General features: G+C 38.6%; 107 protein-coding genes and 2 pseudogenes (2 of these 109 running past the window's edge). 73 read left to right on the forward strand and 36 right to left on the reverse strand.

Features of this window, described 5'->3' with window-relative positions:
• Window positions 1-120, reverse strand: the 5' end (the start) of a protein-coding gene (locus QNH43_RS04525; RefSeq protein ID WP_283918284.1) for a bile acid:sodium symporter family protein. It extends 834 nt beyond the left edge of the window; the window shows 120 of its 954 coding nt (coding positions 1-120); the start codon lies at window positions 118-120; the stop codon falls past the left edge of the window.
• A gap of 250 nt (window positions 121-370) precedes the next feature.
• Here QNH43_RS04525 and QNH43_RS04530 point away from each other — a divergent pair, with 250 nt between their 5' ends.
• The 4 genes from QNH43_RS04530 to cobT all read left to right on the forward strand — a co-directional run bounded on the left by QNH43_RS04530 (window position 371) and on the right by cobT (window position 3,588).
• Window positions 371-787, forward strand: coding sequence for an RrF2 family transcriptional regulator (locus QNH43_RS04530; protein WP_076367661.1), 417 nt, complete (start codon window positions 371-373; stop codon window positions 785-787).
• Between the two features lie 114 nt (window positions 788-901).
• On the forward strand, window positions 902-1,609 hold the full coding sequence (locus QNH43_RS04535; RefSeq protein WP_283916951.1) for a nitroreductase family protein: 708 nt from the start codon (window positions 902-904) through the stop codon (window positions 1,607-1,609).
• Between the two features lie 275 nt (window positions 1,610-1,884).
• Complete coding sequence (gene lepB, locus QNH43_RS04540) at window positions 1,885-2,430, forward strand: signal peptidase I (RefSeq protein ID WP_283916952.1); 546 nt, start codon at window positions 1,885-1,887, stop codon at window positions 2,428-2,430.
• Between the two features lie 111 nt (window positions 2,431-2,541).
• Window positions 2,542-3,588, forward strand: a complete 1,047-nt coding sequence (gene cobT / locus QNH43_RS04545) for a nicotinate-nucleotide--dimethylbenzimidazole phosphoribosyltransferase (RefSeq protein ID WP_283916953.1) — start codon at window positions 2,542-2,544, stop codon at window positions 3,586-3,588.
• A gap of 59 nt (window positions 3,589-3,647) precedes the next feature.
• On the opposite strand, the gene QNH43_RS04550 is transcribed toward cobT, so the two are convergent.
• Complete coding sequence (locus tag QNH43_RS04550; RefSeq protein ID WP_283916954.1) at window positions 3,648-5,051, reverse strand: sigma-54 interaction domain-containing protein; 1,404 nt, start codon at window positions 5,049-5,051, stop codon at window positions 3,648-3,650.
• A 264-nt stretch (window positions 5,052-5,315) separates the two neighbouring features.
• Between QNH43_RS04550 and QNH43_RS04555 the strand changes: the two genes are divergently transcribed.
• Window positions 5,316-6,983: an alpha-keto acid decarboxylase family protein gene (locus tag QNH43_RS04555; protein ID WP_283916955.1), complete on the forward strand. Its 1,668-nt coding sequence runs from the start codon at window positions 5,316-5,318 to the stop codon at window positions 6,981-6,983.
• Between the two features lie 609 nt (window positions 6,984-7,592).
• Here QNH43_RS04555 and QNH43_RS04560 read toward each other — a convergent pair.
• The 5 genes from QNH43_RS04560 to QNH43_RS04580 all read right to left on the reverse strand — a co-directional run bounded on the left by QNH43_RS04560 (window position 7,593) and on the right by QNH43_RS04580 (window position 13,449).
• Window positions 7,593-8,768, reverse strand: a complete 1,176-nt coding sequence (locus QNH43_RS04560) for a C40 family peptidase (RefSeq protein WP_283916956.1) — start codon at window positions 8,766-8,768, stop codon at window positions 7,593-7,595.
• A 285-nt stretch (window positions 8,769-9,053) separates the two neighbouring features.
• Complete coding sequence (locus tag QNH43_RS04565; protein ID WP_283916957.1) at window positions 9,054-9,890, reverse strand: TIGR03943 family putative permease subunit; 837 nt, start codon at window positions 9,888-9,890, stop codon at window positions 9,054-9,056.
• Window positions 9,891-9,904: 14 nt separating this feature from the next.
• Complete coding sequence (locus tag QNH43_RS04570; RefSeq protein WP_434060152.1) at window positions 9,905-10,786, reverse strand: permease; 882 nt, start codon at window positions 10,784-10,786, stop codon at window positions 9,905-9,907.
• Window positions 10,787-11,143: 357 nt separating this feature from the next.
• The gene (locus tag QNH43_RS04575; protein ID WP_283916958.1) at window positions 11,144-11,770 is read right to left on the reverse strand and encodes a DNA-3-methyladenine glycosylase; all 627 of its coding nucleotides are present in this window, start codon (window positions 11,768-11,770) and stop codon (window positions 11,144-11,146) included.
• Window positions 11,771-11,883: 113 nt separating this feature from the next.
• Window positions 11,884-13,449 (reverse strand): MDR family MFS transporter, encoded by a 1,566-nt coding sequence (locus QNH43_RS04580; protein WP_283916959.1) that lies wholly within the window; start codon window positions 13,447-13,449, stop codon window positions 11,884-11,886.
• Window positions 13,450-13,724: 275 nt separating this feature from the next.
• On the opposite strand from QNH43_RS04580, the gene proC reads away from it, so the two are divergent.
• Window positions 13,725-14,531, forward strand: coding sequence for a pyrroline-5-carboxylate reductase (gene proC / locus QNH43_RS04585; RefSeq protein ID WP_283916960.1), 807 nt, complete (start codon window positions 13,725-13,727; stop codon window positions 14,529-14,531).
• 84 nt (window positions 14,532-14,615) lie between these two features.
• Entirely contained in the window at window positions 14,616-15,983 is a 1,368-nt protein-coding gene (locus QNH43_RS04590; RefSeq protein WP_283916961.1) for an FAD-binding oxidoreductase, read from the forward strand.
• 126 nt (window positions 15,984-16,109) lie between these two features.
• Here the strand turns inward: QNH43_RS04590 and ald are convergent, their stop codons facing one another.
• The 6 genes from ald to QNH43_RS04620 form a co-directional block, all read right to left on the reverse strand.
• The gene (ald, locus tag QNH43_RS04595; RefSeq protein ID WP_283916962.1) at window positions 16,110-17,243 is read right to left on the reverse strand and encodes an alanine dehydrogenase; all 1,134 of its coding nucleotides are present in this window, start codon (window positions 17,241-17,243) and stop codon (window positions 16,110-16,112) included.
• Between the two features lie 177 nt (window positions 17,244-17,420).
• Window positions 17,421-18,236: an EcsC family protein gene (locus QNH43_RS04600; protein WP_283916963.1), complete on the reverse strand. Its 816-nt coding sequence runs from the start codon at window positions 18,234-18,236 to the stop codon at window positions 17,421-17,423.
• Between the two features lie 49 nt (window positions 18,237-18,285).
• Entirely contained in the window at window positions 18,286-19,542 is a 1,257-nt protein-coding gene (locus tag QNH43_RS04605; protein WP_076368012.1) for a PucR family transcriptional regulator, read from the reverse strand.
• A 130-nt stretch (window positions 19,543-19,672) separates the two neighbouring features.
• Window positions 19,673-20,671, reverse strand: a complete 999-nt coding sequence (locus QNH43_RS04610; RefSeq protein WP_283916964.1) for an inorganic phosphate transporter — start codon at window positions 20,669-20,671, stop codon at window positions 19,673-19,675.
• A 15-nt stretch (window positions 20,672-20,686) separates the two neighbouring features.
• A complete protein-coding gene (locus tag QNH43_RS04615; protein WP_076367635.1) occupies window positions 20,687-21,307 on the reverse strand; it encodes a DUF47 domain-containing protein in 621 nt (206 codons plus the stop codon).
• 238 nt (window positions 21,308-21,545) lie between these two features.
• A complete protein-coding gene (locus tag QNH43_RS04620; protein ID WP_283916965.1) occupies window positions 21,546-22,544 on the reverse strand; it encodes an inorganic phosphate transporter in 999 nt (332 codons plus the stop codon).
• A gap of 392 nt (window positions 22,545-22,936) precedes the next feature.
• Here QNH43_RS04620 and QNH43_RS04625 point away from each other — a divergent pair, with 392 nt between their 5' ends.
• Both QNH43_RS04625 and QNH43_RS04630 read left to right on the forward strand, forming a co-directional pair.
• Window positions 22,937-23,767, forward strand: coding sequence for an aldo/keto reductase (locus QNH43_RS04625; protein WP_283916966.1), 831 nt, complete (start codon window positions 22,937-22,939; stop codon window positions 23,765-23,767).
• A 472-nt stretch (window positions 23,768-24,239) separates the two neighbouring features.
• Complete coding sequence (locus QNH43_RS04630; RefSeq protein ID WP_179086047.1) at window positions 24,240-24,494, forward strand: GlsB/YeaQ/YmgE family stress response membrane protein; 255 nt, start codon at window positions 24,240-24,242, stop codon at window positions 24,492-24,494.
• 183 nt (window positions 24,495-24,677) lie between these two features.
• Here the strand turns inward: QNH43_RS04630 and QNH43_RS04635 are convergent, their stop codons facing one another.
• A complete protein-coding gene (locus tag QNH43_RS04635) occupies window positions 24,678-25,589 on the reverse strand; it encodes an RluA family pseudouridine synthase (protein ID WP_349654802.1) in 912 nt (303 codons plus the stop codon).
• A gap of 232 nt (window positions 25,590-25,821) precedes the next feature.
• Between QNH43_RS04635 and QNH43_RS04640 the strand changes: the two genes are divergently transcribed.
• The gene (locus QNH43_RS04640; protein WP_076367627.1) at window positions 25,822-26,241 is read left to right on the forward strand and encodes a DUF5365 family protein; all 420 of its coding nucleotides are present in this window, start codon (window positions 25,822-25,824) and stop codon (window positions 26,239-26,241) included.
• Window positions 26,242-26,309: 68 nt separating this feature from the next.
• On the opposite strand, the gene QNH43_RS04645 is transcribed toward QNH43_RS04640, so the two are convergent.
• Window positions 26,310-26,780: a thioredoxin family protein gene (locus QNH43_RS04645; protein WP_283916967.1), complete on the reverse strand. Its 471-nt coding sequence runs from the start codon at window positions 26,778-26,780 to the stop codon at window positions 26,310-26,312.
• Between the two features lie 64 nt (window positions 26,781-26,844).
• The gene (locus QNH43_RS04650) at window positions 26,845-27,216 is read right to left on the reverse strand and encodes a disulfide bond formation protein B (RefSeq protein ID WP_349654815.1); all 372 of its coding nucleotides are present in this window, start codon (window positions 27,214-27,216) and stop codon (window positions 26,845-26,847) included.
• A 186-nt stretch (window positions 27,217-27,402) separates the two neighbouring features.
• Here QNH43_RS04650 and QNH43_RS04655 point away from each other — a divergent pair, with 186 nt between their 5' ends.
• From QNH43_RS04655 to QNH43_RS04665, 3 genes are all read left to right on the forward strand, one after another.
• A complete protein-coding gene (locus tag QNH43_RS04655; RefSeq protein ID WP_076367623.1) occupies window positions 27,403-28,950 on the forward strand; it encodes a carbon-nitrogen hydrolase family protein in 1,548 nt (515 codons plus the stop codon).
• Between the two features lie 154 nt (window positions 28,951-29,104).
• Window positions 29,105-30,835 carry a phospho-sugar mutase gene (locus tag QNH43_RS04660; protein ID WP_283916969.1) on the forward strand — a complete coding sequence of 577 codons (1,731 nt, stop codon included), beginning with the start codon at window positions 29,105-29,107 and terminating at the stop codon, window positions 30,833-30,835.
• A gap of 167 nt (window positions 30,836-31,002) precedes the next feature.
• Entirely contained in the window at window positions 31,003-31,530 is a 528-nt protein-coding gene (locus tag QNH43_RS04665) for an NADPH-dependent FMN reductase (RefSeq protein ID WP_076367619.1), read from the forward strand.
• A gap of 128 nt (window positions 31,531-31,658) precedes the next feature.
• Here the strand turns inward: QNH43_RS04665 and QNH43_RS04670 are convergent, their stop codons facing one another.
• The gene (locus QNH43_RS04670) at window positions 31,659-31,901 is read right to left on the reverse strand and encodes a YhdB family protein (protein ID WP_076367617.1); all 243 of its coding nucleotides are present in this window, start codon (window positions 31,899-31,901) and stop codon (window positions 31,659-31,661) included.
• A 132-nt stretch (window positions 31,902-32,033) separates the two neighbouring features.
• Here QNH43_RS04670 and QNH43_RS04675 point away from each other — a divergent pair, with 132 nt between their 5' ends.
• The 3 genes from QNH43_RS04675 (at window position 32,034) to QNH43_RS04685 (ending at window position 34,494) form a co-directional block, all read left to right on the forward strand.
• Entirely contained in the window at window positions 32,034-33,002 is a 969-nt protein-coding gene (locus tag QNH43_RS04675) for a M14 family zinc carboxypeptidase (RefSeq protein ID WP_283916970.1), read from the forward strand.
• A 49-nt stretch (window positions 33,003-33,051) separates the two neighbouring features.
• Complete coding sequence (locus QNH43_RS04680) at window positions 33,052-33,372, forward strand: DUF3889 domain-containing protein (RefSeq protein WP_283916971.1); 321 nt, start codon at window positions 33,052-33,054, stop codon at window positions 33,370-33,372.
• Window positions 33,373-33,612: 240 nt separating this feature from the next.
• Window positions 33,613-34,494 (forward strand): radical SAM/SPASM domain-containing protein, encoded by an 882-nt coding sequence (locus QNH43_RS04685; RefSeq protein ID WP_076367611.1) that lies wholly within the window; start codon window positions 33,613-33,615, stop codon window positions 34,492-34,494.
• A gap of 96 nt (window positions 34,495-34,590) precedes the next feature.
• On the opposite strand, the gene QNH43_RS04690 is transcribed toward QNH43_RS04685, so the two are convergent.
• Window positions 34,591-34,737: a hypothetical protein gene (locus tag QNH43_RS04690; RefSeq protein ID WP_283916972.1), complete on the reverse strand. Its 147-nt coding sequence runs from the start codon at window positions 34,735-34,737 to the stop codon at window positions 34,591-34,593.
• A gap of 281 nt (window positions 34,738-35,018) precedes the next feature.
• On the opposite strand from QNH43_RS04690, the gene QNH43_RS04695 reads away from it, so the two are divergent.
• The 10 genes from QNH43_RS04695 (at window position 35,019) to QNH43_RS04740 (ending at window position 44,635) form a co-directional block, all read left to right on the forward strand.
• Window positions 35,019-35,861 carry a MurR/RpiR family transcriptional regulator gene (locus QNH43_RS04695; protein WP_283916973.1) on the forward strand — a complete coding sequence of 281 codons (843 nt, stop codon included), beginning with the start codon at window positions 35,019-35,021 and terminating at the stop codon, window positions 35,859-35,861.
• A gap of 62 nt (window positions 35,862-35,923) precedes the next feature.
• The gene (locus tag QNH43_RS04700) at window positions 35,924-37,078 is read left to right on the forward strand and encodes a M20 peptidase aminoacylase family protein (protein ID WP_283916974.1); all 1,155 of its coding nucleotides are present in this window, start codon (window positions 35,924-35,926) and stop codon (window positions 37,076-37,078) included.
• Window positions 37,071-37,865 (forward strand): GNAT family N-acetyltransferase, encoded by a 795-nt coding sequence (locus QNH43_RS04705; RefSeq protein ID WP_283916975.1) that lies wholly within the window; start codon window positions 37,071-37,073, stop codon window positions 37,863-37,865. Before QNH43_RS04700 ends, QNH43_RS04705 begins: the two co-directional genes overlap by 8 nt.
• A gap of 13 nt (window positions 37,866-37,878) precedes the next feature.
• Window positions 37,879-38,988 (forward strand): o-succinylbenzoate synthase, encoded by a 1,110-nt coding sequence (gene menC / locus QNH43_RS04710; protein WP_283916976.1) that lies wholly within the window; start codon window positions 37,879-37,881, stop codon window positions 38,986-38,988.
• 163 nt (window positions 38,989-39,151) lie between these two features.
• Window positions 39,152-40,231: a YkvI family membrane protein gene (locus QNH43_RS04715; RefSeq protein ID WP_283916977.1), complete on the forward strand. Its 1,080-nt coding sequence runs from the start codon at window positions 39,152-39,154 to the stop codon at window positions 40,229-40,231.
• A 160-nt stretch (window positions 40,232-40,391) separates the two neighbouring features.
• A complete protein-coding gene (locus QNH43_RS04720) occupies window positions 40,392-41,807 on the forward strand; it encodes a SpoVR family protein (RefSeq protein WP_283916978.1) in 1,416 nt (471 codons plus the stop codon).
• Window positions 41,808-41,966: 159 nt separating this feature from the next.
• The gene (locus QNH43_RS04725; RefSeq protein WP_283916979.1) at window positions 41,967-42,452 is read left to right on the forward strand and encodes an arsinothricin resistance N-acetyltransferase ArsN1 family A; all 486 of its coding nucleotides are present in this window, start codon (window positions 41,967-41,969) and stop codon (window positions 42,450-42,452) included.
• 21 nt (window positions 42,453-42,473) lie between these two features.
• The gene (locus QNH43_RS04730) at window positions 42,474-42,644 is read left to right on the forward strand and encodes a hypothetical protein (RefSeq protein ID WP_283916980.1); all 171 of its coding nucleotides are present in this window, start codon (window positions 42,474-42,476) and stop codon (window positions 42,642-42,644) included.
• 94 nt (window positions 42,645-42,738) lie between these two features.
• Complete coding sequence (locus QNH43_RS04735) at window positions 42,739-43,194, forward strand: MarR family winged helix-turn-helix transcriptional regulator (protein ID WP_283916981.1); 456 nt, start codon at window positions 42,739-42,741, stop codon at window positions 43,192-43,194.
• Window positions 43,195-43,261: 67 nt separating this feature from the next.
• A complete protein-coding gene (locus QNH43_RS04740; protein ID WP_283916982.1) occupies window positions 43,262-44,635 on the forward strand; it encodes an FAD-dependent oxidoreductase in 1,374 nt (457 codons plus the stop codon).
• Window positions 44,636-44,875: 240 nt separating this feature from the next.
• On the opposite strand, the gene QNH43_RS04745 is transcribed toward QNH43_RS04740, so the two are convergent.
• From QNH43_RS04745 to QNH43_RS04755, 3 genes and pseudogenes are all read right to left on the reverse strand, one after another.
• Window positions 44,876-45,586, reverse strand: coding sequence for a DUF421 domain-containing protein (locus QNH43_RS04745; protein WP_283916983.1), 711 nt, complete (start codon window positions 45,584-45,586; stop codon window positions 44,876-44,878).
• 500 nt (window positions 45,587-46,086) lie between these two features.
• Window positions 46,087-46,676: pseudogene (locus QNH43_RS04750) on the reverse strand (cupin domain-containing protein); the annotation flags it as partial.
• Window positions 46,677-46,919: 243 nt separating this feature from the next.
• The gene (locus QNH43_RS04755; protein ID WP_283916984.1) at window positions 46,920-47,186 is read right to left on the reverse strand and encodes a hypothetical protein; all 267 of its coding nucleotides are present in this window, start codon (window positions 47,184-47,186) and stop codon (window positions 46,920-46,922) included.
• A 692-nt stretch (window positions 47,187-47,878) separates the two neighbouring features.
• Here QNH43_RS04755 and QNH43_RS04760 point away from each other — a divergent pair.
• The 3 genes from QNH43_RS04760 to arsC are packed head-to-tail and all read left to right on the forward strand — an operon-like array spanning window position 47,879 to window position 49,996.
• Entirely contained in the window at window positions 47,879-48,226 is a 348-nt protein-coding gene (locus QNH43_RS04760; protein WP_283916985.1) for an ArsR/SmtB family transcription factor, read from the forward strand.
• Window positions 48,227-48,244: 18 nt separating this feature from the next.
• The gene (locus QNH43_RS04765; protein ID WP_283916986.1) at window positions 48,245-49,543 is read left to right on the forward strand and encodes an arsenic transporter; all 1,299 of its coding nucleotides are present in this window, start codon (window positions 48,245-48,247) and stop codon (window positions 49,541-49,543) included.
• A gap of 33 nt (window positions 49,544-49,576) precedes the next feature.
• The gene (gene arsC, locus QNH43_RS04770) at window positions 49,577-49,996 is read left to right on the forward strand and encodes an arsenate reductase (thioredoxin) (RefSeq protein ID WP_283916987.1); all 420 of its coding nucleotides are present in this window, start codon (window positions 49,577-49,579) and stop codon (window positions 49,994-49,996) included.
• 84 nt (window positions 49,997-50,080) lie between these two features.
• Here arsC and QNH43_RS04775 read toward each other — a convergent pair whose 3' ends face one another.
• Complete coding sequence (locus QNH43_RS04775; protein WP_283916988.1) at window positions 50,081-50,857, reverse strand: SurA N-terminal domain-containing protein; 777 nt, start codon at window positions 50,855-50,857, stop codon at window positions 50,081-50,083.
• 424 nt (window positions 50,858-51,281) lie between these two features.
• Here QNH43_RS04775 and QNH43_RS04780 point away from each other — a divergent pair, with 424 nt between their 5' ends.
• The gene (locus tag QNH43_RS04780) at window positions 51,282-52,328 is read left to right on the forward strand and encodes an HD domain-containing phosphohydrolase (RefSeq protein WP_283916989.1); all 1,047 of its coding nucleotides are present in this window, start codon (window positions 51,282-51,284) and stop codon (window positions 52,326-52,328) included.
• Window positions 52,329-52,515: 187 nt separating this feature from the next.
• On the opposite strand, the gene QNH43_RS04785 is transcribed toward QNH43_RS04780, so the two are convergent.
• From QNH43_RS04785 to QNH43_RS04795, 3 genes are read right to left on the reverse strand one after another with little or no spacing between them, the layout of a single operon-like run.
• Window positions 52,516-53,067, reverse strand: a complete 552-nt coding sequence (locus QNH43_RS04785; protein ID WP_283916990.1) for a TVP38/TMEM64 family protein — start codon at window positions 53,065-53,067, stop codon at window positions 52,516-52,518.
• Between the two features lies 1 nt (window position 53,068).
• Entirely contained in the window at window positions 53,069-53,746 is a 678-nt protein-coding gene (locus QNH43_RS04790; RefSeq protein WP_283916991.1) for a response regulator transcription factor, read from the reverse strand.
• Entirely contained in the window at window positions 53,724-55,049 is a 1,326-nt protein-coding gene (locus QNH43_RS04795) for a HAMP domain-containing sensor histidine kinase (protein ID WP_283916992.1), read from the reverse strand. Before QNH43_RS04795 ends, QNH43_RS04790 begins: the two co-directional genes overlap by 23 nt.
• Before the next feature lie 760 nt (window positions 55,050-55,809).
• On the opposite strand from QNH43_RS04795, the gene QNH43_RS04800 reads away from it, so the two are divergent.
• Window positions 55,810-55,971: a hypothetical protein gene (locus QNH43_RS04800; RefSeq protein ID WP_283916993.1), complete on the forward strand. Its 162-nt coding sequence runs from the start codon at window positions 55,810-55,812 to the stop codon at window positions 55,969-55,971.
• A 106-nt stretch (window positions 55,972-56,077) separates the two neighbouring features.
• Window positions 56,078-56,554, forward strand: coding sequence for a chromate efflux transcriptional regulator ChrS (locus tag QNH43_RS04805; protein WP_034315019.1), 477 nt, complete (start codon window positions 56,078-56,080; stop codon window positions 56,552-56,554).
• A 37-nt stretch (window positions 56,555-56,591) separates the two neighbouring features.
• On the opposite strand, the gene QNH43_RS04810 is transcribed toward QNH43_RS04805, so the two are convergent.
• The 4 genes and pseudogenes from QNH43_RS04810 to QNH43_RS04825 form a co-directional block, all read right to left on the reverse strand.
• Complete coding sequence (locus QNH43_RS04810) at window positions 56,592-57,143, reverse strand: chromate efflux transporter ChrA (protein ID WP_283916994.1); 552 nt, start codon at window positions 57,141-57,143, stop codon at window positions 56,592-56,594.
• Window positions 57,143-57,730 carry a chromate efflux transporter ChrB gene (locus QNH43_RS04815; protein ID WP_283916995.1) on the reverse strand — a complete coding sequence of 196 codons (588 nt, stop codon included), beginning with the start codon at window positions 57,728-57,730 and terminating at the stop codon, window positions 57,143-57,145. Before QNH43_RS04815 ends, QNH43_RS04810 begins: the two co-directional genes overlap by 1 nt.
• Window positions 57,731-58,273: 543 nt before the next feature.
• A pseudogene (locus tag QNH43_RS04820) lies at window positions 58,274-58,637 on the reverse strand (DMT family transporter); the annotation flags it as partial.
• Between the two features lie 450 nt (window positions 58,638-59,087).
• Window positions 59,088-59,300 carry a hypothetical protein gene (locus QNH43_RS04825; RefSeq protein WP_061461893.1) on the reverse strand — a complete coding sequence of 71 codons (213 nt, stop codon included), beginning with the start codon at window positions 59,298-59,300 and terminating at the stop codon, window positions 59,088-59,090.
• A 389-nt stretch (window positions 59,301-59,689) separates the two neighbouring features.
• Here QNH43_RS04825 and QNH43_RS04830 point away from each other — a divergent pair, with 389 nt between their 5' ends.
• Together QNH43_RS04830 and QNH43_RS04835 are read left to right on the forward strand one after the other, a co-directional pair.
• Entirely contained in the window at window positions 59,690-60,364 is a 675-nt protein-coding gene (locus tag QNH43_RS04830) for a response regulator transcription factor (RefSeq protein WP_283916996.1), read from the forward strand.
• Entirely contained in the window at window positions 60,361-61,359 is a 999-nt protein-coding gene (locus tag QNH43_RS04835) for a sensor histidine kinase (protein WP_283916997.1), read from the forward strand. Before QNH43_RS04830 ends, QNH43_RS04835 begins: the two co-directional genes overlap by 4 nt.
• A gap of 22 nt (window positions 61,360-61,381) precedes the next feature.
• Here the strand turns inward: QNH43_RS04835 and QNH43_RS04840 are convergent, their stop codons facing one another.
• Together QNH43_RS04840 and QNH43_RS04845 are read right to left on the reverse strand one after the other, a co-directional pair.
• Window positions 61,382-63,346, reverse strand: a complete 1,965-nt coding sequence (locus QNH43_RS04840; RefSeq protein WP_283916998.1) for an ABC transporter permease — start codon at window positions 63,344-63,346, stop codon at window positions 61,382-61,384.
• Window positions 63,343-64,089: an ABC transporter ATP-binding protein gene (locus QNH43_RS04845; protein WP_283916999.1), complete on the reverse strand. Its 747-nt coding sequence runs from the start codon at window positions 64,087-64,089 to the stop codon at window positions 63,343-63,345. The genes QNH43_RS04840 and QNH43_RS04845 overlap by 4 nt, the downstream gene beginning before the upstream one ends.
• Window positions 64,090-64,444: 355 nt before the next feature.
• Between QNH43_RS04845 and QNH43_RS04850 the strand changes: the two genes are divergently transcribed.
• The 3 genes from QNH43_RS04850 to QNH43_RS04860 all read left to right on the forward strand — a co-directional run bounded on the left by QNH43_RS04850 (window position 64,445) and on the right by QNH43_RS04860 (window position 68,068).
• A complete protein-coding gene (locus QNH43_RS04850) occupies window positions 64,445-64,807 on the forward strand; it encodes a group I truncated hemoglobin (protein WP_283917000.1) in 363 nt (120 codons plus the stop codon).
• Between the two features lie 935 nt (window positions 64,808-65,742).
• Window positions 65,743-66,966, forward strand: a complete 1,224-nt coding sequence (locus QNH43_RS04855) for an MFS transporter (RefSeq protein ID WP_283917001.1) — start codon at window positions 65,743-65,745, stop codon at window positions 66,964-66,966.
• Window positions 66,967-67,390: 424 nt separating this feature from the next.
• Entirely contained in the window at window positions 67,391-68,068 is a 678-nt protein-coding gene (locus QNH43_RS04860) for a hypothetical protein (protein ID WP_283917002.1), read from the forward strand.
• Window positions 68,069-68,313: 245 nt separating this feature from the next.
• Here QNH43_RS04860 and QNH43_RS04865 read toward each other — a convergent pair whose 3' ends face one another.
• A complete protein-coding gene (locus QNH43_RS04865; protein ID WP_283917003.1) occupies window positions 68,314-68,580 on the reverse strand; it encodes a hypothetical protein in 267 nt (88 codons plus the stop codon).
• 28 nt (window positions 68,581-68,608) lie between these two features.
• Entirely contained in the window at window positions 68,609-68,713 is a 105-nt protein-coding gene (locus QNH43_RS04870) for a transposase (protein WP_283917004.1), read from the reverse strand.
• 580 nt (window positions 68,714-69,293) lie between these two features.
• Here QNH43_RS04870 and QNH43_RS04875 point away from each other — a divergent pair.
• The 3 genes from QNH43_RS04875 to QNH43_RS04885 all read left to right on the forward strand — a co-directional run bounded on the left by QNH43_RS04875 (window position 69,294) and on the right by QNH43_RS04885 (window position 71,196).
• A complete protein-coding gene (locus tag QNH43_RS04875; protein WP_283917005.1) occupies window positions 69,294-69,512 on the forward strand; it encodes a cyclase in 219 nt (72 codons plus the stop codon).
• A 234-nt stretch (window positions 69,513-69,746) separates the two neighbouring features.
• Complete coding sequence (locus QNH43_RS04880) at window positions 69,747-70,481, forward strand: polysaccharide deacetylase family protein (protein WP_283917006.1); 735 nt, start codon at window positions 69,747-69,749, stop codon at window positions 70,479-70,481.
• A 580-nt stretch (window positions 70,482-71,061) separates the two neighbouring features.
• Window positions 71,062-71,196: a hypothetical protein gene (locus QNH43_RS04885; protein WP_283917007.1), complete on the forward strand. Its 135-nt coding sequence runs from the start codon at window positions 71,062-71,064 to the stop codon at window positions 71,194-71,196.
• 78 nt (window positions 71,197-71,274) lie between these two features.
• Here the strand turns inward: QNH43_RS04885 and QNH43_RS04890 are convergent, their stop codons facing one another.
• Window positions 71,275-71,784: a DoxX family protein gene (locus QNH43_RS04890; RefSeq protein ID WP_283917008.1), complete on the reverse strand. Its 510-nt coding sequence runs from the start codon at window positions 71,782-71,784 to the stop codon at window positions 71,275-71,277.
• A 732-nt stretch (window positions 71,785-72,516) separates the two neighbouring features.
• On the opposite strand from QNH43_RS04890, the gene ltrA reads away from it, so the two are divergent.
• Together ltrA and QNH43_RS27615 are read left to right on the forward strand one after the other, a co-directional pair.
• Window positions 72,517-73,776, forward strand: coding sequence for a group II intron reverse transcriptase/maturase (gene ltrA / locus QNH43_RS04895; RefSeq protein ID WP_283917009.1), 1,260 nt, complete (start codon window positions 72,517-72,519; stop codon window positions 73,774-73,776).
• A 436-nt stretch (window positions 73,777-74,212) separates the two neighbouring features.
• A complete protein-coding gene (locus tag QNH43_RS27615) occupies window positions 74,213-74,425 on the forward strand; it encodes a DinB family protein (RefSeq protein WP_349654803.1) in 213 nt (70 codons plus the stop codon).
• Window positions 74,426-74,803: 378 nt separating this feature from the next.
• Here QNH43_RS27615 and QNH43_RS04905 read toward each other — a convergent pair whose 3' ends face one another.
• A complete protein-coding gene (locus tag QNH43_RS04905; protein ID WP_283917010.1) occupies window positions 74,804-76,261 on the reverse strand; it encodes a S8 family serine peptidase in 1,458 nt (485 codons plus the stop codon).
• 956 nt (window positions 76,262-77,217) lie between these two features.
• Between QNH43_RS04905 and QNH43_RS04910 the strand changes: the two genes are divergently transcribed.
• The 28 genes from QNH43_RS04910 to QNH43_RS05045 all read left to right on the forward strand — a co-directional run bounded on the left by QNH43_RS04910 (window position 77,218) and on the right by QNH43_RS05045 (window position 109,891).
• Window positions 77,218-77,889, forward strand: a complete 672-nt coding sequence (locus QNH43_RS04910) for a GntR family transcriptional regulator (RefSeq protein WP_283917011.1) — start codon at window positions 77,218-77,220, stop codon at window positions 77,887-77,889.
• Window positions 77,890-78,459: 570 nt separating this feature from the next.
• Complete coding sequence (locus tag QNH43_RS04915; RefSeq protein ID WP_283917012.1) at window positions 78,460-79,926, forward strand: 4-hydroxyphenylacetate 3-hydroxylase family protein; 1,467 nt, start codon at window positions 78,460-78,462, stop codon at window positions 79,924-79,926.
• Between the two features lie 29 nt (window positions 79,927-79,955).
• On the forward strand, window positions 79,956-80,747 hold the full coding sequence (locus QNH43_RS04920; protein ID WP_283917013.1) for a carbon-nitrogen family hydrolase: 792 nt from the start codon (window positions 79,956-79,958) through the stop codon (window positions 80,745-80,747).
• The gene (locus tag QNH43_RS04925) at window positions 80,744-81,421 is read left to right on the forward strand and encodes a DUF2848 family protein (protein WP_283917014.1); all 678 of its coding nucleotides are present in this window, start codon (window positions 80,744-80,746) and stop codon (window positions 81,419-81,421) included. The genes QNH43_RS04920 and QNH43_RS04925 overlap by 4 nt, the downstream gene beginning before the upstream one ends.
• 1 nt (window position 81,422) lies before the next feature.
• Window positions 81,423-82,139 (forward strand): cupin domain-containing protein, encoded by a 717-nt coding sequence (locus QNH43_RS04930; protein WP_214743410.1) that lies wholly within the window; start codon window positions 81,423-81,425, stop codon window positions 82,137-82,139.
• 483 nt (window positions 82,140-82,622) lie between these two features.
• A complete protein-coding gene (locus tag QNH43_RS04935; RefSeq protein WP_283918287.1) occupies window positions 82,623-83,444 on the forward strand; it encodes an FAD synthetase family protein in 822 nt (273 codons plus the stop codon).
• The gene (locus tag QNH43_RS04940; RefSeq protein WP_283918288.1) at window positions 83,444-83,905 is read left to right on the forward strand and encodes a flavin reductase family protein; all 462 of its coding nucleotides are present in this window, start codon (window positions 83,444-83,446) and stop codon (window positions 83,903-83,905) included. Before QNH43_RS04935 ends, QNH43_RS04940 begins: the two co-directional genes overlap by 1 nt.
• Before the next feature lie 91 nt (window positions 83,906-83,996).
• Window positions 83,997-84,764 (forward strand): IclR family transcriptional regulator, encoded by a 768-nt coding sequence (locus tag QNH43_RS04945; RefSeq protein WP_283917015.1) that lies wholly within the window; start codon window positions 83,997-83,999, stop codon window positions 84,762-84,764.
• Window positions 84,765-85,130: 366 nt separating this feature from the next.
• A complete protein-coding gene (locus tag QNH43_RS04950; protein ID WP_283917016.1) occupies window positions 85,131-86,474 on the forward strand; it encodes an MFS transporter in 1,344 nt (447 codons plus the stop codon).
• A gap of 32 nt (window positions 86,475-86,506) precedes the next feature.
• A complete protein-coding gene (locus QNH43_RS04955) occupies window positions 86,507-86,647 on the forward strand; it encodes a hypothetical protein (protein ID WP_179086041.1) in 141 nt (46 codons plus the stop codon).
• 152 nt (window positions 86,648-86,799) lie between these two features.
• Window positions 86,800-87,615: a carbon-nitrogen hydrolase family protein gene (locus QNH43_RS04960; RefSeq protein ID WP_076367534.1), complete on the forward strand. Its 816-nt coding sequence runs from the start codon at window positions 86,800-86,802 to the stop codon at window positions 87,613-87,615.
• A gap of 284 nt (window positions 87,616-87,899) precedes the next feature.
• A complete protein-coding gene (locus tag QNH43_RS04965; protein WP_283917017.1) occupies window positions 87,900-89,255 on the forward strand; it encodes an APC family permease in 1,356 nt (451 codons plus the stop codon).
• A 27-nt stretch (window positions 89,256-89,282) separates the two neighbouring features.
• Window positions 89,283-90,911 carry an amidohydrolase gene (locus QNH43_RS04970; RefSeq protein ID WP_283917018.1) on the forward strand — a complete coding sequence of 543 codons (1,629 nt, stop codon included), beginning with the start codon at window positions 89,283-89,285 and terminating at the stop codon, window positions 90,909-90,911.
• A gap of 28 nt (window positions 90,912-90,939) precedes the next feature.
• Window positions 90,940-91,839, forward strand: a complete 900-nt coding sequence (locus tag QNH43_RS04975; RefSeq protein ID WP_283917019.1) for a carbon-nitrogen hydrolase — start codon at window positions 90,940-90,942, stop codon at window positions 91,837-91,839.
• A 470-nt stretch (window positions 91,840-92,309) separates the two neighbouring features.
• Window positions 92,310-92,450 (forward strand): hypothetical protein, encoded by a 141-nt coding sequence (locus QNH43_RS04980; RefSeq protein ID WP_179086022.1) that lies wholly within the window; start codon window positions 92,310-92,312, stop codon window positions 92,448-92,450.
• Window positions 92,451-93,443: 993 nt separating this feature from the next.
• Window positions 93,444-94,748, forward strand: coding sequence for an MFS transporter (locus QNH43_RS04985; protein ID WP_283917020.1), 1,305 nt, complete (start codon window positions 93,444-93,446; stop codon window positions 94,746-94,748).
• Window positions 94,749-95,103: 355 nt separating this feature from the next.
• Window positions 95,104-96,021 (forward strand): class II fructose-bisphosphate aldolase, encoded by a 918-nt coding sequence (locus QNH43_RS04990; RefSeq protein ID WP_283917021.1) that lies wholly within the window; start codon window positions 95,104-95,106, stop codon window positions 96,019-96,021.
• 147 nt (window positions 96,022-96,168) lie between these two features.
• The gene (tpx, locus tag QNH43_RS04995) at window positions 96,169-96,699 is read left to right on the forward strand and encodes a thiol peroxidase (RefSeq protein ID WP_283917022.1); all 531 of its coding nucleotides are present in this window, start codon (window positions 96,169-96,171) and stop codon (window positions 96,697-96,699) included.
• Between the two features lie 614 nt (window positions 96,700-97,313).
• Entirely contained in the window at window positions 97,314-97,982 is a 669-nt protein-coding gene (locus QNH43_RS05000; protein ID WP_283917023.1) for a GntR family transcriptional regulator, read from the forward strand.
• A 372-nt stretch (window positions 97,983-98,354) separates the two neighbouring features.
• The gene (locus tag QNH43_RS05005) at window positions 98,355-99,752 is read left to right on the forward strand and encodes an NCS1 family transporter (protein WP_283917024.1); all 1,398 of its coding nucleotides are present in this window, start codon (window positions 98,355-98,357) and stop codon (window positions 99,750-99,752) included.
• Window positions 99,753-99,885: 133 nt separating this feature from the next.
• The gene (gene allB / locus QNH43_RS05010; RefSeq protein WP_283917025.1) at window positions 99,886-101,268 is read left to right on the forward strand and encodes an allantoinase AllB; all 1,383 of its coding nucleotides are present in this window, start codon (window positions 99,886-99,888) and stop codon (window positions 101,266-101,268) included.
• A 166-nt stretch (window positions 101,269-101,434) separates the two neighbouring features.
• Window positions 101,435-102,190: an IclR family transcriptional regulator gene (locus tag QNH43_RS05015; RefSeq protein WP_192203516.1), complete on the forward strand. Its 756-nt coding sequence runs from the start codon at window positions 101,435-101,437 to the stop codon at window positions 102,188-102,190.
• A 240-nt stretch (window positions 102,191-102,430) separates the two neighbouring features.
• On the forward strand, window positions 102,431-103,255 hold the full coding sequence (locus QNH43_RS05020) for a transketolase (protein WP_283917026.1): 825 nt from the start codon (window positions 102,431-102,433) through the stop codon (window positions 103,253-103,255).
• Between the two features lies 1 nt (window position 103,256).
• Complete coding sequence (locus tag QNH43_RS05025; protein ID WP_283917027.1) at window positions 103,257-104,204, forward strand: transketolase family protein; 948 nt, start codon at window positions 103,257-103,259, stop codon at window positions 104,202-104,204.
• A gap of 33 nt (window positions 104,205-104,237) precedes the next feature.
• Window positions 104,238-105,698, forward strand: coding sequence for a four-carbon acid sugar kinase family protein (locus QNH43_RS05030; RefSeq protein ID WP_283917028.1), 1,461 nt, complete (start codon window positions 104,238-104,240; stop codon window positions 105,696-105,698).
• Window positions 105,699-107,456: a thiamine pyrophosphate-binding protein gene (locus tag QNH43_RS05035; protein ID WP_283917029.1), complete on the forward strand. Its 1,758-nt coding sequence runs from the start codon at window positions 105,699-105,701 to the stop codon at window positions 107,454-107,456.
• Complete coding sequence (locus QNH43_RS05040; RefSeq protein ID WP_260284447.1) at window positions 107,456-108,436, forward strand: sugar phosphate isomerase/epimerase family protein; 981 nt, start codon at window positions 107,456-107,458, stop codon at window positions 108,434-108,436. The genes QNH43_RS05035 and QNH43_RS05040 overlap by 1 nt, the downstream gene beginning before the upstream one ends.
• 204 nt (window positions 108,437-108,640) lie before the next feature.
• Window positions 108,641-109,891, forward strand: a complete 1,251-nt coding sequence (locus QNH43_RS05045) for an allantoate amidohydrolase (protein WP_283917030.1) — start codon at window positions 108,641-108,643, stop codon at window positions 109,889-109,891.
• 458 nt (window positions 109,892-110,349) lie between these two features.
• On the opposite strand, the gene QNH43_RS05050 is transcribed toward QNH43_RS05045, so the two are convergent.
• Window positions 110,350-112,002, reverse strand: coding sequence for a PucR family transcriptional regulator (locus tag QNH43_RS05050; RefSeq protein WP_283917031.1), 1,653 nt, complete (start codon window positions 112,000-112,002; stop codon window positions 110,350-110,352).
• 520 nt (window positions 112,003-112,522) lie between these two features.
• On the opposite strand from QNH43_RS05050, the gene QNH43_RS05055 reads away from it, so the two are divergent.
• The 3 genes from QNH43_RS05055 to QNH43_RS05065 all read left to right on the forward strand — a co-directional run.
• Window positions 112,523-113,875 carry an allantoinase gene (locus QNH43_RS05055; RefSeq protein ID WP_283917032.1) on the forward strand — a complete coding sequence of 451 codons (1,353 nt, stop codon included), beginning with the start codon at window positions 112,523-112,525 and terminating at the stop codon, window positions 113,873-113,875.
• 428 nt (window positions 113,876-114,303) lie between these two features.
• Entirely contained in the window at window positions 114,304-115,068 is a 765-nt protein-coding gene (gene allE, locus QNH43_RS05060; RefSeq protein WP_192203524.1) for a (S)-ureidoglycine aminohydrolase, read from the forward strand.
• Between the two features lie 129 nt (window positions 115,069-115,197).
• Window positions 115,198-115,343 carry the 5' end (the start) of a cupin domain-containing protein gene (locus QNH43_RS05065; RefSeq protein WP_283917033.1) on the forward strand. It continues 238 nt past the right edge of the window, so 146 of the gene's 384 nt are visible here — the first part of the coding sequence; it begins with the start codon at window positions 115,198-115,200; its stop codon lies beyond the right edge, outside the window.

Below are 115,343 nucleotides of genomic sequence, written 5' to 3' on the forward strand. Positions count from 1 at the left end.
CCATGGAACAAGAAAGGTGTAATCCATTAGATGTTCGGCCAATAATACCCCAATAACCACGCTTAACGGAGTGATGAGAGGCATGATTTTATCCATTTGTTCATTTATTGTTTTCAGCATCATTCATCCACTTCCTGAACTATTCTATTAAATAAGTTTAACATATTCCCAAAGAAATAATTTGTAAGACAAGTAATTTGTCAATTTATTTTTTGTGTTTTTAAAAATTTTAAATATTGGAAGGGTTTCATCGTTTCAAAAAGGGTTTTCCCGATTATGTTCATTAAAAAGAGATTTTGGCAGGTTTGTTCGATGCAGCATTGTATATTCATCGAAAAATAGTTTAAAGTAGAGGGGAGAGGTGAAAGGAATGTCAGAGAAGGTTTCCAGTATAATGTGGTTTAGTCTTGCAGTACAAGCCCTGCTTGTTCTTGCTGATCATGATGGATTATGCAATAGTAATAAATTGGCTGATAAGCTTGATTCGGAGTCAGGTTTTCTTAGAAAAATATTAAGTAATTTAGTGAAGGCAGGGCTGATTCAAGCAAAGGAAGGCAGGGATGGGGGATATTCACTTGCCAAAAATCCCGAACAAATCATTCTTGCAGATATATACGCTGCAATTAAATCCGAACCTTTTTCAAAGGGCTTTCTTGATGTGAATGATAAGAAATGCTTTCAACCATCTTCACGCGAAGCTTTATGCGGTTTAAAAAATGAGATGGAGAGCTGGATTATACAAGGCTTGGAGCAGAAGACGATTGCTGATTTACTTTCAAAATCTTAAAGTGAAAAACGAAACTGACATGGTTTCGTTTTTCTTAAACTGTATTTGACAAAAGAACAGTATGCGTTATATACTGTTCCTGTATTAATTACAGTTAAATGGAGGTCATTATAAATGACAAAAAATATAATGAGTAAAGAAGAGTACCTAAATAAATCGAAAGAATTGAATATACCGCTAGAAAAACCCAAAGTCCTTAATGATACGGACTTCATTACGGTAGCAAAAGAGCGGAGATCTGTTCGCCAGTACGATGCTGAATACGTGATGACTGAAGAAGAAATTCGCGAAATCCTGGATATTGCGATTCAAGCACCGTCTTCTTCCAACTTACAGCCGTGGAGATTCCTTGTGATCCAAGATAAGCAAACCCAACAAGAATTGCTCCCCATCGCCAATAACCAACAACAAATCGTCGATGCATCTGCTGTCATTGCCGTTTTAGCTGATATAGAAGGTTACAAAAATGCAGAGCGGATTTATGGTGAATTAGTCAATAAAGGAATCATGAAGAATGAAATCAAAGAGCCATATGTAGCCTCTATTCTGCATAATTACGGAAACTTTTCCGCTGATAAGGCTTTAAGTGTAGCCATGATTGACGGTGGTTTGGTTTCCATGCAGATCATGTTGGCAGCAAAAGCAAAAGGATACGATACAGTGCCAATGGGTGGGTTCGATGAAGCAAAATTTGTGGATGCATTCAATGTACCGGAAAACTTCAAACCCGTCATGTTAATTTCCATTGGAAAAGGAACTAAAGCAGGCTTTGAAAAAGTCCGTTTGCCACTTGATGATGTATTGACTTGGAATAAATACTAAGATTTTGGACCAATATTTGTACTTTGTTAAAAGGATAGCTAAAACTCGCTATCCTTTTTTTCATGATTTGAGTTTTGCTCTTTACTCCTCTTATTAAAAATGATTATTCTCGCAAGCGATATAAGGATATGTTACAATTTTTCCAGATATTTCTTTTGGAGTATCTCTTCTAAAAACAAAGACGGTAAAAACAAGCATAAGGGATAAACAGAACTAAAGAATTATTTTTGGAGCTGCAAGCCAAAGCCGTTCACAATGGATGGGAGGGAGTCCTTATGAAGAATATGAAAAGCGAAGTGCTCTCATGGTTGAAATCTATCTTATTCGCTTTAATGATCGTGTTCATTTGCCAACAGTTTTTATTTACACCAGTTACAGTAAAAGGTGAATCAATGGAGCCGACTTATGAAAATGATGACCGGATAGTGGTAGCTAAAATCGGAAAGCCGGAGCGCTTCGATATGGTCGTATTTTATGCTCCGGATGCGAAAGAGAATTATATAAAAAGGGTGATCGGTTTACCAGGTGACAGCGTCGAAATGAAAGATGATGTCTTATATATCAATGGGAAAAAGTATACGGAACCATATTTGAAAACAAAAAAAGGGGAAATTCCACCTGAAGAAAATCTGACGGAGAATTTCACCCTGAGTGAGTTACTTGGGAAATCCAGGGTACCTGCCGGTCATTTATTTGTCATGGGGGATAATCGACGGAATAGTTGGGATGGAAGAAGATTTGGTTTTATTTCTGAAAAATCACTATTGGGTAAAGTTAAATTTCGTATCTACCCATTAAATGAAATGGGAGTGCCGAAGTAAATGGAAAGCCAAGAGGATAATTAATGGACTAAGTTGTATTTATAGCAGATGATGGATAAGAACCTTTTCCTGTGGTTAAGGTTTTTCATTTTGGATTGTGGGGGTATACATATGACGAATGGGTTAGCTGCCATCTCCATCCCGATGCTGGATGAAGAAATGGGAAGGCAGGTTAAAGGACATGTCGATTCGCTGACGGTTCCTCAGGGAAGCTTAGGAAGGCTTGAAGAATGGATAATCGAACTGGCCAAGATGACAGGAGAGGCATTTCCGGACATTTCGAAACCGGGGGTGATCGTGTTTGCGGCCGACCATGGAATAACGGAAGAAGGGATTTCGGCTTATCCAAAAGAAGTGACGGAACAAATGGCACTTAATTTCCTGAATGACGGTGCTGCCATCAATGTATTAAGCCGCGCGATAGGTGCTTACTTGGACATTGTCGATATAGGGATCGATGCAGATATCGAAGCACCGGGGTTAACTTCGAGAAAAGTCCGCAATGGAACTAGAAACTTTTATAAGGAAGAGGCGATGACCAAGGAAGAGGTAATTCAAGCGCTTGAAATTGGATATGACCGTGCACAGAAAATGATTGCCCGTGGTGCGAACTGCCTGATTCTTGGTGAAATGGGAATCGGAAATACGACTTCCAGTACCGCCATCATCTCCGTCGTAAGCGGGAAAAGCGTAGAATCACTAGTGGGGCAGGGAACAGGATTGAAGTCAGAGGGCATTATACATAAGCGAAGAATAATTGAAGAAGCGATTTCATTAAGAAATCCAAATCCTGATGATCCAATCAATATTTTGATGAAAATCGGCGGGTTCGAAATTGCAGGTATGGCAGGGGCCATGCTAGCTGCAGCGAATAACCGTATCCCCATTCTTGTTGATGGTTTCATTACAACCACGGCTGCTGTATTGGCAAACCTGATTTCCGGACGTGCAGCCGATTATATGTTTGTTGGACATCAATCTGCAGAACCTGGTCATGGAACGGCAATAGAACTGATTGGCAAGGAGCCGATCCTCGATGTGGGAATGAGAATCGGGGAAGGAACAGGGGCTGCCCTGTCATACCCCATCCTTAAGGCAGCGACATTGGTCATTAAAGAAATGGCAACATTTGAATCTGCAGGCGTGTCAAATAAGTAAGAAATAGGAGACCTTCATTGCGATGGTCTCCTATTTATATGGTTTCTTTCAGTTCACTTTTACTTAATGGGCAGATGACCTTTATATTTCTTCATTTTCCTGACGACGGAAGGTTGGCTGATCCCTAAGAATTTTGCCATTTCATATGTGGACTTACATTGTTTACTCGCTTTCATCATCATCCATTTTTCCACTTGTTCGAGGGCGGTATTGAGATCACTATCATCAACCATCATATCGTCAATCATTAGGGTATCATCTATTTTCTCAAAAGATTCTTGTCCATGGAAATGGGAGGGGAGAAAGCCAGGGAAAATGATGGAGTCCTCCGAGGTCAAAATGAGCCGTTCAATCAGGTTTTCCAATTCACGCACGTTTCCTGACCATTTATGCTGAATCAGTATTTCGTAAGTGGAAGGGTGCAATTTCTTATCTGACTTGTATTTCTTGTTGATGATTTCGAGATTATGATTGATTAAGATGGCAATATCTTCTTTTCTTTCTCGTAATGGCGGTATTTGGATGGGAATCACATTTAAGCGATAATACAAATCGAGCCTGAATGTTCCCTTTTCCACCATTTCCTCAAGGTTTTGATTGGTTGCCGTTACAAGCCGAAAATCTATCTTATGCTCTTTTTTTCCGCCCACCCTTTTAAAAGTCTTCTCTTGCAGGACATTTAATAATTTCACTTGCATATCCAGCGGAAGCTCACCGATTTCATCCAGAAATAGGGTACCATTATCTGCTTGTTCTACTAGCCCTTGCTTCCCCTGCTTCTGCGCTCCGGTGAAGGATCCCGCTTCATATCCAAACATTTCAGATTCAAAGAGACTCTCTGGGATGGTACTGCAGTTGACTTCGATGAATGGCTCTTTGCTGCGGTAACTCTGATTATGCAGACGGCGGGCGAATACGCTCTTTCCCACACCGGATTCACCAAGAAGCATGACTGTCGCATCCGTTTTGGAAACACGGTGTATCATTTTGGCGATTTGCCGCATTTCCTTGCTGCGATAAATCAGCTCCTCCTGTTCCCTTAGTTCCTCGACCTCCGATTGGTATTCTTGTATCTTTTTCTCCAATTGACCGTACTGATCCTGGAGGTTCCTGATTTCAGTTTGATCCTGGGCGTAGCTGACGACACGAATCAATTCACCATCATCATCAAAGATGGGGTAGGCAGTCGACATGACGATTTTTCCCGTCTTCGTATGCTGCATGATCTGGACAGGAGTTTTCTTTTTCAATACCATCGCGGAAATCGACGGTGAAAGGATTCCTTCCGTTTCGAGCTGGTAGACGGATTTTCCCAGATAATGTTCCGGTTCGATTCCATATATCCACCAATGGTTAGGATTCGTGAATAAAATGAATCCTTTTTCATCGGTCACGGTAATATTATTATTGGATGTGTTGATGATGCATTCCAAAACTCTTTTGATATTGTTATCACTCATCATTTTCCCCCTTATCCACTGTTCCGATGATTCAAATATAAATCAAAAATAGAGGTGAAATCAAGAATTTTCAGATATTTTGATTTGGAATTGAATCGTTTTTTATACGAGCCATGCCTGAAATAGTCTCAATCACTTCATTCATCAAAGCTAAAACTAGAGTAATAGAGTAGCAAACCTACCTTAAGGATATGGATATTTCCGGTTAACCTACTTATGTTTGGGTATAAATAAAGTAGAGAGTAATCGATTGAAGGAGTGATTGACTTGGCTGAAAAAAGAACCTTGGGACAATATTTATACAACTGCTTAAAAGCAGAAGGCATTACGGAGATTTTTGGTGTGCCTGGAGACTATAATTTCTCATTGCTAGATACTTTGGAAGATTACGATGGGATCGAGTTTATTAATGGACGAAATGAACTCAATGCTGGATACGCTGCGGACGCTTATGCCCGTGTGAAGGGAATTTCGGCACTAATCACCACCTTTGGTGTCGGTGAAATGAGCGCATGTAATGCAATCGCTGGCGCGTACAGTGAAAATGTGCCGCTCATACATATTGTCGGCTCGCCAAAGTCCATGATGCAACAGGAGAAGGAGCTTGCCCATCATACGTTAATGAATGGAGATTTTGATGTTTTCCGTAAGGTTTATGAGCATATCACCAGTTATACGGCAATTCTTACACCAGAAAATGCAGCTAGGGAGATACCCGCTGCAATCAGAATCGCGAAAGAAAAGAAAAAGCCCGTTTATTTGGTAGTGGCTATCGATCTTGTTGAAAAACCGTTGGTTTCTCACGGTGAGACTTCTGAAAATGTGGCCAAGTCGAATGTCAATGCGCTGCAGTCAGCAGTGAAGCATATAAAAGGGATGCTAGAACATGTAAACAAAGCGGTTCTCCTTGTCGACATGAAAACACTTCGTTATAACCTTCAGAAACCCGTACTGCAGCTCGCTGAGAGGTTAAATGTTCCAGTTGCTTCGTTAATGCAGGGGAAAAGCGGGTTTGATGAGAGCCATCCCCAGTATATTGGTGTTTACGGCGGAGCTTTCGGAAGTAAGGATGTAACTCAGACTGTTGAAGAAGCGGATTTCATCATAGCTGTTGGTACTGTTTGGTCAGACGTCAATACTTCCAAAGGTACAGCAAAGCTTAACCCGTTGAAAATGGTGGAAATTCAACCTGACACTTTAAAAGTGGGGGAAGCCAGTTATATGAATGTCGGTGCGGAAGAAATTTTAACTGCGCTTCAGGACATTGGTTACCGGCAGAACGAATCTGCTGGAAACATCTCGTTTCCGTATGACACAATGGTGGAAGACCCATCAGCACCACTGAAAGCGGCTTCCTATTATCCTCGAATTCAGCAAATGTTGAAAGAAAATGATATTGTGGTCACGGAAACAGGAACATTCTCTTATGGGATGTCACAGGTCAGGTTGCCGAAAGGGGCGACCTACATAGCCCAGGGAGGCTGGCAAAGCATCGGATATGCGACGCCCGCAGCTTTCGGTGCTTGTATAGCGGATAGAAATCGGCGTGTTCTTTTGTTTACCGGGGACGGTTCGATACAGCTGACAGCACAGGAAATAAGCTCGATGCTGGAGAACGGCTGCAAGCCCATCGTGTTTATTCTCAACAATAACGGGTACACGATCGAAAAATTCTTGAACGTAAAAGTCGATATAGAAAAACAGAAATACAACGAGATACCAGAGTGGGATTATACAAAACTGGCTGAAGCGTTTGGTCGGGAGGCATTTACAGCAAGAGTCGAGACGAATGGTGAACTGGATGATGCCATTACAAATGCTCAGAACGCCGATAAACTTTGCCTTATAGAGCTGGTCGTGAAAGATCAAATGGATGCCCCGGAATATTTGCAAAAAATGAGGCAGTATCTTGAAAAACAAGAGAAACTAAAGTAATGCCATGTTCGAAATGCTCTCACGCCGAACCATGCGACACTCCTGCCGAATAACTGGCTAGCCGGGACCCCACAGGCGCTTGCGCTGAGGAGGCTTGGCAGACAGTCGGCGGAAAGGGAGCGGATTTTTGAAATCAAGGTGGAACGATTTTTAAAGAAAGAAAGGTCTTCTGTTATGAAGGCCTTTTTTTGTTGGGAATGCAGATACTGTATAGCGTATAAGAATTCGGGAGGTATTGGAGATTACTATATCCATACGGCCCGAACAAGGACAAGAATACAAGTTCGAAAAGTAATCAGGATATATCAATATTGGTCACTGTCATTTCAAAATTGAAACCGAGAATTTTTAAAATAAGAGTAATACGGAAAATATCCATTTTTTTCTAAGTGGAGAAAACCATTCTTTTACAGTCGCTTTTCTGTAGATAAGTGGGCATAAAAAATGCGTGAAAATTTATCATTAGCGCGATTAATAGAATCAAATAAAGAAAATCTCAACAATAATCAGAGCCCATTTGACATTATTATACGCAAAAAAGCGTGTATGATAGTTTATCAAAACACGCTTTTTGCTCTTTTATCAAGGCATTTAATGCCATATCATCATTTAGTTAAGAACTCGGACTGCCTTTACAAAGCTAGGTCCCCAGTAAGAACTGTTGATGTTAGCGTAGGAAACACCTTTAGATGTGGAAGCATTCAGCATTTGACCATTACCGGCATAAATTCCCACATGATTGATTACACCATCATTGTTGGTATCGAAAAATACTAAATCCCCTTTTTGGAGGGATTTTGAAGATACAGTTGTACCAACTTGTGATTGTGCCACTGAAGTTCGAGGCAATGAAACACCTGCACTTTGGAAGGCCCTTAATGTGAATGAAGAGCAATCAAATACATCAGTGCGTGAAGTGCTCGCACCGTAAACATACCTGGCTCCCATATACTTAGCGCCAGCAGCCAAAACTTGATCCGCCTTGGTCGATTTGGACGGTTTTTTAATTGAAGATGCTGAGGCTTGTCCTGAAACCCGGATGGATTGGCCGATACGAATACGATTTGAATTGGAAATATTAGGGTTAATTTTAAGTAAGGCACTAAGGGAAAGGTTATATCTTTTAGCGATTGTTGATAAAGAATCCCCTAATTTAACCACATAAACTTCTGTTGTATTTTTACTATTATTCGTATTGTTGTTAAGTGTATTAACCTTCAAGACCTGGCCGGGAAAAATAAGGTTACTAGTCAAATTGTTTTTAGACTTTAATTGTTTGACAGTCATATTATTGACTCTAGCAATTTTGTCCAGGGTGTCCCCGGATTTGACCCTATATGTAGCATTAGAAGGACTGTTTTTAGCCGTAGAGCTGGATGCAGGGGTTTTTCCGGAAACTCGGATGGATTGGCCAATATAAATGCGATCCGAATTAGAAATATCAGTGTTTAATTTAAGCAGGGCACTAAGGGAAAGGTTATACTTTTTAGCAATTTTTGATAAAGAATCCCCCAGTTTAACCACATGTTTTTCGGTTTTATCTATATTTTTATCTGTATGGTTGTTAAGGTTATTAACCTTCAAGACTTGGCCGGGAAAAATGAGGTTACTAGTCAAATGGTTTTGTGACTTTAATGCTTGGACAGTTGTATGATTAGCTTTAGAGATTCCATCAAGGGTGTCCCCTGATTTAACTTGATAAGAACCAGCATAAGCAGAAGTGCCTGCCACTAGGGTACCTATAATGGTTCCTGCAAGAATGAAAGAGTTTTTAGAATTGTTCATTTAGGAAAGTTCCTCCTGATGTGGTAAAAAAATATGTAGCATTTATATTATAAGGGTATGGAATATAAAAAACATGACCCATATAAATAAAATTCAGCTTTTTCGTCATTTTTCATGTAATCTTTCTCAGGGAATTGGGGGTTTGTGGGATTAAGATGGAGTTTAAGAGGGCCATACTGGAATTTCGCATAAATAGATTAAAAGAGCATTTCATAAAATAGAAGTTTAAGGAAATTAAAAAGAAAGGTAAGGATAGCATATCCTTACCTTTCCATGATTCATTTTTTAATATTGTCTATAAACATAGGGATCATCCGGTTCAGCGATTTTATTATGTGATGATACTTTGAGCAGGGGAATGGTTTTCTTGAATGGCTGATAATAAATGGATTCCAATTCACCTGTCACGGAATACCACTCATCATTTTTAGGATGCATTCCTTCAGGAAATTCGATTAGCATACCGAATACCCCAGAGTCCGCGACACAGTGAATGACCCCAAACCGGAAAAGGAATACCTGGTTTTTGGCTAGCTCATTTGAATTGTACGAAAATCCGGTTAACGTTATTTGCTTGCCAGTGAACTTTCCAGGAGAGTAATAGATGGCTTCTAAATCGTTTAGGTAGTTTTCATCTGTCAATTGAAGACTCTCACGATCAACCAAGCCTTTGAGAGAGTTATCCATTAAAGTTAAATAGTCATCCTTGCCATAATAAAGACTCGTATCCGGCTGCAGGAATTGATGCTGGCTATATTCATCTGAGTCTTCATATACTGGAAAATGAAATCCTTTTTTTTCTACAATATTGGAGTCCATAGTGGCAACAGGCAAAAAGAGACCAGTTAAAATAGGAATGAGGTATAGGAAGTAAGTAAGGTTCCTTTTCCATTTCTTATTTTCCTGGGAGTGATCATGTCCGCACTGACAATCAATACATTCTTCTTGATTATCTTCCTTAAAATATAAGTAAGATCCCATTAACGTGAATATTGCCAGTATATAGATGGCAATCTGTGAAACATATGAATATTCCATATTAATGTATTTCGATATATTCCCCGAGGCGTGTAAGTGCATGAATAAAAAAGTAAGTCCAAGTAATATGAATAATCTTCCCATATAAAACACCCTCTTTAAGAAATAAACAATAAAGTTAGGCCTAAGACGGAAATGAATATATAGGCCATCAAACATAAAACGAATTTTGTTTTGAAGGTACCTAAAAGCATGATCGTATTTTTAATATCAAACATGGCCCCAAATACAAGAAAAGCAACAAGTGAAGAGGGCGAGAAGGTACTTCTAAAAGAACTTGCAACAAAGGCGTCCGCTTGGGAACACAAGGACATGACATAGGACAAAGCCATCATGACCGCATTCCCGGATAGTTTTCCTTGCCCAATTTCAAGCAATAGGGATGTTTTCAAAAACGTTTGAATGGCAGCTGCCAGCAGTGCACCAATGATTAAGTATTTTCCAACAGAAAAGAACTCTTCAATCGAGTGTTTAAACATCCCCGTTATTTTGTCTTTAAATGTAAGTTTATGGTGATGAATATGTTCGCTATGTTCCTGTTTAAGCTGATTTGTCTTGAATTGAAAAGACAGGATGCATGCAATGATCAGGACGACCACGAATGCAATTCCGGCACGATAGAAAACCATGCTCCAGCTATTACCAAACGCTATATAGGTGGAAAACAGGACGATCGGATTCAGAATGGGTGCAGAAAGCATAAAGGCAATGGCCGCTGAAAGAGGAACCCCTTTGGCGATCAAACGGCGGGTAATCGGGACGATCCCGCACTCGCAGGCAAGAAAAAAGACGCCTGCACCTATTGCGGATAGAACAGCTAAGATCGGATTTTTCGGAATGATTTTTGCAATCATCTCTTCTGACACAAACATTTGGATGATTCCAGATATAAGGACTCCCAGTAAAATGAAGGGAAGGGATTCAATTAGGATACTAATAAAAATTGTATTCATTTGCAAAAGGGCCTGAACGTTCATCATAAACCACCTTCCATATTGCTGACTTAACTATATTAGGTTCGTAATAGAAGGAAGTCAATTTATTATTACTGGGTTAATAGGATTGAAGTTGAATGGGTAAGGAAATTATGGAAATGGCATTATGGGATCTTGAGGGTACTTGAATAATTTAATGTATAAGTTTGGCAGAATTTAGTATTACTTCAATTTAAGCCTTGTCCCTTTTAAGGCCATGGCTGTCATTAACTATATTCATAATCTTTCATTCACGACTTGTTGATAATGGATTTCGGGATGATTACGGACAAAGTAAAATCCCCTCTAAGTGAACTGTGTAACATCCACAGAATTTACACATTTCACTTAGAGGGGATAAAATCATGGTTTATTTTTCGGCACAGCTTTATTAATTAGGTTTTTACGGGATATAAACGGATTATCGGTAACCCAGAAACGCCAAGGATAATCTTTTGCTGCCCCGGAGTTGTCGATTCCGACGCGGGGGCCGCTGGATATGTGTTCAGGCTGTTTTCCGGCAGCAAGATATAGAGGGGGATCCGTAAATGATCGTCCATAATCATCCATGGTGATGCCCAGTGCCTTTGTTAGCTTCCCAGGTCCATCGGTCCATTTACGAATATCGGCAATTCCGCGTCTTTCATGCATTAGCTCGAGCCCGGAATAGGGTTCAACCGCCCGGATTAAAATGGCTTCCGGATTTTCAGGACCGCCGCTTACGACATTGACCAGTGTATGTGTGTGCATGACGTATGTATATATCAAACCGGAATTTCCGAACATCACTTCCGTCCGTTTTGTCCTTCTATTTCCAAAACTATGTGCGGCCATGTCCCCAGGTCCAATATATGCCTCTGTTTCAACAATGAAACCAGAAGCGGTTCCATCCGCTGTTTCTTTTACAATGAGGCAGCCAAGAAGGGATTTTGCCAGTTCAAGCGTGGGCCTCTGATAAAAATCCCCAGGTAAAATTGAATGGTTTATCATAGTATCACTCCATTTAGTCTCATACAGGTAAATTTCCCTTATCAATGAAAAAGAAACATGAAGGGATTAAAAAAAGGGCCGGCTGAATATTTCAGCCGGTCCCGAGCATATTTTTAGCCTAATTCTTTTTCCGTTTCTTGATCTCTTTTGATTCGGCCTGAACCCACTGAAAGTGCCACTAATATCCCCGCGGAAACAAAAAAGATACCGGTGATGAAAACACTGGAGAATGCATCGATCCAAGCATTTTCAATCGTTTTTACAAGGACATTGCTGACTTCTGCCGGCATTTTAAGGTTTTCCGGATAAAGCATGATGTTGAATAACGCATCCGTTTTATCGGCTAATGCTTTCAGTGCCTCATGCAATATAGGGTCCTTTTGGCTTACGACCGCATCATCCATATTTTGCTGGAGATTGTGATTCATGACAGCGTTCAAAATCGTGATGCCCATCGTTCCTCCTATAGATCGGAAGAATGTGGAAGCCGCTGTAACAGACCCTAGCTGGGATTTTGGAAACTCGTTTTGAACGGCAATCATCAATGTCGGCATGACAAGCCCCATACCTATTCCAAGGATGGCCATGAATGAATACGCAGTGAATATAGTCGTACTGCCGTCCATCATGCTCATTAGGAAGAAGCCAAGCGTTGCAATGGCCATTCCAAAGGTAAGCACGGTACGAAAACGGAATTTCAAAAGTAGCCGCCCGCCAATGATGCTTGAAAGAATCATACCGATCATCATTGGAGTCATGGTCGACCCCGCTTTTGTTGGTGAAACTCCCAGTACGCCTTGCATGAACAGCGGGACGAACATGATTGCCCCGAACATGCCAAGGCCAAGCAAGAATCCCAAAATATTCGTGGTGGAAAAAACTCTATTTTTAAAAAGGGATAAATCAAGGATCGGTTCGACTGCTCTTCTTTCAAAAATGATGAATAGGGCAATGAAGCCAAGGGTGCTGCCGAAAATCAAGAGAGATTCCAGTGATAACCATTCGAATTTATCACCACCGAAGGTCAAGCCCAGCAGTAACAGCACAATACCAGGAATCAAGGTGAAAATCCCCAGGTAATCGATATTCACTTTCTCTGCTTTCCTTATGGCTTCATGTTTCAATCCTACATAAATCAAAATGGCAGATAGTAAGCCCGTCGGTACATTGATCAAAAAGATCCAATGCCAGCTGATATGGTCAACGATCAGGCCGCCAAGAAAAGGACCAATCACGGAACTTAAACCAAAAAGGGCTCCAAACACACCCTGCCATTTGGCTCTTTGTTCGGCAGAGAATATATCGCCGATTATCGTTTGGGATAAAGGCATGATCATTCCGCCGCCGATTCCCTGCAGCCCTCTATAAATGATCAATTGCTCCATCGAAGTGGCTGTGGCACATAAAAACGAACCAATCGTAAAAATGATCGTACCGAGCAGATAAAGGGAACGTCTGCCATATAAATCAGATAGCTTTCCAACAATGGGTACAACAGTCGTTGAGGCTATTAAATAGGCAGTCGTCACCCATGCAAAGATGGTAAAACCATTCAATTCCCCGATAATTGTCGGCATGGCCGTACCGACGATCGTCTGTTCCAATGAACTGAAAAACATTCCAATGATCAATCCTGTTAATACTAGCTTGGTATTGACCGCTTTTTTTTCCATTTGCATACGATTTCTCCATTCCTGGAACTGTATTCCTTATTCGTTTGTGACTAATAGGTCAAAATTATAAATCTGAAATGACCATTTAGTCAACGTTTTTTTCGCTTAAAATTTCAATTGCATAACGGTGGATATAAAGGTTCATCCATAACACTTATGTAATTCGACCAGAAACCACCAAATCCTTCCTGATTAATATCTCCAACGTGTTTCCATTTATCAAATCCGATATAATAAAATCAGAAGGAATATAGATGAACTTATGATTGGAAGTGTAAGATATGAATAAAAAAATCGGGTTTATTGGATGCGGCAAAATGGGTGAGGCAATGCTTGAGGGCATGTTGCTTGCAGAGGTCATTTCGCCTGAAAGTATCATGGTCAGTACAGCAAGTATTGAGACCAAAACTAAAATCACCACGAAATATAACGTTAAAGGCACTTTGGATAATGTAGAGGTTGCCGGTTTTGCCGACTTTCTCTTTCTAGGGATCCAACCTGCCATGCATAAGCACGTGCTTGAGGAAGTGAAGAATCATGTGAAAGAAGACGCTGTGCTTATCACTATGGCAGCGGGGATCACTATATCTTTAGTTGAGAGCAGCTTCGGAAAAAAGGTGAAGGTTGTCCGGACGATGCCAAACACTCCTTCGCTTGTCGGTGAAGGCATGACGGCCATGAGCATCAATGATCAAATTACCGATGCTGATTTAGAGGATGTGACTGCACTGCTGGATAGTTTCGGTAAAACGGAAATCCTGCATGAAGATTTGATGGACGCAGTACCGGCCATCAGCGGCTCGTCGCCTGCTTATGTATACATGTTCATCGAGGCTTTGGCCGATGGAGGGGTCCGTGATGGCATTCCAAGAAAACAAGCATACCGAATGGCAGCACAAGCTGTAATGGGTGCTGCTAAAATGGTGCTCGAAACGGAAAGACATCCTGCTGCTTTAAAGGATGATGTCTGCACGCCTGGCGGTTCAACGATAGCTGCGGTAGCGTCTTTAGAAGAGAATCAGCTAAGATCCAGCATTCTGCAAGCAATGAAGGCCTGCACGGGTAAAACGAAAGGTTTCAGTAAGTGAAGCAAGATGGATTGCCTATTAGCGGGCAATCTCATTATGTGTGATATTTTCAGAATGTTTGGTAAAAAACGAGGGGGCAGCATAATGAATGGTTATATAGAAGAATTAAGGAAGATTCTGACGGAAGAACAAGTAACGGTGAATGGAACATTATTGGAACAGCACAGCCATGATGAATCATATCATACTCCGCATTTACCGGATATGGTCATTTATCCAAGGGATACTGCGGAAGTCAGCGCAGTCATGCGGTATGCGAATGAGCATGAAATACCAATCATTCCTTTTGGATTAGGATCAAGTTTGGAGGGGCATGTCGTTCCAGTCAAAGGGGGCATTTCGCTGGATTTGTCCTTGATGAATCAAATATTGGACATCAGGGAAAATGATTTCCTTGTGAAGGTCCAACCAGGTGTGACAAGGACGCAACTCAATAAGGAATTAAAAAAATACGGTTTGTTCTTTTCCGTCGATCCTGGCGCCGATGCTACATTGGGAGGGATGGCAGCTACGAATGCAAGTGGGACGACCTCGGTCAAATATGGGATAATGCGCGATCAAGTCAGGGATTTGGAAGTGGTTTTAGCAAACGGTGAAGTGATTCATTCCGGAAGTTTAGCGACAAAATCATCTTCAGGCATTCACTTGAATGGCTTGTTTGTTGGCTCTGAAGGTACGCTAGGTGTATTTACTGAACTGACTTTAAAGGTATATGGCATTCCTGAAGTCACCATGGCTGGGAGAGCTTCATTTCCGACTGTCGAACAGGCAGTATCTGCGGTTAATGGGATCATGCTTGCTGGAATCCCGATTGCACGAATCGAATTGGTCGATGCCGAGTCCATAAAAAAAGTTAATCATTTCATGGACAAATCCTATGATGTCCAGCCAACTTTATTCCTCGAATTTCATGGGAATTTTGCCGGACTGGAACAGGACGTCAAATTTGCCAAGGAAATCGTAAGTGATTTTGGCTGTTGCGATATTCAGTTTGAAACCGATTCAAAAGCACGGAATGCCTTATGGGAAGCACGCCATAACCTCGCATACGCATTCATTCACAGCGCACCTGGAAAGAAGCTGATGGTGACCGACGTAAGTGTGCCCCTTCATGAATTATCGAATGCCATACTGGATACAAGGAAGAAAGTCGAACAATCCAAAGTGGAGGGTGCGATTGTAGGACATGTAGGTGATGGGAATTATCACGTATTGTTCATGATTGATCTGAAAAATCCTGAAGAAGTTAAAGAAGCAAAGAGGTTAAATGAAGAAATCGTCGAATATGCATTAACAAAAGGCGGTACATGTACGGGTGAACATGGGGTAGGACTTGGAAAATCGAAGTATCAGCGGAGGGAGCATGGAGGAGCTTACGAAGTGATGAAAACGATCAAACAGGCATTGGATCCGAAAGGGATAATGAATCCTGGGAAGATCTTCATAGATTAATAGGAATATTCTATTTTGTAGAGTAGTAATAACATCAAACAGACTTGACCCCATATACAGCTTCAATGAGATTCTCGTCCAAAAAATAAGACTCCAGACAAGATTATGTCTGGAGTCTTATTTTTATTAAGCGTTAATGTTATTTGAGTTTAAGGCATTTTCAACACTTACATAGTTGTAGCCAAGGTCTGTGGCAACTGCTTCGAACGTGATTTCACCGTTCGCTACGTTGACGCCTTTTGCTAGTGCATCATTTTCAAGGATCGCTTTGATGGCACCTTTGTTTGCAATTTGAAGTGCAAAAGGTACTGTTACGTTAGTTAATGCAACTGTAGAAGTTTGAGGCACTGCTCCTGGCATATTCGCCACTGCATAATGCACTACTCCATGTTTAACATAAGTAGGGTTATCATGTGTCGTTATGTGGTCGACCGTTTCAAAGATACCGCCTTGGTCGATTGCGACATCGACAATGACTGAACCAGGAGACATCGATTTAACCATTTCTTCAGTAACGAGCTTAGGAGCTTTAGCACCTGGAATCAATACAGCACCGATCACTAAATCGGCATCTTTGACTGCTTCCGCAATATTATAAGGGTTGGAGATAAGTGTAGTCAGTTCATTTCCGAAAATATCATCAAGTTGACGAAGGCGGTCAGGGCTTAAGTCAAGAATGGTAACATCTGCGCCTAATCCAATAGCGATTTTAGCAGCATTCGTTCCAACCATACCTCCGCCGATAACAGCCACTTTACCACGTTTAACTCCAGGAACTCCGCTTAAGAGTATTCCTTTGCCGCCGTTATTTTTTTCAAGGAACTGAGCACCGATTTGTGCAGCCATGCGTCCTGCAACTTCACTCATTGGTGTCAATAAAGGAAGTGTGCGGTTTACTGCAACCGTTTCATAAGCAATGGCCAAGACACCGCTTTCTTTTAGGGCCTGAGCTAGTGCCGGTTCAGCCGCAAGATGTAAATATGTGAAAAGGATTAAATCCTTTCGGAAATATTTATATTCAGATGAGATAGGTTCTTTTACCTTCATGATCATTTCTGTGCTTGACCAAACGCTAGCAGCGTCCTCGACTATAACAGCACCAGCTTCTTGATATGATTCATTTGTAAAACTGCTTCCTAGACCTGCGTTCATTTCGATTAATACTTCGTGACCTGCATTGACTAATGCTACAACCCCAGCTGGAGTGATAGCTACACGGTTTTCATTGTTTTTAATCTCTTTTGGAATTCCTATTCTCATCTTAATCCCTCCAATAATATGTTTTACTATTTGTATCACAAGTATAATTGGAAAAAGAAATAGTTAGTATGTGGAAATCAGAAAATTGAAAAAGGTGTATTTGTGGAATTCCACAAACGCAGTGTCAAAAAATTTGGGCTCGAAAGGAACAAGACCTTTTTAAATCTGAATTCAATTCTATGCAATAGGTTCTTGAATGCGCTCTAAAATCCTTCTTTTCTTATATAGCATGATTCCCGTATCGGCTATATCGGCAATCATTGAACGATTTGTAAGGGCGCCAAAGATTATTCCGGCAACAGGAACCATTTGCAAAAGCTTTTTCCAGCCAAACTGATCACGGTATGTATAAACGACTTCCCGCCAACCTTGCAGTTCGGAGGCTATTTCCCTTTTTGATTGGGAATCGGTCTGGTTCATTTTCGACAATTCATTTAATAGAGCCTTTTTGCCGACAACATCCGATGTTGTGAATTGCAGGCATTTGACGATGAAAATACGTTCTTGGCGGTCTCTAGGGTTGAAGCCATATGTGATGGCGATATCCTGAAGGGTTTTGATCGACATGCCGAGAAGAAGGGGGATGTCGATGGCCAAGGTGAAGATTCCGCCAATCCCTGTAGTGGCGCCTTGAACCGTTGCCAATTTGCTGCCTGAATTTTTAATATCCTGACTCACGTTATCCATGATATGGAGAGGGATGCTTGAAACGTCTTCCAGGGCTGTAATATCCAACTCGGGAACTTGGGCTTGCAGCTGACTTAGAATATGAGCTTCTTTCGTCAAATATTTTCCGCCATTCTGAATGTAGCTGCCGATTTCATCAAGCATGACACCCAATTTTTTCTGAATGAAATCCGGTGTCAATTTATCCAATAGCTTGAAGGGAATCCGCCCGATCCGTTCCCAAAACCATAGTCCTTTCTGATCTTTCTCCCATTTTTCAATGATTGTTAATTCTTTTTCAAGCTCTTCTTTTGTTTCAAGTTTCATATGATCAACCTTTCCACACATCTAGTATCCCATATCAGGGAATATATCATTAATTTTTCTTGTGAAATTCATCATATTGATTAAGTTTAATGTTAAGAAAGAGGGACATTTTTTGAATCGGGTCTTTTAGCCGAATATTTCCCACTTCAGAAATTCTTTTTAATCGGTAATTCAATGTATTCACATGGATATGAAGATTACTTGAAGCTTCATTTGGGTTGCAGTCTTTTTCTAGATAGACAGTGAGTGTTTGCAGCAATTCCGTCTGGTTTTTCATGTCGTATGCTTTTAGCTTAAGGATGGAAGGATGAACACGACGCTGTGTGTTGCTTGCGAGTGTTTCAATCATTTGAAACATGCCAAGTTCTTCATAATGTAAAATGAGTTTCATGTCATCCGGGAAAATATTCTTCATCTTAAGGGTGTATTGAGCTTCTTCATAACTTGATTTAACATCCATTAAGTTTTTATACATATTGCCAGCCGTTCCAAGGATGTGCTCAACTCCGAAACGCCGTTTCATCTCCAGAATGAAAAAAGGAATGAACTCATAAATCGATGCAGTGAAAGAAGGGCTGTTTTCCTGATTGCCTCCCGCGAAAAGAATGAGCTTGTTATGGTCAATGGCAAATAAGGAACTGTTTATCTTTTGAGTGGTCGTTAACATGTATGAAATGTAGCGCTCCACTTCGCGATTGATCTCTTTAGGAAATTCGAATACCAATATGGAAAAAACCACTGGGACGTGGATGGAAAATTTCTTGTAATTTTCAATTATTTCCGATTCTTCTTGGTAATGCCCGGTCAACATGCGCCAAAGGAACTCTTGATGACCTGCTTCTTTCCTTTTCTTTTTCAATTGCAATTGCTGTAACTGGTTCTTCGCCTCCTTGGCAGCGAATTGCAGAAATTTCATATCTTCTTCGGAGAAAGGTTCATTTACTTCCAAAGCCCAAATGAATCCAAGTACTTCATTATTTTTCCGGATGGAAACCGCAACCCTGTTACCGAGACCGACATCATTGATGGCCCCGATTTTGATGGGGGCATCTCCTTTCAATAACGCAGGGATGAAGCCATCTTTCCATAAACTGTTGATGACCTTTTCAGGGACACGCCTTCCGATTATGGTCATGATACGGGCCTGATCCGTAGTATCATCGTGCGTGCTATAAGCAAGTAAGCGATGGTTACCGTCCTCGATCGTAATGGGACAACCCAAAACAGAACTGATTCTATCGGCAAACTCCATCATATCTCCATAAAGGTCTTTAAAAATATCTCTATTTTTTTCGAATTCCTTCATTTTTTATTTTGCCCCTCGCTAAAAAAATTCCTTCTCCTTGAATTTTAAACGATTTCCTATTAATTAGCATAGATAAATCCTTTGTTAAAACAGAAAATCCCTACCGATGGAAACCGGAAGGGATTTTATTTTAGAATAAGAAGTTAATTAAAAGATAAAGTAAACCAGCTAATGTTGCCGAGATGGGAATGGTAATGAACCAAGTGATGATCATTCTTTTTGCCGTTCCCCATTTTACGCCCTTGACACGATGCGCAGATCCAACACCAAGGATTGAAGACGAAATAACATGGGTTGTACTGACTGGCATGTGTATTACTGTTGCGCCAAAAATGATGAAAGCCCCGGTTAAATCCGCTGCAACACCATTGACCGGACGTATTTTCATGATTTTGCCGCCAACGGTTTTAATGATTTTCCATCCGCCGACGGAAGTTCCAAGTCCCATTGCTAACGCACAGGAGAATTGAACCCAGAAGGGGATATCGGCACTTGATGCATAACCATTTGCAATAAGGGCCATCGTGATGATACCCATCGCTTTTTGAGCGTCGTTCGTTCCGTGGGTATAAGATTGAAGTGCTGCAGTAGCAATCTGTATAGTACGGAATTTTTGGTTTGTTTTTGTCAGGTTATTGTTTTTAAAGACCACTTTAAAAATGCTGTATACGATAAACCCGATTGCAAAAGCAATTAGCGGGGAGAAGATCAAAGCTTGAAGGATTTTCATGAACCCTTCCCATTTAATGCCAGCGAAGCCTGCTGCAGCAATGGCGGCCCCTGCAATCGAACCAATCAATGCATGGGAGGAACTGCTTGGTATCCCGTAATACCAGGTAAGAAGGTTCCATATGATAGCGGCAAGAAGAGCAGCCAGAATTACATATGAACCATTCGGAAGCGTGAATGGATCCACGATATCCTTCGTTATGGTCTTCGCAACTCCAGTAAACGTCATGGCTCCGACGAAATTCATGACGGCTGCCATGATGATGGCATGCCTAGGCTTCATGGCCTTAGTTGAAACAGCAGTCGCTATTGCATTGGCTGTATCATGAAAACCATTGATGAAGTCAAATGCTAAAGCAAAGAAAACGATTAATATTGTTAAAATTAATAAAGTATCCATTTATTGGGGTACTCCTTAGGCGTTTTTCATTATGATTGTTTCAAGTGTGTTGGCCACCGCTTGACAGTGATCTGCGATATCTTCAAGGCTTTCGTAAATTTCTTTATATTGAATGATCCTGATTGGATCTTTTTCAACTGTAAACAAGTTTTTGATTGATTGACGTTGGATTCCGTCACAAACGGATTCAAGATCTTTAATTTTGATTGCATTTTCACGGATCATTGGCAATTTTTTAGTGGATAGTGTATCGACAGCATTTTCGATCTCATACGTACACTGTTTGATTGCATCCACAAACTTAAGCATATACTCATCCGCATTGACAATTGAGTACATTTCGAATAATGCCGCACAGTGTTCCAAACCGTCAATGACATCATCCATCCTCATGGTCAATTCAAGGATATCCTCCCGTTCGATAGGAGTGATGAAGGCATTGTTCAGCTCTTTGATCACATTATGGACCATTGAATCGCCTTTATGCTCATAGTCTTTCATCGTATCTGAAAATACTTTTAGATCGGAGATGTTTTTGAGTTTATAATCCGCGAAATAGTCAGCACCTTCTTTAAGGTTTTGAGCGATGTTAAAAAGCATTACCGCGAATTTGTCTTTTTTTGATTTAAAAGCCATGTTAAAGCCTCCCAATTAGTCATGCAAATTTACGCACTTTAGTCGTACGCTTAGTATTAACAAATTGATTGTAACGAATTCACGTAGTATCCGGGAAGGTTTTTCGACGAAAATTTACAAAATCTTAATAAAACTTTATATAAAATCACAAGCAAAATTAAAAAATGGGAAAAACCCTGCAATCATAAGGGGGAATCTGTAAAAAAAAAGCCTTTCCAATATGGAAAGGCAAAAGGTTCTATAAAAATAAAGCAATTAAATAGTAAATGATTCCAGCTAAGGAAGCGGAAATTGGCAATGTAATGAACCAAGTGATCAACATGTTTTTTGCGGTTCCCCACTTTACCCCTTTGATGCGGTGTGCAGAACCGACCCCAAGTATTGAAGAAGAAATGACATGTGTCGTGCTGACCGGCATATGCAGGAAGGTTGCACCGAAAATGATGGCTGCCCCAGTCATATCGGCAGCCACACCGTTAACCGGGCGGATTTTCATGATTTTACCGCCAACAGTTTTGATGATCTTCCAACCCCCGATTGATGTACCAAGCGCCATGGCTATTGCGCAGGATAGTTGTACCCAGAAAGGAACTTCAGAGGTAGAGGCATATCCGTTAGCAATCAAAGCCATCGTGATGATACCCATGGATTTTTGAGCATCATTCGTTCCATGTGTATAAGATTGGATGGCCGCCGTGAGAATTTGTATTCTCCTGAATCGCTTATTGGTTTTTCCTAAATTATTATTTTTGAATACCACCTTGAAGATACTGTATACAATGAATCCAAGCGTGAAGGCAAGGATAGGGGATAGAATCAATGCTTGTACAATTTTAGTGAATCCATTCCATTTAATCGCATCGAATCCACTAGCCACGACGGCAGCTCCCGCTATTGAACCAATGATCGCATGGGAGGAACTGCTTGGAATGCCAAAATACCAAGTGATTAAATTCCATATAATTGCCGAAAGCAGGGCGGCAAGGATTACATAAGAACCATTGTTCAATGTGAAAGGATCAACGATATCCTTCGTAATGGTATGCGCTACACCGGTAAAGGTCAGTGCTCCTAATAAATTCATGACCGCAGCCATGATGATTGCATGACGTGGTTTAAGCGCCTTGGTTGATACTGCTGTAGCGATGGCGTTAGCCGTATCATGGAAACCGTTGATAAAGTCAAAGACCAAAGCAAAAATAATAATTAGTGCGGTTAAGATGAGTATGCTATTCATACATGGAGGACTCCCTTAATTTCAAGTATGTAAAGTGTATATGGATTGTCGCCAATGAATGGGCAGGACAGTTTGCAACTCCTCAATATTTAGAATGGGAGTTTTGCTTTTGATTATTCTTAAAATTTGGCACCTTCTTTTTTACTTGGTTTTAAGTCGGACTATTCAATTGTAACGAATTTCATACCTATAAGGATAGATGTTTCGTCATTTTTTTACAAAATATTTATCTTAGTGAATGATTAAAAAGATTAAATGTTCCCTTTAATATGTATAGATGGTATTTGAGGGTGTTTTCGCCTAAGGGGCTCTATAAATCCCGAGGCTTATGGTTAGAAATAGAAGGTGGAGAGATGTATAATTGGTAAATAAAAGTAAGGGGGAATGAGGGAATGATTTCAAATATTGGGGAAACGATCACCTTACATAATGGAGTTAAAATGCCACAGTTGGGTTTCGGTGTATTTAAAGTGAAAAACGGCAATGAAACGGTTGAGTCAGTCAAGAAAGCGATCGAAGTTGGTTATCGTGCGATTGATACGGCGGCCATTTATGAAAATGAAGAAGGTGTTGGTCAGGCGATTCGGGAATGCGGTGTGTCTCGTGAAGAATTGTTCATTACATCTAAAGTGTGGAATACAGAGCAAGGATACGAAACGACGCTCCAAGCATTTGATGATAGTTTAAATCGCCTTGGTTTGGAATACTTGGATTTATACCTGATCCATTGGCCGGGAAAAGATAAATATCTGGAAACCTGGAGGGCATTGGAAAAGCTTTATAAGGATGGAAAGGTGAAATCAATCGGTGTAAGTAATTTCCATGTTCATCATTTGGAGAAGCTGCTTGCAAACAGTGAAGTGAAACCGGTCGTCAATCAAATTGAATTGCATCCACTTTTGACTCAAGTCGAAATTCGTGATTACTGTGCAAAACATGAAATAAAGGTAGAATCTTGGAGCCCGCTAGGCAGAGGGAACCTATTGGAAGAACCGACAATCAATCATATAGCGAAGAAGCACGGGAAAAGTTCAGCACAAGTGTTGATTAGATGGCATCTACAACATGATCTAGTTGTAATACCTAAATCGATTACGCCGTCCCGTATCGAAGAAAATGCTGACGTATTTGACTTTTCATTAAGCCTGAATGAAATGAATCAAATAGATGCCTTGAACAAAAATGAACGGTTCGGCAGCAATCCCGATGAACTTTTGTTCTAAAAACAATAATGCAAATGATAGGAGGGTGTCCCGAATGGGGCATCCTTTTTCTTTTTCTTCATGAACATAATTGAGGCAGTTATTGCTTATACTAACTATGTGACAAAGTTAAGCCTATGGTATACCCGTTTAATATGTCTAATAATCCTGTTTTCGTTGCCAAATATTTTTAAAAAAATTTAGGTTTTAGATTTATTAAACGGGGAAAATAATGAGTACAGCGGCAAACAAAAAGAAAAAATTCACTAACATGAGATTGTCCAATCAGTTACTCAGGGGCTATAGCTAGCTAACTCTACCCAATAACTAAAACATTCACATTCATTAGTTATTGTGCGTAATCGGCATCATACCATTTGAATGTAAAAGGTTAAAATAACTGAAAAAAGGCATGACAATATGGAAGTGATTTGATTTCTTGGAGTCTGCTGCAGGATTGAAAAAATAACTAATTTTAAGGAGGAAATATATTATGGGATTTTTATGGTCATTAATTATCGGAGGTATCATTGGTTGGTTAGCAGGTATGATCGTTGGACGTGACGTACCATTTGGAATTATCGGTAACATTATCGCTGGTTTTGTTGGTGCATGGTTAGGTTCATTGATTCTTGGGAACTGGGGACCTTCAGTAGCAGATTTCGCTATTATTCCAGCATTGATTGGTGCTATCGTATTTGTCTTCGTCTTAAGCCTTATCTTAAAAGGCATGAGAAAAGCTTCATAAATGCAAAAATTAAGCTGGCCCTAGTGGCCAGCTATTTTTTATGCCAATATGAACGGATTTCGTTCCAACATGACTTTAAACCAATTCAATCCAAATACAGAAAATCCTGCCGCTGGTCAACAATTTCATATTAATGGAAGAAATGAGAACACCGATCCCGAAATGGGACGGTGTTTATTCAGTTTAATTGGTGACATCGAATATTTCAGGTTTATCAATGAAAGGAGCTTCAATGCTCATTTTTTTTTCTGAAATGGGGTGGACGAATTCGATTTTCCTTGCATGCAGGGCTTGCCGTGGAAATGTTTTTTTTCCGCCATACAAGGTATCTCCGGCCAAGGGGTGATTCAAATGACTGAAATGCACCCTGATTTGGTGGGTTCGGCCGCTTTCCAGTGTACAGCTGACGAGCGTCAGGTTTTTTTTGGTATCGCGATTGATTACCTGATAATGGGTGACTGCCGTCTGGCCTGTAGGGGAAACCCTTCGTCTCGTGGCATGGTGTCGGTCGCGGCCAATTTTTTCTTTGATTTCGCCTTCATTCTTTATAATGTTTCCTTCGACTAAAGCTAGATATGTCCGTTTGATTTCCCTTTCTTCCAACATTCTATCCAGCATGGACCCAATGAGGCGGTTTTTGGCAAAAAGGACCGCACCGGTGGTATCTTTATCAAGTCTATGAATATGCTTGATCATACAGGACTGGCCGGTTTTTTGAAGATGGTGCGCCACTCCGTTGATGAGGGAGTGTGCTTCACCCGGTTGAGAAGGGTGAGTATCCATTCCAGCCGGTTTATTGGCTATCAACAACACATCATCTTCATATATGATGGAAATACCTAAATCTGCCGCTTGATCTGTTTCATTTTCAGCGTGATCTAATAAGGGGATGCCGATCGTATCTCCTTCATTAAGAATAGCTGACCATGTGACTGTATTTCCGTTCAATGTCACTTCTTTACTCATCCTCCATTCATGGACTAATTTCTTTGGGGCCTTCCACCGCTCCCTAAAAAGCTTTTCCAATGTTAATCCATTCCAACTTTGGAGAACATTTATTATTAAATGTTGGTTGGTTAATTTAAAATTTTCCAATTAAACTCCTACTTTCGACTACTTTGGTTTTAAATAAAAGAAAAAAATATATAATAATTAAAGATGATTCGTGAAAAAAGTAACCTTAGACCTATTGCTGAAATTTTCGTGGTGGAAATTACCACATATTTTTTACAAAATTTATGTTATTCTATTGGGAAAGAAATCGCTTGTCCTAGAATATACATATAATAGATAGGTCTAACGGATCTGAAAAAAGGTGGTTTTTTTAGTGAAGACGGTCTTTTCTTCTACTGAAGAACAAGAGCAAGAAATAGCGAGTCTCGTTTCTCGTTTCTACGAATCTGTATTTCCAAAATACTTTACGGAAAGTGAAATCCTTCATTTTCGCGAGATTGGCGTTTTAAAGCCCAATCAAAGTTCTGTTACTTACTTGGCAACATTAAGAGACGCATTTCAAGTAATGACATGTCTTCAAGTCCTTTTGTCGATATTAGACAAACAGAAGAGAGAAGATTTTATAATGATGGAATCTAAATCTGAAGAACTGTTCCAACATAACATCACTCTATTGAATGAATGCGGAATATTCTTCCCCTTTTATTATGACCATTTTTCAAGTATTAACCATGAAGCGAATAATGATATGCAGATGATGGATATTCAGGTGGCGAATCAATATTTAGTATAAGGCAAAAAAAATGAGCCGGCTATAACGGGAGAAGCATTTCCGTTAGGGCCGGCTCATTTTTTCGATCCTTAATTAATATCGTGGTCCTCGAACCATTTCTCGAACGTTACTTCATCATTAAAGCCGACAATTCGTTCTTGTTCTTCACCATTTTTATAGTGGACGATGGTCGGGGTCTTTTTGATGCCATAGTCGCTCCATCCTTGTTCAAACTCCAAAAGATTGAATTGAACGAGATCAATACCCAATTTCTCTGCCAAAGGTGCCACGACTGGTGTGGTTTTTTTACTGATTGAATTCGTAGGACTATAGAAATAAACGGTCACGTCTTTACTATCTTGGAGGTCCTGCTCCAACTCTACAGGAAGGATCAAATTTTGATAATTGGGGTCATCCAGCTGATCGACAGTGGCAGGTTTAAGCTTATCCTTGCCGTATGGATTTCCTTTTGATTTTTCTTCTTTTTTCATGTTTGTAAAAACGCCCATCAGGACAAAAAGGGCGACGATTATCACTAAAAATATAGCCATTTTTTTCATTAAGCTGCAACCTCCTTGGATCTTGTCCATACGATGTAAAAAATAATGACGAATGCAGTCAAGGCTAGAACGTGATGGTGATGAAACCAATACGTTTATATATTGTCCTGTACATGGAACCCTTCCTCATGCAAGGGTGTGGTCGGGAAAGAATGAAACCTTTGCTAAATAATGATATGGAAATGTATGCACCGATGGCTGTTACTATCATGGTATAAAAGCAAATCCAATGATCTTTTCGAATGATTGCAATTCCTAAAATGATTGTAAAAGGATACGTGGTGATCCGCTGATACCAACAGAGCGCAAACGGTTCATTTTGCTTAATTCCAGAGAAATGAAAGCTTCCAAACATTGCAATGGTGGAGCAGCCAAGGCCACAGTAAATTAGTTTTCCCAATTGCAAATAGTCTTGTTCATGGTTCCTCTTCCCCATCACTTTTTGCTCTCATGAAAAGTATAGTATGTATGGACGGGGTCTGTAAAATATATATTCTTTTTAACGGTCATAAAGAATGTATTTATCAATGCAATTTTTGAAATCCATGGGTAGGTTCAGTTGTTTTAATTTTTGAATAAGGGGTATAATTCTTATGGAAGAGATTAAAGGAGTCTGAGGAAAATGCCTAATTTGGACCTGCATAAATATGAAAAAATAATGGAAATACGTAATATGAGGCTAGGAGACATAGATGAAATAATTGCTTTGCAGTCGAGTTGCTTTCCTGGAATGGTTCCCTGGAAGCGAGATCAGCTTGAGAGCCATCTGGCAATTTTTCCGGAAGGACAGTTTGTGGCTGAATATGATGGAAAAGTGATTGGCTCATGTTCCAGCCTCATTATTAATTTTGACGAATATGATGACCGACATACATGGGATGATGTAACAGATAATGGATACATCACGAATCATAATCCGGACGGTTATAACTTATATGGGATCGAGGTCATGGTCCATCCTAAATTCCGCAGGATGAAAATTGGTCAAAGACTATATGATTCAAGGAAAGAACTTGTTGCCCATTTGAATTTAAAAAGCATCATTATCGGCGGCAGGATCCCCAATTACCATAAACATGCGGATGAACTGTTACCAAGGGAATATGTGAAAGAAGTGCAATTGCATAAAATATATGATCCGGTTCTTTCGTTCCAGCTTTTAAATGGGTTCACGCTTATGAGGATCAATCCGAATTATTTGCCGGATGATCTGCAATCGAATAAGTATGCTACGCTCATGGAGTGGAATAACGTCGATTATCAACCGAAAACAAAACGTTATTATAAAACATCAGAACCGGTAAGGATCTGCGTCGTGCAATACATGCTGCGTAAAATAGATTCATTCGAAGATTTCGCTAACCAAGTCGAGTATTTCACAGACGTTGCTTCGGATGCTAATGCGGATTTCGCCGTGTTCCCGGAATTATTCACCACCCAGCTGATGTCTTTCTTGAATGAAAGATCACCAAGCTTGGCTGTACGGAAACTGTCGGATTTCACGGAGCAGTACATTGAATTGTTTACCACTTTAGCTGTAAGGTATAACATCAATATCATCGGCGGTTCCCATTTCGTAAAAGAAGATGATGACAATATCTATAATATCGCTTATTTATTCCGTCGCGATGGGACGATTGAAAAGCAATATAAAATTCATATCACACCAAATGAAAGAAAATGGTGGGGCATTAACGCAGGTGACCGTGTTCGAGTCTTTGATACGGACTGTGGAAAAATCGCCATACAAATTTGTTATGATATTGAGTTTCCGGAACTCGCCCGGATCGCTACCGACATGGGAGCCAAAATCATATTCACTCCATTTTGTACGGAAGACAGGCAAGGGTACCTGCGCGTTCGTTATTGTGCCCAGGCCCGTGCCGTGGAAAACCAAATTTATACCGTCATTTCCGGAACGGTCGGTAATCTTCCGCAAACAGAAAATATGGATATTCAGTATGCCCAATCGGGGATCTTCGCTCCATCGGATTTCGAATTTGCGCGTGACGGCATAGTCGGGGAAACCAGCCCGAACCTTGAGATGGTCCTGATTGGCGATGTTGATTTGGAGATCTTAAGGCGGGAGCGTCAGTCTGGTACTGTAAGGCAATTGAAAGATCGTCGCCATGATGTTTACAATCTACATTACAAAGATGGCGAAAAATAAAGAGGTAAAAGAGCTCGTGATGTGAAGAACGATAGATTTGGTTCTTTTCATTACGAGCCTTTACTTCATTTATTGGAATAAATATGATAATTTTGTATATGTAAGGCAGATACATAATAATTACAAATAAGGCGTTTGGGAGGAGATGTTGGAGATGCACTGGAAATCTTTATACACCACTTGGGCAGGGTACCAGAATTTAAATGGGGAATTACGTGTCCTCCTTGAGGAAATGCAGCGGGATGAAGCAAAACTCGAAGATGCCTTTTATAAAAATTTAGAATTTGGAACAGGCGGAATGCGTGGGGAAATCGGAGCGGGAACGAACCGGATGAATCTTTACACTGTAAGGAAGGCTACGGTTGGGTTGGCTCAATATATCTCTTCGTTTGGGGAAGAAGCTAAAGGAAGAGGCGCTGTGATCGCTTATGATTCGAGACATAAGTCCCCGGAATTTGCACTCGAAGCAGCTAAGACCTTGGCTACATTTGGGGTGAAGGCTTATTTATTCGATGAACTGCGTCCGACTCCGGAATTGTCATTTGCGGTTCGCGAGCTGAATGCTTTTGCTGGAATCGTCATCACGGCAAGCCACAATCCGCCTGAATATAATGGATACAAGGTTTATGGACCGGATGGGGCACAATTGCCACCTGAAGCGGCCAATCAAGTGATCAGCTACGTGAATGCCATTGAAAATGAGCTTGAAATTCAGATTGAAGAAGCTGAAGTCCTTAAAGCGAAGGGCCTCATCGAAATGGTCGGGGAGAAATTGGATGCGGCATATAATCGTGAGTTGCTCACAGTTCCCGAGAATCCGCAGCTTGCCGAGGAAATAGATGTGTCAATCGTTTTTACACCGCTTCATGGAACGGCCAATAAATCCGTCAGGCGGGCACTGCAAAGCTTAGGGTATCAAAATTTGCATATCGTTAAGGAACAGGAATTGCCAGATCCGGATTTTTCGACAGTCAAGTCACCAAATCCGGAGGAACCAGCTGCATTTGAAATGGCCATTGAACTTGGAAACAAAGTAGAAGCGGACTTATTGATTGCAACGGACCCAGATGCCGATCGGCTTGGAATTGCCGTGAAAAACGAGGTAGGTCAATATGTTGTCCTGACAGGAAATCAAACAGGTGCACTTTTCCTGGACTATTTACTGTCCCAGAAAAAAGAAAAAGGGAAGATTCCTCAAAATGGAGTCGTCTTAAAAACCATCGTCACTTCGGAAATCGGGCGGGCGATTGCCGAGTCATATAGCTTGAAGACGGTTGATGTACTTACCGGGTTTAAGTTCATCGCCGAGAAAATAAATCAGTATCATCAAAGCGGGGAAAATAGCTTTTTGTTCGGATATGAAGAAAGCTATGGTTACCTGATTAAAGACTTTGCACGTGATAAGGATGCCATTCAAGCAGCAGTGCTGGCTGTTGAAGTCTGTGCTCATTATAAAAAGCAGGGATTGACACTATATGAAGGGTTACTGAATGTGTTTGAAAAATACGGTTTTTACTTGGAAGGATTGCGTTCGTTGACTTTAAAGGGCATTGAGGGAGCGAAACAGATATCTGGAATATTGAATCAATTCCGTCAAAATCCTCCTTCCCGAATAGCTGGCATTCCGGTAGTTGCCGAAGAAGATTATCAACGCAGCAAAAAGCGTACATTACTTTCAAATAATGAAGAATTGATTGAGCTTCCGAAGTCAAATGTATTGAAGTATTTCCTTGAAGATGGTACATGGGTTTGCCTCCGTCCTTCTGGTACTGAACCGAAAATTAAATTTTATTTCGGTGTCCAAGGTAAATCAATGCCAGAAGCTGAGTCCAAGTTATCGGAAGTCATGGAAGATTTCATGAGCAAGATTGAGGCGTTAGTTTAAATGCATGAAAGCTAAACGAAAGACCTTCTTCGGTCTTTCGTTTTTTTATGATTGCAAATTTTTAGCAGCATGAATAATCAAAATTCTAGGAAATTCCGTTTCCGTTTTGGTATACTGTATTGGCGACTGATCTCGGAAAACATCGGGAATAATGGAGGTATAAATTCATGAAATTAGTAATCATTAATGGTTCACCACGTAAACAAGGACGTACGGGGATAGCCTCACGCTACATATCCAAGAAATACGGAGCGGAACTTATCGACTTAAGCAATAGTGAAATCCCTTTATATTCAGGTGAAGGTGAGCAATATCAATTGGATGTGATTCAAGGTCTTCGGAAAAGCATCGAGGAAGCTGATGGCGTAATTCTGACCACTCCGGAATATCATGGTTCCATGAGCGGAGCCTTGAAAAATGCCTTGGATTTTCTAAGCAGTGAGCAATTCACGCATAAACCAGTTGCACTATTGGCTGTTTCCGGCGGAGGTAAAGGCGGAATCAATGCCTTGAATTCCATGAGGACAGTGGGCCGAAGCCTTTATGCAAATGTGATCGCAAAACAATTGGTTCTGGATCCACATTGCTTTGATTACGAAAATGATGGTTTATTTGAAGAGTCTGCCGTACTTGTAGAGGGTATGATTGAAGAGCTTAAAATGTATGCAACTGCATATACTGCAATGAAAAAATAATGAAATGGGGGTCAGGTATTTAAATACCTGACCCTACCTTGTTTTTATAGGGTTTCACCAGCCAAAGTTATATCCCCAACTAATCCTCTTGTATAAATTTTCCCGTTTTGCAAAAACTATAGTTGATTTTAGCTTGGAAGTTCACTTAAATAATCACTTGTTTGTTCTGCCGCATGATCCAGATAGCGAAGCAATGCATACAGTTGGGATTGAACGATTTGATAATCATGCTCAAACCTATAAGCGTGCAAAAAATGTTCTATTTTTTTCGAAAGAAAGTGATCTTTCGTTCGAACCATCAATACTAACAAGCTGTCCCAATCAGAACGGTGTGTGTGAAACAATGCCTGATCATAATCCGCAATCCTCATGTTCTTCTCCCCCTTAATAAGGAGCTATTTGTATTTTGTTCAGATATGACAGAACATTTCCTTACAATAAGTGGCGATGTATTTGGACCGCGGTTGTTGCTTTTTTCCTGAATAAAAATAAAAGGTGAGTACATGAGAAAAATAATGGTAATTGGAATATTGGTGCTGCTTTTTTTCCCTGAACCATCTCTGGCGGCAGACGTGTATTCCCCTGAACAGATGGAAATGGATCTGCAAGGAATCCAAAAACAGTATGAATTGGACGTTAAAATAATTGGGCAAACTGAAAAAGGGAAAAATATAAAGGCAGTCAAATTAGGAAAAGGAAAAAGATCGATTTTGCTGGTGGGATCACATCATGGACGGGAATGGCTCAGTTCCATACTCTTAATGCGCATGCTTGAAGAGTATGCCGCTTCCTATCGAGCGGGCAAACCTGTTGGAGAATACCGGACGGAATCATTGGATGAAGTGAGCATCTGGTTCATCCCGATGTTGAATCCAGATGGAGTAAGCATTCAGCAAGGAGATCTCTCCAACTTAAATGTTTTTGAAAAGGCTGTAGTTTGGAAAATGAACCGATTTAGCAGGGATTGGTCCCGGTGGAAAGCCAACGCCAAAGGCATTGATTTGAATAGGCAGTATCCGGCTGGATGGAAAGAAGTCATGAGTGATGAAACAAAACCAACGTATCAATTTTATAAAGGCCGAAAACCATTAGAAGCAGCTGAAGTAAAGGCTCTTACGGATTTCACGAAGGATATCGATCCCCTTATTGCTGTTTCCTACCATACGTCAGGAAGGGAAATCTTTTGGCATTACAAAAATAAACCGAAAAATATGGCGAGGGATTATGGGATTGCCAAAAAGACTGCCGAATTGACTGGTTATGAAATTACCTTTCCGGAAAGAGAAGCGGTAGGAAGCGGATTTACGGATTGGTTCATAACTGAATTCCGCCGCCCGGGAATGACGATCGAACTTAGTTATTTAGTGGATGAAACAAATCCGCCGTTGACTGTGTTTCCTGAGGAATGGGAGAGGAATCGATTGGTTGGAATCATGCTTGTAAAAGAAGCGAACCAGCTGCATAACAACTGAACAATATTACATAATAATACTAAGCGGAAAGTATGAGGAGGAAAAGATTTTGAAAAAAGTCATCGTGATGCTAATGGGGATTTTTTTGATCATACAAGCAGGGGCCATTTCAGCACAGGCACAAAAATCCGATTACGAAAAATACGGAAAGATTGCGATATCAGTTGTACAGGCAGATTATCCTGAAGTTAAGATTAACGATTACGAATATAAGGGAAGAAAAACTGTATCGAAAAATCTCGTCGAAGATGATTTCAGATTTTTGGTCGATGATAAAGGTCAGCAGTTCAATGTCATCGTGACCGTACAACATGATTTGAAAAATGAAAAATTACTTAGTTTGAAGGTCACGGAGCAAAAAGGAAAGTGAGCTCAGAACAAGCGGAAAATTCAAGGTATGCATCTTACCGGACATCTTCACATCGAGAAGATGTTTTTTTCTGATTTCTTTTAGGTTGTCCGGAAAATGGTGGATACCGGATTGGTTGCCAATGGAAAGTGATTCACATCCGTTCAGTTGCCATGAAGTTTTCATTGCATTTATGAGCAGCTAACCAGTATAGTTAGTATCAGATTGAAACAATAAGCTTGATTGTAGGGGTATTAGAAAATGAGAAAGTTTAAGAAAGTTTATGTGGAAATTACGAATATATGTAATTTGAAGTGTAATTTTTGTCCAAGTTCCAGCTTGCAAAGGACCCTGAAATTCATGGATCCTGAAGGATTTACGGATGTAATCAAGAAAATCAAACCACACACCGATCATATTTATTTTCATCTGATGGGTGAACCATTTTTAAATAAAAATTTGGGTACATTCCTGGATATCAGTGCTGAAAATGACCTGAAGGTTAATATTACAACGAACGGTACTTTGATTCAAAAGGTCAAAGACAAGCTGCTCTCCAAAAAAGCCCTTCGGCAGGTGAATATTTCACTTCATAGCTTTGAGGCAAACGATACGAGCAATAGTCTTGATTCTTATGTCAGTAATATTGCCGATTTCATAAATGAAGCAAATGAAAAAAGTGAAGTGATTTGTGCCATCCGTTTATGGAATATGGATACGGCTGAATTAAAAGCGAGTAATGGCCTGAACGACGATATTCTTAGCATGCTGGAGGAGAAGCTTTCATTGGACATCCGCTTAAGTGAAGCTCTTCAGCAAAAGAATAATATTAAGCTGAAGGACCGGGTTTATATAAACATGGCCGAAAAATTCGAGTGGCCGGAATTGGACCGTGACATTATCGATGAAAATATTTTCTGCTATGCACTTAGAGATCAGTTAGGCATCTTGGTGGATGGTACAGTAGTCCCTTGTTGCTTGGATAGTGAAGGGAAAATACCGCTTGGAAATATATTCGAAACATCACTTGAAGACATTTTAAATGGTGAACGGGCGAAAAATATGTACGATGGTTTTTCAAGAAGATGTGCAGTTGAAGAATTATGTAAACGCTGTGGCTATGCAAAGCGTCATAAAAAATAAGATGAAGAAAAACCGCGGAGTCCATCTTCGTGGTTTCAGACTGTAGGCAAACCTCCATGAAGACTCAGTTTGCCTGCAGTTTTTTATTTAAAAAGTTCAGTTGATTTCAGAAATCCGCTCCCTTTCCGCCGACTGTCTGCCAAGCCGCATCAAAGCAAGCTCCTGTGGTGTCTCGGCTAGCCAGTAATTCGGCGGAAGTGTCGCAAATTTCTTCAATCCAATGAGGATTAGAGTAAAAACCATAAAGACCGGAGCACTATATTCGACCGTTCACGAATTTTTTTGACCTACACCTCATTATTCGGACTCTGAACACCATTTTGTCGCCAAACCGAAACCACGGCTCTTCGTGGTTTTTTTGCGTGATGAATGATTTTGCCTCTTCTTTTTTATTAAAAATTCAGAATATTATTGTTTTATTGAAAGTACCGTGATAAAATACTCTCTATTATTGATGAAGTTAAAACTTCATATTGTCATATAAAAAGTATTGGATTCATATCTTGCTTCAGAGGGGATGTTTTATGGATTTACAGCAAAAAGTTAAAGAAGTATTCCCTGGTTTATCCACTGGTCAAAAAAAGGTAGCAAAATACTTGTTAGTGCATTCACATACATTTGCAGTCACTTCAGCTCAAAAGCTCGGAAAAGAAATAGGAGTGAGTGAAACGACCATCATCCGCTTTTGCTATTCATTGGGGTTAAGTGGATATGCGGAACTTCAAAAACTTATTCGCAATCAGTTGATATACGAGAGCAGCAGTTTGAATGAATATCATTCTTCAAAACTTGAAGCAGCGAATCAGCCAAACTTCATGGCTCAGGTGATGGGGCAAGATATCATCAGCATCGAAAAGACAATGAATAATTTATCAAATGAAGATTTCTCCAGAACAGTTGATAAATTGGCGGCAGCTGACAATGTTTTGATATCCGGACACCGGTTATCATTTTCGGCAGCACATTGGTTAACCTTTACGCTAAGGCTTGTTAGGGAAGAGATCCATTTATATAGGCCTGATACAGATGATATTTTCTTACTGCTGAATAAAATGACTGAAAATTCAGTTTTTGTGGCCATTTCTTTTCACCGTTATGTTAAAGAGACAGTGAAAATCACGGAAATGGCCAAAAAAGCGGGTGCATTTGTAATTGGTGTTACGGATTCTGAACTGGCTCCAATTGCTGAATACGCTGACATATTATTGCCCATTTCAACACCAAGGACTTCCACTATCGATACGGCACCGGTGTTATTCTCATTATTGAATAGTTTAGTAGCTGGTGTATCGATTAAGGACGAACAGGGTTTCAAAGAAAGAAAAGCTATATATGATGCATTCAATCAAGATGAATTTTTCTTTTGAGATTAAATTTCCAACAGTTCGGTGAACAAGCCGATTAACCGGGATACAAGGGGGAGACAGAAATGGATATCACACAGACTATCGAAAAATTAAGGCCTCGTATACTCGATATCTTTGACCATTTACACGCACATCCTGAAACGAGTTGGAATGAAGTGAATACGACAGCTTTCATTTCGAATATTTTAACGGAAAATCAGTGTACGGTGAAAACATTCAAGGACTGTACAGGAGTGATTGGGGAAATCGGGGATGGGAATTTCACGGTAGGGTTACGATCGGATATCGATGCACTTTGGCAGGAGGTGCATGGGACGTTTCAAGCCAACCATTCCTGTGGACACGATGGGCATATGACCTTGGCACTTGGAGTATTCCTGGTATTGAAAGAAATGGACTTCCGCCCAAGAGGCAAACTTAAATTCATTTTTCAGCCTGCTGAAGAAAAAGGTACGGGCGCCTTGAAGATGATTGAAGAAAAAGTATTGGATGATGTCGATTTCCTTTATGGGGTTCACTTAAGGCCGGTTGAGGAAGTGAAGGATGGGCAAGCGGCACCAGCCATTGTCCATGGTGCCGCCCAGTTCATTAAAGGAGAAATAGCGGGGACAGATGCACATGGAGCCAGACCGCATCAAGGGCAAAATGCCATCGAGATAGGAGCGGCATTCATCACTTTGTTAAATGGTATCCATCTCAATCCATCCATCCCTTATTCGGCAAAAATGACGCAGTTTTTTGCTGGCGGCGAAAGCTCCAATATCATCCCTGGGAGAGCCACTTTCACATTGGATTTACGGGCACAGGATAATGCAATGATGGAAGAGCTCACCAAAAAGGTGGAAAAGGTTGCAGAATCTTTGGCCATTGTCCATGGAGTCGAAGTGAAGCTCGAACCGGGAACCAATGTTGCTGCAGCAACCGTGAACGATCAAGCCCAGCAAATAATGTCTGAAGCGATAGTAGATACACTCGGGGAAGGAAATCTGGTGGCGCCCGTCATTACTACAGGAGGAGAGGATTTTCATTTTTATACGTTGAAAAAACCTGAACTCAAAGCGACAATGCTTGGATTGGGCTGTGATTTGGCACCAGGGCTCCATCATCCGGACATGACGTTCAACAAAGATGCTTTGTTATCGGGGATTGAAATCCTGACCAAAGCCATCATACTGACTTTCGAGAAATATGGGGAGGGGGGACATTTACATGACTGATGAATTAATCATTAAATCCCTATCAACACTTGAGGATTTACAAGAAGTACAGCGACTGGAAGTTCTTGTATGGGGCATGGATTGCGTTCCCATCCATCAGACGATTACGGCTGTCAAAAACGGCGGGCTTGTTTTAGGCGGATACATCAATGGTCAGTTAGTCGGGTTTCAATACAGTTTCCCGGGATTCAAGGATGGAAGGGCATATCTTTGTTCACATATGTTAGCAATCCATCCTGCCCATCAAAAGAAGGGCTACGGCAGATTACTTAAACTTGCACAAAAAGAAGAAGCACTCAAAAAAGGTTACGACTTGATCACATGGACGTATGATCCATTGGAAAGCGTGAATGCAAACTTGAATATCGGTAAGCTAAAAGCTGTTTGCTCTACATATATGGATGATTGTTATGGAAATATGAAGGATACCCTCAATGAAGGATTGTCCACTGATCGATTCATGGTGGAATGGAATATACGGCAGGAAGCAAAGGAAGAGACTCCGCTTCCAGATAAAGCCATACACATCGTAACGACAGGAATGAATGACCAAGGCTTTCCTTACATCAAGGATTATCACTTTGAAACCAATGCAGAGGTGATCGCCATACCCATTCCGACGGATATTCAACAAATCAAAAAAGCTGATCTCCGCCTTGCGATTGATTGGCGGTTAAAAACCGGAGAATTATTCAAAACGCTTTTTGCCAAAGGATATGTTGCAGCCGGGATTGAACGGGAACAAGGTGAAAATATTCAAAACTATTTATTAAAAAAACAAGAATAAGAGGGGAATCGGGATGAAAATAACAGAAGTGCGTTTACGTCATTTAAATATGGATTTGGTAGCTCCCTTTACAACAAGCTTTGGAACGTTTGTGGATAAGGAGTTCATTCTTGTGGAAGTGAAAAATGGAGAGGGGCTTTCAGGTTGGGCTGAATCTGTGGCGTTTTCAGCACCTTGGTATAACGAAGAAACCATAAAAACCAATTGGACCATGCTGGAGGATTTCCTGATCCCGCTTGTATTGGATAAAGAAATTGAGCATCCTCGTGATGTATCGGATATGTTCTCGCATATTCGTAAGAATAATATGGCAAAATCGGCAATCGAGGGAGCCATCTGGGATTTATACGCAAAAGAAAATAATATCCCATTAAGTATGGCTTTAGGAGGGAGACTGGAAAAAATCGATGTTGGGATCAGTATCGGCATCCAAAAAACGGTACCTGAATTACTGGCGAAAATAGAAGCGGGATTGAAGGACGGGTATAAACGAATCAAAATGAAAATCCAACCAGGTTGGGATGTAGATGTGATCAGGGAAGTACGCAATCGATATCCCGATGTCCCGATCATGGCAGATGCAAACTCCGCTTACCGTCTGAAAGACATCGAATTACTGAAACAACTTGATCAATTTGATTTAATGATGATCGAGCAGCCTTTGTCATCAGATGATATTGTCGATCATGCCACACTACAAGCGGAAATCAAAACACCGATTTGCTTGGATGAAAGCATACATTCCGTCGAGGACGCAAGAAAAGCCCTTGATTTGGGAAGCTGCAAAATCATTAATATTAAGATCGGCAGGGTTGGCGGCTTAACGGAAGCAATGAAAATACATGAATTATGTAAAGAAAGGAATGTACCGGTTTGGTGCGGGGGCATGTTGGAATCTGGTGTGGGGCGTGCCCATAATATCGCATTGACAACACTTGATAACTTCACGATGCCTGGTGATACGGCAGCATCTGCGAATTATTGGCATAAAGACATCATCCAACCGGAGGTTACAGTGGAAGATGGGGTCATAACCGTTCCAAAGGCGGCAGGCATTGGTTATGAAGTCGATTACGCTGCGGTCGATGAATTCACTTCCTATAGCAAAAGATATACCAAATGATAAATGTCCAGGAGTTGTAAATAAAAGAACCTCCCGGCTTCTTGGGCTTCGGCCCTTTAACTTGAAGCCGGGGGGCTATGAAAGAACAGAATAATGATGAAAGGGAAGATATTTCTTTAACTTAAATTGTCAGAATAATCATATAATTAAGGTGGTATGTGATATGAAAAACAGTGTAAATCTTGCAGGTGCATATATCGGAATAATCATTGGAGCAGGTTTCGCTTCAGGACAAGAAGTATTGCAGTTCTTCACGAGTTTTGGAATCTACAGTGTATTGGGAATTTTGGTGGCAACTGCCTTATTCGCGTTTTTAGGCATGCAAGTTACTCAATTGGGGAGCACTCTCCAAACACGCTCCCATAAAAGCATCATCGATCATATTTGTGGCCGCTATATAGGCAGGGTGGTCGATATTATTATCACATTTTTCTTGTTTGGTGTTACAGTCATCATGATTGCCGGCTCCGGGACGATTTTTGAAGAACAATTCGGGATTCCAAGTATGGTTGGTGCAATCGTCATGACGGTGCTTACGATTGGCACGCTTTTACTTAATGTTAACAAAATAATGTCCATCATCAGTGCCGTAACACCGTTTTTATTTGTTATCATGATCATCATTTCAGGTTATTCATTTTTCACATCCGATCTAAGTTTCAATCAAATCATTTCATCTTCAAGTAAAGGAACGGCTGCAACCGGAAATTGGATGATGGGATCATTACTTTATGTTTCATATAATATGACTGCCGGAATTGCCATGCTAGCCGTAATGGGAGGGACCTTCAAGAATAAGAAAGAGGCTGGTATGGGAGGAATTCTAGGCGGTATCGGATTGGGGATCTTGCTATTCTTGATCAATTTGGGGATGATGTCCGACTTGAAGGGCATTGAAGGCTCAGGTATGCCTACCCTTCAATTAGCGAATCAGATTTCTCCATGGTTGGGATATATCCTGTCAATCATCCTTTTAGGAATGATTTATAATACCGCTGTCGGGATGCTGTATGCATTCACAGCCAGGTTGGTTCCTGCCGAAACGAAACGGTTTAAAATATCCGTGATCATGGTCGGGATCCTCGCTTTCCTTGCAAGTTTCGTTGGCTTTATTAAATTGGTTGGTACGGTATACCCAGTCACAGGATACTTAGGTTTTGTTATCATTGGAGCGCTCATCATTTCCTGGATCCGTTCAAAAACGAAAAAAGAGGCTGTGAATACGGAATTAGTGAAATTTTAATATCAATAGGATTGTGTGTGAACTCCATGAACCTTTGGTATGACATCTTCTTCGTGAAGGTGTTTTTTTCTGTTATCGAGGACCTTTACTCATGATCACGGCATTTTTCCTCCTTTTTTTCATACATTAGTTTAAAGGCGGAAGACAAGGGGGATATCCGATGAATGAAGCGGAGCAAAAGGCTCTGGAATATGCCATTAGTGAAATTACAGAAATAGCAACTGGGTTCGGGTTGGATTTTTACCCGATGCGTTATGAAATTTGCCCTTCAGAAATCATTTATACATTTGGTGCCTATGGGATGCCGACACGTTTTTCTCATTGGAGCTTTGGGAAGCAATTTCATAAAATGAAGCTGCAGTACGACTTTGGTTTAAGTAAGATCTATGAACTGGTCATTAACTCTGATCCTTGTTACGCTTTTTTGCTGGACTCCAATTCACTTGTGCAAAATAAATTGATTGTTGCCCACGTTTTGGCGCATTGTGATTTCTTTAAAAATAATATCCGCTTCAATAATACGAAGAGAGATATGGTAGAAAGTATGTCGGCAACGGCAGAAAGAATCCGTGAATATGAAATCCTGCACGGCAAAAAGGAAGTGGAAACCTTCCTTGATGCACTTTTAGCCATTGAAGAACATATCGATCCGTCGCTGATGAGACCGAAACTTGCCTGGACGATGGAAGATGAGGAAGAAGAAGAGGAAATAAAACCGGCAGCCACACAATACGATGATTTATGGAACCTTGATAATAAGGATAAACCGAAGAAATCCAACATTAAAAAAAGAAAAAAATTCCCGCCAAGGCCTGAAAAGGATATTATGCTTTTCATAGAACAGTACAGCAGGGATTTAACCGATTGGCAACGGGATATCATGACGATGATCAGGGAAGAGATGCTGTATTTCTGGCCGCAGCTGGAAACGAAAATCATGAACGAAGGCTGGGCATCCTACTGGCATCAGCGCATAATCCGTGAATTGGATCTATCCTCAGGGGAAGCCATTGAATTCGCAAAACTGAACGCAGGTGTCGTTCAGCCATCACGCACCAGCATCAATCCATATTATCTTGGATTGAAAGTGCTTGAAGATATTGAAGAACGCTATGATAATCCAACCGAAGAAATGATCAAGATGGGCGTCAAGCCCGGATCTGGCCGGGAAAAGATGTTCGAAGTAAGGGAAATAGAATCGGATATTTCCTTTCTCCGTAATTATTTGACGAAAGATCTGGTCATGCGGGAGGATATGTATTTATTTCAAAAGCAGGGCAAGGATTATAAAATCGTCGATAAGGCATGGGAAAATGTTCGTGATCAACTCGTGAGTATGAGGGTTAACGGCGGTTTCCCCTATATCACGGTGAACGATGGGGACTTCATGCGAAATGGGGAACTTTATCTAAAACATTGGTATGAAGATATTGAACTGGATCTGAAATATCTCGAAAAAGTCATGCCATATATCCATCAGCTCTGGGGCCGCTCCGTTCATATGGAATCAGTCATAGAAGGAAAAGAAGTCCTGTTTTCCTATGATGGAAAAGGCATTCACCGGAAATATTTATAAAGCTGGAAAAACTGCCGGTCACTCGGCAGTTTTTTTGTTTCAAGCTCTATTACTCGTTAAGAGCTACTTAGCATAAAGAATCAATGATACTTGTAATTAATGTTATAAAACGATTATAGAATTTTGAAAAAACTCATTTGGCAAACGGAGGAGAAAAGTATGATCATTCGTGAAGCGATGGAAACGGACATAGTTTCCATCAAAGAAATTTACAATCAAGGGATTGAGGATCGAATTGCCACGTTAGAAACGGAAGTAAAGGACCAAACTTACATTGAGGAATGGTTTGCCAAACACATCGGACGCTATAAGGTCATTGTCGCTGAGCAAGAAGGGGAGATTGTTGGATGGGCTTCTTTAAACCCATATAATAGGCGCGATGCTTATAGAGGGGTTGCGGATTTATCCGTCTATATCTCAAGAGATCATCGAGGAAAACGGATTGGCGGTTTATTGCTGCAATCCATCGAAAAGCTCGCAAAAGAAAATGACTTCAATAAAATTGTGTTATTCACTTTGCCCTTTAACCAGATTGGTCAAGGATTGTACAATAAACGGGGGTATCGCGAAGTAGGAGTGTTTAAGAACCAGGGAATGTTAGACGGGGAATTTGTCGATGTGATGGCTATGGAGAAATTACTTTAAACATTTAGGGGGAGGAGGATTATGACAGTGAACCATCCAAGTGTATTGTCAGTTGGTTATTTTGATGCCTATTTCAAGCTGGTTTTAACTTCTCGTGAACCTGTGGTGGAAAAGGCAAAGAATTTATTGAAACAAACTTTTTTAAAGGCGAAGCGAGTTATTATGGCGAGCAAACTTACCGAAATTTCATGACAGCTTTTAATAAGCTGAAGGATAAATAAAAAAGTTGAATCAAATAGTTGCAAGTTGCAAATAATTAGCGTATAAATAAAGTGAGGTGAAAGTAATGGAAAATGAAAACCTTAGAGGTCTCTTCCAACTCTTAACTAGACGTTTTGGATTATTGAATAAAAATTGTTGCAGCGCAGATGGAATTGAGATATCCCTTGTTCAAAGCCATATCCTGTATGAAATAAACCGACAAAAAGGCGCTTCCATCCAGCAAATTGCAGAATCCCTGGGAACGGATATTACGACGTTCAGCCGACAAATCCAATCCCTTATAAAATTGAATTTAGTCACTAAAACGCCTGATGCGGAAGATCGGAGAATTTCTATCCTTTCTCTGACCGATGAAGGCGTGAAAATCAATCAAACCATCGATCAGCAAATGAATGATTACTTAAATGAGATTTTCAAGACGATGAATGAGTTTGAAAAGGAATCCGTCGTGCGTTCTCTGACATTGCTTAATGATCGAATGTTGAAGTCTTCGGTATGTTGTACTACTCCTTGGGGGTAGTATAATTTTTCGACAATACTTGCAAATTGCAACTTTTTTTAAGGAAAAAATATAGGAGGGAATAATGATGGGTCAATTTGATAATAGTGCATTACCAGTAGCAATTATAGGAGGAGGTCCTGTGGGGCTGGCAGCGGCCGCTCATTTACTAAAAAAAGGGGAGAAGTTTATCGTATTGGAAGCGGGGGACTTTGTGGGTTCAAGCATGCTGGAGTGGGGGCACGTTCGAATGTTTTCTCCGTGGCAGTATAACATCGATCAAGCAGCAAAGGAATTACTGGAGAGCGCTGGATGGACGTCACCCAACAAAGAAGGTTTGCCGACAGGTCGCGAATTGGTTGAAGAGTACCTTCTGCCTTTAAGTAACCTTCCAGAAATAAAAGAACGGATTATGTTACAGGCAAAAGTAGTCGGTGTTGCCAAAAAGGCTCACGATAAGTTAAAAACAGGAAAACGGGACACGGTTCCCTTTCAACTGTATGTAGAAGTGAATGGTGACACAAAAGTAATTGAAGCGAAAGCAGTGATTGATTCATCAGGTACTTGGACCAATCCAAACCCCATCCTTTCCAATGGTATCTGGACGAATGCGGAGAGAAAATTACACAATCAGATCCACTATGGCATTCCTAACGTCGAACAACTAGAAAACAGATATCAAAATACATCCACCGTGGTTATCGGAAGCGGCCATTCAGCCATCAATGCCTTATTGGATCTGGCCACCTTACAGCAAAAGTTTAGGGATACAAAGATCTATTGGGTTCTTCGTAAAAAACAGATCCATGAAGTATACGGTGGGCAAGAAAACGATGGTTTGGCTGCTCGTGGAGAGCTTGGCATCAGAATTCAAAAATTAGTGGAATCTGGACGAATCCATATTCTTACTCCTTTTCATATTAACGGAGTTACTCCAACAAACGGTAAAATCATTTTGATTGGAGAACTAAAAGGAGAAGAATTCACACTCGGTGATATCGATGAAATCGTTGTGAGTACGGGCTTCAGACCTGATACATCCTTTTTAAATGAAGTAAGGATAAATCTTGATTCAGCTGTGGAAAGTATAGAAGCGCTTGCTCCGTTAATTGATCCCAATATTCATTGTTGTGGAACCGTGCGGCCGCACGGTGAACAAGAGTTACGGCATCCAGAAAAGAACTTCTACATTGTTGGTATGAAGAGTTATGGAAGAGCACCTACATTCTTACTGGCGACAGGCTACGAACAAGTCCGTTCGGTGGTGGCCTACCTTACAGGCGATGTAGAGGGGGCAAAAGAAGTACACTTGGAACTCCCTGAAACAGGAGTGTGCAGTGTAAATCTTGCTTCTAGTTGCTGCGATTCTGATACTCCTGTAACTGAAACTAAGGATAATTCTTGCTGTGGCAGCCCCGTTCTAGCAAGGTTAGAAATTAAAAAGAATTCATGTTGTGAGTAAACCAAAAAACCAGTCTGATGAATCAGGCTGGTCTTTTTATAGGCCTTGTTAAACATTTTTTTTGAACAAATAGAAGAGAAAACTTATTGTGGGCTTTTTTCGTGCCCTATGGATGTTAGGATTTCCTGAAAAGAGTTAATAAAACAAACCACTAAAGGGGATTTCTTTATGTATTGTTTTTACTTTTAGTTACAAAATGAAGAATGTTTGTGAACGAAACTCTGGTGTTCCAATCAATAACTATTCTTTATCAATAGGGGAATGAATATGATCCCTAAATGTATCAACATACAAATTACCATTGGCAGCCAGTACTGCATAAACAACATCATGTTTTAATAAATTACGTTTTATTAACTCTGATTCTAACCATGAAAACGTTATATTATTTTGTTCTAAATTCTCTTTAATTATTTCTCCATCCATAATAAGTTCAATAGGTAACTTCTGTTCAGGCATTACAGCAATCATCAAATCCTGTTTTGTAACGTTCCTAAATTGCGGCTTTTTTAGTACTGTTAACGTTCCGTTTGTTTCAACTATGGCAAATAGAACCTCTTCAATGTTAAAAATATCCCTTTCCCTTAGTTGTTGATTTAAATAATCCAATGTATATCGCATTTTATTCATGTTTCCTTCTAATATTTTTCCATTTTGCATCACAATTGTGGGATCTCCAGCCAGAAATTTTCTTCCTTTACTATTTTTTAATGAAATAAGTGCTATCAGGAAAATAATTGCTATATATATAGTAAATGCAATAATTGTATGATGTACCTTAATAGAAGTATTGAAGGCTAAATTCGCTGCAATAGCTCCAAGCGAAATTGTTGCAACAAAATCAAACATTGTCATTTGTGATATCGTTTGTTTACCTAATATTTTTGTTCCAACTAGTAATAAACTGAAAGAAGTAATTGACCTCAAAATTACTTCGATATGTTCAGGCATTTTCCCACCCCGATTTTATCTATTGTTAGTTATATTATATCCTTGATTTTTTTTATTTATTTCACCTTGCATTAACCGCTTTCTTGATAAATAAGAAAAAGACAGGTTTCCCTGTCCTCAATATTAGTATATTTCATATTAACTTTTCGATATATTCATTATTAATAACAATTTCTATTTGTGATCGGTTAACTATGATAATTCTGATTCTACCCGTGGTCTTTAAAAGGGCTAAGGGAACTGTCCTCAGCTTGCATCACGATAGTCTTCACTCTATTTCTACATATTTTTGCTTTGCTGAAGAAGTTTGGATTCTCCTGTACGTTCCCATTCTTTTACTGTTTCATATGCTCTTTCAGGAGAATATCCTTTCCCTACAAGAACTCCCATTAGAATAAATTCTTGAAGAATGTGTGTAGGTTTTTTCCTCTTTTAACATCCTCTAATCCTTCCTTTACCAAAAATTCCGTGTACTGTATCCATTCATCTGGAGTCATACCAACTGTTTTTCCATTGCCATTACCGTCTTCCGTAGCAAATGCATCTGCTTTGGTAACGTGAACAGTACCGAATGGATGGTTAGGAGGAGCATATAATGCGTAAAGTTTAAGAGGAATATTACCTGTATTGATTAGATTATGCCATGTACCAGCAGGTATCATTATTGCAGAATCATCATAGACATTTCTTTCAAAGTTTAAATTTTCTTTACCCGTGCCCATTTGAACAATGCCCTGGCCTTGTTCAATGCGTAAGAATTGGTCAACATTAGGATGTATTTCCAAACCGATATCTTCGCCAACGTTCAGACTCATCAAAGTAACTTGTGAATGTGTTCCTGTCCATAAAGCAGTACGATAGGTATTGTTTTGCTTCGTTGCTTCATTGATATTAATGACAAATGGATTTGGTCCATAATCTGTTAAAAAAACACTTCCATCACTGTTGGAAGAGCGAAAAGAATCATATCTGTTTGCATACTCTAACTCATTAGGAAATTCTGGTTAACAGACGGTCTTCCATAGTTATACATTGGTACATTAACATAATCAAGATATTGATACGGATACATATAGGGAACATAGTACATTTTCTCAATCCCTTCACAGTTTAAAAAATCCCTATGCACTTGGTAAGGGAATGTATTTATCATTCAGGTAACTAAAATTCACTTGTTTTATTAAATAGCCCGATTGTTGAACAAAGACCAAACATTATAATTCAACTATAAACTTTCCCTTTAGTTGAACCTACTTCCTTAAGGGGAATTTTGGCGGTGTTGAACTGTCGTAATTTTTACATTTGAAGAAGAATATACAGAATGAATGATAATTTACTTTGTTTTCATGCCTCTTTTTGTTAATACATTTGTTAATTTGTCAATTTGCTGTTGCATTTTTTCAAGCTTCTCATCTAATTCTTTTTGGTCTTGTTTTTCTTTTTCTGAATCAATGATTGCCTCATCCATAGCAGTTAAAACTGCTATGGCTGCAATACCGTCTGCAATAGTGGTAAGAATAGCAGCTGTTAGCCCAAGTCTGAGACTAGGACTTATTGGAGGTTTTTCATTTTGTTCTGACTTTGAATAGGTGTTATTCATACATTTGCTCCCCTCATTCGACAATGTTAGAAAAGTTCAAATTAAAACTTATGTTCAAGGGTTTGTGTTAATACAATTTCTTGCAATCGAACTCTATTCGTTCTCTTCTTATTTCAGAATGAGCTATATATGGCCTCTGTCAACGGTACCGAACCGAAGGGAGGATAAGGAGTTGACAGATTCACTGCACCAAGACCCTCTTGGTGTGTCTCAAAAGGCAACACTCTAACTACTCCTTTAAAAAACAGCTACAACATGAGGTCGTTATTTTTTAGAATGCACTATATCCATAGGGTGTGGCAAGTCCAGCGCTATAACTAATTAGCACCTGCATAAGTGATATTAGGAAGAACCTTCATCAAATCCCCCAACAATCGCCAGTAACACGAGACATACAATTACTCCTTATAAGTTTTAAGGGGTTACTTACATTAAGTTATGTTCTACATAGGTAAATGACACAGTTTTTTTAAGATTAGCTATGCAGTACTCTAACGTATGCCTACAACTATCCTGCTCCGTTAGTTCATCAAGAAAATCAACAACACCCTTTATGAAACATCTTTTTAGCATACTATAATTTATTTTGTTGAATATTTAATCCTTGATTAAATAAGAATATGCTTATACAATGATATTGAATAACCACATAAGCATTTGATTATATATTCGATTAAACTAGGAGGGATAACATGCAAACGAATGAAGCGTTGGATATAGAAGCTACGGCAAATGTTCTTAAACTTTTAGGTGATAAAACACGTTTGACGATGGTGAAAATTATGTCTGAACATGAATGCTGTGTCTGTGAATTTGTGGACCTATTCGAGATGAGCCAGCCGGCCATCAGCCAACATTTACGAAAGTTGAAAGATAGCGGAATCGTGAATGAAGCAAGGAGGGGACAATGGATTTTTTACTCGTTAAACCCGTCTTCTTCCCATTACTCATTTATTCAGACGGTCATCAAGGACTTACCAAGTCAAAACTTTAAATTAGAAGAATTAACAGCACAAGGAAAACGGATTTGTTGTGACTAACTAGGAGGTACAACTTCAGTGGAATCGGTTATTTTGGCAGTTATCATCTTTTTATTAACACTCATTCTCGTCATCTGGCAGCCAAAGGGATTGTCGATTGGATGGTCAGCTTGTGGCGGTGCGGTTTTGGCCTTGCTTGTTGGCGTCGTGGATTTTTCTGATGTCATGGACGTGACATCGATGGTATGGAACGCGACACTTACCTTCATCGCCATCATCATCATCTCGCTTATTTTGGATGAGATCGGATTTTTTGAATGGGCAGCACTGCATATGGCGAGAGCGGCCAAGGGAAATGGAGTAAGGATGTTTGTCTATGTGAGCATTCTCGGAGCTCTAGTCGCTGCATTCTTCGCAAATGATGGAGCTGCGCTCATCTTAACTCCGATTGTTTTGGCGATGGTTCGAAACTTGAAGTTGGAAGAGAGAATGATCTTCCCATTTATCATTGCGAGTGGGTTTATTGCGGACACTACATCCTTACCGCTTGTCGTAAGTAATTTGGTCAACATTGTTTCTGCTGACTTTTTTGATATCGGGTTTATTGAGTTCGCATCTAGAATGATCGTTCCCAACCTGTTTTCATTAGCGGCTAGCATCTTGGTTTTATATTTGTACTTCAGAAAGAGCATTCCGAAGAATTATAATATGGCTCAATTGAAGAAGCCAGTCGATGCCATTCGTGATATAAAAATGTTTCGCCTGTCTGGGATTGTTTTAGGTGTTCTGTTGGTTGGCTATTTTATCAGTGAATTTTTCAACATTCCTGTATCCATCATTGCAGGTGTTGTCGCCATTTTCTTCTTGTTTATGGCAAGACGAAGTCCAGCTGTTAATACCAAGATCGTTGTAAAAGGCGCACCATGGGCGATTGTGTTCTTCTCCATTGGTATGTATGTCGTGGTGTATGGATTAAGAAACGTTGGATTGACGAACATTTTAGCTGACCTTATTCAAGTGACGGCTGATCAAGGATTATTCGCTGCTACTGTCGGGATGGGATTCATCGCAGCTATTCTTTCATCGCTTATGAATAACATGCCGACGGTCATGATAGACGCTCTTGCCATTTCCGATACGAATACAACGGGCGCGATCAGGGAAGCACTTATTTATGCAAATGTCATTGGTTCGGACTTGGGACCAAAAATCACACCGATTGGTTCTTTGGCTACCTTATTGTGGCTGCATGTTCTTTCATTAAAAGGCGTGAAGATCTCATGGGGAACCTACTTTAAAACGGGAATCATCTTAACGATCCCAACATTGTTCATCACATTAGTCGGCCTATATATATGGTTACAAATCATGCATTAAACGATTACTTTACTTACTAAGGAGAGAAACAGCATGGCTAAAAAAACACTATACTTCTTATGTACCGGTAACTCTTGCAGAAGTCAAATGGCAGAGGCGTGGGGGAAGAAATATTTAGGTAACGAATGGCAAGTGCTTAGTGCAGGAATCGAGGCCCATGGGTTAAATCCAAAAGCTGTAAAAGCTATGAATGAAGTTGGATTGGACATCTCCAATCAAACATCGGATATCATCGACCCTGACATATTGAATAATGCTGATTTTGTCGTTACATTATGTGGTGATGCGGCAGACAAATGTCCAATGACGCCAGCGCATGTTGAACGTGAACATTGGGGCTTTGATGACCCGGCAAAAGCAGAAGGAACAGATGAAGAAAGATGGGCTACCTTTCAACGTGTTCGTGATGAAATAGGAGAAAGAATTTCACGTTTCTCTAAAACGGGTAAATAAATGAACTTGAAAAGCGGTTAGTGTTAGTAGGCGGACCAAAGACCATAAAGAAAGAGCTGCCAATTTTGGCAGCTCATTTCTACATTAAATCTTAATATCGACCTTAGCATTTTTCTGAAGTTCTTCCACATGCTTCACTAGCTTTTCTTGTTTCTTTTGCTGCTCTAATTGTTCCTTGATTTGCGGCTTCATTTCTTCGAGTTTCTGTACCTTCTGCCCGCTTGTTTTAGCTTGCTCAGCAACCTGGTCGTAATACTTTTGGATTTCTTCATCAGTTGCTTCTTCCACTTTAATCTCTTTATCAACGTACTTCGTATACGGGATGTTCTCTGCAATCTGAGCATTCAGCGTTTCCGAATTCAGACCTGCTTGCTTCATCGCTTCCTTGAATTTCTCTTCACTCTCATATTGCTTTTTGATTTCGGCAAGTTGCTTTTCAATTTCAGCCTTGGAAGCTGTGTAGCCCTTTTTATCCGCAGCTTGAAGCAGCAATGTTTGCCCCACTAAAGAGTTGAGCGTTTGCTCTTTAATTTGTTTGGCTCCCTCCTTGGTTGTTGGGTCTTGTCCGAATTGCTGCATTTGCATTTGTGTGGTGGACAACACGGTATTATATTCCGCACCTGAAATTTTTTCGTCATTGACGATGGCCACCGTTTTCTTTTCATCCACCTTTTGCTTGTCTAGTTTCTTCTGCATTTCTTCCATCTGTTTTTGCTGTTCCTCAGTTGCTTTCGCCGTTTCTTTCTCAGTTGTTTTAGTCTCTTTCTCGTCATTTTTCTTATCAGCTTCATCGTTCGAACCACAAGCCGTTAGAACAACTGCCAATAATCCAATGATGATTGGGTACAATAGTTTCTTCATATTTCATTCTCCTCTCGTATTCAATGCTAAAAAATCATCTAATGCGCATTATAAAGGAATTTCCCATTAAAACACAATATTTTCATTCTTTTTTCCAGAAAACAGGAAGATAGTATAGGCATTATCTCATTATATAAGTGTAACATTCGCGGATATGAACCGATTTACCCTTCGTCATGAAATAAGCTTTAAAAGGAATGGAAGGCTGATACGTGGTGCAGACAGAAGCTGTAGTCTATCAATTACACACAAAACATTGTCTAGTAACTATTGTATATAAAACTTGTATGGTATTATAAACCTTATCATCCGAATGTAGTTCATTTAGCCTATATATTGATAATTTTAATCATGCAGTGAAAATGAGAAAAGTGAAACAAAGAGACAGGATTGGAAATCCAGCAGTTTATTGGAGGTATAGATTTTGAAAGGAAAATCAAGGGTGCCATCTGAATTGGCAGGGTATTTAAAGCTGGGGGATGCCGTCATCATTACGGATCAAGATCATCGCATACTTGATATTAATGCATATTATGAAAGGACGACAGGGTATTCAAGGAACAGTATCATTGGGTTTAAAGCTGGATTCCTAAAGTCAGGGTTAACACCTTTGCGTACATACACATCCCTGAAAAACGAGTTAAGGAAGGGAAATCCATGGTCAGGGGTCTTCACCAATCGAAAGAAATCGGGTGACATTTGGCACTCGTCTATTACGATTACCCCTATTAATCTAGGGGATCAGTGGTATTTTGTCGGGATTTTCCGTGAACTGGAACAATTGAAAGAAGGGATTTACCTTTCGGAAAAGAAAAGGGCAGAGACTCAAAGGGAATTGTTAAAGGTCCTCGCCATTTCATGCGAAATCCGTGACCCAGGCATTGAAGAGCATTTATTGAGAGTTCAAAACCTAACCGAGCAGCTAGTTATGGTTCATAATCGAAGATGCCAGCTGGAACTATCTAAAAGCTATATGAATCATATCGTTCATTCTAGTATTCTACATGATATCGGGAAAGCGGAGATTCCTGAGGGGATATTATACAAACCTGGCCCATTATCTCCATATGAACGAAAAATCATCGAGATGCATCCGTTGATGGGATCCGATATTTTGAATAAGATTTCAAGGGAAATAAACAATGATGTGATCAGCAGCCTGAAAGTGGCAGAAAACATCATTCTCCATCATCATGAAAAATGGGATGGAACTGGATATCCACATCGTTTGAAAGGTGAGGAAATCCCATTGGAAGCTAGAATAGTTGCCATTGTGGATGTGTTCGATGCATTGACCAGCAGAAGGCCGTATAAAGATTCCTGGTCAGTGGAGCGGGCACTATCTTTCATAAACGAACAAAAAGGAAAGCATTTCGACCCATCCATCGTGGTGTCTTTACTTTTGTTATTTAATGAAAAGGCGGCGCAGAAAAAAGGTTTCGAAACCGTTCGCAGCACAGGAATATATTAAACAGCGAACTCATCGAATATCTTATCCCGATATAATGGGGCAATCCTTCGTGGAAAGAAAAGGTAGCATCAGTCATCTGGATCTGGTCGTTCCCCCTTGGAGACCAAAGAGGAACGGCTCCTTATCAATTGTAGGGTTAAGAAGAAAATCCCTACCAATTTATCCTAAAAGTAGAGAAGCCTTTTTACTACATTCCTTTTTTCTTATTTCTATTAAAGTAATAAACGACTGCGATTACCAGAATCAGCAGTACCAAAACAATCCTTACATCGTCCGATGCCTTCAATACTTGTGTTACCGAATACGCTTCGACAAGGAGGGCAGGCAGTTTTCCAATGGATGTCGCGAGAAAGAAAATCATCATCCCCGTCTTGCTTAATGCTGCTGTAAGGTTGATCGCGCCGGATGGAATAAAAGGAAGGAGCCTAAGCATCAGGATCATCCAAAATGCATGAATTCCTTGTGACTTTTGCAGCTTCATGACCCACCGGTTCTTCATGAACTTGGGTTTGAATGTTTGAAAGCCCTTTCGGTATAACCAAAAGCTGACCACTGCTCCGGCAATTTCCCCCATGTAAGAAAGGATCAATCCCTTTTCAAATCCAAATACGGTGATATTGGCAGCCGTGATGAATACGCTTGGAATAAAACCAAGCACGCTAATCAATATATTGAATGCTAAACTTACAGCAATGGAAAAAGGCCCGCTGGATAGTAATGCTTCAGAAATGAAATTCATATCAATCCACAGAACTCCATTTATATCCGAGGCCCCAGACCGTTTTCAAATGTTGATCTGCTGGAAAACCGGCATGACGCAATTTCTCTCTAATATTTCGAATATGGGAATCGATTGTCCGATCTTCCGTATCCGTTTTAAATCCCCATATGGTCGAAAGGAGGTGGTCTCTGGAATACACTTGATCTGGGGATTTCAAAAACAAGCACAACAGTGAGAACTCTTTTGGTGTTAATGGAATCGTTTTGGTATCATAATGTGCTTCATAAGCGGATTCATTTAATTGTAGCCCCCTAAAGATCACATGATCATCCTGTTTATGCACTCGCCGCGTGACCGCTTCGATTCTGGCAAGTAAAACATCTTCATTAAAGGGTTTCGTAATATAATCGTCTGCGCCCTTTTTCAACCCTTTCACCATTTCTTGTGCAGCATCCCGGGCTGTGAGCATGATTATGGGAATATTGGAAAAGGCACGGATCCTTTCGCACGTTTCCCACCCATCCATCTCAGGCATCATTATATCAAGAAGTACTATGTCCGCATGTTTATGCCTTAAGAACTGTATGGCTTCATATCCAGATTTAATCTTCATGCATGTATATCCGTGAGGTTTCATGTATAGCTCTAATAGATCAAGCATTCTCTGTTCATCATCAACCAGAACTACTGTCTTCATTTGTTATCTCCTTAAATGTGATAGCGAAGCACGTTCCTTGCTTCAAGTTGCTTTTAACCGAAATGGTTCCACCTTGTATCTCCACTAATTGCTTGACGATGGAGAGCCCCAATCCGAATCCACCGGTATCTCTGGCGCGTGATTTCTCGACACGATATAAACGATCAAAGATATGGGGGAAATCTTCAGGGGGAATGCCAATCCCTTGATCGATTATGGAGATGGAAATCCTGCCAAGGCATTCAGTGGCTTTGATGGTGGTGACTGTATATTCGTTCGAGTACTTCAGCGCATTATCCAGCAGGTTAAGAATGACTTGCTCAAACCGTGAGGGATCTATATCTATAAATAAATCATCCTTACATTCCAGATTCAATTGAATTCTTTCATTTGTAAAAGCCGGTAAAACTTTTTCGTGAATGTTTCGCAGGAATGAAGAGAGCTGGACGGTTTCTTTTGATATGGTGAATGTATTTAGATCCATTCTAGCCATATTGAATAGTTCGTCCAATAATCTGTTTACTCGTTCGGATTCATCATGGATGATCTCTAAGTATCGTGATCGTTCTGATTCATCCAAATCTTTTCGTCGGGCAACATCAGCATATCCCTTTATATAAGTTAGCGGCGTGCGCAGTTCATGAGAAATACTTGCCAAAAATTCATTGCGTTCCTTCTTTAAATAGTTCAATTCATCAGCCAAGCTTTGAATGGATTGGGCAAGCTCCCCAAGTTCATCATGAGATCGTACTGGCACAGCCACTGAAAAATTACCTTTGCTGAGCTTGGTTGTCGCTTCCTTCATCGATATCAGTGGCCTGGTTAAAGCCTTTGATAGAAAATAAATGATGACAAGCATGAAGAAAAGGAGCAAAGCAGTCGCAAGAAGGAAATGCCTATTCAATTGTGCGATTAAATCCTTTACTTCTCTTGTATCTTTGAACATATAAACATAGCCTTTGTTTTCTTCACCGCTGATAAATGGCGTAACGGTGGCTATATATCTTTCATCCTTCCAACCCGATTGGATGATCAGACCTTTTCGGGGTACCTGCGGGAGGTTTTTAGCTAAGATTTTTTTCATTCCCCCATTTGCCTTTTCGGAAGATATCAGAATATCTCCTCTTGTATCCGTAATCACGACATCTGTATCGGTATGCGATTCCATCAGGCCGATATGCTGAAGGGTTGAGCCGGAATATGTAATTTCCAACACATCACGATGACTATTGCCACGGGCCTTCAGTGACTCCAATTCCTGATTGACACGGGAATGTATCACTTTATTATGTAAGTAAACCATGGAAACGGTTTCCATCAAAAAAATGCATACAAATATAGATAGTCCGAGTTTAAATGAGATTTTCAGGAGCATCACCTTCTTATAGAATAAAGTCAGTTTAGCGAAAAAATATGAAGAAAGTATGCAGTTTTTTCAATTTCTGCGCATCTTCTTAAACAATAATACGGTTTTCAAACGGAACAAGCCAATAAATTGGCGAGGTCATCAGTTTCATGCTGGAGGGAGGGGTTACGTGTTAACGACTTCAAGATGTTTCGGATTGCATCGCGTTGTTATTTAAAAAATAGATGCTTATTCGTTACTTGAATTTAAATATACTGGTCTTATTTTAATCACCTATAACAATATGAAATTACCAGGAAATTGGGCAGTTTTTTTAATTTAGTTCATTCGAAATATTTTGTATTAAGGAAACATTTTGTCATAAGCGAATACTATGTAAAAAAGGAGTTGAACCATATGAATTGTACAAACCGTACGCAGAAAAAAATAATCGCTTATTCCGCATTATTCAAAAAAATGGGCATTCTAAATGATGAGGAATACAAAAACATCGCAAAGACTTTTCAAACAAAGGATTGAGGAAGTGTCCATTGGATCTATTCATAAACTTTCATCCTGCATTAAACGGTCTGTAAAACCCCCTCCTAACAATTTAAATCGAATGCGGAGGGGGAATGCAGTCTGGCAGGAACTCATTTGCTCCCATATTTACGGATGATGATGATTCCCTTACTGTCTCTCCTAAGGGGTGTCGCTGATGCCGTCAATTTGTCCCGCTCTGATTCCTATCGGATTTCATCTGTTTAAAGGCTTCACTTTTGACCATACAACTGGCGAAATGATGTATCCTAAGTTAAAAACTACATATATGATGGACCTTCATGTGCAAAATGGGCAGGGTATTTTGGCTATCGCTTAATTTCTGCCGTTATAATGGAGGTTAAAAGGTGAAAAGGAAGATTGTTGTGATCCGATGGTGTTCTCTGCGATAATGGAATAAAGAAATAGAAAAGGAGTTACGTAGGATGGCAGAGGACTTTAAGATTCCCAGCTTGAAAGTTGATGAGATCGATAAGAAAATCATATCGGTTTTACATGAAGATGCGCGAATTTCGTATACCGACTTAGCGAAGAAAGTGGAGCTCTCCCGGGTTGCGGTTCAGATGAGAATCAATCATCTTGTTGAAAACGGTGTGATCGAGAGGTTCACTGCGGTCATAAATCCAGCTAAGGTCGGCATCCATGTTTCGGCATTCTTTAACGTTGAGGTTGAGCCTAAATATCTGGAATCGGTTGCGCAGCAATTGGAAAGTGAACCGGCTGTAACGAGTTTATATCATATGACCGGCCCGAGTAAACTCCATATGCATGGAATCTTTACTGATAACCAGGAGATGGAACGTTTTCTCAATGAGAAGCTGTATGCGGTCGTCGGTGTTGTCAGCGTTGATTGCCAAATTCTCATTAAACGTTATAAAAGCCGGATGGGCATGAAGCTTTAAATGAAAAAATCCCCCTATAAAGGTGGATTTTTTATTATTATGTGAGCGGGATGATAAAGCCGCCGTACGCAAAGGCAAGAATGATTACGAAGGCGGGGTGGATCTTGAATTTACCTAGGGCCAAAAAGGCCAATCCAGCGATGACGATTGAATGGATGTAGCCGATGGAACCGACGGCATCCTTGGCCATATTCCAGGTGAGCAATAACATCATGATCGCAATCACGGGCTGTACTAGCAGGGACATGCCTTTTACGATAGGCGATTGCTTGTATTTTCGCAGGATTTTTAATAAATATATCAATGCCACGGCTGAAGGGATGACCGTGCCTGCCAATGCGGCTAGAAATCCTGGCCAGCCATATACATCATATCCGACATATGCAGCTATTTTCGTGGCGATCGGTCCTGGGAGTGAATTTCCTAACGCAAGCATTTGTGAGAACTCGGTATTATCAAGCCAGCCATAACGGGTGACGATTTGATCATACATAAGCGGAATAGAGGCTGGACCTCCGCCGTAACCAAGAATATTCGCGATGAAAAACGCTAGAAAAACAGCAACTCCTATTGGGATAATAAAACCCATTAAGCGGATTCCTCCTTCCTGCTAACCTTTTTATTTTTCAATCTTTCCTTTAATTTAAAATGGAACGCCCCATATAAAAGGAAAATCATAATGACGATACCCGGATGCAGGGAAATGACCTGCAGAAGCAAAAAGGAAATCCCAAAAAAGGTGATTCCGAGCACCTTTCCTAACCCTTTTACCGCCTTTTCGCCAAACTCATAAGCCATTTGACCAAGCATGACAGCAACAACCGGCATTACAGCAGCGATCATATTACTGATCATTGCCGAATTACTTAAAACATTAATGAATGCAATCAAGAAAACCATCGCAATGCATGAAGGTAAAACGTGAGCGGCCACGCTGACGATGGCTCCAGGCCAGCCTTTTAATTTATAACCAAGATATGCTGCCATCTTAGTGGCAATAGGTCCTGGGAGTGTATTGGCAATCGCCAAAGTGTCACCGAATTCATCATCGTCGAGCCAGTGATAACGGGAAACTGCTTCGTGGCGGATGAGCGGGATGACAGATGGCCCGCCGCCGAAACCTAAAATCCCCGTTCTCATCATCCCAATCGTCAATTCCGAATATGGATTTTTCAAGAACGATTCCTCCTTGGTTTTAAAATTTAGAATTCTTTTCCATGATTATGAATTAATGATAACAAAAATACTTTCGAAATGTACATGAAATTATAATGATAATTACGTAATGAATGTATAAAAGGTATTTTTCAATGAAATAGGTTGAAGGAAATGAAAATATACATCTTTTTGTCTAATCAAATAAAAATTGGATTGCTTTAGAAAAACAAGGCTCTTTGCGTAAAGATTGTTGTTTTTTAAAACGAAACGATTTAAGGTTGATTGGAGCGCAAGTGCGAGACTCTTGCGGGAGCAGCGGGACAGGTGAGACCCCACAGGCGTTTACGCCGAGGAGGCTCACCGCCCGCCCCGCGGAAAGCGAGCATCTGGAGGGGAAATCAACCACACCGCATTACTTGGTAAATGGCAACAAAGTATGCGAAAATAGCCAAAAACAAAGAAGTAAAAACACAAAAAGTACCCTATAGGCAGACCTTTTTAAAGTGACTGCTTTATAGGGTACTTTTTAAAATATAACTTTAATAAACTTTTTAATGTGTGTTATTCTTCCCGAATGACTAATAACACACCAATAAAAATTAATATTGTACCTATCCAAAAAGACAGCCGATTTGTTCACCTAGTATTAACCAACCTAAAAAAGTACCCACTATAGGTTGTAAAAAGAAAAATAATCCCCCACTTGATGCGGTAAGCATTGCAGTCGGAGATTCCACAATAAAAAGGCACATGCTGTGGAAATGATGCCCAAGTATAAAAGGCCGCCCCATTTGGATGGATGCATGATTGCTTGAAAATCAAGCTCATCTAATCGACTAATCATAATAGGTGTTAAACAGACAATTGCCACAAGCACTGCATAGGTCGTTATAACAATTTGTGAATATTGCCCAGGTATACGTTTAGTAGGTATTTATAAAACCAACAAATAATAGTTTTAGACACAACGTACCGTTGGAAAACAACTCCCTAGAAAATCTTCTTTACACATTGAAGCCAATTTATCCTTCGTGATTGCAAAAGGATGTAGAAACTATAACTAGAAACCCCACCAGTCGCTAGTAGGAAAAGGAGGGGTTTTGTCAGGTGTTTAAAGCTTTAGATACTGTCTTGATTGACGAATGATCTTTGCCTTTATTTTAGATAAGATTGAAAAATGGATTCTAGTTGGAATGAAAAGAGGAATTTATAGGGTAGGGAAGCAAATGGTGCAGTAATGGTGTTAGTCAAATTGCGGCAGCGGTAATGATGTAAGAAAGAAAAACGTGGATTAGGATTAAAAGGCTCCCTTGAAGAGTTTAATCCTAATCCACCATTAAGTTAAAATTTTTAGTGCATGACCTTTCCGGAAGCATCACAATCGGTTATATTTTCGTTCGATTTTCCTGAACTCATCTGATAATTCAAATAAGGTGTGTAATACTGCGGTTTGAATATATAGATTCATATAATTATCATTGCTCTTCTTTTGAAAGGATAAATCATGTTTTTCATTAATTTTCCGAGTTATACATTCATTAATTTCGCTCCACATTTCTTTTGTTCCTTCTTTAATTTTAGTCTCCATAATCTCCCACTCCTTTTTTATTAGTTTATCCAATCTATTACATTCTTATACTTATTTTTTGGACAAGCTGGTAACTTTTTTATCAAAATTAATATCTACTGTTTCCGTAGATAAGGAGAGAGATGCGACAATAGGGTTAGTCCACAATTACTTTTTTGTAGAAATGAATATCCTCCAATGGATGATGACTTCTCCTTATTTTTCGAGTTTGTTCTCAAACAGCAGGATACCCCAAGGGAGATGTATCGCATCTCTTCTCTAAAATTTCTTTAATTGGACCAAATTCTGGAGTGATGTATTGTACAAATGACAGGAGTTTGGAATAATTAGCATAAATATTAAAGAAAATTTAAACCTTTATCGATGCAGTCCATGAATAGGAGATTGTTATGTTTAAAATTATGATAATTGAAGATGATGAAAAAATTAGGAAAATAGTGGCTGATACCCTAACGAAGTGGAGATATGAAGTTGTGGAGGTTATGGAGTTTGACCACATTTTAGATGATTTTGATAAATCCCAGCCTGATTTAGTACTATTGGATATAAACTTGCCAACCTTTGATGGCTTTTATTGGTGTCAGCAAATTCGTGCAATCTCAAGTGTCCCCATACTGTTCCTTTCCTCTCGAAATCAAAACATGGACATCATCATGGCCATTAATATGGGAGGGGATGATTTTATCCAGAAGCCATTTGATTTAGATGTTCTTATAGCAAAAATCAGTGCATTGTTACGCCGGAATTATACTTATCAAAATGGACAAAACCTAAAATTAACCCACCGGAACTTGTCTTTGAATGTAACAAACTCAACTATCCAATTTGAGGAACAATCCATTGAACTTTCACGTAATGAGTTTATCATTTTGCAATTGATGATGCGCAAAATAGGGAAAATCGTATCCAGGGATGACTTGATGCAAGCTCTTTGGAATGATGAACAGTTTGTCGATGATAATACACTGACTGTTAATGTAAATCGTTTAAGGCGTAAGATCTCTGGAATTGGATTAGAAGACTTTATTGTGACGCGTAAAGGAATGGGGTATCTGATCGAATGAGGTTCATGCAATTTTTAAAACATGAGAAGCCTTATATTTTTTTAGTCATTTTTGTCTTTTGTATGGTTTCTGCCGTTTTTTACACTGATCCCAATATGACATGGAACAAGAACACTTTTCTATATGCTGGGGTATTGACTCTTTTCGTATTGATTATTTTCTTTTTGTACCGGTATCAGCAAAATTTACGCGCGATCCGGGCCAGGGGTGACGAAGATCATGAGAACCTTTCTTTAGAGGCAGCCTCGTTACAGCAGTTGATTGAAGAGAAGGAAAGGGAACAAATAAGGTCTCTCAATCTGATTCATGAGAAACAAAACGAGTATTACGATTTTATTGTATCGTGGTTTCATGAAATTAAAACACCCATCTCAGTGCTGCGATTGATGCAGCAGACTGAGATCGATGCCAAGAGCCTTCATGATGAGGTATCAAGGATAGAGCATTATGTGGATCAAGCACTTTATTATGCAAAGTTGGATAACTTCAACCAAGACTATGACATCAAGAATTGCGATTTGGGCCAATTGGTGAAAGAGGTCATAAAAACTCATTCCAAAACATTTATTTCCAAGAAAATCCGCCTGTCGTTACAGGTAGAAACTACCACAATCCAAAGTGACCCCAAATGGCTACAATTTATCCTGAATCAATTAATTTCAAATTGCTTGAAGTATACGGAAGAAGAAGGGGAAATAAAGATTGAGACAGGTTCTGATTTAAAAGAAAAGCAGCTGATTATTAGAGATAATGGAATTGGTATAGAAAAGACCGATTTACCACGGATATTCAATAGGGGTTTTACAGGATCAAACGGGCGTACCTTCACAAAATCCACAGGGATGGGGTTATATTTAGCACAGCAGTTATCCAATAAACTTGGTCACTATATCACGTGCAACTCTGAAACAGGTTTGTATACCGAATTTATCATGCACTTTCCCAAAAATGTCGATCCCTATTTCATTATGCAAAAAAACGCAATGAGACCTTGATGAAGGCCATTGCGTTTTTTAATTAATATTTCTGATTTACGATTTTGTAGTAGAGATTCGCAGAAGACAGATAAAACAATACATAAATCACAAAGTATATAGCATAGATGAACCAGAGCATCGAAGTAAGCTGCGGAAAATCTTGTACTGAATCAAGGATATAGTATTTTAAGATGAGCCAGCTGTGCAAAATGCCTAAAACTAGTGGAGGGAAGAAAACAAAAAGAAGTTGTTTACGAATCACGCTTTTCAATTCACGGTCTGCGGTACCAATCTTTCTCAGAATGGAATACTGTCTCTGTTCTTCCGTTGCTTCTCGCAATTGTTTAAAGTAAATAACGCTTGCCAATGCAAACAGTGCAATGACAGCCAGGAAAGCAGCTGCAAATAACATTAAAGATGAACCTTCTATTTGCTTTGAATACACATCAGCAAACGAAGAATAATATGTGTCGGGTTCCTTCGTAACAATGGCATGTATTTCACTTGATAAGGATTCGGCCTGCTTCTCATTTTCGATTTCATAAATTTCAAAAGGGATCGATTTGGCTGTGCTTTTTAAGTTTTGATAAGCTTCATCTGAAATAATCAGGACTGCGGGCTTTAATAACATGGATTGAACAGGGTCGCTGGCCCAGCCTATTAATGCGTAATCTTTCTTCTCTACTAGTTTTAGAGTGATATCTTCATTTACATTCACTTTAAAACGTGGCAGCTGATCGGAGGGGAATGATTTTGGGGAATCTGTTCCTTGTGACAGAGATACAGCTTCCATATCTTCTAAATGGATTTCCTCCTGATTTCCACGCAGTGAGATGATTTCGTTATATGCTTTTTCTGGGAAAAGAAAAACGTCCTTTGAAAAATACTCAGGGTTCTCAAAAGCAAGGTCCATGTTTGTATTTGGCTTACCTATTAAGGCTTCCAAAGTTTTGTGATACTCTATTGGATGATCGGAATTTTTTATCTTGGCATCAATTTTATCGTTTGTTTCCTTATCCAATGACTGGAACGCAATATCATTCGGTAAATTCCTGCCGACAGCTTCAAACTGGACAGCGTAATTGATCGAAACGAATCCTATCAAGAAAATAATGGTCGCACTGAACAAAGAGATGAAGGTAAGGTTTAACGTATTCGACCTTATTTGGAAGCGCAATGACGAGATCCACAATACCCGATTGCCTTCATGGAAATTATGCTTATGGCTGATCTGTTGCAGCAGCCAGCCGGAGAACTGTCGGAAGAACAAATACGTTCCACCGATCATGCCGACTGTGACAGCAATCATGGAAAAAGTTGTGTAGTCTTTCCATATGCTTGATTCTTTGCCCCGGCTGATCAGAAAGAATTCCGTTGCTAATAACACTAACGACAAAGCTGCCATAATGAACGAAGAAGGTATGGGTTTTTCCATTTTTTCTTTGGCATGAAACAACTCCACGAGTTGTACGCGACTGATCATGAAGAAACTTTGGATACTTGCAATGATCGCTAACAAGAGAAACAGGATGATTGTCGAGCCGATCGCTTGATAAGGAAAATTTAGCGTAATGACATTATCGTATTGCATTAAGTTCATTAATGCCATACCGAAAAACTTGGACAGTAGACCGCCAAGAAGTATTCCAATTACAAGCGAGAATGAACCAATGATCAAATTTTCCACGAAAACCATTCGTGTAATCTGGCTTTCTTTCATACCTAGAAGCAAATAGAGACCAAATTCCTTTTTTCTTTGCTTCATGAAGAAAGAGTTGGCATAAAGAATAAAGAAAATGATAAAGAGGAAGATGACCACTGAGGCAATCGACACCCCCGTTTGAAAACTCTCCTTATTTTTGAGTACATCCAATATATCCCGGTTATACATCAGTGATGAGAAGGTGAAATGGATCATGACACCAGTAATCATGGCGAACAGATAAATCGTATAAACACGGAAATTACGCTGAACGTTCCGCAACGTTATATTCAGTAAGTTCACCTTTGATTACCTCCCATGGCACTCTGGATGTGAAGGATTCGATCAAAAAAGTCGCTTTGACTTTGGTCACCTTTATAAAGCTCGTTTACGATTCCCCCATCACGCAAGAAGATAACCCTTTTACAAAAGCTTGCTGCATAGGAGTCGTGTGTAATCATGAGAATGGTCGTTTGAAATGTTTCATTTAAGCTCGCTAACTGTTCCAATAATTGCGTTGCTGATCTGGAATCAAGAGCGCCTGTAGGTTCATCTGCAAAGACAATCGCAGGATTTGTAATAATGGCACGCGCAGATGATGCCCGTTGTTTCTGACCACCAGAAACTTCTGTGGGGTATTTATCCTGAATTTCTTCAATATTCAATGCCTGGATGACTGGTCTTAAACGTCTTTCCATCTCATCCGCAGAAAATTTCCTTAATGAAAGGGGCAGAAGAATATTCTCTTTAATCGTTAAAGTATCAAGCAAGTTGTAATCTTGAAAGATGAAACCCATTCGTTCTTGGCGGAATGTGCGCAATGCTTTTTTGTTTAAATCCAACAGAGCCTGTTCTTCAAGCCAGACTTCACCGCCGGAAAATTTATCAATCGTCGATAGCACATTCATCAGTGTTGTTTTTCCTGAACCGGAAGGCCCCATAATTGCCGTAAATTCACCCGAGGTTATGGTCAAATCAATATTCTTTAAAACCTGTGTCTTTCCATAGGATTTAGATAAGTTTTTAGTTTGTAATACTTTTTTCAACGTAAATCTCCTCCTCATGTTACATACTATAAAATTCATCCCTTTCCCCACCATAGATGTAACAGGAAGTAAGATTACAATTTTGTCACATTACAATTTAAATAGGTAAAATAAAAGTGAATAGTGAAGGTAATAATGGAATTCACTAAATCAATTATGCATTTTCAGCAACTTAGTGGCAACAAGTTGAATATAACCGAATTCTTCTTCAGGGAAAGGGCCAGAGTGGTTGCATAAGATCAAAAGGTGCTGGAGCGGCTAATGATCAATTAAAGGAATTTGATGAAAGATAAGGAATAAAAACGAAATAATCTACAGAAAATACTTCTATTAACTACAAAATAGGAGTGTATATATGGAACAAACACTTTATGAAAAAGTTGGCGGAGAAGAAGCGATAGCAAAAGTTGTGGACTATTTTTACTCCGAGTTGGTTCTTAAGGATGATACAGTCAATCATTTTTTTGAAAAGACGGATATGGAAAAACAACGCCGTCATCAGACGAAATTTATTAGTTTTGCATTAGGTGGTCCAAAACAATATTCTGGACAATCCATGGAAAAAGCTCACCATGGATTGAATCTGCAACCAGCCCATTTTGATGCCATTGTAAAACATCTAAACGATGCACTTGCTCACTTTGGAGTGAATGAAGCCGACATAGATACAGCTTTAACTAAAGTTGCTTCATTAAGAGATGATATCTTGTATAAATAAACGATATTTAGCTAAAAGGTACTTTCCTTCAGGAGCTGACTGGCAGCTCCTTTTCTTATGGAAGAAAAGGGAGTTCCATAGGGGGATTATTATCATAAAATGAAGAACTACGTGAACCAAGGGTACTAAAGCAAATAATAGATAATTTATTCAAAGAGAAGGTACATCAATTAGTATTTATGATGAACAACTAGTAAATAATTCTTATTAAGCTAACAGGTTCTTTACCTCATTATCAGGAGCTGATCAGCAGCTTTATGCAAATAAAGGGGAAGGATAGTTGAAAAAGGTATTTATTGTTCAGATAGAGAATAGCATTCGGTATGGGCTGATTTTTAAGGATTAAACAAACTTAATATCAGGAGGGAAAAATGGTTGATTATAGTCATGAGAAACAACATCTGAAAAAACTCAGGACTTTTATTTATATCACTATAGCATTAATTTTTTCAATGATATTTATATTTATTAGCATTTTTCTTTTGTATTTTTCTATGTCAAGCATTTTAGACGTTGTGTATTTTCCACCTAAACTAGCGATTTTTTCATTCATGATTTCTATTGTATTCTCTGTTTTGGCTATAAAAAATCTCTTTGGAAAGATATTGTTAGTGTTAAATATATTTCTAATGCTATTAATGATTTTTTATGGAACATAAATATATACAAAAAGACTAACTTAGGATGTAATAGTGTGGCTGTTGTTTAGACAGCCTTTTTCTTTATGCAAATAAAGGGGCAGGTTAGTTGAAGAAGAAATGATAATAGTGAGGATGTTATTGGTTGAATTTATAGAATTGTATAAAGAAATTTCATTGCATCTTTACTGTTATCAAAGAATATTATTTAGTTATAGATAATATGTAATATTTTACCAATAACGAGTGTGTTCAGATGCAAATTGAAGGTAATTATATAAGAAATAAGGTGAGTGAATGACCAGTTGGAAGAATCCTATTCTTTTAATATCAGGAATAGGGGTTTCATATTTAGGGAATTGGATTTACTTAATTGCACTTAATATTTCGATATTAAACTTAACTGGCTCTGCAACAGCAGTTGCGGGGCTCTATATTATAAGGCCTATTGCCGTATTAATTACTAATACGTGGTCTGGGAGTGTGATTGATCGTGTTAATAAACGAAGATTAATGATATCTATTGATATTATAAGAGGTGTCTTAGTATTTGTGATTCCTTTTATATCATCATTATGGACTATATATACAGTCCTTTTATTAATTAATATTGCCGGTTCATTCTTTGGTCCAAGCTCATCCGTTTACATAACAAAGCTGGTACCTCCTGTAAATCGAAAAAGATTTAATTCGATTATGAGTTTGGCCAGCTCCGGTGCATTTTTATTAGGCCCAGCTATTTCAGGGATCCTTATTATGTATGCAGGGACAGAATTATGCATTGTTATTAATGCGATTACTTTTATAATTTGTGCATTTTTCATCTATCTTCTTCCTGACGTTGATGAAGATTTAGATAATATAAGAGAACCAGTTCAGTGGAAAATTCTCATAAACGACTGGAAAGAAGTTAGGGAATTTACTAAGGTTGCAAAGTTCTTTGTATCCGTTTACTTATTGTTTCAATGTGCAATGCTAATTGGCTTTGCACTAGATTCACAAGAGGTTACTTTTATTAAACAGCACTTGGAGTTGTCTGATAGTGATTATGGCTTAATTGTAAGTATTACTGGTATTGGGGCGTTGGGAGGAGCTACTGTCGCCGCCGTTGTATCTAAGAAGTTGCAACTAAGGTTATTTATAGGTGCCGGAATGTTACTGACATCAATAGGATATGTTTTGTTTTATGCATCTTTTAACTTTTTAACCGCAACATTGTCTTTTATATTTTTAGGCTTCTTTATGGCATTTGCGAATGCAGGATATGCTACCTTTTTTCAAAGTAATGTACCAGTAGCAATTATGGGAAGGTTCGGTAGTATTGCAGATATGGTGCAAGGTATGATTCAAATTGGATTGACACTGCTCTTAGGGTTAACAATAGAATGGTTTTCATTACAAGTTGTTTGTATAATTTTTTCTATTGTCGGAGCAATTTTTGCAACCGTACTTTTCATTACAGTATTTATTCCTTCAAAGGCTGGTTATTTTGAAGAAAGTAAAAAATTTATTTCTGGTTAAAGAGCAATACTTAAAATATCTTAAAGAACTAACAGGTGCTTTATTTCATTACCAGGAGCTAACAGCAGCTCCTTTTCTTATACAACCGGGGCAGGTTAGTTTAAGAAGCTGATAATACTAACAGGCCAGGGAAAACAAAGGATTCACGTGGTATTATAATAAGGTGTTTTCGAATACTTTGTTGCTATTTCCAAGTAGTGCGGTGTGGTTGATTTCCCCTCCAGATGCTCGCTTTCCGCGGGGCGGGCGGTGAGCCTCCTCGGCGTGAACGCCTGTGGGGTCTCACCTGTCCCGCTGCTCCCGCAGGAGTCTCGCACTTGCGCTCCAATCAACCTTAAATCGTTTCGTTTTAAAAACAACAATCTTTACGAAAAGAGCCTATAATAAAAATAAACTATTCGACCTTTTAAGAGAGGCGAGTAAAATGAAGGTAGATATAAGCTACTTCCCTCCCGAAAAAATAATAACTGTGCCGGGGGAAGAAGCCACTTATCCTTTTGAGATTAACGGTGAGTTCCAATATATCGTAGAGTTTTCTTGTTATATTGATGGTGATTATACAGTTACCCATGAAGAATTCTTTTGTAATTGGATGGATAGCCCAGATTATTACCCTATTTATTCACTTGCAGAAATCTATGATTTTCAACAAGCAGAGTACGAAGAGCTGTTTAAGATGCAAAATATCGAGTTTAATTATATGAAGGGGAGTCGTAAAGACAAGTTCTTTGTAAAGGCAATTATACGCAGCCCGCAGCAATTTAAAGAATATTATCCTTATTTGTACGGGAATGGAAGTATGTTGAACTTATCATTATGGTCCTTAAAACAGGATGTATTCAGACTAGAGGAAAGGGAACATGAGTCACCTTTTCCTGTAAAAAAGACTAAACATAACCGAACCAGACTAGTTAATTTAAAGTGGTTAGCCAATACCCCGATAGCAACTTTAGCTGAAAGTTCCACTATGTTTTGGGTAGGGTATGATGGTGATTATATTACCGCGTTCTCAAATGATGAACACTTTTCAACAATAGACTCTCTTCAAAAAATAATACCAGAAAAGGTCGAGCTGGTAACAGATGATTATGAGTGGGAGTAGTGTTCTCCCAGTCAAAAACCTGGATGAACTAACAGGTGCGTTAGCTGAAGATCGGAGCTGTCTTTATGGCAGCTTTTTTGTATGAAAATACATTAGTAAAAAAGCCATGCTAAAATAAACCCTCCATATTCTCATTTTTTTTTGATGGGCGTAAATGTACTATGTCGTTATTTTAACTGGTTATGCAGTTTGTTGTTCAGATGGAGCGATTGTATAGCCTTTCTTTTTTAGGTATTCGATCATTTTTAATTCTTTGTTTTTTCTTTTTCTTCAAGGTAATTTGAACCTAGTTCATGATAGGGTTCTCCTGTTTTTAAGATGTTGTAAGCAATCGTTAATAGTAAATGAGCAGAAGCGATTCGTCCCTTCATTTTTCCTTGCCGTTTGGTAATCCTTTTTCGATGTGAAGCAATTCGATTATTTTGCCTTGATGTCGCTAATACACATTCTACGGCCATCGTTTTTAAAGCTTTATTTCCTTGTGAGGTTTTACTCGTTTTTTTTACCAGCACTTTCGTAATTTCCAGGACTTACACCAGCTCAAGAGGCAAGATGTTTTGCTGACTTAAATACGGACATATCAACACCCATCTCCGCAATAAAAGTAGCTGCCGCAGCTTTGTTCACACCATGTATACCATCCATTAATTCTACTTCCTTACGATAAGGGGACAGGAGTTGACCAATTTTTTTTTAAAATTCTTCTATGGTTTCTTCTAAATAACTCATATGCTCCCAATGGTAACGCAACATCACAATGATTGCGTTTTCCACCCTGTTGAGACGCATGCCCAACCTGCAGCTCAGCGTCCCTCGGGAGAACGTCAAATGGCACTTCATGCTGAGTTCACAGGGGTTAACATCCCTGCCCGTCGTTTTTTAGTTGAGAGAAAGAACTCCCTACTTGACGGGGGGAAGTCCAGAAGCCAGCCTTTCAAATGTTCACAGAACAACAAAACTAAAATACTGTTAAAGAGCTGCTCAAATGATGGGCGGCTTTTTTAAAAATAATGAACAGTTTGTTATCTTGATTAAGATGATTTTTTAAATTGTCTAGCTATTGGGTGGGTGAAGAAACTGAGAAGAGAGAAGGTGAGCTAACGCTTAGAATCAATGGCTTTGAGATTGATCTTTATGCAACTTTCGGGCAGGGTTGCTCAAGAAGGTTATTGTTTCATTCAACTGGAATATATATAACTCAAAACAACTATAAGGTGGATTTAAAATGGACAAAAGAGTTCAATTCGACTTTGAAATCGAGTTTACTAATGGCGGTGGATTACAGGGACAGGATTTTCGTCTTGATATTGATGGAGATGACATAACTGATGAAGAGTTAGCGAAGTATATCGTAGACGATATGAGGTTGCTAATGGTTGGGGAAGTGAGGATACTCAACAAAAAAATAATTAATGAAAAGCATAAACGAAAAACTGTTGATTAGAAGTTTGAATAATATAAAAAACTAAACAAATTAAGCCGTAAAATATGTGGTATTTGTTAAAATAACGGATGCGTTCGCTTAAGATCGGAGCTGTTTTCAAGGCAACATTAAACAATGGTGCATTATTTAAAAAAAGTATAGGTTATACAGAAAATGAACCGTATGGGAGAAATCATAATAGAACTATGCTTTTGTGGCACAATAAATTGAAAAGAATAAAAAGCGAGGAGTTTTATGAAAAAGGTTGCAATGTTTTTCCTATGTCTTCTTCTCTTAAATCTTTCATCACAAGTTTTTGCTCAACGAAAAGTGCCTATTTTAGTTTACCATTCGATTGACGAGTTTACTGGGCAGGGTTCTAAGGAGCTATATGTAACCCCGAAGAATTTCGAGGAACAAATGATTTATTTAAGAGACCATGGCTACACATTATTAACTTTTGATCGGTGGCATGACATTAAAAAAGTAAACAAACCCATTTTCATTACCTTTGATGACGGATATAAAAACAATCTGAATGCATTTGCTATCTTTCAAAGACTTAAAAACGAACATTTTAAACCAAGTGGCACCATTTTTGTTATTTCTGACTTTATCGGCCGCTCAAACCGATTATCGAAATCGGATTTAAAAATGATGGCTGATTCGGGTATGATCTCAATCCAGTCCCATACTGCTACACATCCTGATTTGACGAAAATAGAAAATTATGAATATGAACTGAAAGGGTCAAAAGATAACATTCAAAAAATAACAGGCAAACCAGTTAATGCTCTTGCGTATCCATACGGAAATTTCAATGATAAAGTCGTAGCAGAAACGAAGAAATATTATTTGTTTGGACTTACGACAACTCCTGAACTATTTTCTGAGAAGGGCATTAAAGACGAACTTTATCTTTTACCACGAATTTATATCAAGTATTCAACTACTCTTGATGACTTTGCAAAGATAGTTGACAAAGAATGAAGGCGGTACCTTTACCAGGTAATCGCTTTTTCTTTTTAGAACCAAGGGAAAAGTGCTAAATAGTGCTTATAGGGGGAGAGGCAGGAAAATGCGCATTTACAACGATAAGCATTTTTGAAACAAGACTCATGAGACATTAAAAAGCCTAAAATTAGAGGTACTTTGAATGCTTCTCAAAAGGTTCTACTCTATTGAGATTGTGAAGGTTTCTACTTAAACTAACGGGAGCTTTACATCAATATGGGAGTTGCTTAGGCAGCTCTTTTTTCTTATGGAGCCAATGGGGCAATTTAGTTCAACAAGGATTTCTTAATTAATTGAAGAAATATACACCTATGGTTATGCACCTATCAGGATTCCTTAGAAACATTTGTAATGTCATATAATTCATAACTATCTTGTAAATCAGGAGGAAGAGCAATTGGAAAATCAAAAAAGGATAAAAAAGCAACAAATATCAATTGGGGATGTATAGGCGGTAAAACTCCCTGATGGGAGATATGGAGCATTAAGAATTGTGAACTGCGACCGAAACTCTTATCTTGTTGCTACTACCCCATATATAGGGGAGACCATCCCGATGGTTGAAAATAATGTTTTAAGTAAGACACTTCTGCAAAATCGTTTTTATTTTGAAAACGCCCTTGCTATTTGTTGGCTTGATGGTAAAATTCCTGGAACTTTTATTTACATTGGGAACATTCAAGGGACTTAAAAGTAAAAAACACAATTATCGACAAAAAAGAGGTCGGAATATTGATCCCGACCTCTTTTTTTAATACTCATTTTTTTGTTAGGCTACATTTTTTTCCTCTATTGTTCTGTTAGCAAATAGTTTTTCTTTAAGAGTAGGTATAATCATACCATCTACCCCATATCTTCCTGCATTCATAGCAGAAACAAGGATAAACATTGATAATAGAACAAGTTGTGGATTGGTACTTGTCGTGCCACTAAACAAATAAGAGAAGTTCATAACCAGACCAAAAAAGACAGCTGTTTTAGTGAAACAACCCAGCAATAAACCTATCCCGACGAGGAATTCTCCCCAAGGTACTAACGTATTGAATATCTCGACATTAGGAATGGCTACATTCTCGAGGAATGCAACCCACCATCCCTGAACAGCCGGATGATCTCCAGTCGAATTTGCCAACGCATCCTGTAAGAAACCAGAAGCATCAAATTGTCCGCCTGTTAACTTCCCCCAGCCAGCCATAACCCATGTATATCCGAGATACACACGTAACACAGCCAAAAGAATGGAGACATTTTTGTTAAGCTTTAAAAGATCAATAAACATACTTTTCCTCCCTATAATTAAAAAATAATGACTAGGAGATATAATAACACAATTGAAAACGATTTTCATTATCAGTTATGTAAATGTTTTATAAATAATCTTCTTTTAATTCAATTTGAGGTAATATAGCAGGCACTAAAGATACATAGAAGATCAGAGCTGTATTTAAGGCAGCTCTTTTCGTGCGCCCGGCATGGGTGCAATCTATAGGGTGTGAGTCCCGAACCATGAAGGCAGTAGTAATGGTTAGCTTAATGCAAGGGTGTCCATGGCGACGTGGAATCTGAAGGAAGCAAGCGGCAAACCTCCGGTCTGAGGAACACGAACTTCATATAAGGCTAGGTATCATTGGATGAGTTTGCGAAACAAAACAAAGTCCTTACTGCCGAAGGTGGTAAAGAGTAAATGAAGCAGATAGATGGAGGGAAAGATTGCACTCTTACCCGGGGAGGTCTGATGACAGCCAAGTACACTTGGTAACCTGTCCAGTGATGGACAGCTGAATCATCAGAAGTCAGCAGAGGTCATAGTACTTGTCTACTCGAGAAGATAAGGAAGGACCGAACAGATTAAGGAGGATGAATACTGGGCGTTCGTTATCTGCGAAGAAGCAAACAATTCCTAACGGAACTTATTTGAGGGAAGAAGTGGTGAATACACGGGGAACTTCAAAAGGGCGGAGCAGATAAAGGCACAAATAGACCATTTATCCACGTAGAAAGGATATCAACGATGTTAATGGAACAGATACTAGAGAGGGAAAACTTAATACAGGCATTGAAGCGTGTAGAAAGAAATAAGGGAAGCCATGGTGTAGATGGAATGCCGGTTCAAAACCTGAGACCGCACCTCGTAACCGAATGGTACAACATGAAAACTGCCCTTTTACAGGGTACCTATCAACCGCAGCCCGTCCGTCGTATCGAAATCCCGAAACCAAACGGCGGAGTTCGGCTATTGGGTATTCCAACCGTTCTAGACCGTTTCATTCAACAAGCCATTGCCCAAATATTGACCAAGATATATGACTCAACCTTTTCGGAGAATAGCTATGGGTTTCGCCCTAACAAACAAGGGCACCAGGCGGTTCGAAAGGCAAAGTCCTATATAACCGAAGGTTATACATGGGTAGTGGATATGGACTTGGAGAAGTTCTTCGATAAAGTGAATCATGACAAGCTCATGGGAATGTTAGAGCGGAAAATTGAAGATAAACGAGTTCTCAAACTGATTCGTAAATTCCTTCAAGCAGGCATTATGATAGGCGGACTTTTTCATAAAAGTGAGGAGGGAACTCCGCAAGGAGGTCCGTTAAGTCCTATATTATCTAATATCATGTTAGACGATTTAGATAAAGAACTAGAGAAACGTAATCTTCGATTCGTAAGGTATGCGGATGACAGTACTATCTTTGTGAAGACACGAAAAGCCGCTAAACGTGCAATGGGAAATATCTCAAACTTCATTGAAAATAATCTGAAGCTAAAGGTCAACTACGAGAAGTCGAAGTATGATCGCCCTTGGAACAGAACGTTTCTCGGTTTTAGTTTCACGAAGTCAAAGAACCCGAAGGTTCTACTGGCTAAACAAACGGTGAAGAGAGTAAAGAAACGAATCAGGGAAATGACCTCGAGGAAATCACCGATACCCATGAAACTCCGAATAAATAAGTTAAAGCAATACCTTAGAGGTTGGATGGGGTATTTCGCCCTCATTGATACTCCGAACGTATTGAAGAATTTAGATTCATGGATTCGAAGAAGACTCAGGATGTGCCTATGGAAACAATGGAAATTACCAAGAACGAGGGTGAGGAAACTCAAAGGATTAGGCGTCCCACTTGGAAAAGCATATGAATGGGGAAATAGCAGAAAGGGTTATTGGCGCATAGCGCATAGTCCTATTCTAGACAAAATCCTTAATAATGTTTATTGGCTCCACCAAGGGTTAGTAAATCTATATGAACGATATACAAAACTACGTCAGACTTAAACTGAACCGCCGTATACCGAACGGTACGTACGGTGGTGTGAGAGGTCGGAGGCTAGGCGCCTCCTCCTACTCGATTTATGAAAGGGCAGGATAGTTGGAGAATGAATATGGTTTTTTGTGGTAAAATAACTTAATTATCTTCATTAAGAGTCTACCCTCAATATGAAATTAGATGATAGATGGGGGATATTCTGTTTATATTAATAATTGCTTTTGCTGGGGAAATTATTGCTATTACCGGTATCATTTTTATATTAGTTCTTCAATCTATAAACATCTTATACAATGTAATGCTTAAGCTGTGCGTTTGTTCTTAAAGGGGTACCAAAAAAAATCAAACTATTTTATAAAAACTGTATACTGAATCGCAAGAAAAGAATCCATTTCGTCAATTTTTTTTTCAAAATTGAAGAAGAAAAGGTGGGACAAAACGGAAGTGTTGATTGAAGAGTATGGTCGTGGATACGCAATGATTCGGAAAGCTATCGAAGGATTAGCGGAAGAGGGGCTTCGTTTCAAGCCCGCACAAGACAAGTGGAGCATCCATCACATTCTCATCCATGTGACGGATGTTGAGGTATTGTCTACATCGGCTGAAAAAAGTCTTGGCGGAGCAGAAGCCACTTCTGCTTTCGTTTTGAATGGCTGAATGGTTTGGGTCATGATCTGTTGGACCGTGAACAGCATTTGCTCCTTTCCAATTGCTGCGTTCCAGTATGCAGCCTATTCTGGAACATCTGACAAATGAACAAAGCGGGCGGGTGGGAGTATATGACGATGCAGGGCGGTTCACATTTAAGCAATTGCTGGAATTTCGTGTTGAACATGTTCGAGGAAACCTTGCCCAGATTGAGAGGGTGAGGGAAGCGTATCGGCAGAGCAATCGTCTGTTAAATTTATGGAACTAACGGGTGCAAGAGTTAAATATGGAGGCCACTCACCTAATCAGCAGTCTCCATATTTCATTTTGAAAAGATGTTTTCCTTATCATGTACTTTTAATATTTCATCTTATTTAGAAGCATAAGCTACTTCTTTATATTTTCTAATGCTCTATAAGCATTTGCTTCTCCTGAACCAAACAAAGCATCTTGTCCTTTCTTTCCATGGTCAAGAGCTGTTTGCTTAATACGTGCTGTTACCTGGGCAGGATTATACTCCGGATGAGCCGCCTTAATAACTCCTGCAATTCCAGCTACTTGAGGAGTGGCCATGGAAGTACCAGCATTAAACTCATATGAAGTACCTAAATAGGTAGGCCAAGTACTTAGGATTAAGTTACTTGGATCAGCCGCCGCAGGGTCATTGGTTTCTGCATATTTAGGCCCATAATCCCCTCCGGGAGCTGCCACGTCAATGGCACTGTTTCCATAATTGGAGTAGAAAGCAAGCTGTTGAGTTGACCATTTTGTGGAGGCAGACACATTAATGACTCCTGGCATTTGTGCTGGTACTACAGTTGCAGGCCCTTTCACGCTCATTCCATATGGTTCGTACAGTTTATTTAAAAATTCGTTTACTTCCTTCTTGTCATCTAAATTTAAACTTTCATTACCACTACCGGCTACTACAGTTACTCCATTCTTTACTGCATATTGAATAGCTCTCTTCCAAAGTAACGTTTCAGCTACTGATTTATAACTTTCTCCCTCAATTGTCATTTTGGTATTATTATAGAAACGAAGAGACATATTAATAACATCTACCTTGTCATTTGTTGCTGCAATAATTCCATCTATAATCCAAGCTGGTAATCCAAGGGCTTGCTCTGAGTATAATACTCGATAGGATCGGATTCCTAGATCTGGTCCTACACCGTTTACTTTACCATTTGCGCCAATGATCCCAGCAACGTGAGTACCGTGCCCATTGCGATCTTTTATATCAGTAGGATCACCTGTTTCAGATTCATCCATTCCAGCAGGAACAAGATTACGTCCACCTATTATATTATTTTTTAAGTCAGGATGAGACTCATCAATTCCAGTATCAATAACTCCCACCACTGCTTTATGAGTAATACTACCATCTTTATTTTCATATCCGCCTGTTTCTAAATCATATGATTTCCCGCCGTTGGTCACCCTTTGAATATCCCATTGGGAGTCCCAATAACTCTCTGAATTTTGCTGGCTGATGATACTAGACTCATAGTTGTAAGGGCTGACTGCTGTTTTGTCTAAGGTTAGGGGGATTTCTCTGTTAGCAGCTTCTATTGAAGAATTACCTTTTAGGTTTTTAAGAAAAGCAGGCTCGTCAGATTGTGCTTCTATTCCTCCAACTTCAGGAAGAACTTTGGTTACTTTACCACCAGCCTTCCGTATTACCTCTTGATAATTCTCTGGTAATCCACTTTTAAATGCTATTGCGTATGTGTTATTCATCTCCTGATTTTGACTCTTAGCTTGGGTAGGAACACCACCAACGGACAATATCCCTGCTCCTACTGCAATCGAAAGTACCGTATGTAGAATTTTCTTTTTCATAAGTCTCCTCCTATATATGGAAAATGTTCATCATATACTATCTTAATCTACAACAACTTAAATTCCAAGTTTTCCTAATAAATCTCATATTATTGAAATTGGCAGCTCTTTTTCTTATTGTACTATCGGGTCAGAGTAGTTCATTAAGACTTTTAGAATCAAACTATCGGCTGAGACCTTCATCTTGTATATAGATAGGGAAATGTATTTTTGAATAGGGGATACAGGTCATGTTAGGGGGATAGAAATATCAGTTATTGTTTCCGGTGGTATAGATGTATTTTAGGTGTTGTAGGTTTTTTATTTTGGCTGTTTTCGCATACTTTGTTGCTATTTACCAAGTAAAGCGGTGTGGTTGATTTCCCCTCCAGATGCTCGCTTTCCGCGGGGCGGGAGGTGAGCCTCCTCGGCGTGAACGCCTGTGGGGTCTCACCTGTCCCGCTGCTCCCGCAGGAGTCTCGCACTTGCGCTCCAATCAACCTTAAATCGTTTCGTTTTAAAAACAACAATCTTTACGAAAAGAGCTTTTATTTTTTAAGGAGACCAAGAAAAGCTAATTAAATTTCTAATTAAAGTAACGGGTGCGCAAGTTTATAAGAAGTATGGAAAATGATCCAACTTCTTTTATATAAAAGTATCATTCAATTGAATATGTTAAGAGCATGTTTTGATCAATCTTTTTCAAAGCATGCTCTTTCTATTTATTTATCAAGGTTATTTGTATTAATTAATCAAACTTTAGAACCGTGAGTCAGTGCCATTGATGGCCGTCAATTGGCGGCTTTTTAAAGTATGATTCTTGATATAGGTTGGATTGAAAAATTCAGAAAAATATAAAAAATGATTGACTTATGTTTTGAGTGCTATGTATTATGTATACATAACACTAAGTTTTACCAATCATATAGATTCCCATTATTCATATTGAAAAGACTCATCAAAAAGGACGGATTAACATGGCAGGAATCCATTTAAAACCAATCGAAAAGGAAAGAACAACGCAAGATAAAGTATATAAGCAAATTAAACAAGCGATTTTATTTGGTGGTATTACCGGTGATGAAATATTTACAGAAGTTCAATTAGCGGAAAGGTTAAATACTTCAAGAACGCCGGTAAGGGCAGCTATTCAAGATTTGGTGAAGGAAGGATTACTAGTCTCTATTCCGAGGAAGGGATTAACGGTAAGAAAGATTACACCAGAGGAACAGGATGAAATCTTTTTACTAAGAAGTGCTATTGAAGTTGAATCGGTGAAAAAACTAACAAAAGAAATTACATCACCTGAACAACTGAGGTTACTTAAATTAATTCTGAAGCAACAAGAAGAAGCATTGCAAAATGATGATGCCATTAGTTTCATAAGGCTAGACCATGAGTTTCATCTCTCGCTGACAAGACTAGCAAATTTCACCATAATAGAGCAAGTCTTGAACAATCTGCATAACCTTACTCAGCTTATGGGTTTAAAAGCAGTCAGTAAACATGGGAGAATGAAGAAAGTTTTGATGGAACATAATCAGATTATCCAGGCTTTAGAAGAAAAAAATCCCGAACTAGCTTCACAGGCGATTTTAAATCATTTAGAAAAAACAAAAGAAACATTAATTATTGTTGATAATTCCTGATTTTCCATCAAATGCTTGAAGGAGGGGATTGCTCCTGGTAAAAGGTAGGTTACTACATCTCTAGGGACAAAAGATAAGGGTTTAGAATCAACTTCAGCCTATGAAATAGAAGATATACTGCAAGGTCAAACCAAGTCTTTTGTCACGTTTATAGCAAAAGCCTTGGGAAAATTCTTTCGAATGCCTTTTCCTGAGTTTTTGCTATAAATAGTCTTATTGTTGAAACAATGAGAGATCAGTCAGAGGTAAGTCTATAGTTTATTGGAATTGAAAGCGTTTACCTGTCACATTTTGTTTTATGGTGCGCAAATCACAATTCATTAAAACGCTTAAGTTAGCACCCATCAAGAAGTAAAAGAACAAGCTGTTAATGTTCATAGGTAGAAGAGTAAAGGATATGAACATGAAATTCAATAGTATGTGCATACCTTAATTATCTGATCGGAAATGCAAACCTTTAATGTATACACAATACATAATACACAACACATAATATAATTAAGGTTCGCTGTTAAATTGTTTCTTGCTTTTAAAACATGTACTTATTCAAACATATAGGAGGAATCAGGTATGGTTAGAACAGGTAAAGAATATTTACAGACATTGAAAGATGATAGAGCGATCTACATAAATGGGGAACGAGTACAGGATGTGGCGGCCCATCCAGCTTTTACAGGAATTATAGATACCATTGCAGGCTTATACGATTTAGCATCAGATGAATCTCAGAATATGACATACAAAACTGAGGACGGTACACTGGCAAATAAAATTTATATGATTCCAAGGAGTCGGGAAGAACTTAAAGAGAGAAGATTGGCGATTTCTAAATGGTCTGAAGCAACATGTGGATTTGTCGGAAGAAGCCCTGATCATGTCGCCAGCTTTTTGGCTGCCTTTGCCAGTTCACCCGAAGTGTTTGATCGTGGTGGAGAAGGTTATGGGAATAATGTTTTGAATTTCTATAAACATGTTCGAGATGGGGATCTATATGTAACATACGTTATTATTCCACCACAAATTGATCGAAGTAAAGCAGCTCATGAGCAGGAAGATAAATTTCTCCCGGTTGGAGTGTACGAAGAAAGAGAGGATGGAATTATTGTTCGGGGTTCTCAAATGCTCGGTACTGCATCAGCAGTATCAGATTACTTATTTGTAAGCTGCCTTACACCACTCAGACCTGGTGATGAAGATTATGCCTTGTCTTTTGTACTACCGATTCATGCAAAAGGATTAAAATTTTATGCAAGGCCTGGTTATGCTGAAAAATCACCAAGCACATTTGATTACCCATTATCTTCTCGTTTTGATGAAAGTGATTCATTAGTTGTTTTTGACGATGTATTTATTCCTTGGAAAGATATTTTCGTTTACAAAAATATTGACATCGTGAGAGCTCAGTTCCATGAAACACCAGCTCATATATTAGGCAATAATCAAGCGCAAATAAGATTTAGCAATAAATTGAAATTTTTGATTGGTGCCGCCCGAAAAGTTTCTGCGATGAATGGAATTGATAAAATCCCTTCAGTCCAAGAGAAATTAGGGGAACTTGCATCTATTGCGGCTTCTGTAGAAGGTAACCTTTTAGCTTCTGAATACAATTGTATCATCGACAAAAACGGTGTGGCACGACCGAATCCACGTTTTCTTTATGGAGTAGTGGGTCAACAGGAAACCATTTATGCTTCCACCATTAAAATTTTAAGGGAGTTATGCGGTGGAGGTGTTTTACAATTACCATCTTCATATAAAGAACTCATCAATCCTGAAACGAAAGATGATATGTATCAATATATACGTTCTACGGGAGTTGGGGCTGAGGAGAAAGTTAAATTATTTAAGTTAGTGTGGGATATCATTGGTTCAGAATTCGGAGGCAGGCATCAACAGTATGAATTGTTCTATAATGGTGCACCTTTCGTCACGAAAGGCTTTTCATTTAGGAATTACGGCTATGATGAGCCGGTTCAAATGGTGGATAAATTTTTAGAAAGCTATTCTCTTCCCACTCAGGTGAAAGAACTAATATAAGAAATATAAATAAAAGGATGGTTGAAGAAATGAAAATTGCATCAATACAATTGGAGATTAAAGATAGTGAATCCAAAAATGCCCGCATAGATCGCGTGGAGTCTATGATTGACGGATTAAAAGGACAAGATTTAATAGTTTTGCCAGAAACGTGGGCAACGGGGTACTTTTCTTTTGATCGTTATATGGACGAATCGGAAGAATTGAATGGGAATTTTGTACAACGTTTCTCCTCAAAGGCAAAAGAAGTTCATTCATATATATTTGCAGGCAGTTTTATAGAAAAAAATAATGGAAAATACTACAACACTAGTGTTCTATTTTCTCCTGATGGGACACTTATAGGAACCTATCGAAAAATGCATTTATTTCGTTATGGTTCAAAAGAAGGTCAAATATTGACGAGAGGAAATGAAACAACTGTAGTGGATACAGAATTCGGGAAAGTGGGCTTATCAACTTGCTATGATTTGCGATTTCCTGAATTGTATCGTGCAGAAGTGAATTTAGGAGCAGAATTACTTCTTGTTACATCTGCTTGGCCACATAGAAGGCTGGAGCATTGGAAGTTATTCAATTCAGTCCGAGCATTGGAAAACCAGTGTTTCTTGATTTCTAGTAATTGTGTTGGTCATACTAATGACGTCCTTTTAGCTGGTCATAGTCAAGTGGTTGATCCATGGGGGATTGTTGTGGCTGCTGGAGGAGATGAAGAAACGATTGTAAAAACAGAGATTGATCCATCTCAGGTTACTAAAATTCGTGATGTATTCCCTAATTTGAAGCACCGAGTTTTAGATGGACAGGAGGAATTCAGTTGATAAATATTAATGTTTGTGGAAGAAATATTGTCGCAGATCCTAAACGATTACTTATTGCCGGCTATACGGGAAAAGACCAGGAATCTGTAAAAAAACATATTGATGAATTGAAGGAGATCGGCGTTCCAGCTCCTCCACAAGTTCCGATGATTTACGATCTTTCAACAAATCTTATTACGACAAATAAGTCAATTTCAGTTATTCAAGAAAGCAGCAGCGGAGAAGCGGAAGTGGTCATCATGAAAATTGGAGGGAAATGGTATTTAGGGCTAGGTAGTGATCACACTGACCGGGGGCTTGAAAAAGTGTCTATTCAGAAATCCAAACAAGTATGCAGCAAGCCCATTTCAACACAATTTTGGTCCTTGGATGACGTAAAAGATCGATGGGATGACATTGAAATGAGAAGCTGGATGATTGTTGATGGAGTGAAAAAAGAGTACCAGACAGGCAAGCTAGGAGAATTCCTGCATCCTGAAGAATTGCTCGAAATTATCGAGGAACGTGGATATGATAGTGATGATATGATTGTGTTTTGCGGAACATTACCGATTAAAAATGGTGAATTTATTTATGGGGAAGCATTTTCGGCAGAATTATATGATCGTTTAACAGGTAACAAAATTCAATTGAATTATCAGGTTCATATTTTAACGGATGCGGAGGTAGTTTGACATGGAAAAATCAAAAATAGAGATTGATAGAAAACCAGAAATTGAATTTGTTGAGTATAAAACCTTTGAGGCTGTTCCTTCAAAAACTGTAGAAGGTGCATCTCAACGAATTATTGCGCAGATTCCAGATACTAATGTAGCAACTCGCATTCTTGAACTAGAGGCAGGTACTGATACATCCCCAGATGGAGTGCAAGTCCATGATTTTTGGGAAGAATTATATATTATTGAAGGATCCTTAATTGATTTACGTCTAAATGAGGAATTTACGGCAGGAATGGTTGCTTGCCGTCCTCCCGGGATGGAGCATGGACCATGGAAATCACCTAATGGTTGCAGGATTTTCGAAGTTCGCTATTATGCAGATCAGAAAAAAGAAGAACATGAATTTGTCGATCATAACACTTTTGAAGCGCAGCCTTTTAGTAAGGTTAAGAGCCTTTCTGAAAGAATCATTGCTTCTGACCCTACTACAGGAGTCGCTACAAGAATTCTTCAGAACGGTCCAGGGACAGATACTTCTCCTAATGGAGTGCAAGTCCATGATTTTTGGGAAGAATTATATATTATTGAAGGATCTTTAATCGATTTACGTCTAAATGAGGAATTTACGGCAGGAATGGTTGCTTGTCGACCTCCTGGGATGGAGCATGGACCATGGAAATCACCAGATGGCTGTAAGATTTTCGAGGTCCGTTACTACTCCAAGGAACAATAAACAGGTATGTTTTGAAACGAATTAGCTTCTGCATTCCTATACGAATATGGTAATCTATCAAATGGCTTCTCGTGACATCAAACAACGAGGAGCCTTTTATCTCCGATACATCCTTACTCAGAACCAAGTGCTGATTGCTCAAATTGATAATTGGATTAGCTCGGGGAGTAAGTGTCTGAATTTTCTGTGTATCGAATCATGTATACACCATTCATTACACAGAAACCTTTAATCGTTAAACAATGAGTGCACATCCGGGATTATTGGAAAGTTAAATTATTGACTTGGTAAATTTATCACTTGAATGGGTGATACTCGTCCACCAGAAACGAAACTTGGTCCTTGGTTACCAAACGGATGCAAGGTTTTTGAGTTCCGGTATTACATGAATTATCTTGATGACGGAGGAGGTGAAGCAAGTTGGAAGTTTTCCATTTAGCGCATCCGCTAAAAGGATCCCTGTATCCAAGGGAACCCCACGTAATGGCATTAGGTTTTTTTGACGGTGTTCATTTAGGTCATCAATCACTGTTAATGCAAACCAAGAAAATAGCCGAAAAGAACAATCTTAAATTCACGGCGATGACCTTCGATCCACATCCAAATGAAGTAATCAAATTGGAGAAAGATTTGAGATATTTAACTCCCCTAGCTTTAAAGATTGAAAGAATGGCTGCCATTGGAGTGGATAAACTCTTTGTCATAAAGTTTAATTTATCATTTGCTTCCCTTTTGCCATCTGATTTTATTAAACAATATGTTTTAGGTCTTCAAGCTAAACACATAGTGGTAGGATTTGACTTTACCTTTGGTAATAAAGCTCAGGGGACTGCTGATTATTTGCTGAAAATGAGCAAAAACAACCCTTTTGATGTGACCGTCATTTCAAAACAGGTACATAATGGCGAAAAAATAAGTTCAACCATAATTAGGAAAATAGTAAGGGACGGGGATGTCCACCTTGTTCCTTACTATATGGGACATCATTTTGAAATTAAAGGGGTCGTTTATAGTTCAAATAGACATAAACACGAGAAAAAGAAAAATATGGAGTTCTATACCGAAAATAAGTATATCCTGCCAGCACCAGGTGTATACAGTGTAGAAATCAAAACCTGGAACAGAACTTGTCATGGGTTATTTATAAGATATGGGTCCAGCAGGAAAAATGATGAAATAAGCGGTCAAATTATAGAAATGCTGAAGGGAGGTGTTGTCGAAGAAGTGACAGTTAAATTTTTAAAACAGATACCTTTTGAGTCAAAGTCTCAGTGGAGTTCAAATTTTGAGGAGGTTATAAAATGATGGATGATAGAAACTTTAGAAATGCAATGGGGAAATTTGCTACAGGAGTAACAGTGATCACAACACTTTTAGAAGATGAAGCACATGGTATGACGGCGAATGCATTTATGTCAGTTTCCCTTAATCCAAGATTGGTCTTAATATCCATAGGCGAAAAAGCTAAAATGCTGGATAAAATTAATGAGTCTGGAAAATTTGCTGTAAATATATTGTCTGATGATCAAAAAGAGTTATCCATGCATTTTGCGGGACAGATTAAAGAAAACCGTCAGATTGAATTTGGCTGGATAAATGAACTGCCAGTAATAAAAAATGCTTTAGCAAACATCGTATGTAAGGTCCATAGTAAACAAATAGCTGGGGACCATATACTCTTTATTGGAGAAGTAACTGAACTCGTCATTAACGAAGGGGCACCACTAGCCTTCTATGAAGGGAAATACGGCAAAATACTCAGCTAAACTTATGGCAGGATGATTGTTTAAGTTTGATGGTTAAAGTTGTGTGAGCTTTCTAAAAAGCGCTTTTGTTGTGGTTAAGGAGGGGAAACTCATGCAAAATAAGACAGTCGTCAGATCAATGGATATCCTTACTCTTTTCTTGACTCATTCAAAGCTAAGTCTGAATGAAATCGTACATTTTTCAGGGATACCGAAAACATCTGTTTTTCGAATGGTAATGTCACTTGAAGAGATGGGTCTTCTTGATAAAGATAGAGATGGAAAGTATTCGCTTGGACTTTTATTTCTTCAGTTTGGCCATTTAGTAGCTGAACGGTTCGATATTCGAAAAGTAGCTTTGCCGACTATGCAAAAACTTCATGATAAGGTAGGGGAAGCTGTTAATCTCATCGTTCAAGACGGCAAAGAGGCAATCTGCATCGAAAAGCTGGATAAAAAACAGCATGTAAGGCATTATACGGCAATCGGCCGGAGAATGCCGCTTTATGCCGGAGCGTGTTCACGTGTCATTCTCGCTTTTCAGCCACAGTATGAGCAGGAACAATATTTAGAGCAAACCGAACTGAAGTCAGTCGCATCTGGAACGATTACAGATAAAGAGAGACTTCGTATTCTTTTAGAAGAGTCTCAAAAAACGGGATTTACGGTCAGTCACTCGGAACTTGAAAATTATATATCTGCGGTAGCAGCCCCTATTTTTGATTACAAAGGTTATATCATAGCGGGCATTAGTGTTGCAGGTCTTGAGGTGAATTACCAAAAGGATTTGTTGCCTCCATTGGTTGAAAAGGTTAAGAGTGCAGCACTCGAGATTTCAAGGAATGTTGGATATACCGATAAACATCTTTGCTTAGGCTGATATATTAATATGTCCCCGGTTGAGAACAAAGTACGATTGTCTTTAAGCTTTTTCACCAGAACGATTTTTGTCCTTTTGAAGGTATTTCTATAATGTATTGTGTATACACAATACATTATACATAATACCCGTGGAATTTAAAGCTCATTAACTGCATGTTCAAGATGATTACGGATGAGAAGCAATACTAGAGGTAATGATCAGACGCTCTTTATCGGGGTAGTAAGCCAGTTCGTTTTTAATGATGTTGCACCTTTTACCGTCTATTAAGGAAAATGGGAAGAATTATCAGCAGGCCATCTTGATAATTCTCCAACATCTAAGAAACCACATCCAGAAATGTAACTAATTCGGAGGTGTGTTGAATTGAGTGGAAAAAAGAAACTGGACAAGAAATCAAAAAAGATATTATTTGCGAGTTTACTTGGCAGTACTATTGAATTTTATGATTTCTTTCTTTATGGAACCGTTGCTGCACTTGTATTTAATAAATTGTATTTTCCTAATGACGATCCGTTTATAAGTTTATTGCTTGCTTATGCATCATTTGGAATTACATTTTTTATACGACCCCTTGGAGGGCTCGTTTTTAGTCATTTGGGAGACAAGTTTGGCAGGAAAAATACTCTCGTGCTTTCACTTTTATTAATGGGAGTTTCTACAGTATGTATTGGACTCCTACCAACATATAACATGATAGGGCTTTGGGCACCAATCCTTCTTGTTTTTTTTCGTCTCGTTCAAGGTATCGGACTTGGTGGAGAATGGGGAGGGGCAATCCTCTTAGCGGTTGAATCTGCACCTAAAGAAAGACGTGGCTTTTTTGGAAGTTTTCCCGCAATGGGGATCCCTCTTGGGATGTTACTTGGAACATTCTCTATTTCATTAATGAGTTTACTTCCTGAATCCCAATTCCTTTCATGGGGATGGAGAGTTCCATTTATCCTAAGTGCAATTTTGGTTGTTATCGGTATTTGGATACGAAAAGGGATTGAGGAAACTACGGCATTCAAGGAAGAGAAAGAAAAAGGAAATGTCGTAAAGATCCCACTCTTTGAGACATTGCGATATCATTGGAAAGCGGTATTAATTTCTTTAGGTGCAAAATGTGTTGAAGTGGGCCCATTCTACTTATTTTCCACATTTTTCATATCGTATGCTACGGAAACACAAGGTTTTTCAAGGACTACAGCTTTAAATGTAGTTACTGTCGCAACAATTGTTACAGCGATTTGCATGCCGTTCATGGGAATGTTATCTGATAAAATTGGCCGTAAACTTGTTTTTCTGATTGGTACAATCGGGATAACTCTTTTTGCCTTTCCATACTTTTATTTATTTTCCTTACAATCTACCCCTTGGTTATACGTTATTTCAATAGTAGGCTTAGGAATTCTATGGCCCCCAATTGCTGCGACTATTGGTACAATGTTTACTGAAATGTTTAGTACGAATGTTGGCTATACAGGAATAACACTTGGTTATCAAACAGGCTCTGCATTATTTGGTGGAACTGCTCCAATGATTGCGACTATATTAGTCGGCGCTTACAATAATTCTTGGATTCCACTAGCATTCTTTTTAGTATTTCTTGGTATCGCATCCCTTATCTCAGTATTATTTGTCCGCAATAGTCAAAGTAAAAGTATTCCTTTCTCTGAAAATAGGACGATTGACGAAAAGGATAAAGAAAATCAAATAATCGGGTAATGGATTGCCTTTCTAAGAGGGACTCGATTCAAATGGCCGATTTATCTTTAAAAATGGCGGCGTTTACACAGTTGTCGAAGTTGGCTGAACCGTTTGGGTTAGGGAAGACGAGTTTCTTTACGTTGGTAGTGGCGAGGATGCTGCAGCTTACAAAGGGACTGACACCAAAGTGATAGATTTGAAAGGAAAAAGGCATTTAACAGCCATGCCCAAGCGTATATTATGGCGGAAAACCTTTTATCTAATTTGATTTTTCAATATTGGCACAATAATTGTATTATTTCAGGTGAGTTTTTTAATCATCGAATATACGGAGGCTTTTATTATGGAAAAGGTAAATATCGCTTTGGCACAACTCAGTTGTGAAGAAGGGAGAATCGAGAAAAATCTTTCTCGTTTAGATGATGTCGTTGATAAATATGGTCATTCTCATGACCTCATTGTGTTTCCTGAGACATTTATCACGGGATTTCTTTCACCGGAGGTTTGCCGTACATTAGCCGAGCCATTAAATGGACCAATTGTTAAACATATAGAACGTCAAGCGAAGAAATCTAATGCCTCAATTGTTGTTGGTTTATACGAAAAGGAGGGAGAAAACCTATATAACACAACTGTTCTGGTTGGACCGACAGGATTATTGCTCTCTTATCGTAAAACCCATTTGTGGGCTGGCGAATCTTCAGCCGTTAAAGCCGGAAATTATTATCGGAGCTGCAGCTGGCAAGGAACAAACATCGGACTGCTCATTTGCTACGATATAGAATTTCCAGAAACAGCACGTGCAGTTGCCAGTATGGGAACAGAGCTATTGGTGTTGACAGATGGAAATTGGGATGGTCCGGTACACCGCCTTGCCATTAAAGCCAGGGCACAAGAGAATCAAATGTTTGTCGCGATGGCAAATCGAGTTGGACAGCTAGAGGAAACCGCGTTTTGTGGAGAGAGCGTTGTTGTTGATCCATATGGAAGGGTAATTGCTGAAGCTGGACGTGAAGAAGAAGTATTATCAGCATCGATAGACTTGTCGCTTGTTCAGGAGAGTAGACAACAATATCACTATCTGAAAGAGCGCAGGGTGCTATGTAATATACCTTCAAAGGAAATTGAAAAGGGAATTAGGGAAATTACAATTCAATAGATTGAACCGCCTTGTCTTTGGGGCATGAATTGAAATGGAACTCTGTCGCGATTACGGCTCATAGCTTATTTCGAACCTTATTCGGATCAACCGGAATACGCGGTGAGACAACTCTTCGGTTAAGGACTCATTATGCAATCTTGAATAATTAATGTAAGATTGCATAAACTATTTATTTATTAAATTGTCTGTATATTTAAAATGTTGGGAAAATGCCATTAATCCCCACTTGGTATGGTATTTGCATATTAGTTAATTAATCACGAATAAGGGTGGAGTGATACATGGAGAATGCAAAATTAAGACGTTCGTTAACAGTGTTTCCTTTAGTGCTATTTGGATTGGCTTATATGGCACCCACAACAGTTTTTTCTACTTATGGGGTTGTTGCGGAAATAACGAAAGGGATGGTGCCTGCTGCTTATATCATGGCTTTGGTTGGTATGTTATTTACAGCCTATAGTTATGGTCAAATGGTTAAGGCCTACCCTGTTGCCGGTTCTGCATATACATTCACACAAAAGGCCTTTAATCCGCACCTTGGATTCCTAGTGGGCTGGGTTATCCTATTGGACTATTTATTTTTGCCAATGATCAATGGATTACTGATCTCCATTTACTTAAACGCATATTTTCCTTCCGTTCCTTTTTCCGTCTGGTTAATCGCCTTTGTCATTTTAATCACCATTGTAAATATAATTGGGGTGAAAATAGCAACAAAAATAAATCTTTTATTAGTTGCCTGTCAATTCTTGATAATAGTTATATTTACATTCCTCTCAATTAAAGGGTTACTTAACGGAATGGGTTCAGGAACATTATTCTTGAGTTCTCCATTCGTGAATGGAGATATACCACTATCTTTAGTATTAGCGGGATCTTCCATTTTATGTTTATCTTTTTTAGGATTTGATGCTGTTACTACATTTTCAGAGGAAACCATCAATCCGAAAAAAATAATACCAAAGGCTATTTTCCTCGTTGCATTAATAGGGGGAGGTCTGTTTGTCACCATCTCATACATCAGTCACCTTGTATACCCAAATTTCCAAGCCTTTAAAGATCCAGATTCCGCTTCCTTGGAAATTGCTATGTACATCGGGGGTAATTTATTTCAATCCATTTTTCTGGCAGGTTTTATTACCGGGGGGCTGGCGTCTGGTTTATCAGCCCATGCAAGTGTTTCGCGACTTTTGTATGCGATGGGGAGGGATGGAGTTCTTCCAAAGAGAATTTTCGGTCATATTCATCCAAAATTTCAAACTCCAACACACAACATCATCTTAGTGGGCATTTTTGCTTTATCTGCGTTATTTATTGATTTAGTGACAGCATCATCCTTTATTAACTTTGGAGCGCTCGTTGCCTTTACATTTGTTAATCTTTCGGTTATTTCCCATTATTTCATTAAAGAAAAACAGCGAAACGGAATTAATACACTAAAGTACCTAATATTGCCGCTGATTGGTACTGGTTTCACAATTTGGTTATGGACCAGTCTTGATTCAAAGGCACTTTTACTCGGACTAGGATGGTTTGGAATTGGTTTCATCATGCTCCTTTCTAATACGAAAATGTTCAGTAAGCGGCCACCAGAGCTTTCTATTGATAGTGCGATCGAAAAAGAAATTCAAGTATAAAAGTTATATTCATTAAGGAGGATAAATATGGTAAAGGCAGACATCATTCTTTCTGGTCAACATGTTTTCACTGGGTTACAAGAAGAGCCAATAAAAGCAGCTATAGCCATTAAAGATAATAAAATTATTAAAATCGGTTCTAAAGAAGATATAATGTCATTCCTTGGAAATCAAACAAAAGTGTATGACATGGAAGACGGACTAATCATTCCGGGATTTCATGATTTTCATATGCACATTATGATGGGAAGCATTTTACAGAAGGACAGTGCCAAATTATTTGATGCAGTTTCAGAAGAGGATGCAGCCAAAATAGTAGGTGAATTTGCAGAAACGAGACCAAATGATGACTGGATATTCGGTGTCGGTTGGGATCATACCATTTGGAAGAACAAAGTGCTGCCACATAGAACAACACTAGATAAATACATTAGTGATCGCCCTGTTTTATTATTCAATGCAGAAGTGCATTACGCATGGATCAATAGTAAAGCGATGGAAATGATTCACTTAACGAAGGATACCCCAGATCCGGAATATGGAGAAATTGGAAAAGATGAAAATGGGGAACTGACAGGCCTTCTATTTGAACAGGCAATTGGGTATGCATCAGAACATGCATACAAATTACCGAAAGATAAACGGGTAAGCCTATTCCAAGGTTTCCTTAATGAAACAAAAAGATTGGGAATCACATCCGTTAATGATTTATACGGAGCTAAAATTGCGCCAAATACATTAGACGATCTTGAAATTTTTAAGGAATTTGAGAGAGAAGGGTTACTTACAACCAGGATCCACTTTTCGCCGGAGTTAAAAATGGATTTAGCTGACGCAAAGGATTTACAAACAAATTATCAGTCAGACAAGCTCACCTTTTCTGGATTAAAACAATTTATTGATGGTGTTGTTACAAGTCATACTGCTTTTTTATTGGATCATTACAAAGACCGTCCAGATACAAAAGGCGGAACCACTTATCCAGCTGAAACAATTAAACAATTAGTAAAAAAGGCAGATAAGGAAAATTTCCAAATTCGTTTCCATGCTATTGGTAACGGTGCAGTCCGTTTAGCATTGGATGCATTTGAAGAGGCGAGAAACGTAAATGGAGAAAGAGATGCTAGACATGTCATTGAGCATGTGGAGGTATTGCATCCGGATGATGTTCATCGCTTTAAGGAATTGGATGTAATCGCCTCCTTCCAACCTAAACACATTGAATTAATGGAAAGTGAGGCATATACAGCCAGAATCAGTGAGAAACAACAACCTCTTTATTATGCTATCAAAACACTAGTGGATACTGGTGCTAAAATTGCCTTTGGTACAGATTTTCCTGTAGTGCCCTTAAATCCCATGATGGGTATTTATCAGGCAATCACCAGAAAAGATTTAACCGGGAAAGCGTGGCAAGTGTCGGAAGGAGTAACATTGGCACAAGCGTTAAAATACTACACGGCTACACCGGCATTCGGGTCCTTTAGGGAAAAGGAATTAGGCACATTGGAAGCCGGGAAGATAGCGGATATCGCAGTATTAAATAAAAATTTATTTAGCATATCAACAGAGGAAATTCTTGAAACAGAAGTGAAGATGACGATCATGGATGGAAAGATCGTATATGAAAACCAGGTGTCCAAACTGTATAAATAAAAAAATATAAAAAGGCAGGTAGTGAAAAATGTCAAAAGTAAAAGTCGGTCTTATTCAAATTCATTGCGGAGAATCCATTGAGCAAAATATTCAAAAAACGATAGAGAAAATAAAAGAAACAGTAAATAAAGGTGCACAAATCGTTTGCTTACAGGAACTATTTTCTTCGCAATATTTTCCGCAAACGGTCAATGTGGAAAATTATGATTTAGCTGAAGATGTAGATAGCGGTACATTAGCCGAAATGGGTGAATTAGCAAAGGAATTGGCCATTGTCTTGATTGTCCCTTTTTACGAAAGAGCGGGTGCTGGCATTTATTTCAATAGTGCAGCTGTATTTGATGCTGATGGAGAATGTTTAGGGATTACAAGAAAAAATCATATTCCGGATGGTCCCCAGTATCATGAAAAATATTATTTCGTTCCAGGCAATACTGGGTATCCTGTCTATGAAACGGCTTATGGAAAAATAGGAGTCGGGATTTGTTGGGACGAGTGGTTTCCAGAAGTTGCCCGAATTTTGAGCTTACAAGGTGCAGAGATATTATTCTATCCTTCCGCTATTGGTTCAGAGCCAGATCATCCCGAGATATCAACAAGATCATCCTGGGAAAAGGCAATTTCCGCTCATGGCATTTCTAATGGTGTATTTGTTGCTGCGACAAATCGAGTGGGCCAGGAAAAGGACATGAATTTTTACGGTGGTTCATTCATTAGCGATACATTAGGGAATATCTTAGCTTCACTTGACGATGAAGAAGGAATTATTGTGCAGGAAATTGATTTAAAAGAGATAGAAAAGACTAGAAAAATTCTGCAATTCTTTAGAGACCGACGTGTCGATACATACGGCCCTATATTACAAAAAGAAATACTTCCAACCCCATCTCCTTCAAAAAAGGGAGCGAATAAAGCGCTGTTCAGTTAATTTAAAAGGAATAGCAGGCCAGAGTACCTGCTCAGACTGTATCCAAACCTGATAATGATCGAGTTTGCCGAAATCATTATTTTTCACTCTTGGCACTCGCTTTCCGAGGGCGGTCCGGGAGCCTTCTAGGCGCCGCGCCTGTGGAGTCTTCCTTGGGAGTGTTAAATGAAATGGTAAAAACCAATTTTCCTAAATGGAGAGTTGGTTTTTTACGTTATTCAATTGGTTGTTAATGTAACAGGCATTCTATATCCTGCTTTATGGAAATAACGGGTGAAACAGCTTTTGATCGGAGCTGTCGCTAAGGCGGCCTTTTCTTTATATGACGGTTAGCGAAGAACAATGTGGGAAATACTAAGAGAATGAAAATCTTACCGAATTTTCAGAAAAATACATTGACGGGAAATTACAGTTGTTATATATTATTAATAAGTTAAATTTATTGTTATATAACAGAAGGAGGAGTCAAGATGATGAACATTCAGGATAAAGCCTATGAAAGTTATGTAAAGATTTGTGAAAGGTATGAAATCGAGTCGATAAACTTCGACCACTTCATCAAAAGTTTAACCAAAGATCAGTTGGATGAATACAGTAAATTAGCCGTTTAAATGAAAGGACGTGATTGCACAAGATGGACCTCCCGGTTGATGTAGATGTAGAAGCCAGTTAGAAACCCCACCAGTTGCCATTGGGAACAGGTGGGGTTTTGTCATGTGTTTTAAGAGGCTATTTTTAATTAGTAGGATAACTTGACTGACGAAAATGATAGGTAGTAAGAGTTTTTGGATAACCGGCAATTTTCATGTAAATCAAAACAATAAAATATCAATTACTATTACATGACTAGTGAAGGAAAAAAGCTGTGTATTAAACTTTAGTGGATAAGAATATAAAATTCAGAATTTTCTTGAAATGAATCCGTGCACATGTTAGAATTCATTTCAGGTAAGAATATTATAAATAAGATAATATTGGAATTATGGTGAAACTTCGTTTCTTAATAAGCAACAAAAATAATAAGGAAGGATTGAAGAGAATCTATATAGGAAATAAAGTTACGGGGATTGGTAAAATTAAACGATTCCTTATTAAAAAGCAAAAAATATCTCCTCTATTTATATCATCCAAGCATCCAGTCATAGTCAAATGAGAACCAGTTACTATAGTGTTTTTTAAAACGACGCATTCTTGCCTATCTACCTTAAAACATCAAAAATCAGCACAATGATTGCTATGTATAACGACATAGCCAATAAATCTTTTTATATAAGATTTTTCGGAAATAAAAAGAAACGATGTTGCTTATTGAGAAACGATGTCCGTGGATTACATCTTCAGTTTTAATATTATTCAAATCTATTTATGAAGGGGTGAGAGATAATTTGAAAGCGCTTCATCGAAATCGAACTATAGAAAAATTTGACGGAAAATAATATCTATGAAATCAGCTTAACAGCAAAATAAAAGTTATGTCGATGTAAATATGCTAATGATTTATTTTTTTGGATGGTGGAATTGTAAGCGCTTGTATGAAAGTGATCAGTGGGTAATGGCCAGCGTATTTAGCACATAAATGAAATCATTCAGGAGGTTTTTGATTAATGAACAAACAACTTCAGATGAATAAGAAATTTAAATGGAAAGTTCGTTATACTGTCTTATTTGTATTATGGTTATGTTGGCTGTTTTCTTTCCTTGATCGAATGGTTATCACTATTGCATTGCCTTTTATTGGTGAAGATCTAAATCTAACGGCGACAGCTCAAGGGTTACTGTTAAGTATTTTCTTTGCAGGTTATGCACTGTTCCAAATACCGGGCGGGATGTTATCAGATAAATTTGGCTTTCGTCGTGTGATGAGCATTGCGATTGTATGGTGGTCAATTTTCACATCATTGACTGGCTTAATTTTTTCTTATCCACTTATGTTAATTATTCGATTCGTATTCGGTTTAGGTGAGGCATGTTTACCAGGTGCTGCATACAAAGGAATAGCTAATTACTTTCCTAGTAAGCAACGCGGGACGGCCACAGGAATTCAGTCAACAGTTAATACGTTAGGACCGGCTCTTGCTGCTATTGCTGCGGCAGCAATCATTGCGGCATTTGGATGGCGTACAGTGTTTATCGTAATGGGTATTCCGGGCACTATAATCGGTCTGTATATCTGGTTTAAATTCAAAGATAATCCGAAAGATCATCCTAAAATGACGAAAGAAGAGCTTGCAGAATTAGAAGAAGACAGTGAGACAGAAAATTCGAAAGAAGAAAAGAAATCTGGAGTTTCCTTTAAGGAACTTTTAAGAAAACCTATTTTATGGCAAATGGCGCTTATTTGGTTCTTCTTTGATATTACTTTCTGGGGCTTTACTTCTTGGCTTCCATCTTATCTGATAAATGTTAGAGGACTTTCTTTAATGGATACTGGTATTTTCAGTGCCTTACCGTATCTAGTTGGTACAGTTTCAATTGTTCTTGGTGGGTACTTGTCAGATAAAGTAAAAGGAAAAAGAAAATGGGTGTTTATCCCTAATGCTGTAATTGGTGGTTTAGCATTATTATTGATGCTTCAAGCTTCTTCCACTGCAATGGTCATTACGTATCAATGTGTTGCAGCATTCTTCATGTTCTTAGCTCAAGGAGCATTCTGGGGTCTGGTTGTTGACACACTTCCTGCGAAAATAATGGCTGCAGGCTCATCTACTGTTAACTGTTTCGGATCAATTGCAGGATTCATCGCCCCGTTTTTAATGGGATATATGATTGAAAGCAGCGGTGGTTCTTACAATTCATCTTTCATATTAATGATTGCAGCAATTATTGTAGCAGCAATTATTGCCCTTACGATTGGCAATAATACCGAAAAAGAAAGTTCATTGAATTCAGAAACAATAGTAGAAGCTTAATTTGAATTGCAAATCCATCAGTAAGTAAATGGATTCATTCATCTATGCTGAGAAGAGCAATATAATAAAAATGATGTTTTTTAACATGGTAATAGCAGTATATTTACAAAACCCTTGATAAGCGGCTGTCAGATGGCAGGCGCTTTTTAATTTCAGTGAAATCATGACTGAAAATTGAATAATCTACACAATGCAGACGCTTTTTTTTCAGATATTGGGTAAGAAAGAGGGAAAAAGGTGTTGTAATTTTCAGAAAAGTAATTAAAATTAAAAAGGAACACCGTTGCTTATTAGGTAACAGGAAGGGTGTGAATAAACGAAATAAATTAAATCATTTAAAAGGGAGTTTGAATGAATGAAAGTAAATTTAAAACCAAGCAATGTTAGTTCATTAACAAAGGTACTTGCAGTAGCTACGCAAAATCAATTTGCTGTCGGTTCGTTTACTCCTAGAGCTACAAAGATGGTAACTCCTATACTTAGAGCGGCCCAAGAAAAGAAATCTGCGGTTATTGTTCAAACTTCTGAGAGAGAGCAGGAACGATACGGAATTAATTTAGCGGAATTTAGCCGAGAGTTTTATCGTGTGATCCAAGAGGAGAATATTACGATCCCTGCCGTGTTACATTTAGATCATACGAAGGATTTCAATGTAATTGCTGAAGCCATCGAAGTTGGCTTTACATCTGTTATGATTGATGCATCAGAGCAACCATTCAAGAAAAATATTGAGATAACAAAAAAGGTTGTTGAGTATGCACATTCAAGAGGCGTAACTGTTGAAGCTGAATTAGGCAAGATAGGGACAACTGACTTTATTGAAACCGACGTTGATGAAGAGCTATTTACAGAGCCTAAAGAAGCAAAACAGTTTGTTGAAGAGACAGGTATTGATGCATTGGCGGTTTCTGTCGGAACTTCACATGGAGTTTATCTTGTTAAAAATCCAAAAATTGATATGGAACGTTTAATAGCAATTCGTGCATTAACATCTGTACCTTTAGTGTTACATGGCGGTTCAGGCACTCCTTCAGAGATGATTAGGAATGCAATTCAAATTCCTAATGGCGGAATTAGTAAAGTGAATATTGCAACAGATCTAGAACATATGATGATAAAAACTCTTAATCGGGAAAATTATGTTACAGAAAAAGAGTGGTCGGAACTACCAACTGAAACATTAACTTTAGTCCAAAACGCAGTTCAGAACGTAGTAAAAGAAAAAATTGAAAACTTTTTAATAAGTAGCGATAGCGCTTCTTACTATGTTTAAGAAGTAAGATTATACTAACTTTGAACTATACCCCCTTATTTTAGTCACATAAGATAAACCCTTTAACCACATAATAGATGGCTATACTAATTATCGTTAAGATAACTTTTTTAGAAGAATTGCTAAGGTAATAGGAGGAAAAATAATATGTCTTTAGAAAGATCTAGTATAGTAACCTTTGCTGGTAATCCAGTTACGTTGATTGGGAGAGAAATTCGTGTTGGTGATAAATCGCCAAATTTTGAAGTATTAGCAAACGATCTATCAAAGGTTACACTTGAAGATTCAAAAGGGAAAGTCCGCCTTATTTCATGTGTTCCCTCTCTTGATACAGGAGTATGTGACGCACAAACACGGAAATTTAACCAATTAGCTAGCAATCTAGGAAATGATGTAGAAGTGTTAACAATTAGTGTAGATCTTCCATTTGCACAAAAAAGATGGTGTGGAGCAGCAGGAATAGAACAAGCTCAAACCCTTTCAGATCATTTTAAGATGTCATTTGGAACAGCTTATGGCACATATATAAAGGAACATCGTTTAGAATGCCGTGCAGTATTCGTTGTAGATGAAAAAGATGTCGTACAGTATGTTGAATACGTTCCGGATATTACGGAACATCCGAACTATGAAGAAGCTATAGAAGCAATTAAGTCATTAATAAAAGTTAAAAAGTGATATAAGTAAGCAATATACACTATGTTTAAAGGACGTATATTATTTTTCATTAATTCTAAGAAGTAAAATTTTTATTGCATTACAATCTTTTTTTCTCAGTTTATTTTATTCTAATCTCAAAATAGAAAGGCTGCCTCACAAAAGGTCAGCCTCTTCTACTGATGGTTTTAATAATGGGGTGGTGAGGTGCAAACATAGAGACAAAAAAGTTGTTATTACCTTAAAAGGAATAAGGGTAAAGTTTAAATTAATTTTTGTTAATGAGGAGTCGATAATATTCTGAATTTTATAACTTTTTTTGTTGAAAAACTAAAGTAGTGGTGATAGTATAAAAGTGTCAAGAATTTATTAAATATAGAATAAAATGTTATATTTCACTCATTTATTGGAACGTCGTTGCTTATTAAGGGGCAAAAAGGGGCAGCTAGACTTTTAAATTTTGGCAATGGTATTTGAAAACAAATCGATTGAAGTATATTAAACAACTTAATTTAAATGACCAGGTTGTAAAAAAATTTAGAATTCTATAATTATCCAATTTTAAATATTTTTTTACCCAGTATTGTATACAATACTGCATTCAATTTTGAATTCTTCATTGAGGGGAGGTATAAATGTTGAATAGTTTAGAAATCGATATCTATAAAAAAATCAAGCAGGCCATTATCCTGCAAAAGCTTCGGCCAAATATGCAGCTAATAGAAAAGGATCTTGCTGAATCGTTTGGGGTAAGCCGTACCCCTGTTCGAAATGTTCTGCGCAGATTGGAATATGAAAAATTAGTGAAAATTAAGGAGCATAAAGGTACCTTTGTCTCTTGTTCAACAATTGAAGAAGCAAAAGAAGTATTTGAAATGAGGAGAATTTTAGAAGGGGAGGCAGTGCGAAGAGCATGCACACTCATTAACGAGGAACAATTACAAGAGCTAGAGACTCTAGTTGAAGAAGAACGACATATATATGGTAGTCTGGATTTTTACGAATCTTTAAAAATATCTGGGGATTTTCATTTGAAAATAGCTGAAATCGCAGGGAATTCGTATTTTTATCAATATCTCGAAGACTTAATATCCCTAACTTATGTGATTATAGCAATCTATGGAAGAGGCAAAATGGAAGCATGTGGTTCTCACGATCATTTGCAAATTTTTAATGCTATTAAGCAAAGGGATGGTGCTCTTGCAGAACGCTTATCTCTCATTCATCTTAGTGAAATTGAGTCGAATCTTCATTTTAATGAGGAATTACAGATCTCGTCTTCCTTGTCAGATATATTTCTTTAATTGTAATTAGATATACGATTCATTGAAAGCGCTTACTATTAAAGTTTTTAAGGAGGTGATACAGCCCATCGAAATGATTTTCAAACGTAATGTAGTTGTCATGTTATTTTTTTTTGATTTTAAAGAAACGCTGTTGCTTAATATGCGACGATACCTCGAGTCAAACGCAATAAGATGGTGGAGGATCGATGGGAAATAGTACTTTTAACAAAACAAATTCGTATTTTAATTCCTGTGAATGAAGAACAGAAAAGAACACTTAGAAGAAAGGTTACATCATATCATAGCCTTGGCAAACATCTAAGACCTAACTTGTTAACCAATGCATATGTCAGAAATGCGGAAAACAATAAAAAAGGGGTTGGATGTATCATGTCTACAAATTTAAAAAATTACGTTCCACAAGAAACGCAGATCCAACATGGTACGGGTGTGGATGAATCACTTAATCCGAAAACCGAGGAAGGTAGGACGGTAAGTCCGTTAAACTATATTTTTATGTGGGTTGGAGACGGTGTCAATCTAGGTAATATGACGCTTGGAGCTAGTATGATTGTAGCGGGAATCGCTACGTTAAACATCTTTCAGACATTTGCCGCAGCTATCATGGCAATTGGTATCATTTCAACTGTTTTTGCTTTAAATGACAGGCTTGGATACAGAACGGGAATACCATATGTTGTACAGCTTAGAATGTCCTTTGGGCTGAAAGGTTCCGTAATATCATCACTAATGCGCGGTATTCCCGCCATCGTTTGGTACGGTTTTCAAAGTTGGATTGGCGGTACTGCCTTAAATGAAATTGCGAAAATTATTACGGGCGGCGCCTTTGACAATGTTGCCATTTGCTTTGTAGTGCTACAGTTGGTGCAAATTGCGCTTTCGCTGTACGGATTCCATGCCATTAAATGGGTGGAAACGCTTGCGTCTATTGTTATTGTACTAGCGCTTCTCTATGTATTTGGCGTTCTAATAACTTCCCATAGCGAGGTTATTGCAGAAAAATGGGTTCATGCAGAAGGATCATGGGGCTTACCTTTCTTTGCATTGATAATGATGTTTATGGGAAATTATGCGGCTATCTTTTTAAGTGCAGCGGACTATTCAAGAGAGCTAAAATCTGGTATTAGCGACGCAAAACGCGGGTTTTTGTACTTTCTTCCTATATTAATAGCGTACGGCTTGACACTTGCAATCGGTGGAATGCTTGCTTCCGCAACCGGCATCAACAATCCTGTGAAAGCGTTTGCGGTCGTGGTGGATAACTCTTATATTACACTCTTTGTATCCGCATTTATTGTTTTGGGTGCGGTTGCAGTAAACATGGTTGCCAATATTATTCCGCCAACCTATGTTATTACCCTGCTTACAAAAATGAAATATAAACCTGCAGTTACCATAACCGGACTGCTTGCATTTTGCTCATTCCCTTGGGTACTTGTACAGGATTCTTCGGCAAAGGGTCTTGGTATTTTCATTCTTATATATTCCGCATTTTTAGGTCCTATTGTTTCTATATTATTAGTCGAATATTATATATTAAGAAAGCAAAAAGTAAATGTTGCAGATTTGTATAAGGAAGACGGTCCATTTGCCGGGTATAATCCAGCAGCGGTGCTTGCATTGCTTATCGGAGCCGGAGCAGCCTTCATGAAAGTGGAGCTGGCATGGATTATCGGTGTTTTTGTGGCAGGTATTGCATATTTGCTTTTGATGAAATTTGCATTTAAAGGTTCAAAATTCAAAAAGGGTACTATTTTTGAAAAGTAAACCTGTATTTCTAGGTTTCTACGGGTTATTCACTCTGTCTATTTATATTGGATTGATGCAATCTGAGGATGAAATAAACTAGGTGGTTGAGTAATGTGAATATACGGAAAATTCGGAAAAAGGGGTTGGGAGAATGAAGTTTGATTTAATCATAAAGAACGGAAATGTAGTAATTGAACATACAGTAGAACAACTAGATATCGGTATACTTAATGGTAAAATTGCAGAAATTTCGAAAGAAATAGTCGGAGAATCTGCTGAAATTATAGATGCTTCTCATCAATATGTCATGCCTGGGATGATAGATGCCCATGTCCATATTTGCGAGCCAGGAAGAACGGAGTGGGAAGGTTTTGTAACAGGAACTCAAGCACTAGCTGCAGGGGGGACAACATCATTTGTTGATATGCCATTAAACGCTTTGCCGGCAACGACTACAAAGAGTTCACTGCATCTAAAATTAAAATCTGCTGAAAATAAGGCGTATGTTGATTATGCTTTGTATGGTGGATTAGTTCCTGATAATCTCGAAGATTTAGAGGACCTTTCTAAAGAAGGTGTTGTGGCCTTCAAATGTTTTATGGCAACATGTGGTAGTGAGGAAATTGGAGATTTTAAAAATGTTGATGATTTTACTCTATATCAAGGTATGAAAAAACTATCGGAATTGGGGCATATTTTATCTATACATGCTGAGAATGCAGAGCTTACTGATAAACTGGCAATTGAAAAGAAAAAACAAGGGAAGACAACAGCAAGAGATTATGTGGAGTCCCGTCCAATTTTTACTGAGGTTGATGCTGTAAAACGTGCTTTGTTATTAGGTAAAGAGACTGGATGTAAATTACATTTTGTTCATATCAGTAGTGGGGAGGCTGTTGAAGAAATCCTTAAAGCACGTAAACAAGGCCAAGAGGTTACGATAGAATCGTGTCCTCACTATTTCATGTTAGATACGGAAACCTTTGAAAAAATAGGACCTGTTGCGAAATGCGCTCCCCCGCTTCGTTCTAAAGCAGAACAAGATAAATTATGGGAAGCTCTTAAGGAGGGGAAAATTGATATCCTGACATCAGACCATTCCCCATGTCCTCCAGATATGAAGCAGAGCAACACAAATAATATGTTTGATGTGTGGGGAGGGATTAGTGGCTGCCAAAATAATGTTGATTTAATGTTTGACGAGGCTGTTAAGAATCGTGGGGTTTCTGTAAGTGAATTTTCAAAGATGATTGCGACAAAGCCTGCAGAAATATTTAACTTAAGAAATAAAGGAAGCATTAAAGTTTCCTATGACGCTGATATCATTCTCCTTGATCCAAATAAATCGTACACCGTTAAGCCAGAAGATTTGTATTACCGTCATCAACAAAGCCCTTATGTTGGAAGAAAGATTAACTGTCGAGTGACGAAAACGTTTGTAAGGGGACAACTAGTATTTGATTTTGAGAAAGGGATTGTAGGTCAGCCAATCGGGAAGTTTATTTCGGCAAAAAGTAGTTTCGTAAAAGCATAAAATTCTCTAAAGAAGGTTGGCCTAAAAGGGCACTTAAGTTGCTCTTGACGGCGTCATACCTTCTTTTTGTTTTATTTTTTGAATGGTATTGTGTCTGGGGATTGCTATTGTGGTAAGATAAAGAAACAGGATCAGTAATATAGGATTTAATCGGAGGGTAATGCAAATGGTTAAGTCAGTGGATAGGGCGTTAACGATTATTTCATTAGTAAGCAAGCGTAAAGAAGGGATTGGGGTTACTGAGCTTGCCTCCAATCTAGATTTAAATAAAAGCTCTATATTCAGATTATTAAGTACTCTTGTAGATCATGGATTCATCGAACAAAATCCTGAAACTAAAAAATATAGATTAGGCTATAAATATTTAGAATTAAGTTCGATGCTGCTTGAATCTATTGACTTGAGAACTCAAGCTAAACCTTTTCTGGAAGAGTTAGAATCACATATTAATGAAGTGATCCACTTGACCGTATATGATCAAGGAGAGGTAATCTATATTGAAAAACTTGAGGGAAGTGAAACACTAAGAACACATTCACAAGTAGGAAGACGGGCCCCAATGCATTGTACGGCAGTCGGGAAGGTAATCTTAGCCCATCTGCCATTAAATGAGATCGTAGATATAATTGACAAGCATGGTTTACCAAAACATACTGAACAAACGATTACAGATAAAGAATCTTTTTTTAAAGAATTGGGAAAAATCAGGAACGAAGGTATTGGTAGAGAAGTTGAAGAAAATGAACAAGGAATCACCTGTATTGCAGCGCCAATTTTTGATAATCGGAAGAAAATTACAGCTGCCGTTAGTATTTCAGGACCAAGCATCCGAATGACTGAAGAAAGATTAACTGAAATTAAACCGATAATTATGGATATTGGTAAAAAGATTTCCAAAAGGCTTGGTTACACGGACAATTAAGTAATGACATTAGAATTGGTATAATACCAATTCTTTTTTTGTGGAAATTTATTGATTCAAGTTTATCCCTTTGAAGAATTTTTATAAAAAATTTATTGACAAAAATACTTGAAATATTCAAAAAACGGTGATAATATCAAAATAAGAAACATGGTTAGTTAATAAGCAACAAGATGCTTATTTTTTTAATTATTTAATGAAACTGTGTTGCTTATTACGCGACTAAAAGGAGGAGTAATAGTGGATTTTTCTAAAGAGAAAAGCAAATTTTATAATAATCTAACGAAAACAATTCGCCGGCACATAGTTAAGATGACGAACCATGCTGGAAGTGGTCATCCCGGTGGTTCTTTATCAGCAACTGAACTAATGTCCGTACTATTTTTTGAACACATGAATGTTGATCCTAACAACCCAGATTGGCAAGAACGAGATTGTTTCTTCCTATCTAAGGGTCATTGTACACCTGTATTTTATTCAGTATTAGCTGAAAAAGGTTTCTTCCCAGTTGAAGAGTTAATGACATTCAGGGATGTTGACGGTAGGTTACATGGACATCCATGTGGAGAGCATATTCCAGGTGTAGACATATCTTCAGGATCACTTGGTCAAGGTTTATCAGTAGCTAATGGTGTTGGATTAATTGCAAAACTAGATGGTAGCAATAGAAGATCATATTGCATGATTGGTGATGGGGAATTACAAGAAGGTCAAGTATGGGAAGCAGCAATGACAACTGCACATTACAATCTTGATAACGTTTGTGCGATTATCGACTGGAACAAAATTCAACTTGATGATTTTGTTGAAAATGTAAAAGGTGTAAAAAATCTTGGTGATAAATTTAGAGCATTCGGTTGGCACGTTGTTGAAATTGATGGTCATGATATTAATGCAGTCAATGAAGCGTATAAAGAAGCTAAACGCACTAAAGGTAAACCTACTGCAATTCTAGCTCATACGGTTAAAGGTAAGGGCGTTTCATTTATGGAAGATACACATGATTGGCATGGAATGGCTCCGAATGATGAGCAATTAGAAATCGCTTTAAAGGAGTTGGCTTAAGATGGCAAATCAAGAAGCACCACGTAAAGGTTTTGCTGATGCACTGATTAGACTTGGAGAAAAACATGACAATTTAGTTGTACTTGACGCGGACTGCGCGAAATCAAATATGACAAATCTATATAAAAATAGATTTCCAGAACGCTTTTTCAACATCGGTATTTCTGAATGTGATTTAGTGGGTACTGCAGCTGGTATGGCAGTAGCAGGTAAAGTACCATTTGCGAATGCTTATGCAAACTTCCTTACTGGGCGCGCATTTGATCAAATGAGAATTTCTGTATGTTATTCAAATAACAATGTGAAAATTGTCGGTCATAACGCTGGTACATCAGCTGCTCAAGAAGGTGCAACACATTTACCGCTTGAAGATATTTCTTTAATGCGCTCACTGCCACGTATGACTGTAATTGTTCCAGCAGATGCGATTGAAATGGAAAAAGCAGTAGAAGCTGCTTATTACCATGACGGACCTATTTACCTGCGCGTTGGCAAATTACCAGTACCGATCGTTACAAAAAAAGAAGAACCATTCAAAATAGGTAAAGCAATTAAATACCGTGAAGGATCTGATATTACAATCATCAGTACTGGGATTATGCTTGATGAATCACTAAAAGCTGTAGGTGAATTAGAAAAGCAAGGTGTAAGCGCCGAACTTTTACACATCCATACAATTAAACCTATTGATAAAGAAGCCATTATTGCATCTGCTGCGAAAACAAAACATGTTATCACAGTTGAAGAGCATTCAATTATAGGTGGATTAGGTAGCGCTGTTGCTGAAGTATTATCAGAAAGCCAACCGGCTAAATTAAGAAGGATCGGTACAAATGACCGTTTTGGAGTATCTGGAAAAATGGATGAATTACTTGATTTCTTTGAATTAAGAGCACACCGTATTGTTTCTACCGCAAATGAATTATTAGGGCATAGAGTAACTAGCTAATCACATTTTTAGATAATGAAAGGGGGAGGGTTTTTGTCAAACGCAACCCAATATCTAAGTTTAAAGGATACTTTAGAAAATCCTCTCTTCTCTAAATCGGATGATAGCCTTCGTGCTAAAATCAAAGCTCATTTAAAACAAACAAAACATAAGTTTATCGTTTTAGATGATGATCCAACTGGTGTCCAAACGGTACATGATATTTTTGTCATTACGGACTGGGGAAAAGCCTGGATTAAAAAAGGCTTATCTGATGAGAGAAGTGTACTTTATATTTTAACAAACACAAGAAGTTATAATGCAGAAAAAACGGAAAACATCAATAGAGAGATTGTCCAAAACATTGTTGACGTTACTAAGGAAATGGGCATTAATTATTCAATCATCAGTAGAAGTGACTCAACTTTAAGAGGGCATTATCCACTTGAAATTAATGTGCTCCAAGATGAATTATTAAAAACTGCTGATGTACAAATTTCAGGTCATTTAATCATACCGGCTTTTTTTGAAGCACATCGTTACACCATAGATAATATTCATTATTTAGGTATGGATGGTCAGCTTGTCCCAGTAAATGAAACAGAATTTGCGAATGATTCCGTTTTCGGTTTCAATACTGCTAATTTGCCGAAATGGATTGAAGAGAAGACAAATGGAAGCGTAGCTTCAGAGTCAGCTTTGATCATTTCACTTGAAGATATTCATGATGGTGGCATTGATAAAGTTCATGAGATTTTACTATCTGCCAACAATAATGCTCCTATTATAGTAAATGCAAAATCTTACTATGATTTAGACATCGTATCATTAGCTGTCCTTAAAGCAATTGATTCTGGCAAGCAATTCTTGTTTAGAACTGCAGCATCTATTGTAAAATCGATTGCGGGAATTCAGGATCGTCCATATTTATCAGCTAATGAAATTGTTTCAAATGATGAAAACCAAAACAATGGTGGATTTATTATAGTAGGTTCTCACACGAATAAAACTACGGAACAAATAAAGGAACTAATGAATAAATACCCGATTGAACAAATCGAAATTAATGTCGTGAAAGTTCTGAATAAAGAAACAAGAACTGAAGAGCTAACACGAGTATGTCAATTAGTAGATCATAATATTTCTTCTAATCGCGATACGCTTGTTTATACAAGTAGGGATTTAATTAGTGCAAAAGATAAGGAAGAAAACTTAAAAATTAGTCAAACTGTTTCAAGTTCTTTAGTTAAAGTTATTCGCTCACTAAAAGTAAAACCGAAATTTATCATTGCAAAAGGTGGTATAACTTCGAGTGATGTGGCAACTGAAGGCTTGGAAATAAAATATGCAAAAATTTTGGGGCAAGCGATCGCCGGTGTTCCAGTATGGTTAACCGGAAGTGAAGCTAAGTTCAAGGATACACCTTATATCGTATTTCCAGGCAACGTCGGAGATAAAGATTCGATTGCTCAAATCTTTGAAAATATAAAAAAGGATCAAAAGGGAGAGATATAAATGGCTAAACAAAAAATGACAGCTGCTGAGTTAATTGCCTTGTATTTAGAAAAAAGAGGAGTGAAGCACGTTTATGGTATACCGGGAGCTGCAATTTTACCATTCTATGATGCAATAAAAGAATTAACTAAAATTGAATCATATATTGTTCGTCACGAGCAAACTGGTGCTTTCATGGCTGACGGTTATTCAAGAGCAACTGGTGAAGTAGGTGTATGTGCTGCCACATCAGGTCCTGGTGGAACTAACTTCTTAACTGGCCTTTATGGTGCATGGATGGATTCCATACCAATGATAGCAATTACTGGTCAACAAAAAAATAGTCTAATTGGGACCATGCAATTCCAAGAAGCGCCTATCGTTGAAATGGCAAAACCTGTAACGAAAGCTGCTTACCGTTTAACTGACGGCTCGAAAACGGCTGAATTTATTCATGAAGCATGGATAACAGCAACTACTGGTAGAAAAGGTCCAGTCCTTCTTGATTTACCGATTGATCAACAAAAAGTAGAAATAGAAGTAGACCTAGATGAGCTTATCGCTTCTACTCCAGTCGATAACTTACCACAAGCTTCCGACGCTGATATAGAGAAAGCATTAGAATTATTAAAAGACGCTAAAAGACCAGTCTTACTTTCTGGTGGAGGGGTTAACATTGCAAACGCTACTGCTGAATTAAAAGCGTTAGCTGAAGAACTGCAAATCCCTGTAGTAACTTCTGGCATGGGGATGGATACATTCCCCAACGATCACCCTTTATTCGCGGGACGTATGGGAACGATGCTTGATACTCCATTCGGTAACAAAACAATTGTTGAAGCTGACTTAGTAATCAACCTTGCCGGACGTTTCGCTGATCGTTCTACTGGAAACGTTTCGGTATTCACACAAAACGGTAAGAAAATTGTCCACGTAAACCTTGATAATAAAGAAATTGGTAAAGTTGTACCAACTAATTTAGGTATCGTTTCTGATGTTAAAGCATTCATGATTAAACTTACAGAAGCCCATAAAGCACTTGGCGCTCATGTCGCTGCAACTGCCGAAGTAGGCACTAAAGTTAACTTAACTGAAGAGCGTAAGAAATGGGCACGTAAAACTGATTACACTACACTTCCAATCAGACAAGAGCGTGCATTGCGAGAACTTCGTGAATTCTTAGATCGCGATGCATTCGTATCACATGATTGCGGTATCAGTCAGATCTGGTCTAGTCAATTATTTGAAACGTATGAACCAAGAACATACTTATTAACTGGCGGTGCAGGTACAATGGGGTGGGGGCTTGGTGCAGCAATGGCAGCGAAACTTGCATTCCCTGAAAGACAAAGTGTAAACATCCTTGGTGATGGAAGCTTAGGTATGTCATTACAAGATATTGCTACAGCTGCAAAACATGATATTCCGGTAATTATTTTCTGTATGAATAACTCATTAATGGGATTAATTCGCCAACAACAAAACTGGTTCTATAATGAACGCCAAATTTCCACGGACTTAATTTACAAAAATGAATTATGTGATAATGAAGAGCGAGGAATCGACTTTGTTAAAACTGCTGAAGGTATGGGTGTTCGTGGTGAGCTTGTTACACATTATGATGATATCAAGCCAGCTCTACAACGTGCAGTTGACTCTGGTAAACCATATTTAATCGAAGTTATAGTTGATCCAGATCCTAAGAACGCATGCGAATTCTCTAACAACGGTGCACTTAATGGATTCAAATATTCTAAAGATATCGATTATTCTAAATAATGGGTTTATTAAAGGAGGGAAGCCGAAAAATCGGCGAAACAATGTCAGAAAATCTTCATAATTCCATGAAAGTCGGAATTGTTCACTTTATGGCTTATCCGGAAACGATGGGTGGAGATGGTCCAACTGTTGAAACAATTAAGAAAATTGTACAAGATGATTTTTTCTCTGGAATTGAAATTACATCTATTAACAATCCTGAAGAACGTAAAGAGGCTACTCAAATTTTACAATCCGGTGGAATGACTGTAGGATTTGGTGCACAACCTATTCTATTAAGAAACAAAGGAAACCTTAATTCTTTTGATGAAGCCGAGCGCAGAAGGGCTATCGATTTAGTAAAAGTCGGAATTGACCAAGCTTACGAAGTAAATGCTGCTAAACTTGGTTTCTTAAGTGGGGCTAAACCAGATACTCAACAAGATGTTGCATTACAATTACTAACGAACTCCATCAAAGAACTATGCGATTATGCAAAATCTAAAGGTGATTTAGTACTGTCACTTGAAACATTTGATGATGAGACTGATAAGAAATGTCTAATCGGTTCGAATAAACTTGCTGTTGAAGTTGCAAAAGAAGTTCGTAAAGTAGATCCTACTTTCGGTTTAATGCTTGATTTAAGTCATTTACCAATGCAACGTGAAACTTCTTCTGATGCATTAACGGTTGCTCGTGATTATATTAACCATGCCCATATCGGAAATTGCTACATTAAAGATACTTCTGATCCTGCTTACGGAGATCAGCATCCGCGTTTCGGATATCCAGGAAGTGAAGTTGATGTTTCTGAATTGGCGGAGTATTTACGATCTCTATTAGAAATTGGTTACATCGGTGAAGGTATAAAGAATATAGTCGCTTTTGAAGTAAAACCTGTAGGTACAGAATCATCAGATATTGTAATTGCACAGTCAAAACGTACTCTCATTGATGCATGGTCATTATTACATTCAAAAAAAGGGCGTTTAGTTGGTTAGCCTACTATATATTTACTGTATGTTTAAACGGTGACAAGCACTTTTGCCTGTCACCGTTTAATCTAAAATTCAATTAGCTTATCATGCAGAATTCCTATTGAGCAACAACTAAATAAGGTGTTAATATGACTTTGCATTAAAAAAACTGGATTTGTAATAAATAACAAAAATTTTTTAGAGATTAATTGGCAAGGAAGTGATCGATTGGTTAAACTTCAGAAGGATGTTGATGCTATAAGAATCAACAAAAGAACCGAAGAACTTGCTGCTTGTTCATCTACATCCGTTGGTGTCACTAGACTACCTTTCACAGTGGAAAGTTTAAAAGCAGAAAGCCTAGTTGAAGAGTGGATGAAAGCAGCTGGGATGACGGTAAGAAAAGATGCTCTTAACAATATAATCGGACGTTATGAAGGGAAAGATCCTACAGCTCCAGTTTTAATGATTGGTTCACATTTAGATAGCGTGATTGAAGCAGGTAAATATGACGGTATTTTAGGAGTTATAACTGGAATAGAAGTTGTTCAAACTCTTAAGGATAATGGCATTATATTATACAATCCAATCGAAGTGGTAGGTTTTTGTGATGAGGAAGGAGTAAGGTTTCACTCAACTTTCCTCGGTAGTAAAGCGATTGCAGGAACTTTTACCGCTGAAGATTTAGAAAGGGCAGATGAACAAGGAATAACAATTGCGGAAGCGTTAAAAGGAATTGGTATTGCTGACCCATATGCTTATAAAAAAGCCAGTCGTACTCCAGAAGAACTCCTCGCTTATTTGGAACTTCATATCGAACAGGGTCCTGTGCTTGAGAAGGAGAATGAACCTGTCGGAATAGTTCGTGGGATTGCTGGTGCTACAAGATTTTATTTTGAAATTATCGGGAAACCTGGACATGCAGGGACAGTTCCTGTTGCCCTTAGACAAGATGCACTTTTAGGAGCGAGTGATCTCATTTCCTACATTGAGAACATAGCTATCCAAAATGAACCATTGGTAGCGACCGTTGGTAAACTTACTGTAAGTCCGGGTGCTAGTAATGTAATACCTGGCCTTGTAACAGGGACGCTGGATATCCGTGATTTAAATGTTGATCGTAAGAAAAAAGCTATTGATGCCATTTTAACTGAAAGTGAAAAAGTAGCAAAGGCTAGAGGACTCCAAATTCATTTTGAACAAGTCATGGAAGCCGATCCTGTATACTGTGATGAACAATTGATTACAGTAATCGAAGAATCGATTCACGAACTGGATGGAAGCGTCATCAGTCTTGTAAGTGGTGCTGGTCACGATGCAATGGCTATGGCGGATGTAACGAATGTTGCGATGATTTTCGTTCGTTGTAAAGATGGTCTTAGTCATCACCCTGATGAATTCGTTACTGTAGAAGATATGGGTGCAGGAGCAAGAGTTCTTTACTCTACAGTAATTAAAATAGCCACAAAACAATATTGAGGGACATATAAAGGTTTTATATAAATATAAGACCAACTTACAAAAAAACTCGTGATCCGACTGTATCGGATCCCGAGTTTTTTCAAAATGAATACATTTCAATCAGTACCTCTTGAACAAATCAGTCAACCGTCATCAGAAGCATTTTCCTATAAGATTGAATGCTTCGAAAAGCTCATTCGATAAGAAATATATTTAAAGACAGAGATCCTTCTAGCGATGAAAACAGTCATACGTATCAACTCAGATCCAATGGTTACAAAAGGAGTTCCGTATGGACTCTTTATCATGTTCATAAAAAAGCCACTGAAATTCCTGGATTCCTCCATAATGGATTCTGTAGCGTAACTTCCAGAAAAGAAGTCGAGATTTACTCTTCATCTTGATCTCTGTCTGCGTGGGCAGTTTACCTTCAGTCAATGCCTTCTTTAGTATTTAGTAGTAATTACAATTACTTATTAATCACTGTTATCTCTGAAAATTGAACCCATGAGTAAAGCTATGCGTAAATGAAGTGAGTTTTTTGAATCATGGACGGAATAATTCAAAATGTCCTCACATTTGGCAATTCGGTATTTAACGGTATTACGGTGAACAAACAGTTTCCTGGATGTAATCGCAAGTTCACAATTATTATCCAAATATACCAATAAGGTATTAACTAAGTCTTTTTCATCTTTATTTTTCGGATAGGATAGAGAACGTAAAGTATTTTCATAAAATTTTTTTAAATCTTTTTCGGGAATTAACCGAATCAGTTCGATTAATTGCTTGGTCTCGTAAAAGTTTATAAATTTATTTTGAAACAGTTCAGACCCATGTGTCCATGCTTCCACTGCCTCTTCGTATGTAAGGTGGATAAAGGTAAGGTCATTAGAAAAGTTACCAACTCCAAACGACAACGAAATTTTTAGATTCGAATAAGCCTCATTCTGGAATTCCTTCAGCCTTTCTTCTATTATGCTTTTAATCGAATCATTAATATTCAGAGGAGATTGCATCAAAATAACAAAATAACCATCTTTCATAAAAACGATGTTGTTAGTATCTATTTTTAAAAATGATTTATGTAAAAATTTATATAAATAGTCGTATAATCTATTCATTATTTCTGCACTTTTTTGTAAAGCGTTTTGTTTATCATAATCAATCTTACATACAATGCATACGTATTTCATATTGTCGATTAAGCCATGCTGTTTTCCCCTATGAATAATTTCTTGTTTGTTGGAAATCTTTCCATCAACAAGGGAAGCAAAAAAGTTATTTTCTAACAAACGACTGTTTTCTCTAATAGCCTCGTTTTTAAGCAACGTGAATGAAATGACTGTTGATGCTTGCTCTATAGCTAATTGGGAAGATGGGTATGAAAGCTTCTCAGGGTGAAGAATTATTAGTAAATATGGATAGGGACGCATTGTTTTCACCCGAAACAATTTTATAGAAATGTCGGTATTTTGGATGTTAATTGTGAGCTGGTTTTTTTCTAGGTATATTTCTATATCACTTTTAATGTGTTCCTGAACATTTTTCATAATGATTTTCATATTTCCTGTACGAAAATGATGAGAAAAGGATGTTACATCACCAATAGGATCAAGTAGGAGAACAGGACATTTTAATAGGGAGCCAAGATTTTCAATTAAAGAATTCAGGCTGTAGCCTTTTATCATCATATTGGTAAATTCCTTGTGAATATGCATCGCATAAAATAACTCTTCGATTTGGTTATCCCATATAAAGCTTAATAATTGATGAGCAACCGCACCTAATGTTAATGTCTCTGGAATTTGAATAATGGGAAATTCTAATGAGTCAGCTAATTCGATTACTTCCGGCGGTATCTTATCAATGAATCTTTTAAGTTTAATGGCGATCCCTGCACATGGAAGTTCATTAATTTGGGAAATGAGATTGCATAATGCATGAGGGTCGTCTTTAAAAGCATATCCTGTTGTCAATAATAGGGAGTTTTCAGCTAAAAAATTGATGGCATCTGGTGTTTCTGAAATCTCAATTGATTCTACTTTCCTTTTAAGTCCGGCATGTCCAGCAATAATTTTGGCTTCTCGAAACACATCAACGATAAATAAATCTTCTACCTTTTTCATCATACACCTTCTAATTCTACATTTTGTCAGTTTTTATTTCTAGAAAGGGAAGCAAACGAATGTTGTTAAATGTGGACAAAAATTTAAATGGTAATTGTTTACATTGCATAATGATTTTGTGAATTAATCTGTTTATAATCAATTGTATAGAGGATTGAAGGTTAATGAAACTGTTTTCAAGATTTTTTTGCATTCCATAAATCTCAAGTTTTTATTATATTCAGCAACTATATTTATATTTAGAAGCACATACAATCATAATTTTTTTCAATGGTTAAAATTGTTTTTTTAGATATTTTCTTCAAGAAAAGTACAGGAACGAGAGGATGTGGTTAAAGGGGCTTAATTGATGGGAATGTGAAACAGTCAGTATAATAGTCCGAATATTAAAAAATACTTTTAGGCAGGAATAAACGTTGAAGGGGAAAGTACACTCATTATTGACCGCTTTGGCGGGTTTCTTCATTATGCAACTGTAAAAGAGGATTGGCTTTGATTTCCCATAGAAAGGAATGAACCTATGGCTACATATGATTTACTCATTAGAAATGGAAATCTTGTAATGTTTGATTCGATTGTTCAAGGAGATATTGCAATTAAGGAAGGGAAAATTAAAGAAGTGTCCATCGGAAAAAATATTGATGCCATTGCAACAAGAGAAATTAATGCTGAGGGGCAGCACATCCTCCCAGGATTAATTGACACTCATGTTCATTTCAACGAGCCAGGCAGAACTGAGTGGGAAGGTGTTCAAACTGGTAGCAGAAGTTTAGCGGCAGGTGGGGTGACAACCTATTTTGATATGCCATTGAACAGTACACCACCAACGATCAATAAAGAATATTTGGCATTAAAGAGAGCTTGCTCCGAAGAAAAGTCGGTAGTCAATTGCCGCTTTTGGGGTGGGCTTATACCAGAAAATATTGGGAATATTAAGGAACTCGATGAAAATGGAGTAATTGGATTTAAAGCTTTTATGTCACCGAGCGGAATTGTCGATTTCAATCATGTCGATGATATTACGATTTTTAAAGGGATGAGAGAAATTGCCTCTGTAGGTTCACTTTTAGCCGTTCATGCTGAAAGTACAGTCATTTGTGATCAGCTTGCACAAGAAAAACAAAGACAAAATAAAACGACTGCAAAGGACTTCGTCGAATCAAGACCGATAATTTCCGAAATTGAAGCGGTTAGAAGAATAATTTCATATGCTGAAGCTACAGGTTGTAAACTGCATATTGTTCATGCGAGCAGCCGGAAAGTAGTGGACGTCATTAATCAGGCAAAGCAAAGAGGCCTGGATATTACGGTAGAAACATGCCCTCATTATTTATCTTTGACATTAAAAGACTTAGAGGAAAAAGGCGGATTGGCAAAATGCTGCCCTCCACTGCGTGATGATGAAGAAGTAGAACAATTATGGGAAGCTGTAGCAAACGGTGAAATTGACGTTATAGCATCCGACCATTCACCAGCACCTCCATCTATGAAAGAGGTAATAAATGATGACTTTTTCAGTGCCTGGGGAGGGATTTCTGGTGCCCAAACTACGCTCAATATCATGTTGACAGAGGGGCATTTTAACCGTAATCTTCCTCTGGGGAAAATTGTTGAATTAACATCAACGAATCCAGCTAAGTTATTTGGCCTTTATCCCCATAAAGGGATAATAGCCGTTGATAGCGACGCTGATCTGGCGATAGTTGATCTGAACAGAAGCTTCGAGCTGAAAAAGGAAGATTTGTTCTACCGCCATCAGCAGTCGCCTTATGTTGGCAGGACATTCAAAGGGCAAGTAACGACGACGATCGTCAATGGGGCTATTATTTTTGAAAATGGAAGCATTACCACTGTGGAAAAAATTAAAATCTAGAATTGTTAAGCAATAAAGGACTTAGAAAATCTTAATCATTTTATTCGCTTGCAGACATTTGTTTTAGGCTTACCAATCTTAAAAGTAAAAGAAGCCTGTAAGGGACTAGGACCTGATTACCTAAATGAGAAAATCATGGATGAAGAAATAAGAAGATGTTTTATCTATAATAGACAAAAATATAATTCGTTTTTATCGAATAGGCATAATGACTATTTAAATGAAAGCGTTTAACATTTATATTAAGAGACTTAATGGTTTCTTACACAAGCTATTAATATATGAAAAAGAAGCTTCAATTATAAGTTAATCGATATCGGTAACAGGGAACACCATGATTCATATGCTTATATTGACTCACGATTAAAACGTTGATTGGTGTCATATGAATTAGCTAACAAAATACGATTAAAAGGGGAGTTTAAAAGATGGGTTATCCTAAAGATTTATTAGCAAGCAGATCAATAATTGAGCACGGTAAATATGCTTTAATTGCACCTGAAGGATTGGTCAATAATGTTGTTCCAGGATTTGAGAATTGTATCATTTCCATTTTGGGTTCTCCAAAGCTTGGAGCAAGCTTTGTCGATTATATTGTGACAATGCAAAAGGAAGGTAAGAACAGCGAGGGGTTTGGTGGACAAGAAGATGTAGAGACATTTGTCTATGTTATTGAAGGGAAAATAAAAGCTGCTGCAGGTGAACAAGAGTTTGTCCTCGATGAAAGCGGTTATTTATACTGTCCGCCAGGAACAAAGATGTATTTAGAAAACCAATTGGATGGAGATTCTAAACTATTCCTATATAAGCAAAAGTATCGTCCGCTTGAAGGACGGAGGCCATGGGTTTATTCGAACCACGCGAACAATATTGAATTTAGGATTTATGATGATATGCATAATGTCCATCTTAAAGATCTTTTGCCTGCTGATATAGATTTTGATATGAATTTTCATATTCTTTCCTTTGATCCCGCTGCATCTCATCCGTTCATCGAAACACATGTGCAAGAACATGGCGCTTACTTACTCTCGGGAGAAGGGATGTATAATCTGGATAATCAGTGGGTACCCGTAAAGAAAGGAGATTACATTTTTATGGGTCCATATGTACATCAAGCAGCCTATGCGGTAGGTAGAGAAAATTTAACATATGTTTACTCTAAAGATTGTAATCGTGATGCATCCTTGTAAAAGGTCACATCACTTAGTAGGAATGCGTAGATGCCAACTTCAAGAGATTTAATGCGGGCAGAATCTGTATTATAGGGAGATCTGGTAAGTGTAATTCAAACCCATTAAATATAAAAGAGGTGCTGAGATATGGACCAGAATATAATTTTGAACAAAGAGTCGATAATAGAGGAAAGAGTTTTTGAAATCGATAAAATAGCAAAATTCGATTCTAATGCACCACAAAAAAATTATTTCTATGAAACGGATAAAACTGTTGGGGCAGTTTGGTGTCT

It is taken from the genome of Peribacillus simplex, assembly GCF_030123325.1.
Lineage (GTDB): Bacteria > Bacillota > Bacilli > Bacillales > DSM-1321 > Peribacillus > Peribacillus simplex_D.

What these genes read in the sequence shown, in the direction of transcription:
- QNH43_RS05035 (WP_283917029.1), top strand. Translation starts at nt 105,699, where the DNA reads ATGGCTAAACAAAAAATGACAGCTGCTGAGTTAATTGCCTTGTATTTA.
- QNH43_RS04575 (WP_283916958.1), bottom strand. Translation starts at nt 11,770, where the DNA reads ATGATAAACCATTCAATTTTACCTGGGGATTTTTATCAGAGGCCCACG.
- QNH43_RS04645 (WP_283916967.1), bottom strand. Translation starts at nt 26,780, where the DNA reads ATGAAAAAAATGGCTATATTTTTAGTGATAATCGTCGCCCTTTTTGTC.
- QNH43_RS04935 (WP_283918287.1), top strand. Translation starts at nt 82,623, where the DNA reads ATGGCATTAGGTTTTTTTGACGGTGTTCATTTAGGTCATCAATCACTG.
- QNH43_RS04740 (WP_283916982.1), top strand. Translation starts at nt 43,262, where the DNA reads ATGGGTCAATTTGATAATAGTGCATTACCAGTAGCAATTATAGGAGGA.
- QNH43_RS04835 (WP_283916997.1), top strand. Translation starts at nt 60,361, where the DNA reads ATGAGGTTCATGCAATTTTTAAAACATGAGAAGCCTTATATTTTTTTA.
- lepB (WP_283916952.1), top strand. Translation starts at nt 1,885, where the DNA reads ATGAAGAATATGAAAAGCGAAGTGCTCTCATGGTTGAAATCTATCTTA.
- QNH43_RS04795 (WP_283916992.1), bottom strand. Translation starts at nt 55,049, where the DNA reads ATGGTTTACTTACATAATAAAGTGATACATTCCCGTGTCAATCAGGAA.
- QNH43_RS04630 (WP_179086047.1), top strand. Translation starts at nt 24,240, where the DNA reads ATGGGATTTTTATGGTCATTAATTATCGGAGGTATCATTGGTTGGTTA.
- QNH43_RS04725 (WP_283916979.1), top strand. Translation starts at nt 41,967, where the DNA reads ATGATCATTCGTGAAGCGATGGAAACGGACATAGTTTCCATCAAAGAA.
- QNH43_RS04800 (WP_283916993.1), top strand. Translation starts at nt 55,810, where the DNA reads ATGCCGTCAATTTGTCCCGCTCTGATTCCTATCGGATTTCATCTGTTT.
- QNH43_RS04990 (WP_283917021.1), top strand. Translation starts at nt 95,104, where the DNA reads ATGAAAGTAAATTTAAAACCAAGCAATGTTAGTTCATTAACAAAGGTA.
- QNH43_RS04600 (WP_283916963.1), bottom strand. Translation starts at nt 18,236, where the DNA reads ATGAAACTTGAAACAAAAGAAGAGCTTGAAAAAGAATTAACAATCATT.
- allE (WP_192203524.1), top strand. Translation starts at nt 114,304, where the DNA reads ATGGGTTATCCTAAAGATTTATTAGCAAGCAGATCAATAATTGAGCAC.
- QNH43_RS04915 (WP_283917012.1), top strand. Translation starts at nt 78,460, where the DNA reads ATGGTTAGAACAGGTAAAGAATATTTACAGACATTGAAAGATGATAGA.
- QNH43_RS04755 (WP_283916984.1), bottom strand. Translation starts at nt 47,186, where the DNA reads ATGAATAACACCTATTCAAAGTCAGAACAAAATGAAAAACCTCCAATA.
- QNH43_RS04530 (WP_076367661.1), top strand. Translation starts at nt 371, where the DNA reads ATGTCAGAGAAGGTTTCCAGTATAATGTGGTTTAGTCTTGCAGTACAA.
- QNH43_RS04670 (WP_076367617.1), bottom strand. Translation starts at nt 31,901, where the DNA reads ATGAGGATTGCGGATTATGATCAGGCATTGTTTCACACACACCGTTCT.
- QNH43_RS05025 (WP_283917027.1), top strand. Translation starts at nt 103,257, where the DNA reads ATGGCAAATCAAGAAGCACCACGTAAAGGTTTTGCTGATGCACTGATT.
- QNH43_RS05050 (WP_283917031.1), bottom strand. Translation starts at nt 112,002, where the DNA reads ATGAAAAAGGTAGAAGATTTATTTATCGTTGATGTGTTTCGAGAAGCC.
- QNH43_RS04745 (WP_283916983.1), bottom strand. Translation starts at nt 45,586, where the DNA reads ATGCCTGAACATATCGAAGTAATTTTGAGGTCAATTACTTCTTTCAGT.
- QNH43_RS04905 (WP_283917010.1), bottom strand. Translation starts at nt 76,261, where the DNA reads ATGAAAAAGAAAATTCTACATACGGTACTTTCGATTGCAGTAGGAGCA.
- QNH43_RS04830 (WP_283916996.1), top strand. Translation starts at nt 59,690, where the DNA reads ATGTTTAAAATTATGATAATTGAAGATGATGAAAAAATTAGGAAAATA.
- arsC (WP_283916987.1), top strand. Translation starts at nt 49,577, where the DNA reads ATGGCTAAAAAAACACTATACTTCTTATGTACCGGTAACTCTTGCAGA.
- QNH43_RS04590 (WP_283916961.1), top strand. Translation starts at nt 14,616, where the DNA reads ATGAATGGTTATATAGAAGAATTAAGGAAGATTCTGACGGAAGAACAA.
- QNH43_RS04695 (WP_283916973.1), top strand. Translation starts at nt 35,019, where the DNA reads ATGGATTTACAGCAAAAAGTTAAAGAAGTATTCCCTGGTTTATCCACT.
- QNH43_RS04920 (WP_283917013.1), top strand. Translation starts at nt 79,956, where the DNA reads ATGAAAATTGCATCAATACAATTGGAGATTAAAGATAGTGAATCCAAA.
- QNH43_RS04810 (WP_283916994.1), bottom strand. Translation starts at nt 57,143, where the DNA reads ATGGGTTTTATTATCCCAATAGGAGTTGCTGTTTTTCTAGCGTTTTTC.
- QNH43_RS04860 (WP_283917002.1), top strand. Translation starts at nt 67,391, where the DNA reads ATGAAGGTAGATATAAGCTACTTCCCTCCCGAAAAAATAATAACTGTG.
- QNH43_RS04580 (WP_283916959.1), bottom strand. Translation starts at nt 13,449, where the DNA reads ATGCAAATGGAAAAAAAAGCGGTCAATACCAAGCTAGTATTAACAGGA.
- QNH43_RS04975 (WP_283917019.1), top strand. Translation starts at nt 90,940, where the DNA reads ATGTCAAAAGTAAAAGTCGGTCTTATTCAAATTCATTGCGGAGAATCC.
- QNH43_RS04730 (WP_283916980.1), top strand. Translation starts at nt 42,474, where the DNA reads ATGACAGTGAACCATCCAAGTGTATTGTCAGTTGGTTATTTTGATGCC.
- QNH43_RS05015 (WP_192203516.1), top strand. Translation starts at nt 101,435, where the DNA reads ATGGTTAAGTCAGTGGATAGGGCGTTAACGATTATTTCATTAGTAAGC.
- QNH43_RS04625 (WP_283916966.1), top strand. Translation starts at nt 22,937, where the DNA reads ATGATTTCAAATATTGGGGAAACGATCACCTTACATAATGGAGTTAAA.
- QNH43_RS04535 (WP_283916951.1), top strand. Translation starts at nt 902, where the DNA reads ATGACAAAAAATATAATGAGTAAAGAAGAGTACCTAAATAAATCGAAA.
- QNH43_RS04560 (WP_283916956.1), bottom strand. Translation starts at nt 8,768, where the DNA reads ATGAACAATTCTAAAAACTCTTTCATTCTTGCAGGAACCATTATAGGT.
- QNH43_RS04760 (WP_283916985.1), top strand. Translation starts at nt 47,879, where the DNA reads ATGCAAACGAATGAAGCGTTGGATATAGAAGCTACGGCAAATGTTCTT.
- QNH43_RS04620 (WP_283916965.1), bottom strand. Translation starts at nt 22,544, where the DNA reads ATGAATAGCATACTCATCTTAACCGCACTAATTATTATTTTTGCTTTG.
- QNH43_RS04945 (WP_283917015.1), top strand. Translation starts at nt 83,997, where the DNA reads ATGCAAAATAAGACAGTCGTCAGATCAATGGATATCCTTACTCTTTTC.
- QNH43_RS04930 (WP_214743410.1), top strand. Translation starts at nt 81,423, where the DNA reads ATGGAAAAATCAAAAATAGAGATTGATAGAAAACCAGAAATTGAATTT.
- QNH43_RS04685 (WP_076367611.1), top strand. Translation starts at nt 33,613, where the DNA reads ATGAGAAAGTTTAAGAAAGTTTATGTGGAAATTACGAATATATGTAAT.
- QNH43_RS04890 (WP_283917008.1), bottom strand. Translation starts at nt 71,784, where the DNA reads ATGTTTATTGATCTTTTAAAGCTTAACAAAAATGTCTCCATTCTTTTG.
- ltrA (WP_283917009.1), top strand. Translation starts at nt 72,517, where the DNA reads ATGTTAATGGAACAGATACTAGAGAGGGAAAACTTAATACAGGCATTG.
- QNH43_RS05000 (WP_283917023.1), top strand. Translation starts at nt 97,314, where the DNA reads ATGTTGAATAGTTTAGAAATCGATATCTATAAAAAAATCAAGCAGGCC.
- QNH43_RS04705 (WP_283916975.1), top strand. Translation starts at nt 37,071, where the DNA reads ATGACTGATGAATTAATCATTAAATCCCTATCAACACTTGAGGATTTA.
- QNH43_RS04605 (WP_076368012.1), bottom strand. Translation starts at nt 19,542, where the DNA reads ATGAAGGAATTCGAAAAAAATAGAGATATTTTTAAAGACCTTTATGGA.
- QNH43_RS04965 (WP_283917017.1), top strand. Translation starts at nt 87,900, where the DNA reads ATGGAGAATGCAAAATTAAGACGTTCGTTAACAGTGTTTCCTTTAGTG.
- menC (WP_283916976.1), top strand. Translation starts at nt 37,879, where the DNA reads ATGAAAATAACAGAAGTGCGTTTACGTCATTTAAATATGGATTTGGTA.
- QNH43_RS04735 (WP_283916981.1), top strand. Translation starts at nt 42,739, where the DNA reads ATGGAAAATGAAAACCTTAGAGGTCTCTTCCAACTCTTAACTAGACGT.
- QNH43_RS04610 (WP_283916964.1), bottom strand. Translation starts at nt 20,671, where the DNA reads ATGGATACTTTATTAATTTTAACAATATTAATCGTTTTCTTTGCTTTA.
- QNH43_RS04910 (WP_283917011.1), top strand. Translation starts at nt 77,218, where the DNA reads ATGGCAGGAATCCATTTAAAACCAATCGAAAAGGAAAGAACAACGCAA.
- QNH43_RS05040 (WP_260284447.1), top strand. Translation starts at nt 107,456, where the DNA reads ATGGGTTTATTAAAGGAGGGAAGCCGAAAAATCGGCGAAACAATGTCA.
- QNH43_RS04775 (WP_283916988.1), bottom strand. Translation starts at nt 50,857, where the DNA reads ATGAAGAAACTATTGTACCCAATCATCATTGGATTATTGGCAGTTGTT.
- QNH43_RS04550 (WP_283916954.1), bottom strand. Translation starts at nt 5,051, where the DNA reads ATGATGAGTGATAACAATATCAAAAGAGTTTTGGAATGCATCATCAAC.
- QNH43_RS04715 (WP_283916977.1), top strand. Translation starts at nt 39,152, where the DNA reads ATGAAAAACAGTGTAAATCTTGCAGGTGCATATATCGGAATAATCATT.
- QNH43_RS04565 (WP_283916957.1), bottom strand. Translation starts at nt 9,890, where the DNA reads ATGGGAAGATTATTCATATTACTTGGACTTACTTTTTTATTCATGCAC.
- QNH43_RS04660 (WP_283916969.1), top strand. Translation starts at nt 29,105, where the DNA reads ATGCACTGGAAATCTTTATACACCACTTGGGCAGGGTACCAGAATTTA.
- QNH43_RS05005 (WP_283917024.1), top strand. Translation starts at nt 98,355, where the DNA reads ATGTCTACAAATTTAAAAAATTACGTTCCACAAGAAACGCAGATCCAA.
- QNH43_RS04700 (WP_283916974.1), top strand. Translation starts at nt 35,924, where the DNA reads ATGGATATCACACAGACTATCGAAAAATTAAGGCCTCGTATACTCGAT.
- QNH43_RS04655 (WP_076367623.1), top strand. Translation starts at nt 27,403, where the DNA reads ATGCCTAATTTGGACCTGCATAAATATGAAAAAATAATGGAAATACGT.
- QNH43_RS04960 (WP_076367534.1), top strand. Translation starts at nt 86,800, where the DNA reads ATGGAAAAGGTAAATATCGCTTTGGCACAACTCAGTTGTGAAGAAGGG.
- QNH43_RS04615 (WP_076367635.1), bottom strand. Translation starts at nt 21,307, where the DNA reads ATGGCTTTTAAATCAAAAAAAGACAAATTCGCGGTAATGCTTTTTAAC.
- tpx (WP_283917022.1), top strand. Translation starts at nt 96,169, where the DNA reads ATGTCTTTAGAAAGATCTAGTATAGTAACCTTTGCTGGTAATCCAGTT.
- QNH43_RS04675 (WP_283916970.1), top strand. Translation starts at nt 32,034, where the DNA reads ATGAGAAAAATAATGGTAATTGGAATATTGGTGCTGCTTTTTTTCCCT.
- QNH43_RS04985 (WP_283917020.1), top strand. Translation starts at nt 93,444, where the DNA reads ATGAACAAACAACTTCAGATGAATAAGAAATTTAAATGGAAAGTTCGT.
- QNH43_RS04875 (WP_283917005.1), top strand. Translation starts at nt 69,294, where the DNA reads ATGGACAAAAGAGTTCAATTCGACTTTGAAATCGAGTTTACTAATGGC.
- QNH43_RS04980 (WP_179086022.1), top strand. Translation starts at nt 92,310, where the DNA reads ATGATGAACATTCAGGATAAAGCCTATGAAAGTTATGTAAAGATTTGT.
- QNH43_RS04570 (WP_434060152.1), bottom strand. Translation starts at nt 10,786, where the DNA reads ATGATGAACGTTCAGGCCCTTTTGCAAATGAATACAATTTTTATTAGT.
- QNH43_RS04885 (WP_283917007.1), top strand. Translation starts at nt 71,062, where the DNA reads ATGGTTGAAAATAATGTTTTAAGTAAGACACTTCTGCAAAATCGTTTT.
- QNH43_RS04790 (WP_283916991.1), bottom strand. Translation starts at nt 53,746, where the DNA reads ATGAAGACAGTAGTTCTGGTTGATGATGAACAGAGAATGCTTGATCTA.
- QNH43_RS04870 (WP_283917004.1), bottom strand. Translation starts at nt 68,713, where the DNA reads ATGGATGGTATACATGGTGTGAACAAAGCTGCGGCAGCTACTTTTATT.
- cobT (WP_283916953.1), top strand. Translation starts at nt 2,542, where the DNA reads ATGACGAATGGGTTAGCTGCCATCTCCATCCCGATGCTGGATGAAGAA.
- QNH43_RS04955 (WP_179086041.1), top strand. Translation starts at nt 86,507, where the DNA reads ATGGCCGATTTATCTTTAAAAATGGCGGCGTTTACACAGTTGTCGAAG.
- QNH43_RS04880 (WP_283917006.1), top strand. Translation starts at nt 69,747, where the DNA reads ATGAAAAAGGTTGCAATGTTTTTCCTATGTCTTCTTCTCTTAAATCTT.
- QNH43_RS04825 (WP_061461893.1), bottom strand. Translation starts at nt 59,300, where the DNA reads ATGGAGACTAAAATTAAAGAAGGAACAAAAGAAATGTGGAGCGAAATT.
- QNH43_RS04805 (WP_034315019.1), top strand. Translation starts at nt 56,078, where the DNA reads ATGGCAGAGGACTTTAAGATTCCCAGCTTGAAAGTTGATGAGATCGAT.
- proC (WP_283916960.1), top strand. Translation starts at nt 13,725, where the DNA reads ATGAATAAAAAAATCGGGTTTATTGGATGCGGCAAAATGGGTGAGGCA.
- QNH43_RS04970 (WP_283917018.1), top strand. Translation starts at nt 89,283, where the DNA reads ATGGTAAAGGCAGACATCATTCTTTCTGGTCAACATGTTTTCACTGGG.
- ald (WP_283916962.1), bottom strand. Translation starts at nt 17,243, where the DNA reads ATGAGAATAGGAATTCCAAAAGAGATTAAAAACAATGAAAACCGTGTA.
- QNH43_RS04850 (WP_283917000.1), top strand. Translation starts at nt 64,445, where the DNA reads ATGGAACAAACACTTTATGAAAAAGTTGGCGGAGAAGAAGCGATAGCA.
- QNH43_RS04940 (WP_283918288.1), top strand. Translation starts at nt 83,444, where the DNA reads ATGGATGATAGAAACTTTAGAAATGCAATGGGGAAATTTGCTACAGGA.
- QNH43_RS04720 (WP_283916978.1), top strand. Translation starts at nt 40,392, where the DNA reads ATGAATGAAGCGGAGCAAAAGGCTCTGGAATATGCCATTAGTGAAATT.
- QNH43_RS04650 (WP_349654815.1), bottom strand. Translation starts at nt 27,216, where the DNA reads ATGGGGAAGAGGAACCATGAACAAGACTATTTGCAATTGGGAAAACTA.
- QNH43_RS04690 (WP_283916972.1), bottom strand. Translation starts at nt 34,737, where the DNA reads ATGGTTTTTACTCTAATCCTCATTGGATTGAAGAAATTTGCGACACTT.
- QNH43_RS04855 (WP_283917001.1), top strand. Translation starts at nt 65,743, where the DNA reads ATGACCAGTTGGAAGAATCCTATTCTTTTAATATCAGGAATAGGGGTT.
- allB (WP_283917025.1), top strand. Translation starts at nt 99,886, where the DNA reads ATGAAGTTTGATTTAATCATAAAGAACGGAAATGTAGTAATTGAACAT.
- QNH43_RS04785 (WP_283916990.1), bottom strand. Translation starts at nt 53,067, where the DNA reads ATGAATTTCATTTCTGAAGCATTACTATCCAGCGGGCCTTTTTCCATT.
- QNH43_RS05055 (WP_283917032.1), top strand. Translation starts at nt 112,523, where the DNA reads ATGGCTACATATGATTTACTCATTAGAAATGGAAATCTTGTAATGTTT.
- QNH43_RS04665 (WP_076367619.1), top strand. Translation starts at nt 31,003, where the DNA reads ATGAAATTAGTAATCATTAATGGTTCACCACGTAAACAAGGACGTACG.